Origin of the sequence: Microbacterium tenebrionis (genome assembly GCF_903645325.1) — a bacterium.
GTDB lineage: Bacteria > Actinomycetota > Actinomycetes > Actinomycetales > Microbacteriaceae > Microbacterium > Microbacterium tenebrionis.
Genome location: NZ_CAHJXQ010000003.1, coordinates 57,137 through 172,479 on the forward strand (window position 1 = coordinate 57,137; position 115,343 = coordinate 172,479).

The window sequence follows — 115,343 nt, forward strand, 5'->3', positions numbered from 1 at the left end:
GCGGTGATCTCTAACCACTTCTCGACCCAGCGCGGTCAGGTATTCGCGGCAATCGATCAAGATGACTTCAGCGTCGGAGCATTCGCAGCGGCAGTGCGATCAGGCCTAGATGCCATCTCCGCATTCGGCATCACCGGAGCTCAAGCAAAAGCCATCGTCGACTGCGGAGAACCTTTGTTCCGAGAGTTCGAAGAGCAGACCGTTGGATTAGCTGTGGAGGTACAGCTGAACGTCGCTGTCAAAGGTCAATCAGCGGCCTGGCGTCGGCTTGAAGACCTGTCGAAAGGGCAGCGAGCAACTGCCCTCCTCCTGCTCCTGCTCGGAGCCTCTATGAGCCCTCTGGTCATCGACCAACCCGAGGACGACCTAGACAACCGATTTGTCTACGACGGAGTTGTCCAGAAGCTGCGATCATTGAAGGGAACCCGGCAGTTGATCGTTAGCACGCACAACGCCAACGTTCCCGTTCTTGGAGACGCCGAGTTGGTCGTGACACTCGAAGCTGATGGCCAGCACGGGCGAACAGTAGCCGACGGCGTCGGATCGCTCGACGACCCGAAGGTCCGAAAGTACGCGGAAGACCTGCTTGAAGGCGGACGTGCTGCGTTCGACGCACGTAAACGTCTTTACGATTTCTGATTGCGCATGCCAACCTCATCAGTGCTCGCTGCCAAGACAGCATCATGACGGATCAACCCGAGCCTTCGAGACACCAGGAAGTCAGTGCGGTCGCGCAGCAGATGCTCGCGCTGGGCGAATCGGGCCGCTACGAGTTCAAGCGCGACGTTGACGCCGTGACAGTCGGGCTCCTTGCCGCGCTCGCCAACTGGGTCGCCGCCGATCCAACCCGCGAGGTTGCCCACCTTCTCGTCGGTGTCGATGAGGTTGAGGACAAGACCACCGGGCTCGTGCACGGACAGCCCTTCGGACTACCCAAGGGGCTCGACAAGGCCGTGTCCCGCATCCAAGACGTGGCGAGCAAGACACGACCGATCCCGGTCGAAGTCTTCATCGTGGAGGAGGGCGTAGCCGAGCCAATCCCGTTCATCCGAGTAGAAGTGCGTCCGACGATGCCGCCACACTTCGATGACCAGGGCCGTCGCCAGACCCGGCAAGGCCGGTCCACGCGCGCGCTGACAGACGAAGAGTTGCTGCGCATCTACCTGGACCGCGAAGCGGGTAGTTTTGCTCTGCACTTCCGGCAAGTCAGCGAAGAACTGCGTTCCGCGGTCGGTGCCGTGGGCAGCCAAGTCGACCAGATCGCGGAGGGGATCGAGAAGAACGTCGCGACACCAATCATGGCGCTCACCAGCACCACCCACGACGCTGCAGAAGCCGCAGAGTCCGCCTCGTCTTCCGCCGACTCCGCTGCCTCCTCAGCCGACACCGTCTCCTACGAAGTCGAGCATGTGCAGCGGCTCGTTCGCGAGCTTCAGGAAATCGTCGAGGACATCCAGAACGACTCCACTCAGAACCTGGCGTACAGAGTGATACGGCTACGGCGGAAAGTCTGGTGGAACTTCACCGTCGATACCTGGGAGCACAAGTCCAAGAGGGCGGATCAGTTGCAGGCCCGGCTCCGTGATCTTCTCTCCGGCGATGTATCTCTCGATGCCGACCGCAACACCTGGGAGCTGCGGGTCTGGCAAGACCTACTCAAGGACCGTCGCGCGCAACGCGGTGAGCGGGGCACGCAGAAGTGGTGGGATGCAGCGATCCGAGAAGTCGTCTCGTTCATGGAGAACCCCGCGTACGCCGCGCCTGATCTGCCAGACCTTCGTGCGGCACTGAAGGCCGATCTCGACCATGAGATCGACAACCCCGAGAGTGCGACGAACCTATTCCGCGGGCTCTTGGAAAACTCATAGGCGCTCACCTGAAGCGGAGCGCTCACTCACCGGGGCTTCGCCTGTGACCATCACAGCAAGTCCTTGGTGTGCGTCCACACCGTCATCCGATGCACACCGAACTGCCGTGAGATAGACACCACGCTCTCGCCGTTCGCGCGGGCAGTTCGAATAGCGTCCACTTGGCTCTCCGTCAGGGGTGTTCTAGCCCGTCTCCTAGGGTTCGCCACGACGCCCGGCTCGCCCTCGGTGTCACCGTGCGGCGCGTCCTCGAAACCGAGTTTCGCCCGATTCCACGCGGAACTGAGCCGCTCGAATTTCTGCCAGGTGTTCGGTTTGAGTCCACCGGCGTCCACCTCTTCGGATCCTCAGGACTCCTCGTGCGTGCGCGGATCCGCGTCGAACAGACGGCCGTCCGGGCGCCCCAGCGCGCTGATCGCCTCGACCTCCGCGTCGTCCAGCACGACGGATGCCGCGGCGAGGTTCGCCTTCTGGTGCTCGAGTGACGACGCCTTCGGGATCGCGACGCTACCCCGTGCCACATGCCAGGCGAGGACTGCCTGAGCGGGGGCGATGTCGTGTGCGCGTGCGACCTCGACGATCACCGCCTCGTCGAGCAGCGCCTTCGCCCGACCGATCGGACTCCACGCCTCGGTGATGATGCCGTGCTCGCGGTGATACTCCAGCTGCTCGGCCTGCGGGAAGTACGGGTGCAGCTCGATCTGGTTGACGACCGGCAGCACGCCCGTCTCGCGCTCGAGGCGCTCCAAGTGCTCGGGGAGGAAGTTCGACACGCCGATCTGGCGCACGGTGCCGCGCTCCCGGGCCTCGACGAGAGCGGCCCACGCCTGGACGTACTCGTCCTGGATCGGGTTCGGCCAGTGGATCAGGTGCAGGTCCGTCGCGTCGAGGCCGAGACGGAAGCGGCTCTCCTCGATGCTCCAGCGCGCCTTCTCGGACGGGTGGTGGCGCCCTGGCAGCTTGGTCGTGACGATCACCTCGGCACGATCGGTGGCGGCATCCGCGACGCCGCGTCCCACCGTGCCCTCGTTCTCATAGTTGAAGGCGGAGTCGACCAGTCGGTACCCGGCGTCGATGCCCGCCGCGATCGCCGCCGCCCCGGCGTCGCCGTTGAGCCTGTAGGTGCCGAGTCCGATCGCCGGAAGGGTGAAGCCGTTGTGCGCGGTGCGAAGGGGGAGAGCGGTCATCCTCACAGCGTACGGCCCCCGTCCGCACTGGGCATGTCCGCACTGGGCATGTCCGCACTGGGCTTGTCCGCACGGGGCATGATGGACGCATGCGCTGCCCCTGCACGTCCGGTGACACCTACGACGGATGCTGCGGACCGATCCTGTCCGGCGCGATCGCCGCACCCACAGCCGTCCGCCTGATGCGCTCGCGCTTCACGGCGTTCGCGACCGGCGACGCCGAGCATCTGCTGCGCTCCTGGCATCCCTCGACGAGGCCGGCCGGAATCGATCTCGACCCCGACATCCGCTGGACGCGGCTAGACATCCTCGACACCGTCGCCGGAGGTCCGTTCGACGCGGAGGGGTTCGTGGAGTTCAAAGCGTTCTTCCGCGAGGACGGTGCACCGGGCTCGATGCGCGAGCGGAGCCGCTTCGTCCGGGAGAACAGGACGTGGCTGTACCTGGACGGTAGATTGGACGTGTGAACGCCAGCCCCGAGCACCAGCGCATCCTCCTCGACGTCGCCGAACTCGACCGACGCCTCGAACAGGCCGAGAAGCAGCGGACGACCCCGGCGCAGGGCGCCAGGATCAACGAACTCGCCAAGGAGCGTCAGGAGCAGCTACGCGAGCTCACCGCCCTCACCGGCAGCCGCGACGACATACGCACGGAGCTGACCAGGCTCGAATCCGACGTCAAGGTCACCGAGCAGCGGCGCACGCGCGACACCGAGCGCCTGGCGGCATCCACCAATCCGAAGGACGCGCAGGCGCTCGAGCACGAGCTCGCCAGCCTCGCCCGCCGCATCAGCGACCTCGAGGACTCCGAGCTCGACGTCATGGGACGCCTCGAGGAGGCCGATGCGGCTGTCGCCGCCCAGCAGGCGCTCATCGACACGACCACAGCCGAGGGACAGCAGCTCACCGCGGCGGCGAAGGCGCAGATCGCCGCCGCCACCACCGAGATCGAGCAGCTCACGCGGGATCGCGAGGCCGTGACCGCGGATGTGCCCGCCGACCTCCTGGCCGAGTACACCCGCCGTGCCTCGCGCGGCATCGGCGTCGGACTGCTCCGGCGAGGCACGTGCGAGGGCTGCCGCATGATGCTCTCCGGGACGCACCTGGGCGAGATCCGCCAAGCCGCCGCGGATGCCGTGATCTTGTGCCCGGAGTGCGGCGCGATCCTCGTGCGCACCGACGAATCCGGTCTGTGAGCGGAGAGCCGGCAGCCGATCAGCGGATCCTGCTGGCACGGACAGAGACGGGCCTCGCCGCTGTGCCCCTGGTGGCAGGCGAGCCGGCGACCGAGATCATCGAGCTCGGCGGCGACGGCATCGCCGAGTGGGTCGCGCGGGAGGAGGAGCTCCGGAGTCCGCGGTGGGTCATCCGCAGCGCACGCGACCTCTATCCGCGACTGCTCGCGGCCGGCGTCCGTCTGACGCGCACGCACGATCTGGTTCTGTGTCACGCGATCCTCCGCGACACGGACGTCGTCGCGCGCCCGCTCGCGCCGTCCGAGGACTGGATCCCGCGGCAGCCGGACACGGCGGAGCCGGCCCTGTTCGATGCCGATGAGCGAGGCGGACCGATGCCGATCGCCGAGCTCGTGGCGCAGTACCGGGAGCAGGTGCGGGTGATCGGATCCGATCGGACGGGCCGTCTGGCGCTGCTGTGCGCCGCGGAATCCGCCGGTGGCCTCATCGCCGAGGAGATGCGTGCGGCGGGTCTGCCCTGGGACGCCGACGAGCACGACCGCATCCTCACCGAGGTGCTCGGTGCCCGCCCCGCGGGAGGCGGGATGCCGGCGCACATGCTCGCGCACGCCGAGGCGGTGCGGTTCCATCTGGGCGCCCCCGGCCTGCACCTCGACAGCCATCCGAAGCTCCTGAGAGCCCTGCACCGCGTCGGTGTCAACGTCGAGTCGACGAGCCAGTGGGAGCTCGGCGAGATCTCGCATCCGGTGATCGCCCCGCTGCTGGCCTACAAGAAGCTCTCGCGGCTCATGAGCGCGAACGGCTGGGCGTGGCTGGCCGAATGGGTTCGCGACGGACGCTTCCGCCCCGTCTACATCCCCGGCGGTGTCGTCACCGGACGCTGGGCGTCATCGGGCGGGGGAGCGCTGCAGGTCCCGCGCATCCTGCGTCCGGCCGTCCGCGCCGACACGGGCTGGATGCTCGTCGTCGCCGACGTCGCGCAGCTCGAACCCCGGATGCTCGCGGCGATGTCGTCCGACCGCGCGATGGCGGAGGCCGCGCGGGGGCAGGACCTCTACGCCGGCGTCGTGGCGTCCGGAGCGGTCGCCACCCGTGAAGAGGCCAAGTACGCCGTGCTCGGCGCGATGTACGGCGCGACCACGGGGGACAGCGGCAGGCTCGTGCCGCGCCTGCGCAAGGTCTACCCGCGAGCCATGAACCGCGTCGATGAGGCCGCGCGCATCGGCGAGGACGGCGGCGTCGTCTCGACCTGGCTCGGTCGGTCGTCGCCGCGGCCGGATGCCGGCTGGCAGGCTCAGCAGGCCGCGGCCACAGGTGCCGACACGGAGCCCGCCGACGTGAAGCGCGCCCGGGCCAGAGCTCGTGATCGGGGCCGTTTCACCCGCAACTTCGTCGTCCAGGGAACGGCTGCGGAGTGGGCGCTGATCTGGCTCGCCGAGATCCGGCACCGGCTGCGACAGTTCCCCGATGCGGCCGCGCCGGCGCCGGGATCCGGGCCGTTCGCACGGCAGGCGCACCTGGCGTTCTTCCTGCACGACGAGGTGATCCTGCATGTGCCGCAGGAGCAGGCGGATGCCGCGGCATCCGCTGTGCGCGAGGCCGCGGCCATCGCGACCCGCCGCCTGTTCGGCGACTTCCCGATCGATGTACCCCTCGACCTGAAGATCGTGCGGACCGCCGAGAAGTAGACTGGCAGTGCGAATGGGGCGGCTGGACGGTCGCGTTGCGGGCAACCGCACCGAGGAACGTCCGGGCTCCGCAGGGCAGGACGGTGGGTAACGCCCACCCGGAGTGATCCGCGAGAAAGTGCCACAGAGAGCAGACCGCCTCCGCGCTTCGGCGCGCGAGGTAAGGGTGAAAGGGTGGAGTAAGAGACCACCGGGGGCCGTGGTGACACGGCCTGCCAGGTAAACCTCGTCCGGAGCAAGGTCAGACAGAGGATGATGACGCGGCTCGCCGAGTCCTCGGGTAGACCGCTGGAGCGGCACGGCAACGTGTCGCCGAGAGAGATGGCCGTCGAAGGGACACCCCGAGAGGGGCCCCGGAACAGAACCCGGCGTACAGGCCGCCCCATTCGCACCCACACCGCAAGGCCGCGCCGAGACAGCGTCGAGTCGGCGCAGTCTCGGCGCGGCCTTGCAGGTTCGAGTGTCAGTCGCCTGCCAGGGACGCGGCGCCGATGATGCCCGAGTTGTTGCGGTGGATGGCCGGCACGATCGGAGTCTTCAGATCCAGCAGCGGCAGGAAGTCATCGGCGTTCTTCGAGACGCCGCCGCCGACGACGAACAGGTCGGGGCTGAACAGGAACTCGATGTGCGAATAGAACGCCTGGAGCCGCTCCGCCCACTCGGCCCAACTGAGGCCTTCGCGCTCGCGCGCCGATGTCGCCGCCCACTGCTCGACGGACTCGAACCCGCGGAAGTTGAGGTGCCCGAGCTCGGTGTTGGGAACGAGTATGCCGTCGTAGATGAACGCCGAGCCGATGCCCGTGCCGAGCGTCGTCATCAGCGTCAGGCCGCGGACATCCCGCGCAGCGCCGTGCCGCGCCTCCGCGACGCCGGCCGCGTCGGCGTCGTTGACGAAGACGATGTTGCGCTCAAGGCCGTCGCGGAAGAAGCGCTCGGCGTCGAAGTCCAGCCACTGCTTCGAGACGTTCGCGGCGGACAGCGTCTTACCGCGCTTGACGATCGCCGGGAAGGCGACACCGAGCGGCATCGCGGTCTTGACGTCGAGCTTCTCGAGGACGGTCTTCACGGCCGTGAGCACGTCCTCCGGGGACGCGCCCTCAGGAGTGGGGACGCGCACGCGGTCCGACGCCATCGTGCCGTGCTCGAGGTCGACGATTCCTGCCTTGATGCCTGTGCCGCCGATGTCGACGCCGATCGCTTTTGCCATGGTGAATAGCCTAGCCAGAGCCGGCCGCGCCACTAGGATCGTGACGAAGCCTTTACGAAAGGATTTGCCATGACTCGGGGAGAAGATTCGTACATGTCGAGCGGTGAGCGCAAGTACTGGTACAACACGACCTCGGGCGAGGTCGAATACGGGTACATCTCGCCGTCCGTCGACCGTGTCGGTCCGTTCGACACCGCCGAGGCTGCGGCGAACGCGATGCAGACGCTGCGCGAGCGCTCGGAGGCGTGGGCCGTCGAGGAGCGCCTCGACGACGACTGGCGCAAGGCCACCGATGTGGACGGGAAGTAGCGGCGCTTCATGAGCATGGACAAGCAGCGGGACTTCGTTCTCCGCACCATCGAGGAGCGCGGCGTCAAGTTCGTCCGACTCTGGTTCACCGACGTGATCGGCACGCTCAAGTCGGTGGCGATCGCCCCGGCCGAGGTCGAGGGCGCTTTCGCGGAGGGCATCGGCTTCGACGGCTCGGCGATCGAGGGTCTGACGCGCACGTACGAGTCCGATCTTCTCGCCCAGCCCGACCCGACCACGTTCCAGATCCTGCCGTGGCGGGGCGAGATCGACCCGACCGCGCGCATGTTCTGCGACCTGACCACCCCCGACGGTCAGCCGGCGGTGGCCGACCCCCGCAACGTGCTCAAGCGCACGCTCGCGAAGGCCGCGGATGCCGGGTTCACGTTCTACACGCACCCTGAGATCGAGTTCTACCTGCTGAAGTCGTCCGTCATCGGCCCCGAGGGCCCCGTCCCCGTGGACTCCGCCGGCTACTTCGACAACGTGCCGGGCGGCACGGCGCACGACTTCCGCCGCCGCTCGGTGCGGATGCTCGAGGACCTCGGCATCTCCGTCGAGTACAGCCATCACGAGGGCGGACCCGGCCAGAACGAGATCGACCTCCGCTACGCCGACGCCCTGACGACGGCGGACAACGTCATGACCTTCCGCACCGTGGTCAAGGAGGTCGCCATCGAGCAGGGCGTCTACGCGACGTTCATGCCCAAGCCGATGAGCGACCAGCCGGGCAGCGGCATGCACACGCACATGTCGCTGTTCGAAGGCGACCAGAACGCCTTCTGGGAGGAGGGCGCCCAGTACCAGCTCTCCAAGGTCGGCAGGCACTTCATCGCCGGTCTCCTCCGGCACGCGCACGAGATCTCGGCGGTCACCAACCAGTTCGTGAACTCGTACAAGCGGCTGTGGGGCGGCGACGAGGCGCCGAGCTTCGTCACGTGGGGGCATGCGAACCGCTCCGCGCTCGTCCGAGTGCCGATGTACAAGCCCAACAAGAGCCAGTCGTCGCGCGTCGAATACCGGGCGCTGGATTCAGCGGCGAACCCGTACCTCGCCTACGCTCTGCTGCTCGCGGCAGGACTGAAGGGCATCGAGAACGAGTACGAGCTGCCCGCAGAGGCCGAGAACAACGTGTGGTCGCTCAGCGACGCCGAGCGCCGCGCACTGGGCTACACATCGTTGCCTGCCAGCCTCGACCACGCACTGGAGTTCATGGAGGGCTCCGAGCTCGTCGCCGAGACCCTCGGCGCGCAGGTCTTCAACTACGTGCTGCTGAACAAGCGCAAGGAGTGGGAGGCCTACCGCGGGCAGGTCACGCCTTTCGAACTCAAGAGCAACCTCGAGCTGCTCTGAGAGGATGGCTCGCTCGGAATCGGCACTGTCGCGATCTGCGCTGGCGAGGCTCGGCTTCACCGTGTTGAGCACCGGCGCCGAGGCGATCGGCGAGCTGTCGACGACTCTGGGCGTCGAGCCCGCCGATCTCGTCGACGGTGCAGTCGCCGCTGACCCCGATGCGGCGGTCACCCGGATGCTGCGGGTTGCGCGTCGCGCGACGAGTCCGCTCGCGGGGCTGCTCGCGGACGGGCGCACGCGTCCGATCGCGTGGCGCGTCTTCGGGGCCTCGAACGGTCTGGCCGACTTCTTTCTCCGGCATCCGCATGAGCTCTCGGTGCTCGCGGAGGTCGGTTCGCTCGTGCCCAGTGCGTCCGCGCTCAGCGAACGGATGCTGGCTGCCGTGGGCGCAGCGGACGGGGTCGCATCCTCCGGTGACGAGTCCGCCTGGGTCGCCCTGCGGATCGCCTATCGCCGCGCGATCGCCGAGATCGCGGCCATCGACCTGTGCACCCCGGAGCCGGCGTCCCGGATCGCCGCCATCTCGGCCGCCCTCGCCGATGCCGCGGGCGCAGCGCTCGAGGCGTCGCTGGCCGTGGCCCGCGTCCGGGTGGCCTCGGCCTACCCGGCCGAAGATGTCGCGCTCACGCAGCTGGCGATCATCGGGATGGGCAAAGCCGGCGCGCGCGAGCTCAACTACGTCAGCGACGTGGACGTCATCTTCGTCGGGGGCACCGCCGACGACGACGCCCTCGAGGAGGGCCGCGCGATCGACATCGCGACGCGTCTCGCCCGCGAGACGATCAAGGGCATCTCCGGCATCGAAGTGGAGCCGCCTCTGTGGGAGGTCGACGCGAACCTGCGCCCGGAGGGCAAGCAGGGCGCACTCGTCCGCTCGCTCGGCTCGCACCTGGCCTATTACGACCGATGGGCGAAGAGCTGGGAGTTCCAGGCGCTGCTGAAGGCCCGACCGATCGCGGGCGACGAGGCGCTGGGAGCGGCATATCTCGAGGCGGTGCAGCCCAAGATCTGGTCGAGCGCGGCGCGGGAGGACTTCGTCGACAGCGTGCAGCGGATGCGCGAGCGCGTGACCGAGCACGTCGACCCCGAGGATGCCCCGTTCCAGTTGAAACTCGGCATCGGGGGGCTGCGGGACATCGAGTTCACCGTGCAGCTGCTGCAGCTCGTCCACGGTCTGACCGACGAGACGATCCGCACCCGCGGCACGCTCGAGAGCCTGGACGCGCTCGTCGCCGGCGGGTACATCGGCCGGGCGGACGCCGCGACGTTCGCGGCCGACTACCGCACGCTGCGTCTCATGGAGCACCGGGCTCAATTGAAGGACCTCACGCGCACGCACCTGATGCCGCGCACGCCGGAGGGGCAGCGGGAGCTCGCGCGTGCCACGGGCCTGGCCGACACGGCAGAGGGCATCTGGAGCGTGTGGGAGCAGGTGCGCCGTGAAGTCCGCGACATCCACACCCGGCTGTTCTACCGACCGCTGCTCAGCGCCGTGGCCGCCCTGCCGGAGGGGGAGAGGACCCTGTCGACCGAGCAGGCGCACGACCGCCTCGCCGCGATCGGCTTCCGTGATCCCGCCGGCGCACTGCGGCACATCGGGGCGCTCACGTCAGGGATCAGCCGCAAGGTCACGATCCAGCGGCATCTCATGCCGGTCATGGTCCGCTGGTTCGCCGACGGCAGCGACCCCGACTACGGGCTGCTCGCGTTCCGGCGCATCAGCGAGCGTCTGGGCGACACGTCGTGGTTCCTGCGGATGCTGCGCGACTCTGCCGGAGCAGCCGAGAGCCTCACCATGCTGCTGTCCTCTTCGCGGTACATCGGAGAGCTCCTCGAGGGCATCCCCGAGTCGGTCGCCTGGCTGGACAGCACCGATCGGCTGCGGCCCAGGAGCCCGGAGAAGCTCGATGAGGAGGCACGGGCGATCCAGACCAGGCACGCCTCGGTGACCTCGGCCCTGAAGGCGGTGCGGGCACTGCGCCGGCGCGAGCTGCTGCGGACCGCGATGGGTGGCGTCCTCGACGTGATCACGATCGAAGAAGTCGCCGCGGCGCTCACATCCATCACCGAGGTGACGATCCAGGCGGCGCTTCGAGCCGTGCGCCGCGAGGTCGTCCCGCCCGAGGACGACGCGTTCGAGTTCGCGATCATCGGCATGGGCCGGTTCGGCGGCGCCGAGCTCGGATTCGGGTCGGATGCCGACATCCTGTTCGTGTACGACGCCGCGGGGGTCGCGCCCGAGCGGGCGCAGCAGTTCGCGACGCAGATCGTCGCAGGGCTCCGCGAGCACCTCACCGACAACCGTGTGCCGCTCGACCTGGACGCGGATCTGCGGCCGGAGGGCCGGAGCGGACCCGTCGTGCGCTCTCTGGGCGCGTACACGGAGTACTACCGCCGGTGGTGTCGTGGGAGGCCCAGGCGCTCCTGCGTGCGCGAGGGGTCGCCGGCAGCGAAGGACTCATCGCGCGGTTCATGGCCATGGCGGACAGCATCCGATATCCCGCCGAGGTCGACGAACAGGGCGTGCGCGAGATCAAGCGCATCAAGGCACGCGTCGAGGGCGAGCGCCTGCCGCAGGGGGCCGATCCGCATCGGCACCTCAAGCTCGGTCCCGGTGGCCTGAGCGATGTGGAGTGGCTCGTGCAGCTCATCCAGCTGCAGCACGCGCACAGTGTTCCCCCGCTGCGCACGACATCCACCTTCGGCGCTCTGGCGGCCTCCGTCGCTGCGGGGCTCATCGACGAGACGGACGCGGAACTGCTGCGCGAGGCCTGGCGGCTCGCGTCCCGACTGCGCTCGGCCATCACGCTGCAGACGGGACGGACGAGCGACGTACTGCCCTGGGACCGGCGGGAGCTCGATGCGCTCGGACGGCTGCTCGGCTACCCGGAGCGCTCGGCGAGTGCCGTGGAGGAGGACTATCTCGGGACGACGCGCCGTGCGCGCCGTGTCTTCGAGCAGTTGTTCTACGGTTGAGCACATGACTGCGCACTCCTACGGCATCGTGTGGAACCCTTCGAAGATCGACGAGGACACTCTCAGGGCGGCGGTCGCCGATCATCTCGGTGATGACGTGCGCTGGTGGGCGACCAGCGAGGAGGACCCGGGGGGCGGAATGGCCGAGGACGCTGTCGCCGACGGATGCGCCACGGTGATCGCCGTCGGCGGCGACGGCACGGTGCGAGCGGTCGCCGAGGCTCTCGCCGGGACGGACGCGGCGCTGGGCATCGTCCCGCAGGGGACGGGCAACCTGCTCGCGCGCAACCTCGAGGTGCCGCTGGATGACATCCCGGCGGCCCTGCGGCGGATCGCGCAGGGCGACGAGCGCCGCATCGACCTCGGGTGGGTGCGTCACGGCGACGAGGACGAGCGCGCGTTCGCCGTCATGGTCGGCTTCGGCGTCGACGCGCAGATGCTCGTCGAGACCGACGACGACCTCAAGAGCAGGGCCGGCTGGCTCGCGTACGTCGAGGCCATGGGGCGGGCCATGGCCGGTACGGAGATGACCGAGGTGTCGGTCACGATCGACGACGACGAGCCGCAGGAGGTGCGCGGACACACGATGCTGATCGGGAACTGCGGCATGGTCCAGGGCGGTCTGCGCCTGTTGCCGGACGCGAAGCTCGACGACGGTCGCCTGGATCTGCTGCTGGTGAGCTCGGAGGGCGCGCTCCAGTGGATCGACACGGTCCGCTCCGTCGTGTGGGAGAACGGCATCCGCCGCCTTCTCACCGGAGGCGAGTCCGCCGTGAGTACGGACTCGACGCACTTCCACACGGCCGAGCGCGTGCGGGTCGAGCTGGCGCGGCCTCAGCAGTTCGAGATCGACGGCGAGGAGGTCGGAGAGGTCTCGGTGTTCGAGGTCCGGGTGCAGGCAGGCGCGCTGCGCGTGCTCTGAGACGCGCAGAGGCCGCCCCGATCGAACCGGGGCGGCCTCTGCGCTGATCGGGCGTCAGAGGCCGAAGTACAGCTCGTGCGGGAGTCGGGAAAGTGTAGCCGCGGATTCACGCAGATTCCCGCGCCCGCGAACTGGATGGAGTTGCCACTCGCGGGTCACCAGCAGCATGAAATCAGCACACGCCCCGCTCAAATGCGGAGAGCCATTTATCTCTGCAGTGAACCCCCGGCCCGTCTTCGGCGCCTCGTGCCACACATGCCTTCCCGCTCGGGTTGCGGCGGGCCATAATTCGCCTTTCACGTGCCCGGCTTGCCGTCTTCGGAGCTGGGCCTTGACACCCTTGCACCGGGTACCCCCGCATCAGTACCGCACCTGCCGCTGGCAGTCGATGCATCACCTGTCCGAACGGAATCGACCGGCCCCACGCTGATCACTGCTCCCACACCGCCGAAGCACTTCAACCGATCCGTCACTGCAGCATCATCGAGAAGCCGTCCTCGATACCGGCAGGTCCCGGGCCCGCTGGCTGTGATGTCTTCGCGCTGGCGGCGTCGGCGGGGAGAGGGTTTCGCAGTGAGCAGCACCGCTCTTTCCGGGATCGAGGCGACCACCGAATCCGGCCCGCGGTGCTGCACGAAACCTTGGGGGCTCCATCGAGCCAGTAGCAATCCGGCCGTGGTTGCCTCATCATGGAGCGGTGACTGCTGAGCGTTGCGGATCCACCGCCGATCCTGCCGAACCCCTTTCCGATGCCGAGCTGCTCATCGGCCTGGTGGTCTCACCATCCCTGAGTGCGGTGCTCGGCCCCGAGGTCACCACCTCGGTGCGCCAGATTTTGGTGCAGCGGTATCCGGGAGTGCGCTGGCAACTGAAGATGGCCGAAGACCGGCTGGTCGATCCACCCACCGAGACCTTGGACCTGCTGGAGGCGGCCCGAAACCGAGTGCTGGAGGAGAACTGGGATTTGGCCGTGGTGCTCACCGAGATCCCCCTGAAGACCGGCCGACGTCCGGTGCTCACCCAGCTCAGCCCCGTGCACGGGGTAGGACTGGTCTCCGTCCCAACCCTGGGACCCGTGCACGTGCGGCAGAAGGTGCAAGAGACCACCGCGCACGTGGTCGGGCAGCTCCTGGGCTACGACGCCGAAGACCGCAACGCCCAGCGGGATCTTGCTCGAAGAGCCCACCAGCTGTCCACCGATCTCGACGAACGCCCGGACGACAACGTCGTGCAGTTCACGGCCCGAGTGCTGAGCGGCAACGTGCGGCTGCTGCTGGGCATGATCCGCGCCAACCAGCCTTGGGCCTTCGTGGCCCGGCTCTCCCGGGCGATGGTCGTGGCAGCGGCCACCGGCATGCTGACATTGGTGGCCTCGGACCTATGGGTATTGGCCATGGCCTACGGGCCGGTGCGCCTGGTCCTGCTGGCGGTGATGGCGATCGGGGCGGTGAGTGTCACCCTGATCCTGGGAGCCGACCTGTGGGAGCGCCCACGGCGGCGAGCCCAACGTGAGCAGGTGATCCTGTTCAATTTGGCCACCACCGCGACCGTGGCCATCGGGGTTGTGGTGTTCTACCTCGGCTTATTCATCCTGTCCTGGGTCGGCGCGCTGCTGCTCATCGACGAGCAGGTACTGGCCGGTATCGCCGCTCACCCAGTGAACGCTTTGGACTACGCGAAGATCAGCTGGCTCACCGCCAGCCTGGCCACCGTGGGCGGAGCACTAGGAGCTGGACTGGAGGACGACGATGTGGTGCGCGCCGCTGCCTACACCCGGTCCAGCACCTGACACAGCCCCAGACAGAAGAAACTGAAACATCTACGCGTTGATGCCACGTCTATGCAGGTGTCATTGCCGGTCGTGATGACTTGGTGGGCTCAGCGCAGTGCGCTGCCTCGTACTCGGCGGGTGGGGCGTTGCCGAGGCGGGTGTGCGGGCGGGCGCTGTTGTACCTGTCGATCCGGGATCCGCACCGCCCTGCCGGACGCGCGGATCGCAGTCGACAAGTGGCATCTCGTCGCCCTCGCCAACCTCATGGTCACCCAGGTCCGTCAACGGATCACCCGGCAACTGCACGGCCGCCGCGGCACCGCCACCGACAAAGTCTGGGCCAGCCGGCAACTGCTGCTCACCGGCTACGAGCAGGATCAGCAAGCAAGAACGACCTCGTGTACATCCGCAACGCACTGAAACCGGGGGCTTGACCCCTGATCTTGGACACGCTGATTCCAGCACGATGCTGGGGAAGCGAGAATCTGAGGGATGGCAAGGAAGAACTACACGGACGAGTTCCGGCAGCGTGCGGTGGATTTGTACGAGTCCACGCCGGGCGCGACGCTGAAAGCGATCGCGGCCGATTTGGGGATCTCCCGGGGTGCGTTGAAGGAATGGGTCGACAAGCTCGGATCCGGGACCGCTGCGGCCGGTTCGGTGTCGCCGCCGGTGTCGGTGCGGTCGGAGTCGCAGGCGGCGAGGATCATCCGGTTGGAAGCCGAGTTAGCGGTCTCGAGAGCGGAGCAGGTCAAGCTCGAGACGGAGCGGGACATCCTCCGTCAGGCGGCGAAGTATTTCGCTGCGGAGACGAACTGGTGAACCGCTTCCAGTTCGTCGAGGACCACAAGGACGCCTACGGCGTGAAGCGGTTGTGTGAGGTCATCGAGATCGCCCGGTCCTCGTTCTACGCGTGGCTGGCCGCAGCCCCGGGACGGGCCGCGCGAGCCGCGGACGACGCCCGGTTGGCGGCACGGATCCGGGTGCTGCAGGACCCCGCGCAGGGTGGTGACCGCGCCTACGGGGCACCGAGGATCACTGCCGACCTCAACGACGGCGTCCCCGCCGCCGGGCGGGTGAATCATAAGCGGGTCGCTCGGGTGATGCGGGAACACGCGCTCGCGGGGATCCGACTGCGCCGCCGGGTGAAGACCACGATCCCGGACCAGTCCGGACGGAAGTTCCCCGACCTGATCGGGCGGGACTTCAGCACCGGGGAGCCGAACCGCAGGTATGTCGGCGATATCACCTACTCCCCATCGCGGACGGCAGCAACCTGTATCTGGCGACCTGCATCGACCTCGGGTCGCGCAAGCTCGCCGGCTGGCAGGTCGCCGACCACATGCGCACCGAACTCGTCGAAGGCGCTCTCCGCGGCGCGCACCGCGACCGCGGATCGCTGGCCGGCGCAGTGTTCCACAGCGACCACGGCTCGGTCTACGCGTCGAAAGCCTACGCAGCACTCTGCGAGCAGCTCAAGGTGACCCAGTCCATGGGCGCGGTGGGCACGAGCGCCGACAACTCGCTGGCCGAGAGCTTCAACGCCGCGCTCAAACGCGAGCTCCTCCAAGGCGCGTCGGCGTTCCCCGATCAAGCCACCGCCTACCGGGCCGTGTTCCGGTGGACGAACCGATACAACACGCGCCGACGCCACTCCGCGATCGGCCAGTGATGGCGCTCATCGAAATTCCCCAGAGTTGCTCATCGGAATTCCTCAGGTCGCGTGGTCAGGTTAGCGCAGGTTCGTGCCGGTCGTGACGCGGCGGAGTTCGTCTGCGGCGGTGGCGTGGTGGCGGAGCCGGTAAGAGGCTCCATCGAGGGTGATCACGACGGATCGGTGCAAGAGCCGGTCGAGCATGGCTGCGGCGACGGTGGTGTCGCCGAGGATCTCGCCCCAGGCTCCGACCGGCCGGTTCGTGGTGATCACGATGGAGGTCTTCAGGTAGCGCTGGTTGATGACCTGGAACAAGGCTGAGGCGGCCTCGCCGGGTAGTGGCAGGTAGCCAAGCTCGTCGATGATGAGCAGGGTCGGACCGGCGAAGAAACGCATCATCGTCGACCACTTGCCTTCGATCGCGGCGCGGTGGCAGCGGGCGGCGAGGTCGGCGGCGGAGGTGAAGTAGACGCGGTAGCCGGCGGTGACGGCGGCGTGGCCGAGGCCGGTGGCGATGTGGGTCTTCCCGACGCCGGGCGGGCCGATCAGGAGCACGTTGGTGGCGGTGTCGATGAACCGGCAGGTGCCGAGCTCGGCCAGCAGCGACCGGTCGATGCCGGATGCGGCGTCGTGATCGAAGTCGTCCAGGGTCTGCCCGGTGGGGAGGTTCGCGAAACGGAACCGGCCAGCCAAGCGGCGGGCGTCGGTGGCGGTGACCTCGACTCGCAGTAGGTGCTCGAGGGCTTGCGTCAGGGTCCATCCTTCGGCTTGCGCCTGGTCGAGGACGGCGGGGAGGGCGTCCGCGGCGTCGGCGAGTTTCAGGTCGGTGAGGTGGCCGCGCAGCTGTTGATAGACGCTCGCTGCCGTCGTGGTGGCTGTGGTTGTGGTCATCGGAGGGTGTTCCTGTTCTTCGCGGCCTGCTCGTAAGCGGCCAGGCTGATCACGGTCGAAGGCTGCGCTGCAGCGCTGGTGAGGGCTGCGGCAGCGCGCAGCGCGGCGCTGCCGGGTGGGATGCGTTCTTTGCGGCGGTGCGGGCGTCCTGGTGTCGCTGACGCCATCGCGATGGCCTCCAGTGCGGTGACATGGCCGCTGTCGCGGATCGTGACGCCGAGGCCGGGTTCGGCGACCTGGTGGCGGGCGACGACCGTCCCCGATGCGGTGGCGATGTCGATGATGTCCGCGCCGAGCCGCTGCCGGACCTCGACTTTCGCGGCGGCGAGTTCGGGCGGGACGGAGTAGCGATTCCCACGCCAGTCGATCAGCGCTTGCCGGGTCGCGGTGCGCTCCTCTGTGATGATCACAGGGAACACAACCGCAGGTAGCGGTCTGAGCCGCTCGTTCACGAACAGGGCGGACGCTGTCGTCGTCCCGAGCTCGCCCTCACGCCGCCGGTCGTCCTGCCCTGCGGCGAACGTGTTCAGGCTGGCCTGCGCTTGCTCGAGGGTGAGGTCGTCGGGCAAGGTCCGCCACCAGCGTTGCGCGGCGGTGTGATTGTTCTTCTCGACCACGCCCTTCCTGTTCCCCGACCTCGGCCGGCAGACCACCGCGGTGACGCCGTGGTGCTTCGCGAACGCGGCGAACTGCGGGACCAGGTCGCCGGTGCGGTGGTCCAGGACCGTCCGCATCCGGTCGAACCGCCAGGTCTTCGTGAGCCCGCCCAGCAGGGCGAGCAGGGTCGTCATCGCGGCGAGCAGGTGCGGGGTGTCCATCGACGGGGAGATCACGCCCCGCCAGACACCCGAGTGCGCGAGCGACCCGACCAGGACATACGCGGTCTTGCGGCCGAACCCCCAATGCGCGGGCGGGTCGGGCATCTCGACCCAGTCGAACTGGGTCTCCTCCCCGGGCGGGTGCTCGATGACCGCGTTTGCGCGTTTGGTGACGTGCGCGCACGCGGTGCACGCCGGACGCAGCCCGCGGGCACGAATCTGCCGCGTCAGCGTCGGATACGACCCCTCGTAACCGAGCGGTCGCAGCTCGTCGAGCAGCGTCACCGCCCACAGGTGCGGGTCCTCGGTCAGTCTCGCGGTGGCGTAGTCGACGAACGCGTCGAACGAGTCCGGGATGGTGCGCTCACGCATCCCGGGCTGACGTTCACCGTTCAGATACGCGCGGATGGTCTTGCGGTCATGGTTAGTGCGGCGGGCGATCTCGCTGATCGTCATCCCCTGCCGTTTCAGAGCGTGGATGTCCACGCTGCTCCTCTCTGAGAGCATGAGAACAGGGCCTTCCTCCGGCTGGTGTGTGGTCAGAGACCACCAGCATCGAGGAAGGCCCGCCTCATGCGGCGGAGCGACCCAGAGTGGGGAATTTCGATGAGCAGAACCGAGGAATTTCAGTGAGCGCCGTCACCAGATCACCCCGAACAGCTACGAGAACACCTACGCGGCCGCGAGATCAGCTACCCTCACGGAAGCGGCATAACCGAAATGACACCGTGTCCACGATCCGGGGTCAAGGCCCCCGCGCTTGTGGGAACTCCCGCCGCACGACATATGGCGCAGAACCTGATCCGGCAAGCGGAGTTTGGCGGAGCTATCCCCGACACCCATGCTGCAAAGCAGGCTGTTGTCGCCAGTGAGCCGTTGCTCATCGCCGACCTCATCGCGCCCCACTCAGGAGAGTTGGGCGTCTCGGCTGAAGTGCACGGTGTGCTCGACGGGATCCTTGAAGAGCTTCGCGCTAACGCGCTCACGGATGCCTCGGCGCGAAACGTTCAATCGCGCAGTGCGCTCGCGTCGATTTCGCTGCCGCTCACCTTGCAGGGGCTTCTCAATGCTGAAGTCGGGCTCGCGCTGGAGCTGATGTTCGGCGCGTTGCCACCGGAACGATGGGCTGCGGTGCCAGCGGTCAGCTACGCCGTCGCGCCTGATCTCACACGGGCTCCCGTCGGTGGGCTGCTGTAGCAGCGAACCGTCGAGCCAGCGCGTTGTTCGCCTGGGCAGAAGCGGGCATCCACGCTGTCCGAAGACCTGTCCGTTTACTCCCCGTAGCCGTCCGTAAACGTCCACAGATAGTCTGAGCCCCAGACGGCGATTGCCGCCTGGGGCTCAGTAAACTGCTGGGCTCAGAGACCGGAAGTGTGGCTCTGAGGGCCTGCGGGAATCAGACGCCGAAGTACAGCTCGTACTCGAACGGGTGCGGACGCTGGGCGATCGGGAGGATCTCGTTCTCGATCTTGTACGAGATCCAGGTCTCGATGAGCTCCTCGGTGAACACGCCGCCCTCGGTGAGGAAGGCGTGGTCCTCGCGCAGGGCCTCCAGCGAGTCCAGCAGCGAGTTCGGCACCTGCGGGATGTTCTTGGCCTCCTCGGGCGGCAGCTCGTAGAGGTCCTTGTCGACCGGCTCATGCGGCTCGATGCGGTTCTTGATCCCGTCCAGGCCCGCCATGAGCTGCGCGGCGAACGCGAGGTACGGGTTTCCGGAGGCATCAGGCGCGCGGAACTCGATGCGCTTGGCCTTCGGGTTCGAGCCGGTGATCGGGATGCGGATCGCGGCGGATCGGTTTCCGGCCGAATAGACGAGGTTGACCGGGGCCTCGAAGCCCTTCACCAGGCGGTGGTAGCTGTTGAGGGTCGGGTTGGTGAAGGCGAGCAGCGCCGGGGCGTGCTTGAGGATGCCGCCGATGTACCAGCGGGCGATGTCGCTGAGCTGGCCGTAGCCGGCCTCGTCGTAGAAGAGCGGCTTGCCGTCGTTCCACAGCGACTGGTGGGTGTGCATGCCGGAGCCGTTGTCGCCGTACAGCGGCTTGGGCATGAAGGTGGCGACCTTGCCCCACTGCTCGCACGTGTTCTTGACGATGTACTTGAACTTCAGGATGTCGTCCGCCGAGTGCACCATCGTGTCGAAGCGGTAGTTGATCTCCTGCTGACCGGCCGTTCCCACCTCGTGGTGCGAGCGCTCCAGCACGAAACCGGCGTCGATGAGCTTCAGCGTGATGTCATCGCGAAGATCGGCCGTCTTGTCGACGGGGGAGACGGGGAAGTAACCGCCCTTGTACGGGGTCTTGTTGGCGAGGTTGCCGCCCTCCTCCTCGCGGCCGGTGTTCCACGCGGCCTCCTCGGAGTCGACCTTGTAGAAGCTCTCGCCGGCGGTCACCGAATAGCGCACGTCGTCGAAGATGTAGAACTCCGCCTCGGGGGCGAAGAACGCGGTGTCGGCGATTCCGGTGGATGCCAGGTACTTCTCGGCCTTCTTGGCGACCTGACGCGGGTCCTTCGAGTAGATCTCGCCCGTGCGGGGGTTGTAGATGTCGAAGATCATGACCAGCGTCTTCGCCTCGCGGAACGGGTCGAGGTAGGCGGTCGAGACGTCGGGAATCAGCTGCATGTCCGACTCGTGGATGCTGGCGAACCCGCGGATCGAAGAACCGTCGAACAGCTGCCCATCGGTGAAGAACGCCTCGTCGACGGCCGATGCGGGGATGTTGAAGTGCTGCTGCACCCCCGGAAGATCGGTGAAACGGATGTCAAGGAACTTGACGTCGTTCTCCTTGATGTAGCTCAGCACCTCGGACGAATCGGTGAACATGTATCACTCCTGGATGACGCGGATCGGGGCCTTCAGGCCTGCCTGAACAGTAGGGCGAGGGGATTTCCCTCCCGTGTCCGCTTTGTTTCGGCCATGTTACAGAGCATCGATAGGATCGATCTGTGGCTGACCCGGTGAACACGTACCCAGGAGAGCGTCTCGGCTACCCCGCGGAGGGCCCGGGAAGCATCGCTCGGATCGGTCGCCGAATCGGCGCCCTGGCCATCGACTGGGCCGCTGCGGTGGTCATCTCGATCGCTTTCTTCCAGTACGACTCGCTGGCGACGCTCCTCATATTCGTCGTGGTGCAGATCCTCTTCATCCCGACACTCGGCGGCAGCCCGGGGCACCGCATCCTCGGCATGCGACTGGTGCTTGTCAACGGCGCCTGGGTAGGGCTGTGGCGGCCCATCGTGCGCACGGTCCTGCTGGCACTTGTCATCCCGGCCGTGATCTGGGACGCCGATCAGCGGGGCCTGCACGACAAGGCCGTCGGAACGGCCCTGATCAGGGCGTGATCCCTGAGCCTGTCGAAGGGCTCAGATGCGCCCGCGGTTGCGGCGGCGCATCTCCTTCGGAGCGCGTCCGCCCAGGAACGAACGGGCAGGGTCCACGATGAACCCCCGGCGGAGCGCCTCGCGGCCGATCAGCATCCGGAATCCCATCTCGTCGCGCTTGCTGAGCGTCACCTCCGAGACGACCAGCTGATCGACGATGCGGATCGCCAGGAGCACGACCAGGCGCTCCTGAATGTGCCCCGAGGAGCTGCGCACCTCACGGCGGTCGTGGATCGGGCACTCGACGATCGTGGCGTCCGCGTTCGTGTCCTGCCAGGGGTTCACGCGGAACCGCACCCAGGCCTCGCCCTCGCGCTCGAACTCGACCACGTCGAACGCGTGGAGCGATGAGGTGCGCGCACCGGTGTCGATCTTCGCTTTGATCCAATCGACGCCGGCATCGGGCAGGCTCACCCATTCACGCCACCCCGTAAGAGTGTTTGAATGAGATGTCTTAACCACGCGATACATCTTGGCAGGAAAACCACGTGAAGCTCGCCGTACTCTCCCGTGCCCCCCAGGCATACTCCACGCAGCGGCTGCGCGCAGCCGCACTGCAACGCGGACACCACGTGAAGGTGCTCAACACGCTCAAGTTCGCGATCGACCTCACCGCGGATGAGCCCGACCTGCATTTCCGTGGCAAGCCGCTCAGCGACTACGACGCGATCCTGCCCCGCATCGGCAGCTCGATCACGTACTTCGGCACGGCGGTGGTGCGGCAGTTCGAGCAGATGGACGTCTACACGCCGAACACGGCCAACGGCATCTCCAGCGCGCGCGACAAGCTGCGGGCGAGTCAGATCCTCTCCCGGCACAACATCGCGATGCCGGCGACGGCGTTCGTCCGCAACCGCGCCGATGTGCGTCCGGCGATCGAACGCGTGGGCGGCGCTCCCGTCGTCATCAAGCTGCTCGAGGGCACCCAGGGCATCGGCGTGATCCTCGCCCCGCAGGTCAAGGTCGCCGAGGCGATCATCGAGACGCTGCACTCGACCAAGCAGAACGTGCTGATCCAGAAGTTCATCTCCGAGAGCCGCGGCCGCGACATCCGCGCGCTCGTCGTCGGTGACCGCGTCGTGGCAGCCATGCGCCGGGTGGCGGCCGGAGACGAGTTCCGCTCTAACGTCCACCGGGGCGGCAGCGTCGAGGCCGTGCAGCTCGACCCCGTCTACGAGCAGGCCGCCGTCCGCTCTGCGCAGATCATGGGTCTGCGCGTCGCCGGCGTCGACATGCTCGAAGGGGACGACGGGCCTCTCGTGATGGAAGTCAACTCCTCACCCGGCCTGCAGGGGATCGAGCAGGCGACCAAGCTCGACGTCGCCGGCGCCATCATCGACTACATCGCGAACCAGGTCGCCTTCCCCGAGATCGACGTCCGGCAGCGGCTGACGGTGTCGACCGGGTACGGCGTCGCAGAGCTGCTCGTGCACAACGCCGCCGAACTCGTCGGCAAGACGCTGGGGGAGTCAGGGCTGTGGGAACGGGACATCACGGTGCTGACGCTGCACCGCGGCGTGAGCGTGATCCCGAACCCTCGCAAGCACGTGGTGCTGGAGGCGGATGACCGCCTGCTGTGCTTCGGCAAGCTCGACGAGATGCGCTCGATGATCCCCGAGCGCCGGCGTCGCCGGGCGAAGGTGCGCAGGCTTCCCAAGGAAGCGCTGAGCTGAGCTCCGCCGCGCTGGGCCCGCCGTGGCTCAGCGCGGACGCTGAGCGCGGACCTTGGTCGGGTCGATGCCCTTCGGGATGGGGAGGGAGCTCACCGACTGCGACACCGAGTCGATCCGGCGGATGACGGCCGCCATGGTCGTCTTGTCGATGGCGTTCGGCAGCTTCTTGATCGTCTTCGACAGGTCGGAGATCGACACGTCGTCGTCTCCGTGACCCACGTAGTAGACGTTCACGGGCACGCCGTTCGCCACGCGCTGCGCCTTGGAGCGCTCCTCGTTGATGAGGCGGGTCAGGCGGCCGCGGGCGCCCTCGCCGACGACGACGATGCCGCCGCGACCGATCGCGCGGTACACGGCCTCCTGCGTCTTCGGGTTGATGCCGACCGGAGTGTCGGAGGCCTGCCACTTGCGTCCGAGGCTCGTGCTGAGGATGTGACCGGTCGCGCCGGGCATGCCGTCGATCTTCTGGTACATCGCCGTCGTCGACAGGCGTGTCATGAGGAAGAGCGCACCGAGCACGCCGACCATCAGACCCGTGATCGCCCAGAGGATGAGAGACCAGATCTGGAACGGCGGGATCAGGTAGCCGACGACGAGGCCGAGGAGGATGCCGGCGACGAGGATCGCGATCTGCACCCACGGCAGCCACGGGTAGACCTCACGTGTGAACCGGAAGAGGGACTTGATCTGGGAGAAGAACCCAGGACGCTTTTCGGGTTCGGGAGCACGCTTAGCCATACCGACCAGGATACCGACTCCGTGGCCGCCCCACGCGCGCGTTCGCGGGCGGCGCACTCGTCCTGCACCGGGCGCCGCGCCGTGCACGCTGTCCACATTCGTGGGAGTGGGCATCGTCGCCGCCGTCGCGTTGCGCTTCGATGATGGGATGACCGAGATGGATGCCGACGCCGACCGGACCGGCCTCGTACCGGGGGCGCATCGACTGATCCGCGCGCTCCGCGGAAGCGAAGGGCCGTTCGAGGGCGCACTCGTGGGGCATGAGGACGGCGTCGCGGTCAGCGTCGACGCCGAAGCACTGGCGGGCTGGGGCGGCTGGGCGCACTCCGGAGCCGATCACATATGCGGAGTGCTGGATGTGCGCCGCACTCGTGACGGGCACGAAGCGCTTCTGCCATGGTGCACGCAGCGGGTGGAGGCGTTCCTCGGCAAGCGACAGGCGGCAGGCGAGAACCTGTCGCCCGGCGAGATCGCCACCCTGGCGGCGAGTCTGATGCGAGGAATCCGTGAGCTCGGCAGCGATGCGGAGGGCAGCGGTGGCGAGTGGTGGTTGACCGGCGACGGCCGTCCGCTCTTCGTGCAGGGCGAGGGCGGCGCGGCTCGGGCGCAGACGGCTGGGCTTCTCGACCGCATCGTCGAGCACACCGCAGATCGGCCGACGGTCAGGGTGATCGAGGAGATGGCCGGGGCGCTGCGGGAACGTCGTCATCACGCTGACGACGAACTCCGCTGGGAGCAGGAGCTGTTCGCGCAGGCAGCGCCCCGCGCGCTGCGTCTGGATGTGTTCGCTCCGGAACGCGCCCGCGACGTGGGCACGCGCAGGCAAGCCGGCCCGGCGACGGGTGGGAGGAGTGCCGTGCGGGTCCGGCGCCGGGTGACGCGCGCCCACGACTCGCCAGAACGCCGGCTCATCGACACGGTGCGAGGCGCGGCACGGGGCGTCGTCGAACGCCTGTCTGCGCTGTTCGCCCGCGTCCACCGCTGCGTCCGGCGGCCGCGCGGTACGGCGCCAGCCCCTGCGCGCCGATCTCATCGGCGCCCGCTGATGCTCGCCGCACCTCTCGCGGCCGTCGTGCTGATCGCCGGCCTGATGTGGCCGCAGGGAGAGGACACGGGGGCGGCCGAAGCCGCTCAGCGCTCGGTCGACACGGGTGAGGCGGCGGCCGAGTTGAGCGAGGATCCCGCCCCGGACGCCACGGAGCCCGCAGGTGAACCCGAGACGGACGAATCCGAGTCGGACGACTCCGAAGCACCGAAACCGGTCGACGACCCCGAGGACGCGCTGTCGGCCGTCCCCACGATCCTCGACACCCTCGAGACCTGCGCTGGGGCTGAGGCTGAGACATGCCCGTCGGTGCTGGTCGACGGAGTCACCGGGCCGACAGACGGGCTGGCGGCACAGGGGTCGCACGCCAGCACGGCGACACTGGTCGACGACTACGGGGATGTGGCCGTGGTGCGGCTCACCGCGACCGCGGAGGGGTCCTCAGCGGCGGAGCAGATGCTCGTGCTCGAGCGCCGGGACGAGAAATGGCTGGTGCGCGACGTCTATGACGTCGCGCACCAGCCGGAATAGATGCTGAGCTGTGATCAGGCCCCGAGGTTGCCCGCGAAGTCCGCGGACTCGAGACGCTGCTTGATCGCACCGAGGAAGCGAGCGGCGTCCGCACCGTCGATGATCCGGTGGTCGTACGAGATCGCGAGGTATACGTACGAGCGGATCGCGATCGCGTCGACACCGTCGACCGTCACGACACCGGGACGCTTGAAGACCGTTCCGGTTCCGAGGATCGCGGACTGCGGCAGGAACACCAGCGGCGTGTCGAACAGCGCGCCGCGCGAACCTGTGTTCGTCACGGTGAAGGTGCCGCCGGCGAGCTCGTCGGGCTTGAGCTTGTTGTCGCGGGTGCGGGCGGCGAGATCGGCGATCTCGTGCGCGAGCTGGGCCAGGTTCTTCGTCGCCGCGTCGCGGACGACGGGAGTGAGCAGGCCGCGCTCGGTGTCGACGGCGATCGAGATGTTCTCGGTCGCCGGGTAGACGATGTTCTCGCCGTCGACGGTCGCGTTGATGATCGGGAACGCCTGCAGCGCCTCGGCGGCCGCGAGCGTGAAGAACGGCAGGAAGGACAGCTTGTCGCCGGTCTTCTTTTGGAACTCGTCCTTGACGCTGGTGCGGTAGTTCGCGAGGGCCGTGACATCGACCTCGACGAAGGTCGTCAGCTGCGCCGTCTGCTGCATAGAGGCGACGGCGCGCTCGGCGACGACCTTGCGCAGACGCGACATCTTCTGCGTCGTGCCGCGCAGCGGCGAGACCTCGAGCGGGGCCGGAGCGGGCGCTGCGGCTGCAGCAGCGGGGGCTGCGCCCTTCGCCTCGGCGGCCTTGAGGACGTCCTCCTTGCGGATGCGTCCGCCGACGCCCGAACCGGTGACGGTTGCGAGATCGACGCCCTGCTGGGAGGCGAGGCGGCGCACCAGCGGCGTCACGTAGAGCGAGCCCTTGTCGTCGCCCGACGAAGCAGATTCCGCGGCGGGAGCCGCCGGGGCCGGCGCCGCGGGCGCGGCGGGTGCAGGAGCGGGCGCGGCCGGTGCGGATGCAGGAGCCGGCTCGGCTGCGGGAGCAGGAGCAGCTTCGGCGGCCGGGGCGGCCTCAGCAGCGGGAGCCGGAGCCTCAGCAGCGGGAGCCGGAGCCTCAGCGGCGGGAGCCTCGGGTGCCGCGCCGGAGCCGACGCGAGCCAGAACGCCGCCGACCTCGACGGTCTCGTCCTCGCCTGCGACGATCTCCTGCAGGACGCCTGCGACCGGCGAGGGGATCTCGGTGTCGACTTTGTCGGTCGAGATCTCCAGCAGGCCCTCATCCGCCTGGACGGTGTCTCCGACCTGCTTCAACCAGCGGGTGACCGTACCCTCTGTGACGCTCTCTCCGAGAGCGGGGAGGACCACGGATGTGCTCATGACGGAGTCTCCTTCAAGAATGTGAATGACGTGTTCAAGCTTAGTGACCCTGGCACCGGTTGGTGTCAGAGGGCGTGGAGTGGTTTTCCGGCGAGGGCCAGGAACGCCTCGCCGAGCGCCTCGCTCTGGGTCGGATGCGCGTGGATGAGCGGAGCGATGTCCTCGGGGTGGGCTTCCCACGCGACGGCCAGCTGCCCCTCGGTGATCAGCTCGCCGACACGATCGCCGAGCAGGTGGACGCCGAGGACGGGGCCATCCTTGAGGCGAACGACCTTGGCGAGGCCCGCCGTTCCGATGATCTCGCTCTTGCCGTTGCCGGCGAGGTTGTACTCGTACGAGACGACGGCATCCGCGCCGTGCTCGTCGACGGCGGCCTGCTCCGTGACGCCCACCGAGGCGACCTCCGGGTTGCAGTACGTGATCTTCGGGATCTGCGACTCGGGGATCGGGGCAGGGGAGAGGCCGGCGATGCGTTCGGCGACCGCGATTCCCTGCAGGAATCCGCGGTGCGCGAGCTGCAGGCCCGGCACGATGTCGCCGACGGCCCACAGGTTCGGGACGCCGGTGCGCAACTCCTCATCGACGATCACGAAGCCGCGGTCGAGCGTGACGCCCGCCTCCTCGAAGCCCAGGTCCGCGGTCGCGGGAGCACGCCCGACAGCGACGAGCAGGTAGTCGCCGGTGAACGTCTTGCCGTCCTCCAGCGTGACCGTGACGCTCTGGTCGTCCTGTGTCGCGGTCTGGAAGCGGGTGCCGAGCGAGTACTGGATGCCGCGGCGGCGGAACGCCCGCTCGAGCCCCTTGCTCAGCGCGATGTCCTCGTTGGGGACGAGGTGCGGCAGGGCCTCGATGATCGTCACCTCGGCGCCGAACGAGCGCCAGACGCTGGCGAACTCGACGCCGATGACGCCTCCGCCGAGCACGAGGACGCGCTCGGGGACGACGTCGAGGGCGAGGGCCTGCTCGCTGGTGAGGATGCGCCCGCCGATGTCGAGCCCGGGCAGCGAGCGGCTGTACGACCCCGTCGCCAGCACGACATCGGTGCCGGAGTACACGTCGTCGCCGACCGACACCGTTCGGTCGGCGTTCAACCGACCGGTGCCGGACACGGTCGTGATCCCGCGCGCCTTGATGAGGCCCTCGAGTCCCTTGTACTTCTTGGCGACGATGTTCTCGCGGTAGGTGCGGACGCCGGCGGCATCCACCCCGTCGAACGTCGCGCCGACGCCGACTGAAGCGGCATCGCGCACATGATCGGCAACCTCTGCCGCGTGGAGCAGTGCTTTGGTCGGGATGCAGCCGCGGTGCAGGCACGTGCCGCCGACCTTGTCCTTCTCGATCAGCGCGACGCTCTTGCCGAGCTCGGCGGCGCGGAGGGCGGCGGCGTACCCGCCGCTGCCCCCTCCGAGGATGACGAGATCGAAGGTGTGCGTGGTCATCAGGCCTCCTTGGCGCGTGCTTCGGCGAACGCGACGAGCGAGCGGACGGTCGCGCCGGTCGCGCCCTTGTCCGTGAATCCGTAGGGGGAGCCGGCGTGCTCCGACGAGCCGGCGATGTCCAGATGCACCCACGGGATGCGCGGGGCGTCCTCGGCTTCGCCGGTGCGGCCGACGAAACGCCGCAGGAAGAGGCCCGCGAACATCGACCCGCCGGAGCGGTCGCCCATGTTGGCGTTGATCATGTCGGCGATGGGGCTCTCGAGCGAGTCCTCCATGTACTCCGGCAGCGGCAGCGCCCACGCGAGCTCGTCGGCCGACTCGGCGGCTGCCAGATACTCGGCGACCGCATCGTCGTCGCCCATGACACCGGTGTGGCGGTGTCCGAGGGCCACGAGGATCGCGCCGGTGAGGGTTGCGACGTCGAAGATCACGTCGGGATTCTCGCGGCTGGCCGACACGAGTCCGTCGGCGAGGACCAGCCGGCCCTCGGCATCCGTGTTGAGCACCTCGACGGTCTGGCCGTCCAGCATGCGGAGCACGTCGCCGGGCCTGGTCGCACTGCCCGAGGGCATGTTGTCCGTGATGCACATCCACGCCGTCACGCGGACGGGGAGCTTCAGCTCGGCGATCGCGCGCAGCGCGGCCAGGACGGTCGCCGATCCCGCCATGTCGAACTTCATGCCGACCATGGAGGCTGCGGGCTTGAGGGAGAGTCCGCCGGTGTCGAACGTGATGCCCTTGCCGACGAGGGCGATGTGGGTCGTGGCGCCGGCGGGGGAGTAGTCGAGGTGGACGACGCGCGGCGGGCGATCGGAGCCCTGCGCGACGCCGAGCACACCGCCGAATCCCTGCTCAGCGAGCATCTGCTCGTCGAGGACGTCGACGGAGACGTCGAGGTCGGCGACGGCATCCACCGCGCTCTGGGCGAGATCGGCCGGGCTCTGCCATTCGGCGGGGACCGAGACGAGGTCCTTCACGAGCGCGAGCGCGTCCCCGAGCACGCGGGCGCGCTCGATGTCGGCCGCCGTGATCGAGGCGCTGTGCACGGTGACGGACTCGGCGCGGCTCTTGCCGGGCTTCGCGCGGTAGCCGTCGAAGCGGTAGCCGCCGTAGACGGCCCCCTCGGCTGCTGCAGGAGCGAACTCGTCGATCGGCGCGGCGACCGCCAGAGCGACATCGGCGAATCCGGTGAGCGAGCGCAGCGCCGTGCCGGCGGCATCCCGCACCGATGCCGCGTCCGCATTCTTGCCCGCGCCGACGACGGCGAACGGGAGCGAGGTCACCTCGGGGGCGTGGACGCGGGCGAACGAGGACGCGGCGCCCGTGAAGCCGATGGCCTGCAGCACGTCTTTCAGGCCCGGCAACGCGTCCAGTGCGTCGGGGAACGCCTCGAGATCCGGGACGACGAGCACTGCGGCGTCGGCAGCGCGCTCCCGGAAATGGACTGTCGGTGTGCGAGAGCGCAGGAAGCGTCATGCCTCCATCCTAGGCACCGCCGCGGGGCCGCCCCCAGGCCTGTTCGCTGTGAGCAAGACCGCGGCGCGCCCCGCGTCCGCTCCTGCTCGTAGCATGGAGGCATGCCCGTCTCCGGAGAGCTGTACGAACGCGTCGCGAACGCGCCCGCCGTCCCGCAGGGACTGCCCCTGGTCATCCTGCTCACCGGATTCACGGATGCCGGCAGCGCCGTATCCGGTCTGATCGACCACCTGCGCGACGTGGCGGACCCGCAGCCGGTCGCCGTGTACGACAACGACCTGCTCCTGGATTACCGGGCGCGCCGCCCCATCTTCGTGTTCGAGCAGGACCACCTCACCGAGCTCCGCCCCGCCCGGCTCGAACTCTCCATCGCGCACGACACACTCGGGCAGAGATTCCTGCTCCTGTCCGGATACGAGCCGGACTTCGCGTGGAACGCCTTCGCGCAGAGCGTGCTCGACTTCGCCGACGAATTCCAGGTGTCAGGCGTCAGCTGGGTGCACTCGATCGCGATGCCGGTGCCGCACACCCGCCCGATCAGCACGACCGTCAGCGGCAATCGCAAGGAGATCACGGCGAGCCTGTCGGTATGGCGCCCGCGGACGCAGGTCCCGGGGACGGCGGGCCACCTTCTCGAGTACCGGTTCGCCGAGCGGGGCGACCGCGTGGTCGGATTCGTCCTCCTCGTGCCGCACTATCTCGCAGACACCGAGAACCCGGAAGCGGTCATCGCGGCCGCCGATCGCGTCATGGGAGCGACGGGCCTGGTCCTCTCGCTCGACGACCTGCGCGAGAGCCGGGAGGAGTTCCTCGCCAAGGTCGACGAGCAGGTCGCCGGCAACGACGAGCTGCGTCAGATGGTGCACACCCTCGAGAACCGCTACGACGCCTACATGGCGGGGCGCGACCCGGAGGACGCCGACCGCTTCGACGAGGGCGGTTTCGACGAGCGCGACCTTCCCAGCGCAGACGAACTGGCGGCCGAGTTGGAACGTTATCTCGCGACCCGCCCGCCCGGCGACGACGACAAGCGCCCTCGCTCCTGAGCCGAGTTCCGGTCGGATGCGTCCTGCGCCCGATTCGTGTGCGATACTGGTTATCCGACCCATTGTCAATGGCCCGCGCTTGCGCTGCGGACTTGACAAGGGTCTTACTAGTGTCCGAAATGTCCCGGGGCTGCGCGCCCGCCCCGTGAAAGGCGAAACGTGACTCCTGCCGCGACCAAGAACACCCGGACGAAGAAGACGACGGCCGAGCCTGACGTCGACGCCGCAGCCGCGGAAGAGACGGCCCCCGCCGAAGAGACGGCCGCCGCCGACAAGACAGCCACGAAGAAGCCTGCCGCGGCGAAGAAGCCGGCGGCCAATAAGGCTCCCGCACGCCGCAAGAAGGCGGACGACATCGTCGATCAGGCTCAGGCCGAGGCCGACGTCGTTCCCGAGGACTCCGAGGAGGAGGACAAGAAGCCGGTCTTCACCGAGCCGCTGCCCACCGGCGCGATCGTCCTGACCTCGAAGGACGAGGACGACGTCCCCGTCTACTCGACCCAGATCACCGGCGCGACAGCCGACCCGGTCAAGGACTACCTGAAGCAGATCGGAAAGGTCGCGCTGCTGAACGCGGCCGAAGAGGTCGAGCTCGCGATGCGCATCGAGGCGGGTCTGTTCGCCGAGGAGAAGCTGTCGGCGATGTCGGCGGCCGAGAAGACCAGCCAGCTCGGGCTCGACCTGCAGTGGGTCGCCCGCGACGGTCAGCGCGCCAAGAGCCACCTGCTCGGCGCGAACCTCCGCCTCGTCGTCTCGCTCGCCAAGCGCTACACGGGCCGCGGCATGCAGTTCCTGGATCTGATCCAGGAGGGCAACCTCGGTCTCATCCGCGCCGTCGAGAAGTTCGACTACACCAAGGGCTTCAAGTTCTCGACCTATGCGACCTGGTGGATCCGTCAGGCGATCACGCGCGCCATGGCCGACCAGGCCCGTACGATCCGCATCCCGGTGCACATGGTCGAGGTCATCAACAAGCTCGCCCGCGTTCAGCGGCAGATGCTGCAGGACCTGGGCCGCGAGCCCACCCCCGAGGAGCTCAGCCGCGAGCTCGACATGACGCCCGAGAAGGTCGTCGAGGTGCAGAAGTACGGCCGTGAGCCCATCTCGCTGCACACTCCGCTCGGCGAGGACGGTGACAGCGAGTTCGGTGACCTCATCGAGGACACCGAGGCCGTGGTCCCGGCGGATGCCGTCGGATTCACGATGCTGCAGCGTCAGCTCGAGCAGCTGCTCGACTCGCTCTCCGAGCGCGAGGCCGGCGTGATCCGCATGCGCTTCGGCCTCGGCGACGGCCAGCCCAAGACCCTCGACCAGATCGGCGACACGTTCGGCGTCACGCGCGAGCGGATCCGCCAGATCGAGTCGAAGACGATGGCGAAGCTGCGCCACCCGAGCCGCTCGCAGTCGCTGCGGGACTACCTCGAGTGATGCAGCCGAACGACGGCAAGGCGCTCGAAGCGAGCGTCGACGGCACGAGCTACGCGCGCATCCCGCTGAAGACTAGGGTCGTCATGCCCGATGACGACCTGGATGCCGTGATCACCGAGTACGCCGCGGACGCGGTCGAGCCGGGGGACATCCTCTTCGTCACCGAGAAGATCGTCGCGATCACGCAGGGGCGCTCCTACCGCCTCGACGAGATCCAGCCCCGGAGGCTCGCGCTGTTCCTCTCGAAGTACGTCACGCGCACTCCGCACGGGATCGGCCTCGGCATGCCGGAGACGATGGAGATGGCGTTGCGGGAGTGCGGCACGCCGCGCATCCTGTTCGCCGCAGCCGTGGCCGCCTTCACGAAGGCGTTCGGCCGCAAGGGGGACTTCTACCGCATCGCCGGCGACAAGGCCCGTGCGATCGACGGCCCGACCTCGGGGACGATCCCGCCCTACAACCAGGCCGTCGTCCTGGGTCCGACCGACCCGAAGGGCGTCGCCGCTCACGTCAAGACGCTGATCGGCGGGAAGGCGGACGTCGCCGTCGTCGACATCAACGACCTCGGCGGCAACATCCTGGGTTCGACGCTCGATCGTGCCGGCGAGGATCGTCTGGTGCGCATCCTGAAGGACAATCCGCTCGGACAGGGGCACCAGTCGACCCCGATGGGCATCATCCGCGCCGCCTGATGGGGATCGGACGCGCCAGCGCTGTGATTGCAGCCGGGACCCTGGTGTCCCGGCTCACCGGTCTGCTGCGCGCCGTCGTGCTCGTGGCGGCGATCGGCTCCGTCGGCAAGGCGTCGGACGCATTCGCGGTCGCGAATCAGCTGCCGAATAGCATCTACCAGGTCATTTCCGCCGGAGTCCTCACCGGAGTGATCGTGCCTCAGGTGGTCAGGGCCAGTGCGCAGAAGGACGGCGGCCATGCCTTCCTCGCGAAACTGCTGACCCTCGGCACGATCATCGTCGGCTCGATCACGCTCGTGGCGACGATCGGAGCGCCGCTGCTGATCGACCTGTACGCCCCGGGCTTCGGCCCTGAGCAGTCGGCCCTGGCGGTCCGCTTCGCGTACTGGTGCGTGCCCCAGCTGTTCTTCTACGGGATGTTCGCGCTGCTGGGGGAGATCCTCAACGCCCGCCGCGTGTTCGGCCCGTACGCGTGGGCGCCGATCATCAACAACATCGTCTCGATCGCCGGATTCGCACTGTTCATGGTCCTGTTCGGCCAGAGCCGTGCAGGTCTCAACGGCTGGAGCACGGAGATGATCACGCTGCTGGCGGGGGCGGCGACCCTCGGCGTGGTCGCGCAGACCGTGGTGCTGCTCCTGTTCTGGCGCCGGATCGGCATCCCGCTGCGACTCGACTTCCAATGGCGCGGCATGGGCCTCGGCCACATGGGCAAGCTCGCGTTCTGGACGTTCCTGACCACGCTCGCCGGTCAGGTGGTCGGGCTCGTGCAGTCCAGGGTGATCACTCCCGCGTCGGGGGAGAACGCCTCTGTCGCGGCATCCCAATACACCTGGCTCGTCTTCATGGTCGCCTATTCCACGATCGTCCTCGCAATCGGCACTCCGTACTTCACCCGGATCAGCGAGCACGCGGCTGCCGAGAAGCACGAGGAGCTGCGCGAGACGGCCCGACAGGCGATCCGGATCCTCGGGCTGCTGGTGATCGTCGCGACGGCCGCGATCGCGGTCGCCTCGGTCCCGGCGGCGCGGATCTTCAGCAGCTCGGCCGACGAGGCGGTGCTCATAGCGCCCGTCCTCCTCGCCTACCTGGTCAGCCTGCTGCCCCTCGCCGTCCTCTTCATCGTCCAGCGCACGTTCTACGCCTACGGCGACGCGCGCACTCCGTTCGTCTACACACTCATCCAGGCGGCGCTGCTCGTCGTGCTGACTCTCGTGGTCGCCGTGACGACGCCGCTCGAACAGCGTGCGGCGATGGTCGCGCTCGCTCAATCGGTGGCGAGCACGGTTCAGACCGTCATCGCGGCGGTCATGCTCAGGCGGAAGTTCGGCTCGTTCGGTCTCGGCGGCACGATGCTGGCCCTCGGACGCTTCGTCCTGCTCGCGATTCCGGCCGCAGGCGCGGGGTGGGGGCTCTTCCTGCTGATGGGGAGTGTCGACGGCTGGATGCTCGACGGCATGCTGCAGGGGGCGCTGGGAGCGGCGCTCATCGCCGGTGTCACGGGCATCGTGTTCGTCGCGCTGCTGGCGCTGTTCCGCGTGCCGGAGCTGACGACCGCGATCCGGATGCTGCGCCGCCGCTGACGCGAGCAGCCGTCCGGAGCGGTCAGAACCCGATCGCTGCGCGGTAGCGGGGTTTGTTGCCGGTGCGGATTCCCGAAACCGACGGCTTGTTCTCGTACACGCCCGCACCCCAGTTGCCCTCGACGAGCACAGGGCCGTCCGGGCCCACGACGATGTCCCAGCCCACGTACTGGATCTGGGGAACGACGCGCGCGACGGTGTCGACGAACGCGACCACCTCGTCGAACAGCGGCAACTGGAAATCGGCGATGCGGAATCCGGAGTCTGGGTGGTCGACGTGCACGTGGCCGTGCGAGTCGTAGCCGGCCGAGCGGGCGTGACCGGTCTCGGGGTCGAGCATCGTGTAGAAGCCGCCGAAGGACATCTGATCGCTGACCTCGCCGCGGCCGAACTTCTGCGCGACGGCGAGGATGTGGGTCTTCTGCCCGTCGAAGAACGCGGTCACCCGAGTGGTGTTCACGGTCTCCGGGCAGACGGCCGCGAGGTCGTCGTGCTGCGAGATGACCTGCTCGATGACGACCTCGCCGCGCTCGAACAGTCCGCTGTGGAACCCGGCCCAGTCGGAGACGTCGGCCGCGTGATAGCGCTTGACGCCGCTGCCGGCCTGCCCCATGCGGGTCTTGGCGATGATCGTGCCGTGCTTGCGGGTGAACTCCTCGAGCTCCGCGGCGTTGCCGGCGGTCACTTCGAGCCATTCGCGGCGCAGGTACTTGTCGAAGCGGCGGTTGAACTCGAGCTTGTCGTGGAAGATGTGACGGTACGGTTCGGCGTCGTAGCGCTGCGAGAGTTGGTTCGACACCGGGTGTGTCATGTACGTCGCGCGCTCGGCGGCGGTCAGCATCGCGAAGTCGTAGTCGACGTAGTCCTGGAACCCGACGTTCTTGGACGCAGCGCTCCAGAGCATGTCGACGACCACGAGCGGAACAGCCTTGCCGTGCTGATCGCGCACCTCGCGGGCGCGCTCGAACACCGATCCGACATCGATGCGGCGAGCGCGGTCAATGAGGTATCGCAGGCGGGGCATGACGCCGAGGCCCTGGGCAGGCATTGATTCTCCAGATTCGTCGCGGACTCTCCATTCTAGGCGGACCGCTCCTGCGGAACCTCTTCACAGGCCGCGCAGCCGAGGGCCCGTAGACTCGACGGGTGGTCATTCCTCGCAGCACGGCGACGCGCGCCGTGATCTCCCGCTCGGTCCTGGCCGCACACGCGAAGAGCCTCGTGGAAGACGGCGGCCGCGTCGCCGATCTGCGCAGGGACGCGTACGGGCACGGCCTGCTCACCGTGGCGCGAGAGGTGCTGCTCGCGGGTGCGGACAGCGTGCGCGTCGATGACGAGGACGCGGTGCGGATGCTGAGCGCCGAGGGCCTCAGCGCGAGCGTGACCGCCGAGCCGGACATGGACCCGGCCGTGCTGTACGGCTTCCCGGCCGAGACCGGCACGCACCAGCGCCCGGCGATGCGCCTGACCGGGCGGGTGATGTCCACCAAGCCGCTGCGCCTGGGCGAGGCCGTCTCCTACGGCTACACGCACCGCGCGGAGCGGGACACGACGGTCGCGCTCGTGACGGGCGGATACGCGCAGGCCGTCGTGCGGGCGCTCGGCAACCGCGCTCACGTCGAACTGAACGGGCGTGCGCACCCGATCGTCGGGCGCGTGGCCATGGACGTGTGCGTGATCGACCTGGAGTCGCCGGATGCCTCAGCTGACGAAGGCGACGAGGTGACCTATTTCGGGGGCGCGGGCCCTGCGCGAGGCTTCCTCGCGGAGTGGATGTCGGCGACCGGGCTCACTGCAGCGGAACTCGCCTGCGCTGCAGGGCTCCACGCCACGAGGACCGAGGAGGACTGAATGCCCGCGCGCCTCGAGATCAGCACGAGCATCTTCCGCGACAACGTCAGGGCCGTCATGGCGCGCGTCGCGCCGGGCGAGATGATGCTCGTCACCAAGGACGACGCCTACGGGCACGGCCTGGAGTGGGCGGTGCGGGAGGCGCACACCGTCGGCGCGCGCTGGATCGGGTCCTACGACGTGCCGTCGGCGCTACGGGTCCGGGCCCTTCTGCCCGACGTCCGCATCTTCGCGTGGGAGACGTCGTCGGCCGATGAGGTCGCCGAGGCGATCCGAGCCGGCGTCGATCTCGGTGTCGGCACAGCCGGGTATCTGCGACGCGTCATCGACGAGGCGGAGCGGAGCGGGCGCCGTGCCCTGGTCCACCTGAAGATCGACACGGGGCTGCATCGCAATGGCATCCGGCCCGAGAACTGGGCAGATGTCGTCATCGAGGCGCGGCGCGCCGAGGATGCCGGTCTGCTCCACGTCGCGGGGGTGTGGAGTCATCTCGCGGAGGCGAGTGATGACGAGGACGACGCCGCGCGGGGCGAGTTCGCCCACGCCGTCGCCGTCCTCCGGGACGCCGGCGGGACGCCGGAGCACCTGCACCTGACCGCATCCGCCGCATCCTGGGCGCGTCCCGAGCTGCGCGGCACGCTGAGCCGGATCGGCGCCTTCTGCTACGGCGTCCGCTCCGCGGACGGCCCCGAACTCGATGGCATCAGGCCCGCCGCATCGCTTCGTGCCGACATCGTGGACGTGCAGGACGATCGCGTGAGGATCGACGTGGGAGCGCTGGACGGGCTGCCCTCGAATCTGGCCGGTGCGGTCCTGGGCGGACCGGACGCGCCGCGGATCCTGCGCGTGGACGGGACCTGGACAGAACTCAGCGGCTGGGCAGGGGCTTCAGCAGGCGACGGCGTCACCGTCTTCGGCGGGGACGCCGCGAGCGCGACCGACCTGGCCGAGCGCATCGACACGGTCGGTGAGGAGATCCTCACCCGCGTGTCGCCGCTGGTTCCCCGCAGATACAGCTGACGCCCGGAGCCTGCGGCCCGGGCGTCGGATCTGCGATCGACGGCGTCTGTCAGACGGCATCCACCAGGCGAGCCGTCTCGTCGTGCCACGACGTGGCGATGCTGCGGAGCTTCTCCTCGTACTTGCGCCCGTGGTGGGCGCAGAACAGGAGCTCCGAGCCGTTGACCTCTGCGGCGATGTACGCCTGCGCACCGCACGAGTCGCAACGGTCCATGGCCGTCAGTCGGTACTCGACGGTGGAGGTCTCACGTTCGGTTGTCGCGTTCATCTGGGTGCCTCCTCGGGTATCGGCTTGTCGTTCGGGAATGTGCTCAATACAACCACGCCGGGCTGGGAGTCATGCCCGGAAGACGGCGTGTTTCGCTCACCGCGTACGCGGCGGCCCGGGTCCAGGCGCACAGGGGAGTGTCTGCGGGCCGGCAGGTGCATGCGCGAATAGAATCGATCCTTGTGACCGCCGAGTATTCCGCCCACCATCTTCAGGTGCTTGAAGGGCTCGAAGCGGTCCGCAAGCGCCCAGGCATGTACATCGGGTCAAACGGTTCGCCGGGCCTCATGCACTGCCTGTGGGAGATCATCGATAACGCCGTGGACGAGGCCGTCGCCGGCAACGGCTCGCGGATCGACACCATCCTGCACCCCGACGGCAGCGTCGAGGTGCACGACCGCGGTCGCGGCATCCCCGTCGACATCGAGCCGCGCACGGGTCTGACCGGCGTCGAGGTCGTCTACACCAAGCTGCACGCGGGCGGGAAGTTCGGCGGCGGCTCGTACGCCGCCTCAGGCGGTCTGCACGGCGTCGGCGCCTCGGTCGTGAACGCTCTCTCCGAACGGCTCGACGTCGAGGTCGACCGCGGCGGCAAGACGTACGCGATGTCGTTCCACCGCGGTGAGCCGGGTCTCTTCCAGGATTCGGGCGAGAAGCGCCCGGATGCGCCCTTCACGCCCTTCGAGAAGAGCAGCGAGCTGCGCGTGGTCGGCAAGGCGCCCCGCGGGGTCACCGGCACCCGTGTGCGGTACTGGGCCGACCGTCAGATCTTCACCAAGGACGCGGCGTTCCAGCGCGGCGAGCTCGAGACGCGAGCCCGCCAGACCGCATTCCTCGTGCCGGGACTCGAGCTCGTCATCCGCGACGAGCGCGAGACCGCCGAGGGCGGCGAGGTGAAGGAGACGTCGTTCCACTACGACGGCGGGATCTCCGAGTTCGTGGACTACCTCGCGATCGACCCGCCGATCACCGACACCTGGCGCATCCAGGGCTCCGGAACCTTCAAGGAGACGGTTCCGGTCCTGCAGCCGGATGGGCACATGGTCTCCACCGAGGTCGAGCGCGAGTGCCGCGTGGACCTCGCGATGCGCTGGGGAACCGGGTACGAGACGGTGACCCGGTCGTTCGTGAACATCATCGCCACGCCGAAGGGCGGCACGCACCAGCAGGGCTTCGAGCAGGAGCTGCTGAAAGTCCTGCGCGCCCAGGTCGAGCAGAACGCGCGGCGTCTGAAGGTCGGCAATGACAAGCTCGAGAAGGATGATGTGCTCGCGGGGCTGACCGCGGTGCTCACGGTCGAGGTTCCCGAGCCGCAGTTCGAGGGCCAGACCAAGGAGGTGCTCGGCACTCCCGCCGTCCGTCAGATCGTCGCCCAGGTCCTGCGCAAGGAGCTCGGCGCCCGGTTCAGCTCCACCAAGCGCGACGATAAGAACCAGGCCAGCCAGCTGCTGGACAAGGTCGTCTCGGAGATGAAGGCGCGTGTGTCCGCGCGTGCGCACAAGGAGACCCAGCGGCGCAAGAACGCGCTGGAATCCTCGTCGCTGCCCGCCAAGCTCGTCGACTGCCGTTCGAGCGACGTCACCCGCAGCGAGCTGTTCATCGTCGAGGGCGACTCGGCGCTGGGGACGGCCCGTCGCGCCCGCAACAGCGAGTTCCAGGCGCTCCTGCCCATCCGAGGCAAGATCCTCAACGTACAGCGGGCGTCGATCGGGGACATGCTCTCCAACGCGGAGTGCGCCGCGATCATCCAGGTGATCGGAGCGGGCTCCGGACGCACCTTCGACATCGAGCAGGCCCGCTACGGCAAGGTGATCCTGATGAGCGACGCCGACGTCGACGGCGCGCACATCCGCACGCTGCTGCTCACGCTGTTCTTCCGCTACATGCGTCCGCTGATCGAGGAGGGCCGCGTGTTCGCGGCCGTGCCGCCGCTGCACCGGGTGATCGTGATCAACCCCGGTTCCAAGCCCAACGAGACCATCTACACGTACACCGAGCAGGAGCTGCATACCCTGCTGGCGAAGCTGCGCAAGCAGAACAAGCGCTGGCACGAGCCGATCCAGCGGTACAAGGGCCTCGGCGAGATGGATGCCGACCAGCTCGCGAACACCACGATGGACAAGTCGGGCCGCCTGCTCCGCCGTGTGCGGATGGAGGATGCCGAGGCCGCCGGCCGGGTCTTCGAGCTGCTGATGGGCAACGAGGTCGCCCCGCGGCGCGAGTTCATCATCGAATCGTCCGACCAGCTCTCGCGCGAGTCGATCGACGCCTGAGCTGCGGGCGCAGGCCGTGAGGCTCAGGCGCCGAGCTGCGTCCCCACGGAACCGATGACGGCGTCCAGCGGCTGACCGGATCCGTCGCGCTTCGCACCGGACTCCGGAAGGGTGCGGGAGGCCCCGTCCGTTCCGACGGCGAGGGCATCGGCGGGGCCGGCCCACGCGAGGCGCAGCCGATCCTCGCCCTTGAGGAACGCGTGCGCACGGACACCGCCGGTCGCGCGTCCCTTGGCGGGGAACTCCGTGAAGGACGAGACCTTCGCGCGTCCGGCATCCGTCCCGGCGATCGTGCCGTCCGCGCCCGAGATCGTCACGACGATCGCGTCCTCGGCGTTCGCGACGACGGAGAAGGCGATGACGTCCGCGCCCGAGCCCAGCTTGACGCCGGCCATGCCACCGGCCGGCCCGCCCTGCGGGCGAACGGCGGATGCCGAGTAGTGCAGCAGCTGAGCATCCGAGGTGACGAAGACGATCTCGGCCGCGTCCGGGGCGGATGCCGCGCCGACGAGGGCGTCTCCGGCCTTGAGCCCGATGACCTCGGCCTCCGGGCGCACAGGAAGGGCGCTCGGCACGATCCGCTTCACGACACCGGTGCGCGTGCCCATCGCGTACGGCGTGTCGTCGTCGAAGCGCAGCAGGCCGATCACGCGCTCGCTCTTGTCGAGCAAGCCGATGTAGTCGCGCAGGGCGACGCCGGCCGACAGGTGCACCGACGACGACGGCACGGACGGGAGGTCGACGGGGGAGAAGCGCAGCACGCGGCCTGCGCTGGTCACCGCACCGATCTCGCCGCGAGTCGTCGTCGCGATCGATGCCAGGACGGCGTCGTGCTTGCTGCGGCGGGCCGCCGGTGCCAGCACCTGACCGTCGGCGAGATCGACGCGCACGGCCTTCCCCGTGGTGGACAGGACCACGACGGTCGGGCTGTCGGCGATCTGCAGGTCGACCGGCCCCTTGGTGCTGCGCGCCTTCGGGGGAGCGGCGTTGAGGAGCAGCGTGCGCCGGGGCGTGCCATGCGCCTCGGCGGCGGCATCCAGCTCCCTGGCGACCTGGGCGCGCAGCAGCTGCTCGCTCGCCAGCAGCTCGCGCAGCTCGGCGATCTCGGCCTGCAGCTTGTCACGCTCGGCCTCGAGCTCGATGCGGGAGAACTTCGTCAGTCGGCGCAGCCGCAGCTCGAGGATGTACTCGGCCTGCAGCTCCGACAGGTCGAACACCTGGCGCAGTCGACTGCGCGCCTGATCCGAGTCGTCGGAGGAGCGGATGACCTGGATGACCTCGTCGATGTCGAGGATCGCGATCAGGAGCCCCTCGACGAGATGCAGACGCTCTTCACGGCGCGCCAGGCGGAAGCGGCTGCGACGCGTGATCACCTCGAGGCGGTGGCCGACGTAGACGCTCAGCATCTCCTTGAGCCCGAGCGTGCGGGGCTGCCCGTCGACGAGGGCGACGTTGTTGATGCTGAAGGAGTCCTCCAGCGGAGTCAGCCGGTACAGCTGCTCGAGGACGGCGTTCGGGTCGAACCCCGTCTTGATGCCGATCTGCACGCGCAGACCGTGCTGCCGGTCGGTCAGATCGTTGACGTCGCTGATGCCCTGCAGCTTCTTCGCCTGGACGGCATCCCGGATCTTCTCGATCAGCCGCTCCGGCCCGACCATGTAGGGCAGCTCGGTCACGATGATGCCGGTGCGCCGCGGGCCGATCTGCTCGACGGACACCTTGCCGCGCACGCGCAGCGCGCCTCGGCCGTTCGCGTAGGCGTCCTTGACACCGTCGAGGCCCATGAGGATGCCGCCGGACGGGAAGTCCGGGCCCGGCACGTATTCCATGAGCTCTTCCGTTGTGGCATCCGGGTTCTCGAGCAGGTGGATGGCCGCGGCGACGACCTCGATGAGGTTGTGCGGGGCCATGTTCGTGGCCATGCCGACGGCGATGCCGCTCGCGCCGTTGACGAGCAGGTTCGGGAATGCGGCCGGCAGAACCGATGGCTGCTGGAACTGGCCGTCGTAGTTGGGCACGAAGTCGACGACATCCTCGTCGAGGCTCTCGGTGAGAGAGAGCGCCGACGCCGCGAGACGCGCTTCGGTGTAGCGGGACGCCGCCGGTCCGTCATCCAGCGAGCCGAAGTTGCCGTGACCGTCGACGAGCGGGACGCGCAGCGCGAAGTCCTGCGACAGGCGCACGAGCGCGTCGTAGATCGCCGAGTCGCCGTGCGGGTGCAGCTTTCCCATCACCTCGCCGACGACGCGGGCGCTCTTGACGTGCCCGCGGTCTGGACGCAGACCCATCTCAGCCATCTGGTACAGGATGCGGCGCTGCACGGGCTTGAGGCCGTCGCGTGCATCGGGGAGTGCTCGGGAGTAGATCACCGAGTAGGCGTACTCGAGGAACGAGCCCTGCATCTCGCCTTCCAGGTCGATGTCCTGGATGCGCTCCTCGACGGGCTCGGCTGATTCGGTGCGGGGCATGGACTTCCTGGAACGTCGCGCAGCCTGTGAAAGACTGACTCGGGTGTCATCGATTCTACCGATCACCTCTGCCACGGCCCGGCATATCAGCGGGGTGGCGGCCGACCTCGTCGGTGCTCTGCGCGGCGGGACGGGATCCCTCGCACCGGCGCGTTCTGCCGTGATCGTCGTCGTGGACGGGCTGGGCGCCATCCAGCTGCGCGCGCATGCGGGGCATGCCCGTCGGCTGACGGCGGGAGTGGGCCGGAAGGACGTCGCGCACTCCGTCTTCCCGAGCACGACGGCCTCGGCCCTCACCTCGCTGTTGACGGGTGCCGACCCCGGCAGCCATGGTCTCGTCGGCTACCGCGTGCTCGACAGAACCCGCGACCGCCTGGTGAACCTGCTCTCCGGATGGGAGAGCGATCACATCGACCCGCTCGCCTGGCAGCCCCGCCCAACGATCTTCGAGACGGCTGCGGCAGGCGGGAACCCCGCGTACGCGATCGGACTGGCCGCCTATGCTCGCAGCGGATTCTCCCAGGCGACCCTCCGCGGCGCCGAGTTCGTGGGGGTCGCCTCGGCCGCCGAGCGCCTGAGCGTCGCCTACCAGTTGGCGGCGGACGTCCCGGGATCGCTCATCTACTGCTACGTGCCGGAGATCGACAAGGCCGGGCACCGGTACGGCGTCGATTCGCCGGAGTGGATCGCGGCGCTCGAGGATGTCGACCAGGCGCTCGCGCCGCGTCCTCCTGCGGGTGCGGGCGTCCTCATCACCGCTGATCACGGCATGGTCGACGTGCCCGCGCACCGCCAGGTGGTTCTCGACGAGGGCGACGGCCGCCTCGACGGCGTCCGTCACATCGGCGGCGAGCCGCGGATGCTCCACGTCTATCTTGAGCCCGACGCCGATCCCGCCGCCGCACTGGAGCGCTGGCGCGTCCTCAGCGAGGGCGACGCCGATGTCCTCTCGCGCGCAGAGGCGATCGCGGCCGGACTTTTCGGCGCCGAGGTGACTGATGCCGCGCAGGCGCGGATCGGCGACCTGCTCGTCGCCGCACGCGGCAACAAGGCCTTCTACGACGGGACGGCTGAGGACCAGCGTTCACGCGGCATGATCGGTCAGCACGGATCGGTCACGCCGGAGGAGCGGCAGGTGCCGTTCATCCGCAGGGGTGCTTTCGCAACCTGAAGGGCGGAGTCCTCCGCGGCTCAGGCTGCAGGGTTAGTCGTCGGTCCGCGCGCCGAAGACGATCTCGTCCCAGGACGGCATGGCGTTGCGGCGCCGGCGGCGTCCGCCGGAGTCCTGTGCGGGCTCATTCGCCGCCGGGCGCTCCTCGGGGACCTCAGGCTCGTCGTCGGGTTCGTCGAGAGCGTCGAACAGCGCGATCGGGCTGGACGTGCGCGCGGGCGCGGCATCCTCGTCGAAATCGTCGACGAGCGGCGCGCTCTCGCGCTGACCACGCCGACGCCGCAGGGCCTCGAGCAGGTCGGCCGTCTCGGCGCTCGTGGTGGTCTGATCGGGCGCACGGTTGATCGCGGCGGCCTGGGCGGCAGGGCCCGAGCGCTCGGGAAGCGACGGCTCCTCGACCTCGGCCTCGGGTGCCGGCAGCAGCCGCGGCCCGAAGGCGCCGGAGTCGAACCGGCTGTCGTCCTTGTACGGGGACTCCGCCTTCGCCGTATCCACCGCGCGCAGCCGCGGGATGAGCCCGTCGGGGAGCGAACCCTGACGGGAGAGCTGCGTCGCATCGGCGTTCAGCGGCGAGAGCACGCTGCGTCGCGGGTCGAAGCTCCAGCGGGCGTCATGGGCGACCTCGCTCGCGGTGAACTCCAGCTTGATGATCCAGCCGGATTCCTCCTTCCAGCTCGCCCAGCGCTCGGCTTCGGCCGCGACGTCCGAGAGCTTCGCACGGATCGCGGCACCGAATGTCGGCTGCGCATCGGGCTCGACCTCGCTGCCGATGAGGACCGGGACGGCGAGCGCCTGACCGACGACGTGCTCGCGTTCGGCGAGCACGGGGCCCTCGAAGCGCTCGACCAGTTCGACTCCGACCCCGAGCAGCTCGGCCGTCTCGGCGGCCGAGAGACCGGAACGGATGTGCGCCTGGATCTCGCGCGGGCTGACGGTGACGCGCGGCTTCTCATCGTCGTCGCGACGGCGGGCCCGGCGGATCTCGCGGTGCAGCACATCGTCGATGGCGAGCGCGAACCGCTCGCCGGAACCGGTGGCGAGGATCAGCAGGTCGTCTTCCGTGCCGACGATCGTGACGTTTTCCATGCGAATGCCCCTCTGATGGCTGTCCGTTCATGGTGCCACGCAAGGTCGGGCGGGAACGGGAATAGACCGGGCGCGCCGTCAGTTTGATCAGTGACGCGAAGCGGCATTTGCCAAACGTGCCGTCATCGTGCAAACTATGGCCGCCGCTTACCCGACGGCGCACCGCCCACTAGCACCATGAAAGTGGAGATCTACCGCATGGCAACCGATTACGACGCCCCCCGAAAGAGCGAAGACGACTCCGAGTCGATCGAAGCCCTGAAGGAGCGTGTGCCGGACAAGCTGTCCGGCGCGACCGGGGATGAGGACTCGGACAACCCGTCCAGCTTCGACCTCCCTGGTGCAGACCTCTCGGACCTCGAGCTCGACGTCGTCGTGCTGCCCGCACAGCAGGACGAGTTCACCTGCATGAGCTGCTTCCTCGTGAAGCACCGCTCGCAGCTGGACCACGAAGGTGCAGACGGTCCCATCTGCAAGGAGTGCGCTGCCTGACCGCAGACGCGCTGACGTTCATGCGCCCCGGCCCCTCGGGCCAGGGCGCATCGTCGTCTCAGCGGGCGTCGGCCTCGGCCTCGGCCTCGCGGATCGCAGCTGCCAGCCGGTCGGGCGTCCGCGTGGAGATCGTCCAACTGGGCACAGGATCGTCAGGGTCGGTGTTCTCCACAACCACCACGCCGTCGATGCCGCCGCGGAGCAGGTGCCAGCCGCGGGCCGGAAGACCGGTGCCGCGCGCCGTGCGTGCTTCCTCACCGGTGTGCTCCGTCACATCGCCGAGCCAACGCGCATCGATCTTCGCGCGGCCCGCGTGCAGGGTGGTCCCCTCGATGCGGATGGCCGGAGAGCCCGCGATGAGTGCCACGATCAGCGCGAGCGCCGCAGCGACGCCGATGAGCAGCGCGAGCAGAGAGCCGAGCGGCGTGAACGTCAGCATCACCATGGGCGCTGCGACGGCGGCCGTGACGAGCATCCACAGGCTCGGCGATAGCCGCTCTCGATAGCGGCTACGGGATTCGGCGGTGGGGTTCTGCATTAGCCTCGTGGGGTGAGCGATTCCATTGATCTCCCCATTATCGCGTCTGTCCTGCCCGCATACGCGCACCCCGGCGACGCCGGTGCGGATCTTGTCGCGGCCGAGGCCGTGCGCCTCGAGCCGGGGGAGCGGGCGCTCGTGCCCACCGGCGTGCGTATCGCGCTCCCGGACGGCTATGCCGCGTTCGTCGTCCCGCGCAGCGGCCTCGCAGCCAAGCACGGCATCACGATCGTGAACGCGCCAGGCACGGTGGATGCCGGCTATCGCGGCGAGATCAAGGTGAGTCTGCTCAACACCGACAGCTCGAGCGCGTACGATGTGGCGGTCGGGGACCGGATCGCGCAGCTGATCATCATGCCGGTGACCCGGGCGAGATTCATCCCGGTCGACGAACTCGACGAGAGCGCGCGCGGCGCTTCGGGCTTCGGCTCGACGGGGTACCAGGCGCAGAGCGCCGACCAGGTAGGAACCACGAGATGACTGAAGAAGAGACCACCCAGCCGAGCTCCAAGTCCGCTCCGGCGAACCGTGCGAGCGAAGGCCCGTTCGACGAGTCCGAGGCCAACCCGGTCCGGCCGTACATCGACCTCGGCGGGATCAAGATCCTGCCCCGCGAGGGGCTGAACCTGCGCCTCGAGGTCGAGGAGCAGTCCAAGCGCATCGTCGCGGTCGGTCTCGACTACGCTGATTCGTCGCTGCAGGTGCAGCCGTTCGCGGCACCCCGCACGCTCGGCCTCTGGCACGAGACCCGGATGCAGCTCGTCGACCAGGTCCGTCAGCAGGGCGGGCGCGTCGAGGAGCGCGAGGGTCCGCTCGGCAAGGAACTCCTCGCCGAGGTCCCCGGCCCCGCCTCCGAGGGATCGAACCTGCACCTGGCGCGCTTCGTCGGTGTGGACGGCCCCCGCTGGTTCCTGCGCGGCGTCATCGGCGGCGCTGCCGCGTCGGCCCCCGAGGCGGCGGCCAAGGTCGAGGACCTCTTCCGCTCGATCGTCGTGGTCCGTGGCGGCTCTCCGATGCCGCCGCGTGATCTGATCCCGCTGAAGATGCCCGCGACTCCGGGCTCGGCGTGACCTCCGACGATCGGACGCCCCCGCCGGCATCCGCATCCGACATCATCGGAGCGGCCCTGGGCGGTGCGGCGCGCAAGGCGGGGCTCGACCCTGCCGAGGACGCCAGCACTCAGAAGGTCGTCTGGTCCGCCATGGGCGGGTGGCGCGGCATCCTGGAATCCGTTCTGCCGAGCCTCGCCTTCGTCACGCTCTTCACGATCAGTCCCGAACCGCTCATCCTCTCCCTCGGCGTCTCGGTCGGACTCGCCGCGGTGTTCACGATCGTGCGTCTGATCCAGAAGTCTCCGTCGTCGGCGGCTCTCGGCGGGCTCATCGCCGCTGCTGCGGCGGCCGCACTCGCAGTGTTCACGGGCCGCGGCGCGGACAACTTCGTCCCCGGCCTCATCACCAACGCCGTGTACGGCACGGCGTTCCTCGTCTCCGCGCTGATCGGCTGGTCGCTGATCGGGATCGCCGCCGGGTTCCTCATGGGGGATACCACGGGCTGGCGCTCCGACCGCCGCAAGCGCCGCGCGTTCCGCTGGCTCGCGATCGCCTGGGCGGCGCTCTTCTTCGCGCGCCTCGCCGTGCAGCTGCCGCTGTACCTGACCGATCAGGTCACGGCGCTCGGAACGCTCAAACTCGTGATGGGGCTGCCGCTGTTCGCACCCCTCATCGCCGTCACGTGGCTGGTGGTCCGGGCGCTGTACGCGCGCGCGTCGACGGAGGAATCGGCATCCCTGCCGTGATAGATTTATCTTGACATCAAGATAAATTTCGGTCTTCCGCCGCGGCCTGCTCAGGCGCACACTGTTAGGTGCACCTTGCTAGCCGCAGGCGGCCCGGGCGAGCAAGATGGAAGCGCCTGTCGCTCCCACAGATGAGAAGGAGACGGATTCGTGTCCACGGTGAACAGCTTCGGTGCCAAGAGCACCCTGACGGTCGGCAGCACCGACTACGAGATCTTCAGGATCGACACGGTTCCCGGCTTCGACAAGCTGCCGTTCAGCCTGAAGGTGCTCCTGGAGAACCTGCTCCGCACCGAGGACGGTGCGAACGTCACCAAGGAGCAGATCGAGGCGCTGGGATCCTGGGATGCTTCCGCCGAGCCCAACACCGAGATCCAGTTCTCCCCGGCCCGCGTGGTCATGCAGGACTTCACCGGTGTGCCCTGCATCGTCGACCTCGCCACCATGCGCGAGGCGGTCACCGCCCTCGGTGGCGACCCGAACAGGATCAACCCGCTCTCGCCCGCCGAGATGGTCATCGACCACTCCGTGATCGCCGACCTGTTCGGCACCGAGAACGCCCTCGAGCGCAACGTCGAGATCGAGTACGAGCGCAACGGCGAGCGCTACCAGTTCCTGCGCTGGGGCCAGACCGCGTTCAACGACTTCAAGGTCGTCCCCCCTGGCACCGGCATCGTCCACCAGGTCAACATCGAGCACCTGGCGAAGGTCATCTACGACCGCACCAACGGCGGCGTCCTGCAGGCCTACCCCGACACCTGTGTCGGCACCGACTCGCACACGACCATGGTCAACGGCCTGGGCGTGCTCGGCTGGGGCGTCGGCGGCATCGAGGCCGAGGCCGCGATGCTCGGCCAGCCCGTCTCCATGCTCATCCCGCGCGTGGTCGGCTTCAAGCTCACCGGCGAGATCCCCGCCGGGGTCACCGCCACCGACGTGGTCCTCACGATCACCGAAATGCTGCGCAAGCACGGCGTCGTCGGCAAGTTCGTCGAGTTCTACGGCGCGGGCGTGGCATCCGTGCCGCTCGCGAACCGCGCCACGATCGGCAACATGTCGCCGGAGTTCGGTTCGACCGCCGCGATCTTCCCGATCGACGACGTCACGACCGACTACCTGCGTCTGACCGGCCGCGACGAGCAGGCTATCGCCCTCGTCGAGGAGTATGCGAAGCTGCAAGGTCTGTGGCACGACGCGGACAACGAGCCCGTCTTCAGCGAGTACATGGAGCTGGACCTCGGCACCGTGGTGCCCTCGATCGCCGGCCCCAAGCGCCCGCAGGACCGCATCCTCCTCTCCGAGGCGAAGACGCAGTTCGAGCGGGACATCGTCAACTACGCCGAGCCGTCGACCTCGGACGACATCGTCGACCTCGAGTTGATGCTCTCGTTCCCGGCATCCGACCCAGGTGCAGCGCCCGGCGACGAGGAACACGACCCCCACCCCGTTCACATCTCCAGTGGCGTGGAGGGCACCTCCAAGCCGGTTCCGGTGACCACCCCTGACGGCGAGAGCTACATCCTCGACCACGGCGCGGTGACCCTGGCGGCCATCACCTCGTGCACGAACACGTCCAACCCGTCCGTCATGATCGCCGCCGGTCTTCTCGCCCGCAAGGCGCGCGAGAAGGGTCTGAAGCAGAAGCCGTGGGTCAAGACGACGCTCGGCCCCGGCTCGAAGGTCGTCACGGACTACTACGAGAAGTCCGGCCTCGACAAGGATCTCGAGGGCCTCGGCTTCTACACGGTCGGCTACGGCTGCACGATCTGCATCGGCAACTCCGGTCCGCTGATCGAAGAGGTCTCGACGGCGGTCAACGAGCACGACCTCGCCGTCACGGCAGTCCTCTCCGGAAACCGCAACTTCGAGGGACGCATCAGCCCCGACGTGAAGATGAACTACCTCGCATCGCCGCCGCTCGTGGTCGCGTACGCGTTGGCCGGTTCCATGCACTTCGACTTCGAGGCGGATGCCCTGGGCACCGACACCGACGGCAACGACGTGTTCCTCAAGGACATCTGGCCCGCTCCGGCCGAGATCCAGGACATCATCGACTCGGCGATCTCGCGCGAGCAGTTCATCAACCAGTACGCCACCGTGTTCGACGGCGACGAGCGCTGGAAGAACCTGCCCACGCCGACCGGCCCGGTCTTCGAATGGGACCAGGACTCGACGTACGTCCGCAAGGCGCCGTACTTCGACGGCATGTCGATGGACCTCACCCCGGTCACCGACATCACCGGCGCGCGCGTCATGGCGACGCTCGGCGACTCGGTCACGACCGACCACATCAGCCCGGCCGGAAACATCAAGATCGGCACGCCCGCGGCGAAGTACCTCGAGGAGCACGGCGTGCGCCAGAAGGACTTCAACTCGTTCGGCTCGCGCCGAGGCAACCACGAGGTGATGATCCGCGGCACGTTCGCGAACATCCGTCTGAAGAACCAGCTCGTCCGTGCCGTCAACGACGGCGTCGAGGTCGAGGGCGGGTTCACCCGCGACTTCACGAAGCCGGACGCTCCGCAGTCGTACATCTTCGACGCCTGCCAGAACTACCAGGCGGAGGGCATTCCGCTGGTCGTCTTCGGCGGCAAGGAGTACGGCTCCGGCTCGTCGCGCGACTGGGCGGCCAAGGGCACGAGCCTGCTGGGCGTCAAGGCGGTCATCACCGAGAGCTTCGAGCGCATCCACCGCTCGAACCTGATCGGCATGGGCGTCGTCCCGCTGCAGTTCCCCGCCGGCGAGAGCTGGGAGTCGCTGGGACTCGACGGCACCGAGATCGTCTCGATCACCGGTCTCGAGGAGCTCAACAACGGCACCACGCCCAAGACCGTCCGCGTGACGGCCGAGCCGAGCCAGCACTCGCCCGAGGGCAAGCAGACGGTCGAGTTCGACGCCGTCGTCCGCATCGACACACCCGGTGAGGCCGACTACTACCGCAACGGCGGCATCCTGCAGTACGTGCTGCGTTCGCTGGTCTGACACCGCAGGAGGGGTTCGGATGCTCGGGCATCCGGGCCCCTTCCGCGTTTCCCGATCGGGGTATTCCCGGCTGCCGGCGGTAGCATCGAGAGGTCGTCCTCCATCCGTGAAGGCGATCGGTGAAGACGTTCAGGAGGTGCTGATGCCCATTCTTCCCGGCATCACCGGACCGCGCGATCTCGACCGGCTGAGCACGTCTCAGCTCACGACGCTCGCCGGCGAGATACGGACGTTCCTCGTCGAGAACGTCTCGCGCACGGGTGGGCATCTGGGCCCCAACCTCGGCGTCGTCGAACTGACGATCGCGTTGCATCGGGTCTTCGAATCGCCCGACGACCCGATCATCTTCGACACCGGGCATCAGTCGTATGTGCACAAGCTCCTGACCGGCCGCCAGGACTTCTCCGCCCTGCGCGTGCGCGGTGGACTCGCCGGCTACCCCCAGCGCAGCGAGAGCCCGCACGACGTCGTCGAGTCCTCGCACGCGTCCAGTTCGCTCAGCTGGGCCGACGGCGTCTCCCGTGCGCTCTCGGCCACCGGCCGCGACGACCGCCACGTGGTCGCCGTCGTCGGCGACGGCGCGCTGACGGGCGGTATGACGTGGGAGGCGCTCAACAACATCACCGACGACAACGACCGCAACCTCGTCATCGTCGTCAACGACAACGGCCGCTCCTACGCGCCGACGATCGGCGGCATGTCCCGGTACCTGAACCGCGTGCGCACGGCCGCGGCCTACAAGGACCTGCACCACCGCTCGGACCGGCTGTTCCGCGCGTTCGGCCCGGTGGGACGTGCCGTCTTCCGCGGCGTCCGCGGCGGAACGCACGGGTTCCTCTCGCGCTTCACGAACAACGAGGCGCTCTACTCCAACCTCGACATCAAGTACCTCGGCCCCGTCGACGGGCACGACATCCAGGCGCTCATCGAGACGCTCGAACTGGCGAAGTCCTACGGGGCACCCGTGATCGTGCACGCCATCACCGAGAAGGGCCGCGGCTACCAACCGGCGCTCGACGACGAGGCCGATCAGTTCCATGCCGTCAACCGGATCGATCCGGCCACGGGCGAGTCCCTCGGCTCGAGCAGCACGGGATGGACCGACGTGTTCTCCGACGCGCTCGTCCGCGTCGGAGAGCGAGACCCCCGCGTGATCGCCATGACCGCCGCCATGCTGCGTCCGACCGGACTCGCACCATTCGCCGAGCGGTTCCCCGATCGCGTGTACGACGTCGGCATCGCCGAGCAGCACGCGGTCGCCTCGGCCGCCGGTCTCGCGTTCGGCGGCCTGCATCCCGTCGTCGCGCTGTACGCCACGTTCATGGGGCGCGCGTTCGACCAGGTGCTCATGGACGTCGCCCTGCACAAGGCAGGGGTCACCTTCGTCCTCGACCGCGCCGGGGTCACAGGTCCAGACGGTCCGAGCCATCACGGCATGTGGGACCTCGCGATGCTGCAGATCGTTCCGAGCATCCGGATCGCCGCGCCGCGCGACGGGGTGCGCCTCGCCGAGGCTCTGGACGAGGCCGTCGCCGTGGATGACGCACCCACCGTGATCCGATTCCCCAAGGGTACGGTCGCCGACGACATCGATGCGATCGAGCGGCTGGACGACGGCGTGGACGTGCTCTCGCGCGGTGAGAGCGAGGACGTCCTCATCGTGGGCATCGGTCCGTTCGCGGCCCTCGCGATGGACGTCGCGGCGCGGTTGCGTGCACAGGGCATCGGTGCGACGGTGGTGGACCCGCGCTGGGCGATCCCCGTGCAGCCCTCGATCGTCGAGCTCGCAGCGCGGCACCGCCTCGTGATCACCCTCGAGGACGGCATCCGCGTCGGAGGCATCGGCACCCGCGTACGCCAGGTGCTGCGCGAGGCGGGCATCGACACCGCCGTCGACGAGCTGGGTCTTCCCGACGAGTTCATCGATCACGCCTCGCGCGATCAGATCCTGGCGGATGCCGGGCTCACCGCGCCGAAGATCGCGCAGGACGTCGTCGCCCAGGTGCTCGGCACCCGCATCCCGGTCGCTCGCAACGCGGGGGAGACCGGGGCGATCGATCTGCCTCTGCACGAGCGCCGCTGAGCCTGGACGGCGCCCCTCAGTTCAGAGCGTGCAGGGCTGCCACGGCCTCGTGGTGACGGTCGCCGGCGCGCATCGCCTGCGAGAGCAGATGCCCGTCGGTCAGCGCGTCTCCGGTGATCATGACGGAGAGCACCTCGACGCCGCACGCGTGCAGGGTTTTCTCGGCGCACTCCTGGAGCACGCGGATGCCCAGCTCGGAGTTGTGCGGCAGCTCGTCGCCCTCGAGCGTGCGGATGACGTCGCGCAGCGCCGCACCGACGATGTTCGCCGCGCGCTCCTTGACGTTGACGACGTCGAGCTCGAACACGCGAAGGTCGCGACCCGTGGCGATCGGCCGCCACTCGAAGGAGGCGTGCACGAGGTGCTGGTGGCCGGTCGCGCCGGTGAGCTGCCTGGCCGGCAGGTCGGTCGATCGCACCCGCACGTCGATCAGCTTGTACCAGTAGAACATCGGGAACGCGCCGTGCGTGCCCGGCTGCAGGGCCACGACCTCACCGGCCGTGCCGCGCCCGGTGCGCACCGCACGGGAGTTCGCCCGCCGGATGATCGGCTTGCCGTTGCGCGTTCGGATCGCAGCCCACCCCTCGTCAACCGTGACGAGGAAGAGCTTGAGCAGCATCGGGACCACCAGCAATGTGGTGAGAACCGCGGTTCCGCTCTTCACGAGCGTGGACATCCCGGCGTTGCTGAAGATCGACAAGAACGCGTCCATGGCTCCACCTTCGCCCATTCCGCGGTGCGCTGATGTCGACGAGCGCCTTCACGACGAGGTGTTCACCATGATTTTCCTCGGTGTTACGCAAAAAGGGCGGCGCCGGGCGAAACGCCCGACCCCGCCCTCTCGGTGTGAGCGTCAGCCTCCGATGCCGCGGATCTGCGGGGTGTGGAAGCTCGCGCCGAACACCCGCTCCGATGCGCCCTCGCGGTCGAGGTACGGCGAAGCGCCGCCGTCGATGAACGGCCAGCCGGCGCCGAGGATCAGGCACAGGTCGATGTCCTCGACCTCGGGGACGACCTTCTCGTCGAGCATGAGCTTGATCTCCTGTGCGAGACCGTCCTGCACACGCTGCAGGATCGTCTGCGCCGATGCCGGCGACGAGCCGACGTGCCCCTTGAGAGCCTTCTCCGCGGCCTTCGTCCAGCCGGTCACGCGGCCGCCCTTGTCCTTCTCCACGACCTGGTCGAGCTCGGCGAGAGCGTGGAAGTTCTCGTTCGCGTAGAACCGGTCGGGGAAGTGGCGGACCATGGTGTCCTGCACGTGGGCTGCGACCTTCCAGCCGACCAGGTCGATGAGCTGGAACGGGCCCATCGGCAGGCCGAGCGGCCCGAACGCCTTCTCGACGTCGGCGACCGGCGTTCCCTCGTACACGGCGCGCGCAGCCTCGCCCATCACCTTCGCGAGCAGGCGGTTCACGACGAAACCGGGAGCGTCGGCGGTGAGGACGGCGTTCTTGCCGAGTCCCTTCGCGACGACGAACGCGGTCGACAGCGTCTGCTCATCGGTGGTCGGAGTCTTCACGATCTCGATCAGCGGCATGACCGCGACCGGGTTGAAGAAATGGAAGCCGACGAGGCGCTCGGGGTGCGCGAGCTTCGCGCCGATCTCCTCGACGGACAGCGACGACGTGTTCGTGGCGAGGATCGCGTCCTCGGCGACGATCTTCTCGATCTCGCCGAAGACCTGCTGCTTGACGCCGACCTCCTCGAACACGGCCTCGATCACGAAGTCGCAATCCGCGTACTGCGTCTTGTCCGTCGTGCCGGTCACGAGAGCCCGCAGCTTGTTGGCCGAATCGGAGTCGAGGCGGCCCTTCTGCTCGAGCTTGCCGATCTCGTCGTGGATGTAGGCGACACCCTTGTCGACGCGCGCCTGGTCGAGGTCGGTGATGAGCACCGGCACCTGCAGCTTGCGCACGAACAGGAGCGCGAACTGGCTGGCCATGAGACCTGCACCGATGATGCCGACCTTCGTGACCTTCTTCGCCAGCGCCTTGTCGGGGGCCCCGACCGGACGCTTCGCCCGCTTCTGCACGAGATCGAACGCGTACATGGATGCCGCGAACTGATCGCCCGTGACGAGTTCGGCGAGGGCTTCGTCCTCGCGGGCGAAGCCCTCGGCCTTCGTGCCGCTCTTGGCCTTGTCGAGCAGGTCGAGAGCCGCGTACGGAGCCTTGGGCATGGTGCCGATCTTCGACTCGAGCATGCCGCGCGCGACCTTGATCGCGATCGGCCACTTCGTCAGGCGCTCGATCTTGCCCGGCTCGTTCTTGCGCTCGACCTTGGTCTTGCCGCTGAGCACGCTGTCGGCCCATGCGAGCGAGTTCTCGAGGTAGTTCGCGGCGGGGAAGATCGCGTCCATGATGCCCAGGTCGAACGCCTGCTGAGGCTTCAGCATGCGGTTCTGCTTGAGCGGGTTCGAGATCACGACCTCGAGCGCGTTCTCGATGCCGATGAGGTTCGGCAGCAGGTAGGCGCCGCCCCAGCCGGGGATGATGCCGAGGAACACCTCGGGCAGCGCGATGGCCGCGGCCGAGGCATCCACCGTGCGATAGGTCGAGTTCAGTGCGATCTCGAGGCCACCGCCTAGCGCCAGCCCGTTGACGAAGGCGAAGGAGGGCACGCCGAGGTCGCCCAGCGATCCGATGACCTTGTGGCCCAGCTGCGCGATGAGCTGCGCCTGCTCCTTGGACTTCAGCATCGAGATGTCGGACAGGTCGGCTCCGGCGGCGAGGATGTACTGCTTGCCGGTGATGCCGACGGCCTGGATCTCGCCGGCCGCCGCGCGCGTCTTCACGGTCTCGAGCGTCTTGCCGAGTTCCGTGAGCGTCGCAGGACCCAGCGTGTTCGGCCGGGTGTGGTCGCGCCCGTTATCGAGCGTGATCAGAGCGAGGACCTTGCCCGAAGGCAGGCGGACGTCGCGCACGGTGGAGTGCGTGACGACCTCGACGCCCTCGGCCGGGTCGACGATGGACGAGAAGTCGATCTTGTCGTAGTCGGTCATTCCTGCATCCCTCACTTGCGCTTCTTGCCGTCGTAGAACGGGTTCTCCCAGATGACCGAACCGCCCTGCCCGAGACCGACGCACATCGCGGTCAGTCCGTAGCGGACGTCGGGACGCTCGGCGAACTGAGCCGCCAGCTGGATCATCAGGCGGACGCCGGATGCCGCGAGCGGGTGGCCCAGCGCGATCGCACCGCCCCACTGGTTGACCCGAGGGTCGTCGTCAGCGATGCCGAAGTGGTCGAGCAGCGAGATCACCTGGATGGCGAACGCCTCGTTGAGCTCGAACAGTCCGATGTCGTCGATGGTGAGCCCGGCCTTCTTCAGGGCCTTCTCCGTCGACGGGATCGGACCGATGCCCATGATCTCCGGCTGCACGCCCGCGAAGGCGAACGAGACGAGCTTCATCTTCGGCTGCAGGCCGAATTCCTTCACGGCGCCTCCGCCGGCGAGCAGCGACATGGTCGCGCCGTCGGTGAGCGGCGAGGAGGTTCCGGCCGTGACACGCCCGTGCGGACGGAACGGCGTCTTGAGAGCCGCGAGGTCCTCCATGGTGGTCTGCGGGCGACGACCCTCATCCTCGGTGGCGAGGCCCCAGGCGCCGTCAGCGTCCTTCACGGCGACGGGGACGAGGTCGGGCTGGATCTTGCCGGCGTCGTATGCGGCCTGCACCTTGTGCTGGCTGAGCATGCCGAAGCGGTCCGAGCGCTCCTTGGTCAGGTGCGGGAAGCGGTCGAAGATGCGCTCGGCGGTTACGCCCATGTTGAGCGCTCCGGGGTCGACCATCTTCTCCGCGACGAAGCGGGGGTTCGGGTCCGCGTTGCCGCCGATCGGGTGGTGGCCCATGTGCTCGACGCCGCCGGCGAGGGCGAAGTCGTACATGCCGACGCCGATCGACGCGGCCATGGTCGTCACGCTCGTCATGGCGCCGGCGCACATGCGCTCGACGGCGAGGCCGGGCACGGTGTTCGGGAGACCGGCGAGGATCGCGACGGAGCGTCCGAGCGTGAGGCCCTGGTCGCCGGTCTGCGAGGTCGCGGCGATCGCGACGTCATCGATGCGGTCGGCGGGGACCGCGGTGTTCCGCTCCATCAGGCCGATCGTCGCCTTTACGGCGAGGTCGTCCGCGCGGGTGTTCCAGTACATGCCTTTTTCGCCGGCGCGGCCGAAGGGCGTGCGCATTCCATCGACGAAGTAGACGTCCGAGATCTCGGCCACTCTGCCTCCAAGGGTTGGGATTGATCTCAGCCTAGGAGCGGGTGCGGGGCGGCAGGAATCGGTTGGATCGAACCTACGAGCCGGGAGCGATGGCCGGGTCGGGCGATTGCGCGGCTTCTACAAAGGCATCCACGATCTTCTGTGCAGTCTGCTCAATCTGCCAGGGGCGAGCGCCCAGCGCCGCGAGCTCCGCGCCGACCGCATCCGTCGTCAGCGCCGGGGGAGCCCAGGCGAGTCTGCGCAGCGATTCCGGCTTCAGAAGGTTCTCCGTCGGCATGTGCAGGCCCTCTGCGACCTCCTCGATCGCCGGACGAGCAAGCTTGAGGCGCGCGTCTGCCTCCGGGTTGCGGTCCGCCCAGGCGCGCGGCGGGGGGAGTGCGTCGCTCGGCACTCGGGTCTTGGGGAGATCCTCGGTCTCGCGCCCGCGGACGATCGCCTTCCACCAGCGGTCGAGCTCGGTGCGGCTGGCGCGTCCGGTGAACGCGGATACGCCCGCCAGCGCCTGCTTGGACTGGGGTCCGGCGAGAACGGCGGCGACGAGCGCGCGGTCAGGTACCAGCCGACCGGGCGAGGTGTCCTGCTGCTGCGCGTATGCCTCGCGCGCTTCCCACAGCGACCGTGCCACGGCCAGATTGCGCGCACCCTTCACCTGGTGCAGGCCGCTCAGCCGGCGCCATGGATCCTCACGAGGCGGACGCGGGGGCTGGGCGAGGGTGGCGGAGAACTCCTGGGCGGCGAATTCGACCTTCTGCTGCTCCTCGAGCTCCTCGGCGATCCGGTCGCGCACGTCGACGAGGTGCAGGACGTCGAGGGCCGCGTACTCCAGCCAGGAGGCGGGGAGCGGGCGGGTCGACCAGTCCGCCGCGGAGTGCTCCTTCTTCAGCGTGATGCCGATGGTGTCCTCGACGACCGCCGCGAGGCCGACCCGCTCGTGGCCGAGCAGACGCGCCGCGAGCTCCGTGTCGAAGATGACGGACGGCTCGAGTCCGAGCTCGCGCAGCGAGGGAAGGTCCTGGCTGGCGGCGTGGAACACCCATTCGGCATCGCCGATCGCCGCCTGCAGCGGGGAGAAGTCGCCCAGGGCCGGGGCATCGAAAAGGAACACCCCGGCGTCGCGGCGGTACACCTGAACCAGGTACGCACGCTGCGAGTAGCGGAAGCCGGACGCGCGTTCGACGTCCACGGCGACCGGGCCCGTGCCCGCGGCCAGGATCCGGCATGCCTCTTCGAAACGGGAGAATTCGTCGATGACGGAGTACTCAGTCACGACCTGCCTTTCGCGCGCCGAACACGGCGATGTTCTCTGAGCCGGGCGGGAGACCGGCGAGCATGCCGACCAGTTCGGCCCATGCTTCGACGTGCGGCCGGAACGGCTCTTCCGGCGTCCAAGAAGAGCGTAGTTCGATCTGGGCGCCGTCGCCTTCCGACGCGAGAGATCCGAATCCCTTCGAGAGGGTCTTCGTCGAGGTTCCGGATGCCGAGTGATACCCGGCATCCCGCGAGTCGAGGGCATCGACGAGCCACGACCAGGTGACGTCGGCGAGGAGCGGGTCCGTGCCGATCTCGGGCTCGAGCGGGGCCTGGGCGAAAACGACGATGCGCCACGGGCCGCCCCATGCTCCTGGCTGGTCCGGATCGTGCAGCAGCACGAAGCGTCCGCTGCCGTAGATCGAGGTGCCGTGCTCGTCGGGCCTGACCTCGGCGGCGAGGGCGATCGAGAACGGCGCCAGGCCCTGGGGTGCGGCGATCTCGTGCACGACGATGTCGCTGCGGAAGGTCGTCGCGCGCAGATCGTCGGCGACGCGGTCGAACCACGCTCCGGCGTCAGGGTGTGCGCTCACGGTGTCAGGCTAGAGTCAGGAGGCGATGAAGAGTCTCAGGCACGCCGTTGCATTCCTGGTGCCCGCGCTGCTCGCGTTCGCGACCGGCGCGGCGTTGCTCGTGTTCTCGATCGGCCGCCGGGTCGTCACCCCGCGCTCGCGTGTCGCCGACACCGAGATCCTGTCGGTCGACACCGGCGCGCAGACGATCGAGCTGACCCGGAATCCCGACACCGAGCTTCCCGGCCGCTACGGTCTGTTCACGACGGGGACGTACGGATACGTCAAGCTCGGCGCGGTGCTCAGCGCGGACGCCAAGAGCGTCCGGCGCAAGCTGCTCACGCAGATCGAGCCGGGCGCGAAGATCGATCGCGCCGCCGGATTCAGCGGGTGGTACTACGCCTCGCCGACGGAGCTGCATCTGCCCTGGGAGCCGGTGCTGATCGGATCGCCGGCAGGACCGTGCCCCGCCTGGTTCTTCCCGGCGGAATCGTCGACCTGGGTGATCCAGGTGCACGGCCGCGGCGTCACCAGGGCCGAGTGCCTCCGGGCGGTCCCGGTCTTCCACGCCCTGGGTCTGCCGAACCTCGTGGTCTCGTACCGCAACGACGGCGAGGCTCCGCGCAGCCGCGGAGGATCCTACGCTCTGGGCGCCTCGGAATGGCGGGATGTGGACGCCGCGATCGCGTACGCGTTGCGGCATGGGGCCGTGCGCGTGCTGCTGATGGGCTGGTCGATGGGCGGCGCGATCGCGTTGCAGACCGCCCTGTCCTCCGGCAACCGTCAAGCGATCGCCGGTCTCATCCTCGATTCGCCCGTCGTCGACTGGCGCACCGTGCTGAAGTTCCAGGCGCACGAGTCCGGCATCGTCGATCCGCTGCCTGCCCTGGCCATGAACGCGCTGTCCGCGCCGCTCACGGCACGGCTGAGCGGCGCGGAGGATGCGATCCCCTTCGACCGGCTGGACATGGTGGCCCGGGCGGGCGAGCTGACGGTTCCGACCCTGATCCTGCACAGCGACGACGACGGCTTCGTCCCGGCCGACGCATCGCACGCTCTCGCCGCGGCGCGCCCCGACCTCGTCACGATGCCGGCTTTCTCGGTCGCCCGTCACACCAAGCTCTGGAACTACGACCAGGTCGGCTGGACGGCCGCCATCACCGAGTGGATGAACGCGAACGGGTTCGCCGACGCCGGCTGATCAGCGCTTCTGCGCGACCTGCCGCTTGACCCGCAGGAGCATGCCCGTCATCCCGGCGATGCGCAGGGGAGAGACAGCACGCGTCAGGCCGATCGACTGCGGATAGTCGTCCGGGATCGCGATGACCTCGTCCGCGCTGAGGCCGGTGATGCCCTGAACGAGGATGCTGGCGAACCCGCGGGTCGTCGGCGCCTCGGGAGGTGCGGTCGCGTGCATCGTGACGACGTCGTCCTGGACATCGACGTGGATGTACACCGGCGACTGGCACTCGGCGACGCGCTCGTACATCTCGGGGTGGCTCGCCACCTCGTCGGAGACCGCGGGCAGCTCATTCGAGAACTCCAGCAGCAGCTGGAGCCGCTCGGCCTCCGGCAGCTCAAGGAAGTCGTCGCGGATCTCTGCGAGAGTCTCGGGAACGTGCGTGGTGCTCATCCCCTCAATCCTCCCACGGCCGATCGATCGCGGCTCACAGCGTGCCGGGCTCCGCTCCCGTGACGATCGGGACGCGGACGGCGCTGCCCCACTCCGTCCACGAGCCGTCGTAGTTGCGCACGTTCTCGATACCGAGCAGGTGCTTGAGCACGAACCAGGTGTGGCTGGAGCGCTCGCCGATCCGGCAGTAGGCGATCACATCGTCGCCGTCCGCGATGCCGACGCCCTCGCGATAGATCGCCTCGAGCTCGGCACGGCTCTTGAACCCGCCGTCCTCGGCGACCGCCTTCGCCCACGGAACACTCTGCGCGGTGGGGATGTGCCCGGCGCGCAGCGCGCCCTCCTCCGGGTAAGCCGGCGCTGTCGTCCGCTCGCCGCTGTACTCCTCGGGGGAGCGGACGTCGATGAGGGGGCCGGTGCCGATGAAGGCGACCACGTCGTCCTTGTACGCGCGCAGGACGGAATCGTCGCGGTCGACGACCGGGTACTCGGTCACGGGGCGGTCTGCGGGCGCGGTCGTGAGCTCACGGCCCTCTGCGATCCAGCGATCGCGTCCGCCGTCGAGCAGGCGCACGTCCTCGTGCCCGAACAGCGAGAACACCCACAGGGCATACGCTGCCCACCAGTTGTTCTTGTCGCCGTAGATGACGACGGTGTCGGAGCGTTCGATTCCCTTGCGTCCGAGCAGGTCGGCGAAGCCCTCGCCGTCGACGTAGTCGCGGACGACGGGGTCGTTGAGCTCGGTGTGCCAGTCGACTTTGACGGCTCCGGGGATGTGGCCCGTCTCGTAGAGCAGAACGTCCTCATCGGATTCGACGACGACGAGGCCGGGATCTCCGAGGTGCGCGGCCAGCCATTCCGTGCTCACCAGGCGACCCGGTTCGGCGTACTCGGCGAACTTCGCGACACTCGTGTCGGACTCGATGGTCATGGGTGCTCCTCGGGTGGGTGGCGGGGGTGCAGGACGGCGTAGTGTTGACCCGTCCCCTCGACCCTAAAGCCGTTCGGTGCGCTCGGCGCCGGATCCGTAAGACTTCGACACAGGAATCGCATGACCGCACCGATCCACCTCACCTCGCGCGAACCCGTCGTCACGGGACCCGAGATGCTGGCGAGCCTCGTGCCGCCGCCGCAGTTCGACGGCGCCACCTTCGACAGCTATCGATCCGATGACGCCTATCCGTCGCAGGCCGAGGCGAAGGAGCTGCTGCAGCGGTTCGCCGGCCGGGGCGCCCCCGCGAAGAAGACCGGATTCTTCAGCCGCGCGAAGAAGGAGCCGGACATGAAGCCCGGCGTCTACCTCGACGGCGGATTCGGCGTGGGCAAGACGCACCTGCTCGCGTCGATCTATCACGCGATGCCTGCACGGCGGAAGTACTTCGGCTCGTTCATCGAGTACACGGCGCTCGTCGGCGCGCTGGGCTACAAGAACACGGTCGATCTGCTGCGCGGCTCGGATCTGCTCTGCATCGACGAGTTCGAGCTCGACGATCCGGGCGACACCATGGTCATGACCCGGTTGCTCGGCGAGCTCGTCACGTCGGGCACGCGCCTGGCGGCGACCTCGAACACGCCGCCGAACGCGCTCGGCGAGGGGCGGTTCGCCGCGCAGGACTTCCTCCGCGAGATCCACGCGATGTCGGACAGCTTCCAGACGATCCGCATCGACGGCGTCGACTTCCGCCAGCGCGCGCTCGACGGCAAGGCCGTGGTCCTCGACGACGCCGCGTATCAGCGCGAGCTCGCGGCGATCGAGGGCACGGCGTCGGACGACGCGTTCGCCGACGTCATCCGACACCTCGCCAAGGTGCACCCTTCGCGGTACATCCGCCTCATCGACGGCGTCTCGATGGTGGGACTGCGCGACGTCCAGGTTCTGACCGACCAGTCCGAGGCGCTGCGGTTCGTGGCGTTCGTCGACCGCGTGTACGACGCACAGGTGCCGATCATCGCCACCGGCACATCCCTTGACCAGGTCTTCGCGGAGGAGATGCTCGGCGGCGGATACCGCAAGAAGTATCTTCGCGCCATATCGCGGCTGAACGCGCTGACTCATTCTGCGCAGCTGCAAAGCGCGCCGTAACGCGATGTTCACACGAGCGCCTGCGCTGTAACACCCTCGAAACAGGGAGCGCGCATTCCGGAAACGGAGCCTCGTCACACTGAAGCTCTCAACTACTTCGGATGTGAGGTTTTCCTATGGATGCTCCCGGCAACATCTCCTGGGGTATTACCGCCACGGCGCTCGTGCTGCTCATGACGCCCGGCGTCGCGTTCTTCTACGGCGGTCTCGTCAAGGCGAAGAGCGTCGTCAGCATGATGATGATGAGCTTCGGGTCGATCGGCCTCGTCGCCGTGCTGTGGATCCTGTACGGCTTCTCGATGAGTGCCGTCGACAGCCCGACCGCGTTCGCCGGCAACCCATTCGCCGACTTCGGCCTGAGCGGACTCGCCTCGGGTGAAGGCTCGAACGTCGCACTCATCGGCGTCGCGTACGGCGCCACGTTCGCGATCATCACCGTGGCCCTGATCTCCGGTGCTATCGCGGATCGTGCGAAGTTCGGCAGCTGGCTGATCTTCGCGGGCGTCTTCGCAACGGTCGGCTACTTCCCGATCGCGGCATGGGTCTGGGGCGGCGGCTGGATCATGGAGCTCGGCACGACGATGTTCGGCGCCGACAGCGGCATCGGCGTCATCGACTACGCCGGTGGTACCGCGGTGCACATCAACGCCGGTGCAGCGGCTCTCGCACTCGCCCTCGTCCTGGGCAAGCGCATCGGCTTCCAGAAGGGCATCCTCAAGCCGCACAACGTGCCGCTGACGCTCCTGGGTGCAGCCCTGCTGTGGTTCGGCTGGTTCGGCTTCAACGCCGGTGCGGAGTGGCTCGCGGAGGACATGGGCGGTGTCGGCCTGATCGGTCTGAACACCCTGGGTGCCACCGCGGCGGCCATCCTCGGCTGGATCCTCATCGAGAAGATCAAGGACGGCAACCCCCCCTCGGTCGGCGCCGCATCCGGTGCCGTCGCCGGTCTCGTCGCGATCCCCCCCGCCTGCGCCAACCTGACCCCCGGCTGGGCGCTGCTGCTCGGAGCGATCTCCGGCATCGTGTGCGCCCTGGCCGTCGAGCTGAAGTTCCGCCTCGGCTTCGATGACTCGCTCGACGTGGTCGGCATCCACCTGGTCGGCGGCCTCATCGGAACCGTGTACCTGGGCTTCTTCGCCACCGGCACCGGCCTGTTCGTGGGCGGCGACGCCCGCCAGCTGGTCGTCCAGGTGATCGCGGCCCTCGGTGTGCTGATCTACTCCTTCGTCGTCGCCTTCATCATCGGCTTCGTGATCCAGAAGACGATCGGATTCCGCATCGCCAACGAGGACGAGATCGCCGGTGTCGATTCGGTCGTCCACGGCGAGGAGGGCTACGCGCTGGTCGACGCCTGAGCGCGACCGGATGCTGATCGATACAGTGACGGGGTGAGTTCCTCCCAGAGCATCCTCGGTCGGCTCCTCGACCTCCTTCTGAAGTCGTTCAGCACCAGGACGCCCCGGACTCCGCAGTCGGAGCCGGGGCGTCCTGGTGCGTCCGGACCCCGTGCCCGCCTGCGCGACGAGGAATCCGGCGCTGGAGCACAGCGGGGGAGCGAGACGGTGCGTATCGACCCCGGTGGCATACGCGATCTGCGCGTGGAGTACGCGCCGTCCAGGGACGGTGCACCGGACGCCGGTGAAGTGATCTGGACATGGGTGCCGTACGAGGAGAACGACGGGCGCGGCAAGGACCGCCCCGTCCTGGTGATCGGGCGGCAGTCGGCGCAGCGCGTGTACGCGGTGCGGATGACCAGCAAGCCTCACGAGCGCGATCGTGATTACCTCGGGGTCGGCGCCGGCGACTGGGACTCGCAGGGCCGCGAATCGTGGGTCGACATCGAGCAGCTGTACAGCGTGCACGACTCCGGGATGCGCCGCGAGGCCGCGATCCTCGACCGATACCGTTACGAGCGGGTCGCCGAGGCTCTCGTGCATCGCTACGGCTGGGCGCGCCGCTGAACGCGTTCCGATCCGATTCCCGGAGTGCTCCGAATCTTCTGCGTCAGCGGGTCCTGGTGCTCCAGAGGGCCCAGAGGATGAGCACCGGCTGCAGGAAGAGTCGGACGAGGCGCTTCGTGTCCGTGTCGAGTCCGGGGGCGGACCAGCCGGCGCGCCACTGCTGAACGTTGCCGGGGAACACGGCGACGAAGAATGCCGCGGTCGCCCATCCGATGCGTCGGCGCTCCTTCGGCAGCGCGACGAGCCCTGCGGCGAGCGCGAGCTCAGCGGCACCGGATGCGACGACGACGCCGTCCTTGTCGAGCCCGGTGACGCGGGTGGCCCAGTCCGGGATGAGTCCCCGGAACCCGCGCGTCTGCACGAAGTGCATCACGCCCATGAAGGCGAGACCGAGTGCGAGAGCCCACCGTATGATGTGTCGGATCATCCGTTAACGCTATCTGCTTGCAGTGCGCCGCTGAGCCAGCGGGCGTAGAGGATCCAGGGTTCACCGCCTCGTCGCAGCCCGTTGATATGAGCCTCGAGATCTGGCGTGAAGGTGAACCACTCGCCGCCCTCGCGGATGGATGCGAATTCGCGGTGTCGCTGCTGTTCGATCATGCGGTCGCCGCGTTCGAAGGCGAGGAGTTCGTCGTGCCGGATGCTGGCGAGACGCTGTCGCGGGCGCCTGCTCGTGCCGATCTTCACGCGCTGGTCGTAGCGCAGGTAGTAGACGACGTCGATGCGGGGGAGTGGCAGGTCGGCATCCGGAGCGTCGCCGTACCGCCACGCGCAGTCGACGCAGAACCATCCCCCGCGCCGACGGTCACCGCGGACGCCCCCGCAGAGCCGGCACGGACCGGGAAGCGCTGTGTCAGTCGGCATCGGCCGAGAGTACGCCGAGGTGCGGACATCGGATTCATCGATGGAGGAGAGGATATGGTGGGCGATGCCGGACTCGAACCGACGACCTCTTCCGTGTGAAGGAAGCGCGCTACCAACTGCGCCAATCGCCCGATGACCTGGGGTCGAGAATCGATACTACCGGAACGTTCGAGCCGCTCCGGACCATTCCGCCGGACACGCGCGAGATCCGTGTCCGGTTTTGCAGGTCGGGAATCATCGGCTAATGTTTTACAAGTGCCCGGGACGCCGGAACACGAAATGCGGATGTAGCGCAGTGGTAGCGCATCACCTTGCCAAGGTGAGGGTCGCGAGTTCGAATCTCGTCATCCGCTCGAGTGCAGGAGCCCCCGCAAGGGGGTTTCGGCATGTGGGTTCGAATCCACCTCGCGGTGGCGTGGCCGAGAGGCTAGGCACCGGCCTGCAAAGCCGTTTACACGGGTTCGAATCCCGTCGCCACCTCTCATACAATTGAACAAGCCCCAACGGGCGCGATTGGCGCAGCGGTAGCGCGCTTCCCTGACACGGAAGAGGTCACTGGTTCGATCCCAGTATCGCGCACACTCTGAAACCCTCGGTTCGCCGAGGGTTTCTTCGTCTGACGGGGCGGTGAATCCGCCCGCGCGTTCATCAGGCTCGTCCTCAGTCGGGAGCGTCAGCCCTGCCGACCCGTTTGACGATGTCATACGCAGCGAGCGCGGCTTTGCGGGTCTCACCGAGATCGACGATCGGCGTCCGGGGAGAGTCCGCCGCCCACTGCGTCGTGTACAGCCCCTGCGGGTCGAACTTCTTGGCCTGCAGCTCCGGATTGAAGATGCGGAAGTACGGGGCGGCGTCGACACCTGAACCGGCGACCCATTGCCAATTGAACGGGTTGTTCGCCCCGTCGGCGTCAACCAGAGTGTCCCAGAACCACTGCTCGCCGTGCCGCCAGTCGATGAGCAGGTTCTTCGTGAGGAACGAGGCGGCGACCATGCGCACGCGATTGTGCATGAACCCGGTTCGCCAGAGCTCGCGCATACCGGCGTCGACGAAGGGGATGCCGGTCTCGCCGCGCTGCCACGCGGACAAGTGCGTCGGTTTCATCCTCGGCCACGGGAACGCGTCGAACTCCCGGCGCAGGTTGCGGGTTGCGAGGTCCGGACGGTGGTACGCCGTGTGCCAGGCGAACTCGCGCCATCCGAGTTCGGACAGGAACCCGCCGGCGCCCTCAGCTGCGATCGCCTCCTGCCACACGGTGTGCGGGCTGATCTCGCCCCAGCGCAGGCGGGGTGACAGCATCGAGGTGGAGCCGGCAGACGGTACGTCTCGAGCGTCGTCGTATGCGGCCAGATCCTCGGTGAGGAAAGACCGTAGCCGTGCGCGTGCCGCGGGTTCGCCGGGCTCCCACGTCTCGCGGAGACCCTCGGCCCAGTCGGGGCGGGTCGGGAGCAGTTTCCAGTCGTCCAGATCGTCGGATGCCGGTGAGCGACGAACCCCGTCGATGGCCCGTGGCTCCGGCAATGGCGCGCGTGGCGCGGGCAGCGCAAGACAGGCCCGCCAGAACGGAGTGAACACCGAGAAGTGCGTGCCGTTGCCGGTCCTCACCGTCCACGGCTCGTGCAGCAACGAGGCCGCGAACGATGTGACTTCCCGCCCTTCCGCCCGCAGAGCATCCTTGAGCGCGGCATCCACGGCGCGCTCTGCACCGCCATACCGCCGATTCCAGAACACCGCACCGGCGTCGGTGTCCGTCACCGTCTCATGCAGCACACGGGCGGCGGGTCCTCGACGCAGCACCACAGACGCGCCGACACTCTTCAGCCGCTCGGTCAGGGAGGCGAGCGAATGGTGGAGCCACCACCGGGCGGCGCCCCCCAGGGGGCGAAAACCGGGAGACTCCTCGTCGAGGATGAACAACACGACGACCGGCTCGTTCCTGTCGATCGCTGCCCTGAGCGCGGGGTTGTCGGCCAGACGAAGATCGTCGCGGAGCCAGACAAGCGATGCGGAAGACATCTCCCCATTGTTGCGAACGCCGCGGCTGAGTCCGGGAACCCACGCGAAATCCCGACTCTTCGCGGTGATCCGCCAGGGGCGCGGGCGCGCGGTCCGCCCTCGCAGGGCGAGTAGCCTAGAGGGCGACCCAGATGGAGTGACCTGTGCCTGAAATCGACGTACCCGCCGGCGCCGCCCGCGACGGCTTCGCCCTGTTCTCTGACCGATCCGTCGTCGCGATGCGCGTGAACGGCGAACTCAAGGATCTCGCGACGACCCTGACCGAAACCGACGACGTCGAGCCGGTCACGATCGACAGCGAGGACGGGCTCGCGATCCTGCGGCACTCGACCGCTCACGTCCTCGCTCAGGCGGTGCAGCGCATCAACCCGCAGGCGAACCTCGGCATCGGACCGCCGGTCACCGACGGCTTCTACTACGACTTCGGCGTCGACACCCCGTTCACGCCCGAGGACATCAAGGCGATCTCGAAGGAGATGCAGCGCATCATCCGTGAGGGCCAGCGGTTCGTCCGCCGCGTGGTCACCGAGGACGAGGCACGAGCGTCCATGGCCGATGAGCCGTTCAAGCTCGAGCTCATAGACCTCGCCGGCGGCCCCGGCTCGGGCGCGAACGCGGCCGAGGGCGCCTCGGCGGAGATCGGCGCCGGCGACCTGACGATCTACGAGAACACCACCCGTGACGGCGAGGTCGCCTGGAAGGACCTCTGCCGCGGCCCGCACCTGCCGAACACCCGCATGATCGGCAACGGGTGGGACCTCACCCGCATCGCCGCCGCCTACTGGCGGGGTAGCGAGAAGAACCCGCAGCTGCAGCGCATCTACGGCACCGCGTGGCCGTCGAAGGACGAGCTGCGTGCGTACCAGCACCGCCTCGAGGAGGCCGCCAAGCGCGACCACCGCCGGCTCGGCAAGGAGCTCGACCTGTTCTCGTTCCCCGAGGAGATCGGCTCGGGCCTGAGCGTCTGGCACCCCCGCGGCGGCGTCGTGCGCGGTGAGATGGAGCAGCACGCCCGCAAGCGCCACATCGAGGGCGGCTACACCTACGTGTACACGCCGCACATCTCGAAGCAGGACCTCTTCCTCACCTCGAACCACCTCGTCACCTACAAGGACGGGATGTTCCCGCCGATCGTGATGGACGAGGAGCGCGACGACGAGGGCAACATCACCAAGCAGGGCCAGGACTACTACCTGAAGCCCATGAACTGCCCGATGCACATCCTCATCTACAAGGAGCGCGCGCGCAGCTACCGCGATCTGCCGCTGCGTCTGGCCGAGAACGGCACGGTGTACCGCAACGAGCTCTCCGGCGCTCTGCACGGCCTCACCCGCGTCCGCGGTTTCACCCAGGACGACTCGCACCTGTTCGTCACCCCGGACCAGCTCGAGGAGGAGGTCGGCAAGGTTCTGGAGTTCATCCTGTCGATGCTCCGCGACTTCGGCCTGACCGACTTCGAGCTCGAGCTCTCGATGAAGGACGACGAGAAGTCCAAGTGGATCGGCACGGACGAGTTCTGGGAGAGCTCGACCGATGCGCTGCGCCGGGTGGCCGTGGCATCCGGCCTGAAGCTCACCGAGGTCCCCGGCGAAGCGGCCTTCTACGGCCCCAAGATCGACCTGAAGACGCGTGACGCGATCGGCCGCACCTGGCAGCTCTCGACCGTCCAGGTCGACCCGAACCTGCCCGACCGGTTCGACCTCGAGTTCATGGACAAGGATGGCCAGAAGAAGCGTCCGATCATGATCCACCGGGCGCTGTTCGGCTCGATCGAGCGCTTCTTCGCCATCCTGCTCGAGCACTATGCCGGAGACTTCCCCGTCTGGCTCTCGCCGGTGCAGGTCGTCGGCATCCCCGTCGCCGAGGACTTCGCCGACTACCTCGGCGACGTGATCCGCACGCTGCGCGAGAGCGGCGTGCGCGCCGAGCTCGACACGTCCGACGACCGGATGCAGAAGAAGATCCGCAACCACACCACCGGCAAGGTGCCGCTCATGCTCATCGCGGGGGAGAAGGACCGGGATGCCGGGACGGTCTCGTTCCGCTTCCGCGACGGCACGCAGCAGAACGGCGTGCCGATCTCGGATGCCGTGGCCCGCATCCGCGCGGCGATCGACTCGCACGCGCTCGTGCACACGGTCGAGGACCTCGCGTGACCGACGGGGACCTCATGGAGGATGCCGGGCATCTCGCCGGCGTCCCCGACGAGTTCCAACGGCTGTGGACTCCGCACCGGATGGCGTACATCCAGGCGGGCCCCGAACCGCTGCGCGAGGAGTGCCCGTTCTGCGAGGCGCCGAAGCATCCTGATGCGGAGCGCCTGATCGTCGCGCGCGGCGAGACGGCGTACGTGCTGCTGAACCTGTTCCCGTACAACTCGGGACACCTGCTCGTGTGCCCGTATCGGCACATCGCGACCTACGACGAGGCGAGCCCCGAGGAGGTCGCCGAGATCGGCGCGCTGACTCAGACCGGCATGCGGGTGCTGCGCGAGGTGTCGAAGTGCGACGGGTTCAACCTGGGCATGAATCAGGGCGCGGTGGCCGGCGCCGGCGTCGACGCGCATCTGCACCAGCACATCGTGCCGCGCTGGCGCTCGGATGCGAACTTCTTCCCGATCATCGCGAAGACCAAGGCGCTGCCGCAGCTGCTCGGTGACGTCCGCGAGGCCGTCGCGAACGCGTGGCCGGCTACCTGACCTGACGCGCTGCGAACTGCATCTTCGGGTGCGCGTAGGACTCCTGCGCCTCGATGAGCTGCAGTTCGCGCTCGCCCGACTCCAGCGTCAGCTTCAGCAGGTCGAACACGCTCGACGCCGTGCGCTCGAGCGCGGTCTGAGCGCTGCCCGTCGACACGTAGTGCGCCGTGAACAGCGCTGCGGTCACATCGCCCGAGCCGTTCGCCTTCATGGGCAGGAAGGGCGTCTGCACGATCCAGGCGCCGTCGTCGTCGACCGCGAGCATCTCGATCGTGCCCTCTTCGCGGTCTGGGCGCTCGACGCTCGTGACCAGCACGGTCCGGGGGCCCATGGCGCGGGCGAGATCCACGGACTCGAGGGTGGACTCGAGCGTGTCCGGCTCCGTGCGGGTGAGGAAGCCCAGCTCGAACTGGTTCGGGGTGATGATGTCGGCGACGGGGACGACCTTCTCGCGCAGGAGTTCGGGGATCGCCGGCGCCACGAAGCATCCGCTTTTCGCATTGCCCATCACCGGGTCGCACGCGTACACGGCGTCCGGATTCGCGGCCTTCACGCGCGCGACGGCGTCGATGATGACATCGCCGATGCCCTCGCCGCCCTGGTATCCGGAGAGGATGGCGTCGACCTGCCCGAAGACGCCGCGCTCCTCGATGCCGGTGATGACGTCGCGGACATCCGCCGGGTCGATGAGCGGTCCGCGCCAGGCGCCGTAACCGGTGTGGTTGGAGAAGTTCACGGTGTAGACCGGCAGAACGTCGACGCCGATGCGCTGCAGCGGGAAGACGGCGGCGGAGTTGCCGACGTGGCCGTAGGCGACAGCGGACTGGATCGAGAGGATCTTCATCCCTCGATCCTCTCACCCGCGCCGCATGATCACCGCACAGCGGCGCTGATGTCAGCGGCCAGCTGATCGGCGTCCTGATCGCTCAGTGCATGAACCGTGAGGCGCATGTGATGGGAGGGGCCTGCATCCTCGTCGAGAAGGAACTCGTCGCCGGTGCGCGCCAGCCATCCGCGACGCATCAGCTGCTCCGAGACAGCGCGGGCCGGACGCGGAAGCCGCACCCACAGATTCATGCCGTCGACGTACTCGGCGTCGATGTCGTGGTCTCGGAGGCGAGCCGCGAACGCGCGGTTGCGCTCCGCGTAGTGGGCGCCGGCGGCGCGGATGGTCGCGGTGGACGTCTCGTCGGTGAGCATCCCGATCGTCAACCGCTGCAGCAGATGACTCACCCAGGTGGTGCCGGGGCTGAGGCGCATCGCGAGGCGCTCGGCCGTCTCGGGATCGGTCGCCGCGATCGCCAGGCACATGTCGGGCCCGAGGAACTTCGACACCGATCGCAGCAGCGCGAACCGTCGGTGTCCGGGGCCGATCAGGCTCTCGTACGGCCGCTCGGACAGCATCGAGAAATGGTCGTCCTCGATGATCAGGACGTACGGATGCTCCGTGAGCAGTGCGCGCAGAGCGGCAGCCCGCTCGGGGGAGAGGCTGACACCGGTCGGGTTCTGAGCGCGCGGTGTGGAGATGACGGCCCGCACGCCGGCATCCAATGCCGCTCGCAGCCCGTCGACGGTCATGCCCTCGTCGTCGACGGGCACGGGCACGGCGCGGTAACCGCCCAGGCGCACCGTGTGGATGCTGGCGAGGAAGCACGGGTCCTCCAGCGCGACCGCGTCATCGCGCATGAGAGCCTGCGCGAGCAGTCGCTCGACGGCATCCACCGCCCCGCTCGTGATCGTCACGCGGAATTCCGGCGTCGGGAGATCGGGTGCGACCCACTCGCGCGCCCACGCGTCGAGCGCCGGATCGATGACGGGCTCGCCGTAAAGGACGGGACGGCCGAGCACACGACTGAGCACGTTCGACGGATCGGGGATGAGAGCGGGGTCCGGGTTGCCGGTTCCGACGTCGCGCAGCACGGTGTCCTGCGCGTATCCCTCCTGCGCGACGGCGTCGTGCTCGACGAGCATCGTCCCTGCGCGGCCGCGGGTGACGACGAGTCCGGCCTGGGAGAGCTGTCGGTAGGCGGCGACAGCGGTGTTGCGGTTGACGCCGAGGCGTGCCGCGAGCTCGCGGACGGGGGGCAGCACTGTGCCGGGGGAGAGCACACCGCGTTCCCGCAGCTCGCGCACGCTGGTGGCGATCTCGCTGGCCGTCCGCCCGGTGATCTGCTCGTTCACGACACCTCCCGTCATCCGAGTCTAGGGTGCGGCCGCGCGGTGGTATCTTTTGGCATAGATCAAAAGCACGTTTGGATGCACGGAAGGATCCACCATGGCCGCAGAGAAGAACACCACCACCGGGTCGGCCCGCGTCAAGCGCGGACTCGCCGAGATGCTCAAGGGCGGCGTGATCATGGACGTCGTCACCGCCGAGCAGGCGAAGATCGCCGAGGACGCGGGAGCCGTCGCGGTGATGGCCCTCGAGCGCGTGCCCGCCGACATCCGCGCACAGGGCGGGGTCTCGCGCATGAGCGACCCCGACATGATCGACAGCATCATCGATGCCGTCTCGATCCCCGTGATGGCGAAGGCGCGCATCGGGCACTTCGTCGAAGCGCAGGTGCTGCAGGAGCTCGGCGTCGACTACATCGACGAGTCCGAGGTGCTCTCGCCCGCCGACTACGTCAACCACATCGACAAGTACGACTTCACCGTTCCGTTCGTGTGCGGCGCCACGAACCTCGGCGAGGCGCTGCGGCGCATCAACGAGGGGGCGGCGATGATCCGCTCCAAGGGCGAGGCGGGCACCGGCGACGTCTCGGAGGCGATGAAGCACATCCGCAAGATCCGCGGCGAGATCGCGGCCCTCGGCGCACTGTCCAAGGACGAGCTCTACGTCGCCGCCAAGGAGCTGCAGGCGCCCTACGAGCTCGTCGCCGAGATCGCCGAGACCGGCGAGCTCCCCGTCGTGCTGTTCGTCGCCGGCGGCGTGGCGACCCCCGCGGATGCCGCGATGATGATGCAGCTCGGCGCGGATGGCGTGTTCGTCGGCTCGGGCATCTTCAAGTCCGGCAACCCCGCGGCTCGTGCCGCCGCCATCGTGAAGGCGACGACCTTCTACGACGACGCCAAGGTGATCGCCGACGTCTCGCGCGGCCTCGGCGAAGCCATGGTCGGCATCAACGTGACGGACCTGCCGGCCCCGCACCGCCTCGCCGAGCGTGGCTGGTAGTCCGCGCGTCGGCATCCTGGCCCTGCAGGGCGACGTGCGAGAGCACGAGCACGTCCTGCAGGCGCTCGGAGCCGACACTCTGCGCGTCCGGCGCCCGGAAGAGCTCGCACAGGTCGACGCTCTGGTGATCCCCGGCGGCGAATCGACCGTGATCGACAAGCTGTCGCGCACGTTCGGGCTCCGTGATCCGATCCGCGCGGCCATCGCGGACGGCATGCCGATGCTCGGCACGTGCGCCGGACTCATCATGCTCGCGGACACCGTGATCGATGCGATCGACGGGCAGGAGTCGTTCGGCGGGCTCGACGCCGTCGTCCGACGCAATGCCTTCGGGCGGCAGGTCGACTCCTTCGAGGCGGAGCTGGTCGCGCCGGGCATCGACGGCGATGCCGTGCGCGCCGCTTTCATCCGCGGTCCCGTGATCGAAACGGTGGGCGGTTCGGCCTCTGTCCTCGCCTCGCTCCCGGACGGACGCATCGTCGGCGTGGAGCAGGGCGGTCTCATCGGGCTGAGCTTCCATCCCGAGATCAGCGGCGAGGATCGCTTCCACAGGAGACTGCTCGCCGCCCTGTAGCGTGTGACCCATGCGCCTGCCGATCGGATCCACGGATGTCAGTGCGAGCGGCGGCAGCGTCGAGCTGATAGGCCGACGAGGCGACGGATGGCAGCGGATCGCGGCGCACGGCATGCCGCTGGCTGAGGCCGTGGCGATCCTCGGGGAGGCGGAGCAGGGGCCGGCGCACGACGATCCTGCGTTCGAGGCAGCCGTCCCGTCCGCGGGCGATCACGCACCGCGGTTCGCGCCGGGCCAAGAGATCCTGTGGCGCTACGGGCGTCACATCGAAGCAGTGCGCGTCGTCCGCGACGACGAGGAGGGGTGACGCGGGAGGACGGCGCACGCCCGGGCGACGCCGTTCGTTAGAATGGACGATGCCCTTGGCGACGCCTCGGGCGGATTCGACGAGCGGAGACATATGTCCGGGCACTCCAAATGGGCGACGACCAAGCACAAGAAGGCCGTCATCGACGCGCGCCGTGCGAAGTCGTGGGCCAAGCTCATCAAGAACATCGAAGTCGCCGCGAAGCTCGGCGGCGCTGACTTGGCGGGCAACCCGACGCTCTACGACGCGGTGCTCAAGGCCAAGAAGACCTCTGTCCCCAAAGACAACATCGACCGCGCGATCAAGCGCGGCGCAGGCATCGGCGGCGAGGCCGTCGAGTACACCTCGATCATGTACGAAGGCTACGGCCCGAACGGCGTGGCGCTCATGATCGAGTGCCTGACCGACAACAAGAACCGTGCTGCCGCCGAGGTGCGCACGGCTCTCAGCCGCAACGGCGGCAACCTCGCGGACCCCGGCAGCGTGGCCTACAACTTCGAGCGCAAGGGCGTCATCGTCGTGAGCGGCGAGGGAACCGCCGAGGACGACGTCATGATGGCGGCGCTCGAGGCGGGCGCCGAGGAGATCGAGCCCCACGCCGACGGGTTCGAGGTCATCACCGACGCCTCCTCCGTGGTCGCGGTGCGCTCCGCTCTCGTGGATGCCGGCATCGACTACAACTCGGCCGATGTGGAGTTCGTGCCCAACCTCAAGGTCGAGATCGACGCCGACACCGCGCGCAAGGTCTTCCGTCTCATCGACGCCCTCGAGGACAGCGAGGACGTGCAGAACGTCTTCAGCAACTTCGACCTGTCGGCCGAGGTCCAGGCCGAGCTCGAGGACGACGAGTAAGTCGCACCCGACACCTGCGAGTCTGCGAAGCCGCCGCTCCCCCCGCGCATAGCCTGGGGGAGTGGCGGCTTCTTCTCTTCGCGTGCTCGGGATCGACCCCGGTCTGACCCGGTGCGGCGTCGGCATCGTCGACGTGGACCGCTCCCGGCGTGCCGACCTCGTGCACGTCGGCGTGATCCGCACGCCCCTCGACGCGCCGATCGGAGAGCGGCTGGCCGCCGTGGCCGACGGCATCCGCTCCGTCGTCGCCGAGCACGGGCCGGACGCCGTCGCCGTCGAGCGCGTCTTCGCGCAGCACAACAGCCACACGGTCATGGGAACGGCCCAGGCGAGCGGCGTGGCCCTGCTGCTGGCGGCAGAGGCGGGTCTGCCCGCGGCGACCCACACGCCCAGCGAAGTCAAGGCGGCCGTGACCGGTTACGGTTCGGCCGACAAGAAGCAGGTGCAGACGATGATCGCCCGCATCCTGCGACTGGATGCCCCGCCGCAGCCCGCCGACGCCGCCGACGCCCTCGCGATCGCGCTGTGCCATGCCTGGCGCCGCGGCGCGGGCCCGCGGCAGGACGGTGGCGCCCAGACCCCCGCGCAGCGCGCGTGGGCCGAGGCGGAGCGTGTCGCTCGAACATACATACGATCCACGACGTAGGGTGGGGGAATGATCTCCTCCCTGCGCGGCGCCGTGCTGTCCACCGGTGCCGACCACGTGATCGTCGAGGTCGGCGGCGTGGGCTTTTTCGTGTTCGTCCCCGGCGACGTCGCGCATACGGCGCGCGAGGGTTCCGAGCTGCGACTGCACACGAGCCTGATCGTGCGAGAGGACGCGCTCACGCTTTTCGGATTCACTGAGCGCACGGAGCTCGACGTGTTCACCCAGCTGCTCAGCGTCACCGGTGTCGGTCCGAAGTCCGCTCTCGGCGTCCTCGGCCACCTCACGGTCGATCAGATCGCCGCTGCGGTCGCCGACGACGACGACGCTCCATTCCGGCGAGTGTCGGGCATCGGCCCCAAGACGGCGAAGCTCATCGTCGTGCAGCTCGCCGGCAAGCTGCAGCCGCCGACGGCGACGCCCACGGGCCGCTCCGGCCCTGCGGCGGACGCCGTGATCGCTCAGGTCACCGCGGCTCTGGTCGGGCTCGGCTGGTCGGAGAAGGTGGCCACGGATGCTGCCGCCGAGACCGCGGATGCCGCGAGCAACGCCGACCGCGCGTCGGTGCCCGCGCTGCTGCGGCAGACGCTCGCCGCCCTGGGGCCCGCGAAGACGGGCGGGGCGCGTGGCTGACGAGTACGAGGGCGGGCGCAATCCCGCCGAGGCCATCGACGAGACCGAGCTCGCGATCGAGGGCGCGCTGCGCCCTGCGAGCCTCGGCGAGTTCGTCGGCCAACCCAAGGTGCGCGGGCAGCTGCAGCTGCTCCTGGACGCTGCCCGCATCCAGAACCGTCCGCCCGACCACATCCTCCTCGCAGGGCCCCCCGGCCTCGGCAAGACGACACTCGCGATGATCGTGGCGCATGAGAGCGAGCGGCCGCTGCGGCTGTCGAGTGGGCCGGCGATCCAGCACGCTGGCGACCTCGCCGCCCTGCTGTCGAGTCTCGTGCCCGGCGAGGTGCTGTTCATCGACGAGATCCACCGCATGGCGCGCTCCGCGGAGGAGATGCTCTATCTCGCCATGGAGGACTTCCGCATCGACATCATGGTCGGCAAGGGCGCCGGTGCCACCAGCATCCCGCTGGATCTCGCGCCCTTCACTCTCGTCGGCGCGACGACGCGCTCCGGGCTCCTCCCGAATCCGCTCCGCGACAGGTTCGGGTTCACCGGCCACCTGGAGTTCTACGAGGACACGGATCTCGAGAAGGTGATCCACCGCTCCTCGCGCGTGCTCGGCGTCGAACTGCCCGATGACGCGCGTCATGAGATCGCGCGGCGCTCGCGCGGGACGCCCCGGATTGCGAACCGGCTGCTCCGACGCGTGCGCGATTACGCGCTGGTGCACGGCGCGCAGGGGAGTGCCGCGGTCGCCGATGTCAACGCCGCCCTCGAGCTCTACGATGTGGACCCCATCGGCCTCGACCGCCTCGACCGCGCCGTCCTCGACATCCTGGTGCGCCGGTTCCGCGGCGGCCCGGTGGGTCTGAGCACACTCGCCGTCGCCGTCGGCGAAGAGGCGGAGACCGTCGAGAGCGTCGTCGAGCCGTACCTGGTGCGCATCGGGTTCCTCGGCCGCACGCCGCGCGGACGCGTCGCGATGCCCGATGCCTACCGGCACCTCGGGCTCCCGCACCCCGACGGGGCCGCATTGTTCGATGACCTATAATCGCTGAAGACTTCACCCCCCGAACCCTCAGCGCGTCCATCGTCGGCGTGCGCTCTGTGAAAGGCTCCGCCTGATGGAAATCGTCCTCTTCGGCCTCCTCGCCGTTCTTCTCGTCTTCATGTTCTTCAACACGCGCAAGCGTCAGAAGCAGATGAAGGCCGAGCAGGAGGAGAAGGCGACCAAGACCGTCCCCGGCGCCAAGGTGCTGCTGCAGGGCGGCCTGTACGGCACGATCGTCGCCTACGACCACGACGACCTCGACTCCCCGGCGCTCGTCCAGATCGCGCCCGGAACCGTGATCGAGGTGCACAGCCAGGCGATCCTCCGCGTCGTCGAGCCGACCGACACCGTCGCGGACGCCGACCTCGCAGCCGCTCCGCACGACTCCGTCGTCGAGGAGACCGCACCCGAGATCGCGCTCGAGACCCCGGAAGAGACGCGCGCGCGCCTCGACCGCGACTCCGACGGCAAGTAGTCCTGCGCTGCACCGACCCGGTTCGATCGGACTCTCAGAAAGCTGAACGTACGTGGCCTCATCCTCTCCTGTCCGCCATGCGTGGAAGGTGCTCCTCGGTCTGCTCCTCGTGACGGCCGCCCTGTTCGGCATCAACGCGCTAGGGGTGTACGGCTTCCAGAAAAGCTCCTGGACGCCTGAGCTCGCCCTCGACCTGCAGGGCGGAACACAGATCGTCCTGAGCGCCGTGACCGAGGACGGCGCAGACCCGACGCCGGAACAGCTCGCTCAGGCGGTGTCGATCATCCGCCAGCGCGTGGACGCGTCTGGTGTCGCCGAGGCCGACATCACCACCGAGGGCGGGCGCAACATCGTCGTGCAGATCCCCGGTGTCGCCGACGACGAGACGCGGGCGCGCATCCAGGCCAGCGCGCAGCTGGAGTTTCGGTCCGTGCTCTACGCGGGAGAACCCGCCACGCAGTTCATCGGCGAGGACGGCAACGAGACGCCGTACCCGACGCCCGACACCACGCTCGAGGCCACGCCGACGGCCGAGCCGACCGACGGCAGCGACATGTCGTGGATCACGCCGAAGCTGCAGGCCGAGTTCCTCGCCTACAACTGCGACGATCCGGATAACGACCCGTCCGGCGCGCCGGCGGATCAGCCCTTGATCACGTGCGACGCCGAGCAGCCGATTAAGTACATCCTCGGGCCGACTGAACTCACCGGCGACGCCATCGATGACGCCACGAGCGGCCGCGACCAGCAGTCCGGCGCGTGGACGGTCAACCTGACCCTCGACGGCCACGGCACCGAGGTCTTCGGCAAGATCAGTCAGCGCCTGTACCAGAACAAGCTCGACGGGCTGAGCCCCCGCGACCAGTTCGCCTTCGTCCTCGACGGCAAGGTCATCTCGGCCCCGCAGATGAACGCGCAGATCCTCGACGGTCGCCCGAGCATCTCCGGATCGTTCACGCAGGAGACCGCGCAGACGCTCGCCGACCAGCTCAAGTACGGCGCGCTTCCGCTGAGCTTCACCACCGAGAGCTCGGATACGGTCTCGGCCACCCTCGGCAGCCAGCAGCTGCAGGTGGGTCTCATCGCCGGCCTCATCGGTCTCGCGCTCGTCGCGGTCTACTCGCTGCTCAGCTATCGGGCCCTCGGCACTGTGATCATCGCCTCGATCGCCGTGATGGGCGTGCTGACCTACATCATCATCTGCATCCTCGCGTGGCGCATGGGCTTCCGTCTGTCGCTCGCGGGTGTCGCCGGCCTGATCGTCTCGATCGGATTCACGGCGGACTCGTTCATCGTGTACTTCGAGCGCATACGCGACGAACTGCGCGACGGGAAGTCCATCACCGGAGCCGTCGAGGACGGCTGGGGCAGAGCGAAGCGGACGATCTACATCTCGAAGTCGATCAACATCCTCGCCGCCGTGGTGCTCTACATCCTCGCCGACTCCACGGTCAAGGGCTTCGCGTTCACGCTCGGACTGACCACGCTGATCGACGTCTTCATCTTCGTGATCTTCACGCACCCGGTGATGCAGATCCTCGCCAGGACGAAGTTCTTCGGCGGCGGCCACAAGCTCTCCGGCCTCGACCCCGACGCGCTCGGCGCCGTCTACCACACCCGCTCGCAGTTCCGGCAGCTCACGCCGGCGAAGGGCGGACGGGCAGCGAAGAACGCGCGTTCGCGAGGCGAGGCCGAGCGCCGCCAGACCATTGCCGAGCGCAAGCGGGCCGAGGCGCTCGCGGGCGACAGATCCACCGACGCCGGAAGCGAGGGAGAGCGCTGATGGCCTCCATGAATGAGTTCGGCAACAACCTCTACACGGGCAAGACCTCCTTCCCGTTCGTCGCGAAGCGCCGCCTGTGGTTCATCATCGCGATCGCGCTGGTGCTCGCATCGGCCCTCGTACCGCTGCTGCGTCCTGTCCAGTTCTCCATCGAGTTCACCGGCGGTTCGCAGTTCACCGTGGTCGGGCCGAAGTCCACGGACCAGTCCATCGCGGCCGGAGCGGTCGAGTCCGTCGTCCCCAACGCCGCGGCGAAGGTCGCGATCGTCAACGGCACGGATGTGCGCGTGCAGACCTCGCAGATGACGCCGGAGCAGACGCAGGCGGTCGCCGCCGCCCTCGCCGAGGCTTACGACGTGCCCGCCGACGAGGTCACCTCGTCGTTCATCGGCCCGGTGTGGGGAGAGAACGTCACCCGGCAGTCGCTGTGGGGCCTGGCGATCTTCCTCGCACTGACCTTCCTGATCCTCGCCATCTACTTCCGCACCTGGAAGATGTCCGTCGCGGCCATCCTCGGTCTGCTCGATGTGCTCATCATCACCATCGGCGTGTACGCCCTCGCCGGTTTCGAGATCTCGCCGGCCGCCGTGATCGGTTTCCTGACGATCCTCGCGTATTCCCTGTACGACACCACCGTCGTCTTCGACAAGGTGAGGGAGAACACGACGGAGGACGGGGAGAACTCCGCCCGCACGTTCGGTGAATCCGTCAACCTCGCTGTGAACCAGACGCTGGTGCGCTCGATCAACACGTCGATCGTCGCGGCCCTTCCGGTCGGCGCGATCCTGTTCATCGGGTCGTTCTGGCTGGGCGCCGAGACCCTCACCGACATCTCGCTGTCGATCTTCGTCGGCATCCTGGTGGCGACCTACTCGACGCTGTTCGTCGCGGCGCCGCTGTACTCGCTGTTCCGCGAACGCGAGCCGCAGATCGTCGAGCGCGACCGTCGCGTTCTCGAGCTGCGGGAGCGCGCAACGGTTGACTCCTGAGGCATTCCGGGCGGTCCGAGCCCGCCGCCGGACGCGTAGGATGATCTGACCCGGAGGAGATGGAATGGCGGAGCCGACCACACAGGCGCAGGGCTCGAGTCTGAGAAGGCTCGTGCCCCGCATCTTCTCGCGCGCCCCTCGCATCAACGACCTCGACAACCTCATCCGGTCGGTCCGGGTGAACCACCCCAAGGGCGACCTCGCGATCATCGAGCGCGCCTACCAGGTCGCCAAGGACAAGCACGAGGGGCAGAAGCGCCGCAGCGGCGAGCCCTACATCACGCATCCGCTCGCAGTCGCGCAGATCCTCGCCGAGATGGGGCTCGGCCCCCGCGCGATCGCAGCGGCGCTCTTGCACGACACGGTCGAGGACACCGGCTACGCCCTCTCGGAGCTGAGCTCCGAGTTCGGCAACGAGGTCGCCATGCTCGTCGACGGGGTGACCAAGCTCGACAAGGTCAAGTACGGCGAGAGCGCGCAGGCCGAGACGGTCCGCAAGATGATCGTCGCGATGTCCAAGGACATCCGCGTCCTGCTCATCAAACTCGCCGATCGGCTGCACAACGCCCGCACGTGGGGCTTCGTGCCGCCCGAGAAGGCCGAGCCGAAGGCCCGAGAGACGCTCGAGATCTACGCGCCGCTGGCCAATCGGCTCGGCATCCAGGCGATCAAGTCGGAGCTGGAGGACCTGTCCTTCGCGGTCCTGCACCCGAAGATCTACGCCGAGATCAACAGCCTGATCGCGCAGCGCACGCCGCAGCGCGAGAAGTACCTGAAGCAGGTCATCGAGTCGATCAATGAGGATCTGCACGACCTGCGCATCCGCGGCAAGGTCGGCGGCCGCCCCAAGCAGCTGTACTCCGTCTACCAGAAGATGGTGATCCGGGGCCGCGAGTTCGACGACATCTACGACCTCATCGGCATCCGCGTGATCGTGAACTCGGTCCGGGACTGCTACGCGGTCCTCGGTGCCATCCACGCGCGATGGACGCCGCTGCCCGGCCGGTTCAAGGACTACATCGCCACGCCGAAGTTCAACCTGTACCAGTCGCTGCACACGACCGTGATCGGGCCGAGCGGGCGGACGGTCGAGATCCAGATCCGCACGCACGAGATGCACCAGCAGGCCGAGTTCGGCGTCGCGGCGCACTGGATGTACAAGGAGCGGATGGCCGGCGGCAAGGCCGTCGACGGTCCGACCGACACCGACATGACCTGGCTCGCGCACATCTCGGACTGGCAGGCCGAGACCGCCGATCCCAGCGAGTTCCTCGACTCGCTGCGGTTCGAGATCGGCGCCAAGGAGGTCTACGTCTTCACCCCGAAGGGCCGCGTGATCGGTCTGCCGGCGGGGGCCACCACCGTCGACTTCGCCTACGCCGTGCACACCGAGATCGGCCACCGCACCATGGGCGCGAAGGTCAACGGTCGCCTGGTCCCGCTCGAGACCGAGGTACGCACCGGCGACGTCGTCGAGGTGTTCACGTCGAAGAACCCCGACGCCGGCCCCAGCCAGGACTGGCTCACCTTCGTCAAGAGCACCAGAGCCCGCAACAAGATCAAGGGCTGGTTCACCAAGGAGCGCCGCGAAGAGGCGATCGAGCAGGGCAAGGAGTCGATCGCGCGCGCGATGCGCCGTCAGAACCTTCCGCTGCAGCGCCTGATGAGCCAGGACTCGTTCGCCGATGTCGCGCACCAGTTGCGCTACGAAGACGTCTCGGCGCTGTACGCCGCGGTCGGGGAAGGACACGTGTCGACCCAGTCCGTGATCGAGAAGGTCACCGCTCTGGTCGCGGCGAACGACACGAGCACCGGCGCGATCGACCTGCCCACGCAGCCGCGCACGCATGCGCCGCGCGCAGGGGACTCCGGCATCCTCGTCCGCGGGGCCGCCGACATCCTCGTCAAGCTCGCCAAGTGCTGCACGCCCGTTCCTGGCGACCCCATCGTGGGTTTCGTGACCCGCGGCAGCGGCGTCTCGGTCCACCGCGCGGACTGCGTGAACGTCAAGGCCCTCGGCGACCAGGAGCAGCGCTTCATCGAGGTGGAGTGGGCGCCGACGACAAAGAGCGTGTTCCGCGTGCAGATCCAGGTCGAGGCGCTGGATCGCTCGGGACTCCTCTCGGACGTGACGCGGGTGCTCAGCGAGCACCACGTGAACATCCTCTCCGCCACCGTGAACACGAACGACGACCGTCTCGCGATCAGCCGGTTCGTGTTCGAGATGGGCGACTCCGTGCACCTCGACCGGGTGCTCAACGCGGTCCGCCGCATCGACGCGGTCTACGACGTCTACCGCGTGACCTCCTCGTAGCCCGGCGTCTGCTCTGCGAGCGCAGCCAACCGGTGCAGCGCGGCGCGCTTGCCCGGCATCCGATGCCGCGCGCCGATGAGCTCTCGCACCTGTCCGACGAGGCCGGGTGACAGAGCTGCCAGCCCGCAGGTCCATTCGGAGTGCAGCGGGTCGGAGCCGAGCACGAGGTCGGTGAGGGTGCGCGCCGGCGTCGTCACCGGCACGCCGCCGAGGCGCTGGATGTCGGATGCCTCGATCCTGCGCTCGTGCAGAATCACCGTGCGCTCCCTGGCGACGCGCTGCCGGCGCTCGACGATGCGCTGCAGGTGGTGGCACGCCGGGGGAGCATCCCCGACCCCGTGCACCCAGGCGGCTGTCGGGCCGCACAGCGCGTACCCCTCTGCGAGGACCGGGCGCAGGGACGCGGCACGCGCAGCGGCGTCCTCGGGGACGTCTGGGGGCATGTAGCCCTCGCCGACCTCGATCAGCACGCCGTCGATGCGCGCGGCGCTGAGTTCCGAGGCGGACAGCAGCGCCCCGGGGCGGTAGAACAACGTCGGATGCACACTCTCAGTGTGCCCGGCCGGTCCGCGCCCCGGGGCGTGTGTGGATAAGCTCAGCCGCCGAGGGCGTTCAGCCAGGCCCGACGCGCCTCGAGGGCGTCTGCGGCCTCCTTGGCAGCCTTCTTGTTCCCTGACTTCTCGGCCGCGGCGAGCTCGGACTCGAGCTTCTCGATCGCGTCCTGGAGCTGCTGGCTCATGTCGTTCGCGCGTGCCTTGGTCTCGGGGTTGTTGCGCTTCCAGTCGACCTCTTCGCGCGACTTGAGCGCCTGCTCGATGACGCGGAGCTTGTCGTCGAGCGCCCGCTCCTGCTCGCGCGGGAAGATGCGGCCGACCTCGTCCCACTGACGCTGGATCCTTGTCAGCAGTGCTCGCGCCTGCTTGATGTTCGGCTCGTCGGCGACAGCCTTCGCCTCTTCGAGCAGCGCCTTGCGAGCCTCGATCTTCGGCGCCGACTCGGCCTCTTCCGCGGCGGACTGCTCGGCACGTGCGGCGTAGAGCACGTCACCGGCGGCCTTGAACCGTGCCCACAGCGCGTCGTCGGCCTTGCGACCTGCGCGACCGGCGGCCTTCCAGTCATCCAGAAGCCCGCGGTACGCGGGGATGCCGTCGACGCCCTTGGGGGCGAGCGCCTCGGCCCGCTCGATCAGGGCGTTCTTGCGATCGCGGGCGGCCTTGTGGGTCTCGTCGAGTTCGGCGTAGAACGCGCGACGGCCCTTGTCGACCACGGCACGCGCATCGCGGAACCGCTTCCAGAGCTGCTGCGAAATGCCCTTGGGCAGCCGCGGACCGTTCTGCTGCTGGGACTGCCAGGTGTCGAAGAGCGTGCTCACCTCTTCGGTGACCTGCTTCCACTGCACCTTGCCGAGGTCGCGCGCGGCGACGGCCTCGATGGCTTCGACGACGACGGTGCGGTCGGCGATCGCTTTCTCGACGAGTTCCTTGGCCTCGCGGGCCTCGGCCTCGCGGGCCTCGGAGAGCGTCTCGGTGAGCGCGGTCAGTCGTGCGTGCAGCGAGGCGAGGTCGCCGACCGCGGCGGCACCGGTGATCTCGGTGACGAGCTTCTGCGCCTGTGAGGTCAGGTCGCTCGCCGACGCACCGCCGGACTGGTGCCGCTGCTCGAGCGTGTGCACCTTGAACGCGAGGTCGTCGAACTTGCGCACGTAGTAGGCGAGCGCCTCCTCGTGCGTTCCATCCGGGTACTGGCCGACGACGCGCCAGTCATCGCCCTCGCGGACCTCGACGGTTCCGTCCTCGGTGACACGACCCCAGTCGGCGGAGTCGGCGGCCGCGACAGGAGATGCCGGTGCGGCAGGCGCGCCCGCCGGTGCCGGAGTGCGCGAAGGCATCGGCACGCGCGGGGGCGCGGGGACGGGCGGGGTCGGCTTCGGGGTCTCGTCTGCAGACACGATGTGCTCCTTGCGCGGTCGGGCCGCGTGAGGGTGGGAAAGGACTTCGTTCAGCCTACTGGGCGGACGGCGCCGGGGAGAACAGGTCGCTGAACGGGTTCTCCAGGGGTGTCGATGAGCCGGAGGGCTCGGGCGCGGGGGCGGTCACGACCGCGTGCACGGACTGGCTGACGATCGCTCCGATGACGATCAGCGCTCCGATGATCACGGCCGCGGTGTTGTCGCGGACTCGGCGGCTGATCTGCCTCTCGTGCCAGGACGTCCGCGCCGCGTACAGCCGCGCGCGCTCGCTCGATGCCCTCGTGCGCTGTGCGCTCTTCGATCCGCGACCGGCCATCGTGTTCCTTCCCTCGGCGCTGGCTGCCCGCGCCACAGGCGAGCCTACCGGCGTGCCCTGTCCGCGGTGCGCATTAGCCTGGATGGATGACATCCGCGCCGCTGCTCTCGGGACAGACTCCGCTGGCCGTCCGCATGCGTCCCGTCTCGCTCGACGAGGTCGCCGGGCAGCAGCACCTGCTCCGCGCCGGTTCGCCGATCGTGGCCCTCGCCGACCCGGACGCCGCCTCTCCCGGGGCGGTCTCGATCATCCTGTGGGGGCCGCCCGGTACGGGAAAGACCACTCTCGCGCAGGCGATCGCGCGGTCGTCGGGGCGGCGCTTCGTCGAGCTGTCGGCCATCACCGCCGGCGTCAAGGACGTCCGCGAGGTGATGCAGGAGGCGATCACGCAGCGCGATCTGTACGGCCAGACGACGATCCTCTTCCTCGATGAGATCCACCGGTTCACGAAGGCTCAGCAGGATGCCCTTCTTCCCGGTGTCGAGAACGGCTGGGTGATCCTCATCGCCGCGACCACGGAGAACCCCTCGTTCTCGGTGATCTCGCCGCTGCTGTCGCGCTCGCTTCTGCTCACCCTGCAGCCGCTCACCGACGACGACATCGCCCTGCTCATCGACCGTGCGGTCGCGGATGCGCGGGGTCTGGGCGGCGCGGTCGAGATCGACGAGGCGGCACGCGGCGCGCTCGTGCGTCTGGCATCCGGCGACGCGCGCCGCGCGCTGACCGGGCTGGAGGCCGCAGCCGCCGTCGCGGCGTCGCGGGCCGCCGGCGACGATGCGCTGCCGTCCGTCACGGCCGACGACGTCGCCCAGGCCGTCGATCGGGCCCTCCTGCGATACGACAGGCAGGGCGACGAGCACTACGACGTGATCAGTGCGTTCATCAAGTCGATCCGCGGCTCCAACCCGGATGCCGCGCTGCACTACCTGGCGCGCATGATCGAGGCGGGGGGGACCCGCGGTTCATCGCCCGCCGGCTGGTGATCTCGGCCGCCGGGGACGTCGGGCTCGCCGATCCGCAGGGCCTGGTGATCGCGACGGCGGCCGCCGCCGCCGTCGCCTTCATCGGGATGCCGGAGGGCCGGATCCCGCTCGCCGAGGCGACCGTGTACCTCGCGACGACGGCGAAATCCAACGCGGCCTACGCCGGCATCGACGCGGCGATCGCCGATGTTCGCGCCGGCAGCTTCGGGCGGGTGCCCCCGCACCTGCGCGACGCGCACTACCCGGGCGCCAAGCGCCTGGGCCACGGCAAGGGTTACGCGTACCCGCACGACAACGAGCACGGCATCGTGCCGCAGCAGTATCTGCCGGACGAGCTCGACGGCCGTCGCTACTACCGGCCCAAGAACCTCGGCGCAGAGCGCGACATCTCGTCCCGCCTCGAGCGCATCCGCCGCATCCTCGACGGTCGCTGAGGGCGCGCGGCGCGTCTGTTAGACTTGATCGGCTCGAAACCGAGTTTTCGGGCATCCCTACGTTCACACCCCACCTTCTTCGCGCCCCGGCGTGCGCGATCCAGGCAGAGCGCGGGAGATACGTCCGTGCGACGTGAAAGACACGTCCACGTCATCGGAAGGAATGCTTCGTGGTCACGAAGTCCCAGGACCGCCGCAAGGTCCGTCTGTCCCGCGCCCTCGGCGTGGCACTCACCCCGAAGGCCGCCCGCTACCTCGAGAAGCGTCCCTACGCTCCGGGCGAGCACGGCCGCACCAAGCGCAAGGCCGACAGCGACTACGCCGTCCGCCTCCGCGAGAAGCAGCGTCTGCGCGAGCAGTACGGCATCCGCGAGAAGCAGCTGCGCATCGCGTTCAACGAGGCGCGCCGCGTCGACGGCCTGACCGGTGAGAACCTGGTCGAGCTGCTCGAGATGCGCCTCGACGCCCTCGTGCTGCGTTCGGGCTTCGCCCGCACGACTGCACAGGCCCGCCAGATGGTCGTGCACCGTCACATCATGGTCGACGGTCAGCTCGTCGACCGCCCGTCCTTCCGCGTGAAGCCGGGTCAGCTCATCCACGTCAAGCCGCGCAGCGAGGGTACCGAGCCCTTCCAGGTCGCAGCCGCCGGCGGTCACGCCGAGGTCCTGCCTCCCGTTCCCGGCTACCTCGAGGTCGAGCTCGACAAGCTGCAGGCACGCCTGGTCCGTCGTCCGAAGCGCGCCGAGGTTCCCGTGACCTGTGAAGTGCAGCTCGTCGTCGAGTACTACGCGGCTCGCTAGCGAGGTGCGCAGTACTCGAGTCGCGCAGCGACCAGACAAGCACTGGTTCGCGGTGCCCGCGTCAGCGGGTGTCGTGTACGCGGCTCGCTGATACAGCGTTACAGCAGAAGGAGGCGTCGGGGGAGATCCCGGCGCCTCCTTCCGTTTCCGCCTACGATGGAAAGACCGCGCTCTGCGGACCCAATCGCGAGGATGACGACATGAAGAACGTGCTGTGGTTCCTGATCGGCGTGATCGGCGGCTTCGTCGCCGCGCACTTCATGAACAAGGACCCCCGCGGCCACGACCTGCTGGCCGACGTCGACGCCCGCATCACCGAGTTCACCGCGATTCTCGGCGACGCGTATCGCGACCAGGAGGCGCGGCTCGTCGAGCCCCGTGAGAACTGACAAGGACAGCAACACCCTGATGAAAACCGCGGACATCGCGCAGCGCTACCTCACCTACTTCGAGAAGAACGACCACCTGATCGTTCCCTCGGCATCCCTGGTCAGCGACGATCCGTCGCTGCTGTTCACCGTCGCCGGCATGGTGCCGATGATCCCGTACCTGACCGGAGTCGTTCCCGCGCCGCATCCGCGGATCGCCGATGTGCAGAAATGCATTCGCACCAACGACATCGAGGAAGTGGGCCGGACCGCCCGTCATGGCACCTTCTTCCAGATGCTGGGCAATTGGTCCTTCGGCGACTACTTCAAAGAGGGCGCGATCCGCTACGCGTGGGAGCTGCTGACCTCCTCCGAGTCCGACGGCGGTCTCGGCTTCGACGAGAAGGATCTCTGGGTCACCGTCTACGAGACCGACGACGAAGCCGAAGCGATCTGGCGCGACATCATCGGGTTGAAGCCCGAGCGGATCCAGCGGCTCGGCCGGGCCGACAACTACTGGAACACCGGGCAGCCCGGCCCCGGCGGCCCGGATTCGGAGATCTTCTTCGACCGCGGTCCCGCTTACGGCAAGGACGGCGGACCCGCGGTCGACGACTCGAGGTTCCTGGAGATCTGGAATCTCGTGTTCATGCAGGACTTCATCGAGAACATCCGCGGGAAGACCGATTTCGACATCGTCGGCGAACTGCCGATGAAGAACATCGACACCGGCATGGGGCTCGAGCGCGTCGCCTTCCTCAAGCAGGGCGTCGAGAACATGTACGAGACGGACCAGGTGCGTCCGGTTCTCGACCGCGCGATCGAGCTGTCCGGTCGTCGCTACGGCGCAGTCCACGAGGACGATGTCCGTTTCCGCGTCATCGCCGACCACGTGCGCTCCTCTCTCATGCTGCTCTCCGATGGCGTCCGGCCGTCGAACGAGGGGCGCGGGTACATCCTTCGCCGACTCATGCGTCGCACGGTCCGGGCGATGCGTCTGCTCGGCGTCGATGAGCCGTCCTTCCCCGAGCTGTTCTCCGCGTCGCGCGATGCGATGAAGGCGACCTACCCGGAACTGGAGACGGACTGGTCGGTGCTGTCGTCCGCCGCCTTCGCCGAGGAGGAGACCTTCCGCCGCACGCTCGCGCAGGGGTCGACGATCCTCGACCTCGCGCTGGATCAGACCAAGAGCGCCGGGGGGAGCACTCTCAGCGGCCCCGAGGCCTTCCTGCTCCACGACACGTACGGGTTCCCGATCGATCTGACACTCGAAGTGGCGGAGGAAGCGGGTCTGTCCGTGGATCGCTCGGCCTTCGACGCGCTCATGCAGGAGCAGCGCCAGCGCGCCAAGGAGGACGCCCGCAACCGCAAGCGCCAGCTCGCAGATGTCTCGGTCTACCGCGACCTGCGTGCGCTCGGCGAGACGACGTTCGCCGGCTACGACGATCTCGAGACGGAGTCGCGGGTGCTGGGCATCCTCGTCGACGGCCAGCCGGCGGTGTCGGCGAGCGAAGGCCAGGTCGCCGAGATCGTCCTCGCCGAGACGACGCTGTACGCCGAGTCCGGCGGCCAGGTCGCCGACAAGGGCATGATCGTGGGACCGGGCTATGAGCTCGAGGTCCTCGACGTCCAGAAGCCGGTCCCCGGCCTCATCAGCCACACCGTGCAGGTGAGCACGGGCACGGTCGTGGTCGACGACCGCGCGACGACCGTCGTGGACGCGGCGAACCGTCGTGCCGCCCAGCAGGCCCACTCCGCGACGCACCTTGTGCACGCCGCGCTGCGCGACACGCTCGGCCAGGGTGCCACCCAGGCCGGATCCCTGAACCGCGCCGGCTACATGCGCTTCGACTTCTCGTGGTCGCAGCCGCTGTCGACCGATACGCGCACCGAGATCGAGGAGATCACCAACCGCGCCGTGCATGATGCCCTCGAGGTGACCACGCGCATCGTCTCGCTCGACGAGGCGAAGGAGGCCGGCGCCATGGCCCTGTTCGGCGAGAAGTACGGCGACGTCGTGCGGATGGTCGACATCGGCGGACCGTGGTCGCGCGAACTGTGCGCCGGCACGCACGTGCGCTCGAGCGCCGAGATCGGTCTGGTCAGCGTGGTCGGGGAGTCCTCCGTCGGCGCATCCAACCGACGCATCGAGGCCCTGGTCGGCCAGGATGCTTTCCGCGAACTCGCCGCCGAGCGTGCGATCGTCTCGCAGCTCACGTCGGCGCTGAAGACACCGCGCGAGCAGCTGCCCGATCGGATCGCCGAGATCGCCGCGAACCTCAAGGCGGCCGAGAAGCGCATCGCGCAGTTCGAGGCGAAGGAGCGCGAAGGCCGGGTTCCGGCGATCGCCGACGCCGCCGAGCGCATCGGCGCCTTCCGCGTGGCCGCAGTGTCGATCGGCGAGGTCGCCTCGGGGGATGACCTGCGCGGCCTCGCGCTGAGCGTGCGCGAACGCCTCGGGTCCGACCCCGCGGTCGTCGCCCTCGGCGGCGTGGCCGGCGGGCGGCCCGTGGTGGTGGTCGCGACGAACGAGGCGGCCCGTGCGGCCGGCGCCAAGGCCGGTGCGCTCGCGAAGCGCGCCGCGGGCGTGCTCGGCGGCGGTGGCGGCGGACGCGATGACGTCGCCCAGGGCGGCGGAACGGATGCCGCAGCCCTCCCGGCGGCCTTCGACGCCATCACGACCGAGCTGCGGAGCGCGTGACCGGTTTCCGTCGCGGCGTGCGACTCGGCGTGGACGTGGGCAGGGCCCGCGTCGGCGTCTCGCGCTGCGACCCCGACGGGATGCTGGCGGTCCCGGTGGAGACCGTGCCGCGCTCGGATGCCTCGCTCCAGCGTCTCGCCGAGATCGCGGAGGAGTACGAGCCTCTCGAGTTCGTCGTCGGCCTCCCCGTGAACATGCATGGCGAGGACACTCCGTCGACGACCGATGCCAGAGATTTCGCGTCTGCGCTGACCGCTCTGACGTCCATCCCGGTACGGCTCGTCGACGAGCGTCTGAGCACGGTCTCGGCGCATGCCGCGCTCCGCTCCTCTGGAAGAACCCAGCGGAACTCTCGTAGCATTGTCGATCAGGTCGCCGCTGTGGTCCTGCTGCAGCACGCGATCGACACGGAGAAGAGCACCGGCAGCCCGGCCGGTTCCGTGGCCCCGACCCCCGAGGAGCCCGCCTGACCATGCCCGATCGTGAGAACGCAGAGTCGAGTTCGCACAGTCTGTCCGACGAGCTCTTCTCGAAGCTGCCGGAACCGTCGCACCGTGCGCCGTCGTCCGAATCGTCTCCGCCGGCTCCCGGTTCGCGCCGGGCCCGTCGCGAGGCCGCGCGGTCCGGAGACTCCGCGCAATCCGGTGACGACGCGCAACCCGGTGACGACGCGCAGTCTGTCAACGACGACGCGACACGCACTCGTACGATCGTGAGCGAGCCACCCGCCGTGCCTGCACGTTCGGAGGAATCCGCACCGGCGGCAGCACACGAGCAGAACGCGGACGTGAACGAAGAGCCTGCCGCTCCGGCGCAGGCCGCTCAGTCCCGTGCGGCGACGCTCGACGACCTCTTCGAAGCCGACCACAGCGAGGACGTCCACTCCAAGAAGGAGAAGAAGAAGCGCCGCACCGGGTGCCTCGTCGCCCTCGTGATCCTCCTCGCCATCCTCGGCGGTCTGACCGCGGGCGGATTCTGGGTCTGGAACACCTACGGCGACAAGATCAGCGACGTCATGGGCTGGGGCCCGCCCGAGGACTGGGAGCCCGGCATCGCGACCGGCGAGGTCTTCGTCACGATCCGTGACGGCGACACCGGCGCGCCGGTGTCCACCGCGCTGTACGAGGCGGGCGTCACGCGCACGGAGAACGTCTTCTACGACTACCTGGTCGACGAGAACATCGCCGTGACGTTCTACCCCGGCGTGTACAAGCTGCAGGAGAAGATGACGGCGCAGGCCGCACTCGAGGCGATCCAGGACCCTGCGAGCAAGGCCGAGAACACGGCATCCGTTCCGGAGGGGTCCACGCTCGAGCAGATGCTCCCGCTGATCGCCGACGGGCTGGCGATGCCCGTGGAGGACTTCCAGGCGGCCGTCGAGAACCCGAGCACCTACGGCGTGGCGGCGGACAGCCTGGAGGGCTGGCTGTTCCCTGCCGTCTACACCTTCGATCCGGAAGTCACCGCCGAGCAGGTGATCCAGCGGATGGTCGACCGGACGTGGGAGTCGCTCGCGGCGGCACAGGTTCCTGACGCCGACGCGCAGCGCATCCTGACGATCGCTTCGATCATTCAGCGCGAAGGCAGAGCAGACGACTTCGACAAGGTGTCGCGCGTCATCCAGAACCGTCTCGACGACGGGATGAAGCTGCAGATGGACTCCACCGCGCAGTTCGGATACGGCGAACTGCACGCAGGGGTCGTCAGCACGTCGGAGGAGGCGCAGTTCGACGACAACCCGTGGAACACCTATGTGATCGACGGGCTTCCGAAGGGCCCGATCGCGACAGCCAGCGACGCTGCGATCGACGCGGCCATGCATCCGGCAGACGGACCGTGGCTCTACTTCGTCACGATCAACCCGCAGACCGGTGAGACGGTCTTCTCGACGACGTACGAGGAGCACCAGGCGGCGATCGGAACATGGCAGCAGTGGTGCCGTGACAACCCCGACCAGGGCTGCTGAGACGATGACGACGAGCCCCCGCCTCGCGGTATGGGGCGACCCGATCGCGCATTCGAGGTCGCCGCAGCTCCACACCGCGGCCTACCGCGTGCTCGGCCTCGACTGGGTGTACGACCGTCGCCAGGTGACGGCCGAGGCGTTCGATGACGCTCTGGCCGGACTCGACGGCGCTTGGCGCGGGCTGTCACTCACGATGCCGCTCAAGGAACGCGCCTTCGCGGCGGCCGCGAGCGTCGATCGGCATGCCGAGCTCACGGGGGTCGTGAACACGCTGCTGCTGGGGGAGCGGCCGGCGGGTTTCAACACTGACGTCGGCGGCATCGTCGACGCGCTCGGCGATGACGGCATCACCGGGGTGCGGTCCGTCCGCATCCTCGGCGCCGGGGCGACCGCGGCATCCGCCCTGGTCGCGTCCGCCGAACTCGGTTCCGAGCACGTCGAGGTCCGCGCCCGGAGGCCCGAGCGCGCCGCGGCGCTCATCGCCCTGGGCCGGCGCCTGGGTGTTCAGGTCGACGTCGACCTCCTCGACGCCGCGCCGACTGCCGTCGATCTGACCGTCTCCACGCTTCCGGGCGGCGCCGATCTGGACGAGAGCGTCGCACGGGCGCTCTCCGCGGACGGCGGAGCACTGTTCGACGTCGCCTACGCGCCGTGGCCGTCGGCGCTCGGCGCCGTCTGGCAGCAGCGGCCGGTGATCTCCGGACTCGGGATGCTCCTGCACCAGGCCGTCCGCCAGGTGCGGATCTTCGTGAACGGCGACCCGGCGGCACCGCTCCCGGATGAGCACGCCGTGCTGACCGCGATGCGCGACGCGCTCTGACGAGGCGGTCTGCGACATACGGACCGAGCAGGGTCTGAAGCCATGGGAGACTGGAGCAATGCTCCGCGTGCTCACCGCCGGCGAATCGCACGGCCCCGAACTCATCGCCGTCATGGAGGGGCTGCCCTCCGGCGTCCCGATCTCCTGCGAGGCGATCCAGGCAGACCTCGCGCGCCGCAAGCTCGGCTACGGCCGCGGCTCGCGCATGAAGTTCGAGCAGGACGAACTGACGATCTCCGGCGGCGTCCGCCACGGCAGGACGCTCGGCAGCCCGGTCGCCCTGCGCATCGGCAACACCGAGTGGCCCAAGTGGGTCGAGGTGATGAACCCCGAGCCGGTCGAGATCACCGAGAAGTCGCGCGGCCGCTCGGCACCGCTGACCCGCCCGCGGCCGGGGCACGCCGACCTCGTCGGCATGCAGAAGTACGACTTCGACGAGGCCCGTCCGATCCTCGAGCGCGCGAGCGCCCGCGAGACCGCGGCCCGTGTCGCGCTCGGCGCCGTGGCCCGTTCATTCCTCGGCGAACTCGGCATCCGCCTGGTCAGCCACACGCTCTCCATCGGACCCGTCCAGGTTCCCGAGGGGCGCGCCCTGCCGACGCCCGACGACGTCGACGTGCTGGATGCCGATCCGCTCCGCTGCTTCGATGCCGAGACGTCCGCGCGCATGGTCGACGAGATCGACGACGCCCGCAAAGCGGGCGACACCCTCGGCGGCATCGTCGAGGTGCTCGCGTACGGACTGCCCCCAGGGCTCGGCTCGCACGTGCATTGGGACCGGCGCCTGGACGGTCGTCTCGCGCAGGCCGTCATGAGCATCCAGGCCATCAAGGGCGTCGAGATCGGTGACGGCTTCGAGACCACGCGTCGCCGGGGCTCCGCAGCCCATGACGAGCTCTTCGCCGCCGATGACGGGATCACGCGATCGTCCGACCGCGCCGGAGGCACGGAGGGCGGCATGTCCACCGGTACCGTGCTGCGCGTCCGCGCCGGCATGAAGCCGATCGCGACGGTGCCGCACTCGCTGCGGACGATCGACGTCGCAACCGGCGACGCCGCGACCGCCCACCACCAGCGCTCCGACATCAGCGCGGTTCCCGCAGCCGGCGTCGTCGCCGAGGCCATGGTCGCCATCGAGCTGGCGAACGCCGTGCTCGAGAAGTTCGGCGGCGACAGCATCGGCGAGACCCGCCGCAACCTCGAGAGCTACCTCGCCGCCATCCCGGCGGAGCTGCGCACAGCCCCCGCTTCCGAGGCGGCCCTGATCGCCCACGATGAGCAGTCCTGAGCCTCTGACGCTCGCGCTCGTGGGGCCCATGGGCGCGGGGAAGACGAGTGTGGGGCGCCGGGTCGCCAAGAAGCTCCAGGTGCCGTTCATCGACACCGACAGGCGGATCGTCGCAGAGCACGGACCGATCCCCGAACTGTTCACGGCATACGGCGAGGAGCACTTCCGCGCGCTCGAGCGCACAGCGGTCGCGCAGGCCCTCGCCGAGGGCGGTGTGGTCTCCGTCGGCGGAGGAGCCGTGACCTCGGCCGAGACGCGGGAGCTGCTGAGACGGCATACGGTCGTCCTCCTCACCGTCTCGCCCGAGACGGTCGCCCGCCGCATCAGCGGCGGAGGGCGGCCGATGCTCGCCGGGGGCGAGGACCCGATGGTGCGGTGGAACGAGATATACGAGCAGCGCCGCGGCTGGTACGAGGAGGTCGCCGATGCGACCTTCGACACGTCTCGACGGCCGATGCACCGCATCGCCGAAGAGATCGCGGCATGGAGGAGAGAGCAGGCATGAGCACGACGACCATCAGCGTGACCGGACAGGCGTCCTACGACATCAGCATCGGCCGGGGCATCCTGGACCAGGTGTCCGGTGCGCTCGATCCAGCCGTCCGCAAGATCCTCGTCGTCCACCCCCCGACGCTCGCGGCGCGCGCCGCGGAGCTGCGCGACCGCCTGCTCGCCGATACGACGAACGGACAGCGCGAGGTGCTGCTGGCCGAGATCCCGGATGCCGAGCAGGGCAAGCGCATCGAGGTGGCGGCCTTCTGCTGGCAGATCATGGGGCAGTCCGACTTCACCCGCACGGACGCGGTCATCGGCTACGGCGGGGGAGCGGTCACCGACGTCGCGGGCTTCGTCGCGGCCACCTGGCTGCGCGGCGTGCAGGTCGTGCAGGTGCCGACGACCGTCCTCGGACTCGTCGACGCCTCGGTCGGAGGCAAAACCGGCGTCAACACGAACGAGGGCAAGAACCTCGTCGGCGCCTTCTGGGCGCCGCGCGCGGTGATCGGAGACCTGGACGAGCTCGGCAGCCTCAGCGCCCACGAGGCCACGGCGGGGTTCGCCGAGGTCGTGAAGGCCGGCTTCATCTGGGCACCCGAGATCCTCGACATCATCGAGGCGGACCCGGCAGCGGCCGTCGACACCACGACCGACGGATTCCGCCGCGCGGTCGAGCTCGCCGTCGACATGAAGGCGCGCGTCGTGTCCGAGGACTTCCGCGAGGCGGGGCAGCGCGAGATCCTCAACTACGGCCACACGCTCGGCCACGCCATCGAGCACGCCGAGCGCTACCGCTGGCGGCACGGCGCCGCGATCTCGATCGGCATGATGTACGCGGCCGAGCTGTCGCGGCTGGCCGGCCGGCTCTCCGACGCGGCCGTCGACCGGCACCGGTCCATCCTCGAGTCGTTGGGTCTTCCGACCACTTACCGCGCGGGTGCATGGGCGACCCTGCTCGCGACCATGCAGCGCGACAAGAAGGCCCGCGGCGGGATGCTCCGCTTCATCCTGCTCGACGACATCGCCAAGCCCACCGTGCTGCAGGCACCGGACGAGTCGCTCCTGTTCGCCGCCTACCAGGAGGTGGGGGCATGACCCGCCGACTGCTGCTCGTGAACGGCCCGAACCTCAATCTGCTCGGTGTCCGCGACCCCGCGGTCTACGGCACGACCACCCTGGCCGACGTCGAGCGGATCACAGCCGAGGCCGCCGCTGCGGCCGGGTTCGAGGTGCGCAGCATCCAGTCGAACCATGAGGGCGTGCTGATCGACGCCATCCACGACGCCCGCGAGGACTGCGCAGGCGTCGTGATCAATCCCGGCGGCCTCACCCACACCTCCGTGGCTCTGCGCGACGCCCTCACCGGCGTGAGCCTGCCGTTCGCCGAGGTGCACATCTCCGACGTCAACGCGCGGGAGGAGTTCCGCCGCTTCTCGTACCTGCACGACGTCGCCGCCGTCCGGGTGATCGGCGAGGGGGTCGACGGCTATGCGAGCGCCGTCGCACAGCTGACGGCGCTCATCCCGTAGAATCTACTGTCGGCCGCGCGCTTCGACCTGCTCGGCGACCGGCCCCCTTACTTCTAACGAACGGAACTTCCCCGCATGGCATCCACCGCAGACATCAAGAACGGCGTCGTCCTGAACATCGACGGACAGCTCTGGAGCGTCATCGAGTTCCAGCACGTCAAGCCGGGCAAGGGCGGCGCGTTCGTGCGGACCAAGCTCAAGAACGTGGTCACGGGCAAGGTCGTCGACCGCACGTACAACGCCGGCGCCAAGGTCGACATCGAGAACGTCGACCGCCGCGACTTCACGTACCTGTACGCCGACGGAGACGGTTTCGTGTTCATGGACACCACGGACTACGACCAGATCACGCTCAGCGACGTCGTCGTCGGGGAGGCGAAGAACTTCCTGCTCGAGAACCAGCAGGTCACCATCGCCCTCAACAACGGCAACCCGCTCTACATCGACCTGCCCGCGTCCGTCATCCTCGAGGTGACCTACACCGAGCCGGGCCTGCAGGGCGACCGCTCCTCGGCCGGCACCAAGCCCGCCACCGTCGAGACCGGCTACGAGATGCAGGTTCCGCTGTTCGTCGAGACCGGCACGAAGATCAAGGTCGACACCCGTTCGGGCGACTACCTCGGCCGCGAGAAGTAAGGCGTGAGCGCCCGCACGAAGGCGCGCAAGCGCGCACTCGACATCCTCTTCTCCTCGGACGTCCGCGGAGACGAGATCGCCGTCACGCTCGCCGCCGAGGCGAAGCGCGCGGCCAGCGAACCCGCTCGCGAGGCCTCGTGGCTCTACGCCCGCGAGATCGTGGACGGGATCATCGACCACCGCGGCGACATCGACGAGAGCATCGTCACGCACAGCCGTGACTGGAAGCTCGAGCGCATGCCTGCGGTCGACCGCGCACTGCTGCGCATCGGCGTCTGGGAGATCCTCTACAACGACGAGATCCCGACGGCCGTTGCGATCGATGAGGCCGTCGAGCTCGCCAAGGAGCTCTCGACCGAGGACTCCGGCGCGTTCGTGCACGGCGTCCTGGCCCGGGTGGCGCGCTCCAGCTGATGGCCGACTGGCGCCTGCTCCTGGCGGACGCCGCCGCGCCGAAGGGCGGCACACCGCTCGCTCTCGGCATCGAGGTGCGGCAGCGTGCGTCGGTCGGCGCCCACCAGTGGGCCCCGCGCCCGGTGCGCACCGCGACGGTCCGCGACGTGGTGCGAGGCGAGGGCGATCTGCTCCTGGGCATCCGCCCGCTCATGCGCAGCGAATCGACCGGGGCGTGGGTGCAGGGGACGGCATCGTGGGATGCCGTGCGCCGCCCGGGCTCGGCGTTCACGCCGGAGCACGCCCGCTGGTTCGGCGAGCTTCTCAGCATCGCCCGCGACTCGCTGCTGTCGGGGACGGCGGGCGACTGGCTCATCCTGGACACCGTCGAGTCGGGGCTACTCTGGTCGCACCTGCGCGCAGCCGCGGCGTGCGGCATCCCGATCCTGACGATCCAGAAGAGCTTCGAGGTGGTCTTCGCCGACAGCGGAGTGGTCACCGCCGCTGTTGAGCGCACCGATTCCGGCCTCTCGGTCGCAGCCGACGTGACCCTCGACGGGCGCGCGGTCGACGTCCGCGAGGTGCGCACGATCGGTCGAACCGGTGTCTACGCCGTGACGCCGCTCGGTGCCCGCGCGCGCGTGACGCTCGCCGAGATCCCGCTCAGCCCGGCCGTGCACGCGCTGCTGGGCGCGCGGGCGGCGCTCTCCGTGCCCGTGGCGGAGGAGAACGCGTTCCTGCGCGATGCCTATCCCGCGATCGCCCGCCGCGTCGAGGTCCGGGCAGTCGGCGCCGTCGAACTGCCGGCGGTCCCGCCACCGGTCGCCACGCTGGTCGTCACGCACCGTCCGCGCGACACGGTCGACTACGCGTTCGAGTGGACCTACCGCGGCTACGGGCGGTTCGGCACCGCACCGACGCCCGACGCGATACGGGATGCCGATGCCGAGGCGATGGCCGGTGAGGCGCTCGCGCGGCTGTGGGAGGAGGTGACGGGGGAGCGGTTCACCGGTGGAGGAAGCCTGCACGACGTCGACGCGGCCGAGTTCGTCACGCACGTCGTCCCGGCGTTGAAGGAGCGCGGCGTCGATGTCGTCGTCGCCGGGCGCCCGCGCACGTACCGCGAACTCAGCGGCGCACCCGAGATCACGGTCTCGACCGTGGAGACCACCGACCCGGACTGGTTCGATCTCGGCGTGCTCGTCAGGATCGACGGGCGCAGCATCCCATTCGCCCCGCTGTTCACCGCCCTTTCGATGCGCCGCACCAAACTCCTCCTCGTCGACGGCAGCTGGTTCTCGCTCGCGCACCCTGCGCTCGACGCGCTGCGCGAGCTCATCGACGAGGCCACGGAACTCACCGAATGGGAGACCGGCCCCCGGATCAGCCGCTACCAGACCGCGCTCTGGGAGGACTTCGAAGACCTCGCCGACGAGGCTCGACCCGCGGTGGCCTGGCGGGAGACGGCGGACGGCCTCCGCGAGGCGACGACCGTTCCCCCGGTGCCCGTCCCTGCCGGTCTGCGCGCCGAACTGCGCCCGTATCAGCGCCAGGGATTCGACTGGCTCGCCTTCTTGTGGAGCCACCGCCTCGGCGGCGTGCTCGCCGACGACATGGGTCTCGGCAAGACGATCCAGCTGCTGACGCTCATGCTGCACGCCCGCGAGAACGGTGAGCGGCGCCCGTTCCTCGTCGTCGCACCCACCTCGGTGCTGCAGACCTGGCGCGAGGAGGCATCGAGATTCGCGCCGGGGCTGCGGGTGAGCGTGGTCGACGGCACGCGCGCGCGTCGCGACGCGTCGGTCGACGAGATCGCAGAGGATGCGGACGTCGTGGTGACCTCGTACACGCTCATCCGCCTGGATGCCGACGAGTACAGCGCGCGCGAATGGGCCATGCTCGTCCTCGACGAGGCTCAGTTCGTCAAGAACCCGGAAGCCAAACAGCACATCGCCGTCGCCGCCGTGCCCGCGGACGTCACCATCGCCGTCACCGGCACGCCGCTCGAGAACAGCCTCGCCGACCTCTGGGCGCTTCTGAAGCTCACAGCCCCGGGGCTGTTCGCCTCCGCCCGCCGGTTCAGGCAGGACTACATCCAGCCGATCGAACAGGGCAAGGTGCCCGAGAACGAGGAGGGCGGCGAATACCGCCGGCGGCGTCTGGAGCGACTGCGCCGGCGGATCCGGCCCCTCGTCCTCCGCCGCACCAAGGACCTCGTGGCCCCGGAGCTGCCGGCCAAGCAGGAACAGCTGCTGCACGTCGAACTGGGGCCTGCGCACCGCGGACTGTACGACACGGTGCTGCAGCGCGAGCGCCAGAAGGTGCTGGGCCTGCTGCAGGACCTCGACCGCAATCGGTTCATCGTCTTCCGGTCGCTCACGATGCTCCGGATGCTGGCTCTCGCCCCCGGACTCATCGACGAGGGGGATGCGCGCATCGCCTCGCGCAAGCTCGAGGTCCTCGCCGAGCGCGTGATCGAACTGCACGCCGAGGGGCACCGTGCGCTCGTCTTCAGTCAGTTCACCTCGTTCCTGAAGCTCGCCGCAGCGAGGCTCGATCGGGCCGGCATCCCCTACGCTCATCTCGACGGCTCCACCCGCGACCGCCAGCGGGTCATCGACGGGTTCCGGGACGGCTCGCAGCCCGCGTTCCTCATCAGCCTGAAGTCCGGCGGATTCGGGCTGACGCTGACCGAGGCCGACTACGTCTTCCTGCTCGATCCGTGGTGGAACCCTGCCGCCGAGGCCCAGGCCGTCGACCGGGCGCACCGGATCGGCCAGCAGAACCCCGTCATGGTCTACCGCATGATCTCCGAGGGGACGATCGAGGAGAAGGTGCTCGCCCTGCAGCAGCGCAAGGCGCGCCTGTTCACCGCGGTCATGGACGACGACGAGCTCTTCGCCCGCTCGCTGACCGCCGACGACATCCGCGGCCTGCTCGAACCCTGAGCCCTGTGGCTTTTCCCCGGCCGGGCACCCGGCGCGCACAGCATCCCGCCGGTAGAATCGTGCAGTCCACCACAGGAGGAGCGCAATGCGGATCACGGGACTCGGCCACGCCGGGATGTTCATCGAGACGGCCGGCGGGAACATCATCTGCGACCCGGTGCTCGGCCCCTCGTTCTTCGGCTCCTGGTTCCCGTTCCCCGACAACCGGGGCCTCGACTGGGAGCGGTTCGGCCGCGAGGCGGACTTCCTGTACATCTCGCACCGTCACCGCGACCACTTCGACCCGAAGCTGCTCCAGCGCTACATCCGCAAGGACATCGAGGTGCTCCTCCCGGAGTACCCGATCGATGACCTCGAGCAGGACATCCGCGCCCTCGGCTACACGAACATCACCTACGCCCCCGCCGGGCGGGTGATCGAGCGCGGCGACCTGAAGATCATGATCACCCCGCTCCGGGCGCCCAGCGACGGCCCGATCGGCGACTCCTCGCTCAGCGTCGACGACGGCACGGGTTCGGTCCTCAACCAGAACGACTCGCACCCTCTCGACCTCGACAAGCTCCTCGACTTCGGCAAGCCGGACGCGTACTTCACGCAGGTCTCCGGCGCCATCTGGTGGCCGATGGTCTACGATCTGCCGCTGGACGCCAAGCAGAACTTCGCGCGGCTCAAGCGCGATGCGCAGAACAAGCGGGCGATGTTCTACATCGAGAAAGTCGATGCCCCCCACGTGTTCCCGATGGCGGGCCCCCCGATGTTCCTGCGCGACGACCTGTTCGACTTCAACGGCACCGGCCGCAACGGCGAGTCGATCTTCACCGACCAGAAGCAGTTCCTCGCCCACATGAAAGAGCAGGCTCCGCAGTACGACGGGCAGCTGTTCGTGCCGGGCACGGTGGTGACCCTCGAGAACCGCGAACTGGTCGGCGTCGAGCAGACGCTGTACACGCAGGACGAGATCGACCACATCTTCGACGAGAAGTGGGACTACCTCGAGGAGCAGCGAGCCCTGCGTCAGCAGGAGATCCGCGACGAGGAGACGTCCCGCGCTCCCGAGCTGCCGGCGGAGGAGATCCTCGCCGAGCTCAAGGCCTGGTGGGAGCCGCTGCTGAAGAAGTCGCGCACGATCCGCCTCGGCGTCGGCGGCAATGTGCGCTTCCGCATCGGCGACCTCGACATGGTCGTCGACTTCCCCCGCGCCAAGGTGCGCGAGTACGCGGGGGAGGAGTGCATCTACTGGTACACGATCCCCGCCGACCTCGTCTCCACCAACATCCGCGACCGCGAGATCGACTGGTCGAACTCGATCTTCCTGTCGATGCAGTTCTCGGTCGGCCGCAGCGGAAAGTTCAACGAGTTCCTCACCACGTTCCTCAAGTGCCTGTCGGTCGACCGCATCGAGTACGTCGAGAACTGGTACTCCGAGCAGACCGACCAGACCGAGGACGCCGAGATCGGCGACTGGGTCGTGCAGCGGCGGTGCCCGCACCTGCGTGCGGACCTCACCAAGACCGGCAAGGTCGACGAGGACGGCATCCTCACCTGCAGCATGCACGACTGGAAGTGGGACCTGAAGACGGGCAAGTGCCTGACGACGACGGGACACGCGATCCGCGCCCAGCGCTGCCCCGTCACCGAGGACGCCCTGAAGCTCGGCTGAGGGTAGAGTGGTGCCTGCAAGCAACCTTTAACACCGTCCGGAGAGGCGGAGAAGGGAGCGGCTGATGAGCGCACGCACTGTGCTGCAGCAAGCCGATATCTCGCGGGCTCTGACCCGCATCGCCCATGAGATCCTCGAATCCAACAAGGGTGCGGCTGACCTGGTGCTGCTGGGGATCCCCACGCGCGGCGTCGCCCTCGCGCAGCGCCTCGGCGCGCTGATCGAACAGATCACCGGCACCGCCGTGCCCGTCGGATCGCTCGATGTCACGATGTACCGCGACGACCTCGCCAAGCACCCGACGCGGTCCCCGCAGCCCACCGAGATCCCCGCGGGCGGCATCGACGGCAAGACCGTCGTGCTCGTGGACGACGTGCTCTTCTCGGGACGCAGCATCCGCGCCGCCCTCGACGCGCTCGGGTCGATCGGACGCCCCGCGATCGTGCGCCTCGCGATCCTCGTCGACCGCGGCCACCGCGAACTGCCGATCCGCCCGGACTTCGTCGGCAAGAACATCCCCTCCGCCAGGACGGAGCGCGTCAACGTGCGCCTGACGGAGAACGACGGCGCGGACGAGGTGACGATCGGAGCATGAGGCACCTCCTCGACACTCACAGCCTCGAGCGGGCAGCGGCCCTGCGCATCCTCGACGTCGCCGAGGACATGGCGGACACGCAGTCGCGCGAGATCAAGAAGCTGCCGACGCTGCGCGGCAAGACCGTGGTCAACCTGTTCTTCGAGGACTCCACGCGCACGCGCATCTCGTTCGAGGCCGCGGCCAAGCGGCTCTCGGCCGACGTCATCAACTTCGCCGCGAAGGGATCGAGCGTCTCGAAGGGCGAGAGCCTGAAGGACACCGCCCAGACGCTCCAGGCGATGGGGGCGGATGCCGTCGTCATCCGCCATGCGGCATCCGGCGCGCCGCGCACTCTCGCCACGAGTGGCTGGATCTCGGCCGGTGTGGTCAACGCCGGAGACGGGACGCACGAGCACCCGACCCAGGCGCTTCTCGACGCCTTCACGATCCGCAAGCGCCGCTACGGTGCAGCCAGCCGGGGCCGCGACCTCGCCGGCGTCCGCGTCGTGATCGTCGGCGATGTGCTGCACTCGCGGGTCGCCCGCTCGAACGTCTGGCTGCTCACGACGCTCGGCGCCGATGTCACGCTCGTGTCGCCCCCGACGCTGGTCCCGCAGAACGTGTCGGCGTGGCCGGTGCGCGTGCTCTACTCGCTCGACGAGGCGCTCGCAGAGGGCCCGGACGCCGTGATGATGCTGCGCATCCAGCTCGAACGCATGAACGCGGCGTATTTCCCGAGTGAGCGGGAGTATTCCCGCACCTGGGGGCTCGACGCCGTGCGCGCGGCGGCGCTTCCGGGCGATAGCATTGTGATGCACCCCGGACCCATGAACCGCGGCCTCGAGATTTCATCGGAGGCGGCGGATTCGCCGCGTTCGACGGTGCTCGAGCAGGTCGCGAACGGCGTGTCCGTGCGGATGGCCGTGCTGTACCTGCTGCTGGCAGGAGAACGAGACGACGAACGAGGGAGAGACCTGTGACAGAGACCCTCTTGATCGCAGGAGCCAGTGTCCTGGGCGCCGGCGGCGCCGACATCCTCGTCGAAGACGGAGTCATCACCGGGATCGGCACGGGACTCAGCCGTGACGGCGCCCGCGTGATCGACGCCGACGGACTCGTCGCGCTTCCCGGCCTCGTGGACCTGCACACCCACCTGCGCGAACCCGGATACGAGGCATCCGAGACGATCCTCACCGGTACCCGTGCTGCGGCGGCCGGCGGCTTCACCGCCGTCTTCGCCATGCCGAACACCTCTCCGGTCGCCGACTCGGCCGGCGTCGTCGAGCAGGAGCTCGCCCTCGCCGAGGCCGCCGGCTACGCCACCGTCCAGCCGATCGGTGCGGTCACGGTGGGGCAGAAGGGCGAGCGCCTGGCCGAGCTCGGCGCCATGGCCGGGTCCCGAGCGAAGGTCCGGGTGTTCAGCGACGACGGGTTCTGCGTGTTCGATCCGCTGATCATGCGCCGTGCGCTCGAGTACGTGAAGTCCTTCGGCGGCGTCATCGCGCAGCACGCGCAGGACCCGCGCCTGACCGAGGGCGCGCAGATGAACGAGGGCGTCGTCTCGGCCGAACTCGGCCTCGCCGGCTGGCCCGCCGTCGCAGAGGAGTCGATCATCGCCAGAGACGTGCTCCTCGCCGAGCACGTCGGCTCCCGTCTGCACGTGTGCCACCTCTCCACGGCGGGTTCGGTCGACATCATCCGATGGGCCAAGAAGCGCGGCATCCAGGTGACTGCCGAGGTCACCCCGCATCACCTGCTCCTGACCGACGAGCTCGTCCGGGGCTACGACGCCCGTTACAAGGTCAACCCTCCGCTGCGCCGCGAGGAAGACGTCCTGGCCGTGCGCGAGGGCCTCGCGGACGGCACGATCGACGTCGTCGCCACCGACCACGCCCCGCACCCGGGCGAGAGCAAGGCGTGCGAGTGGCAGGCCGCCGCGAACGGCATGGTGGGGCTCGAGAGCGCCCTGCGCGTCGTGCACCAGTCGATGGTGCAGACGGGGCTGCTCGAGTGGGACGACGTCGCACGCGTGATGAGTTCGGCCCCGGCGCGCATCGGGATGCTCGACGGGCACGGTGAGCCCCTCGAGGTCGGCCGTCCGGCGAACATCACGCTGTACGACTCCGCCGTCGCCGGCACGTTCACGCAGGCCGATCTGCACGGCCGCAGCGAGAACTCGCCGTACCTGGGCCGTGAGCTGCCCGGCCGCGTGGAGTGGACGATCCACAACGGCGTCGTCACCCTCGCCGAAGGCGCCGTCGCAGAGGAGCTGGTCCGATGAGCATGCGCGACCTCGCCGTCGCGATCACGATCGGCGTCGCCGTTCTGATCCTGCTGTCGATGGTCCTGGCCTGGCGACGACGAATGCGACGCGACGCGGTCTACACCGCGCCGCTGGGCGTGCCCGAGCACGCCGAGGTCCTCAGCCGGCACGAGGTGCTGTACGTGTCGACGACGCGCCATGACGAGCCGCTCGAGCGCCTGGCGATCGCGCCGCTCGCGTACCGCGCACGCGGCGAGCTCGCCGTCACCGACCGCGGAGCGGCGCTGTGCCTCGACGGGGCGCCCACGGTGTTCCTGTCGAAGGACAAGCTCGCCGGCGTCGACCGCGCCACCGTCACGATCGACCGGGTCGTCGAACCCGGCGGTCTCGTCCGCCTGTCCTGGAACGTGGATGCCGACACCATCGTCGACTCCTATCTGCGGTCCACCTCCGGGGCGCCGGACACCCTCATCTCAGAGATTCAGCGGGTCATCCCCGCCAACCACACAGGAGCCACGTCTTGACCAGCTCGAACAGCACAGCGCGCCGGATGCCGGCCCCGGCCGTCCTCGTCCTCGAAGACGGCACCCGTCACACCGGCCGCGCGTACGGCGCCGAGGGGACCACGCTCGGCGAAGTCGTCTTCGCCACCGGCATGTCCGGCTACCAGGAGACGATCACCGACCCGTCCTACGCCGGCCAGATCCTGCTGCAGACCGCGCCGCACATCGGCAACACCGGCATGAACGACGAGGACCCTGAGTCCCGACGCATCTGGGTGGCCGGCTACATCGTCCGCGACCCTTCGCGGGTCGTGTCGAACTGGCGGGCCAACGCATCGCTCGACGAGGCCCTCGTCCGCGACGGCATCGTCGGCATCAGCGGCATCGACACCCGCGCGGTCACCAGGCATATCCGCTCCGCGGGCTCCATGCGCGGTGGCATCTTCTCGGGCACCGATGCAGACCTCGACCCCGAGGAGCAGCTGCGGCAGGTCGTCGAGGCGCCGCAGATGGCAGGGCAGAACCTCTCCTCGCAGGTGTCGGTCGACGTCGCGACCATCACCACGGCGATCGGGGAGCGCATCGGCAACCTCGCCGTCCTCGACCTCGGCGTCAAGCAGGCCACGATCGACAACCTCGCCGCTCGCGGGTTCGATGTGCACGTCCTGCCGCAGACGTCGACGATCGACGACATCCGGGCGGTCGACCCTGTCGCGGTGTTCTACTCGAACGGCCCCGGCGACCCGGCGGCGTCCGGCGACCACGTCGCGCTCCTGCGCGCCGTCCTCGACGAGGGGCTGCCGTTCTTCGGCATCTGCTTCGGCAACCAGCTGCTCGGGCGCGCCCTGGGCCTTGGCACCTACAAGCTGCCGTTCGGTCACCGCGGCATCAACCAGCCCGTGCTCGACAAGAGCACGGGCAAGGTCGAGATCACGGCTCACAACCACGGCTTCGCCGTCGACGCGCCGCTGGAAGGCGCGTTCGACAGCCCCAACGGATACGGCAAGGTCGAGGTCAGCCACGTGGGCCTCAACGACAACGTCGTCGAGGGACTTCGCGCCCTCGACATCCCGGCCTTCTCGGTGCAGTACCACCCCGAAGCCGCCGCCGGACCCCACGACGCAAACTACCTCTTCGACCGGTTCAAGGACATGGTCGTCGCACAGCAGGGAGACACCAAGTAATGCCGAAGCGCGACGACATCAACTCCGTCCTCGTCATCGGGTCGGGCCCGATCGTCATCGGTCAGGCCTGCGAGTTCGACTACTCCGGCACCCAGGCGTGCCGTGTGCTCCGCGAGGAGGGCGTTCGCGTCATCCTCGTCAACTCCAACCCGGCCACGATCATGACCGACCCGGGCTTCGCCGACGCGACCTACATCGAGCCGATCACCCCCGAGGTCATCGAGACGATCATCGCCAAGGAGAAGCCCGACGCGATCCTGCCGACCCTGGGCGGTCAGACCGCGCTGAACGCGGCGATGGCCCTCGACAAGCAGGGCATCCTCGCCAAGTACGACGTCGAGCTCATCGGCGCGAAGGTCGAGGCGATCGAGAAGGGCGAGGACCGCCAGATCTTCAAGGAGCTCGTCCTCGAAGCGGGAGCGGATGTCGCGGCATCCGTCATCTGCCACAGCATGGACGAGCTGCTCGCGGGCGCCGAGAAGCTCGGCTACCCGCTCGTCGTCCGCCCGAGCTTCACCATGGGCGGGCTCGGATCCGGCTTCGCCTACGACGAGGAGGACCTCCGTCGCATCGGCGGCGCTGGCCTCCACGACTCGCCGACGAACGAGGTGCTGCTCGAGGAGTCGATCCTCGGGTGGAAGGAGTACGAGCTCGAGCTCATGCGCGACACGGCCGACAACACGGTCGTCGTCTGCTCCATCGAGAACGTGGACCCCGTCGGCGTGCACACCGGCGACTCGATCACGGTCGCACCGGCGCTCACGCTGACCGACCGCGAGTACCAGAAGATGCGCGACATCGGCATCGACATCATCCGCGCCGTCGGCGTGGACACCGGCGGATGCAACATCCAGTTCGCAGTCAACCCCGAGAACGGTCGCATCATCGTCATCGAGATGAACCCGCGCGTCTCTCGGTCCTCGGCGCTGGCGTCGAAGGCCACCGGCTTCCCGATCGCCAAGCTCGCCGCCAAGCTCGCACTCGGCTACCGTCTCGACGAGATCCCGAACGACATCACGGGCGTGACGCCGGCGAGCTTCGAGCCGACCCTCGACTACGTCGTGGTCAAGGTGCCCCGCTTCGCCTTCGAGAAGTTCCCCGCGGCGGATGCCACGCTCACGACCACCATGAAGTCCGTCGGCGAAGCCATGGCGATCGGCCGCAACTACGCCACCGCGCTGCAGAAGGCGCTCCGCTCGCTCGAGAAGCGCGGTTCGAGCTTCCACTGGGGCGAGGAGACCCGGAGCGTCGACGAGCTGCTCGAGATCTCGAAGACCCCGACAGACGGCCGCATCGTCACGCTGCAGCAGGCGCTGCGCAAGGGCGCGACGATCGAGCAGGCCTTCGAGGCCACGGCGATCGACCCGTGGTTCCTCGACCAGATCGTGCTGATCAACGAGGTCGCAGAGACGGTCCGCGCCGCCGAGGAACTCAGCGCCGACGTGCTGCGCTACGCCAAGGAGCACGGCTTCTCCGACGCGCAGATCGCGCAGCTCCGGGGCGAGGACGAGGCGGAGATCCGCGGCGTCCGGCACGCGCTGGGCATCCGCCCGGTCTACAAGACGGTGGACACGTGCGCGGGCGAGTTTCCGGCGCTGACCCCGTACCACTACTCGAGCTACGACTTCGAGACCGAGGTGTCGCCGTCAGAGCGCACCAAGGTCGTCATCATCGGCTCGGGCCCCAACCGCATCGGGCAGGGCGTCGAGTTCGACTACTCGTGCGTGCACGCGTCGTTCGCACTGTCGGATGCCGGGTACGAGACCGTCATGGTCAACTGCAACCCCGAGACGGTGTCCACCGACTACGACACCTCTGACCGCCTGTACTTCGAGCCGCTGACGCTCGAGGACGTGCTCGAGGTGCTCGACGCGGAGGCCGCCAGCGGAACCATCCTCGGCGTCGTCTGCCAGCTGGGCGGTCAGACCCCGCTCGGACTCGCCAAGGGCATCGAGGCGGCCGGCTACACGGTGCTCGGCACGAGCCCGGCAGCCATCGACATCGCCGAGGAGCGCGAGCTGTTCTCGCAGCTGCTCGCCTCGGCCGGCCTCGTGGCACCCCGACACGGCACGGCGATCGATGTCGAGGGCGCCGTCGCGATCGCGGAGGACATCGGGTACCCGGTGCTCGTCCGCCCGAGCTTCGTCCTCGGCGGGCGCGGCATGGAGATCGTCTACGACACCCCGAGCCTGCGCGACTACTTCGTGCGCACCGCCGGCGAGGTCATCGTCGGTCCTGGCACGCCGCTGCTCGTCGACCGCTTCCTCGATGACGCGATCGAGCTGGACGTCGATGCGCTGTACGACGGCACCGAGCTGTACATCGGCGGCGTCATGGAGCATCTCGAGGAGGCCGGCATCCACTCCGGCGACTCCAGCTGCACCCTGCCGCCGGTCTCGCTCGGCCGCAGCGACGTCGACCGGGTCCGCGAGGCGACCCTGGCGATCGCCGAGGGCGTGGGCGTGCGGGGCCTGCTGAACGTGCAGTTCGCGATCAGCGCCGGCGTGCTCTACGTGATCGAGGCCAACCCGCGCGCCAGTCGCACGGTGCCGTTCGTCTCGAAGGCCCTGGGCATCCCGATGGCGAAGGCCGCCAGCCGCATCATGGCCGGCGCCACGATCGCCGAGCTCAAGTCCGAGGGGCTGCTCCCCGCCGCCGACGGATCGCGGGTGCCGATGGACGCGCCCGTTTCCGTCAAGGAGGCCGTGCTGCCGTTCAAGCGGTTCCGCACCAAGGACGGCAAGATCGTCGACTCGGTCCTCGGTCCTGAGATGCGCTCGACCGGCGAGGTCATGGGCATCGACAAGGACTTCCCGACAGCGTTCGCGAAGAGCCAGGCCGCGGCCTACGGCGGCATGCCGACCTCGGGCACCGTGTTCATCTCGGTCGCCGATGCCGACAAGCGCGCCGTGATCCTGCCGGCGCACCGCCTGCAGCAGCTCGGCTTCACGCTGGTGGCGACCGAGGGCACGGCCGAGATCCTCTCCCGCAACGGCATCCCTGTGACGGTCGTCTCGAAGTTCAGCGAGACGCAGTCGTCGGGCGGCGAGAACATCGTCGACCTCATCAACGACGGCCGGATCGACATCGTGGTGAACACGCCCTCCGGCGGTGCTGCACGCGCCGACGGCTACGAGATCCGCGCCGCGGCCGTCGCGGCCGACAAGGCCCTGTTCACGACCATGGCGGTGCTCGGCGCCGCCGTGAGCGGAATGGATGCCGCCGATGAGGGCTTCGAGGTCAGGAGCCTGCAGGAGTACGCGCTCGACCGTCAGGCGGCGCTGTGACAGCGAGCTTCGGAGAGCGGACCCGTGCGGCGCTGGCCGCGCGCGGTCCGCTGTGCGTCGGCATCGACCCGCATGCGGCACTCCTGTCGGCGTGGGGCGTCGGCGACACCGCCGCCGGCGCGCGCGAGTTCGGACTGCGCGCGGTGGATGCCGCGGCCGACCGCGTCGGCGTCGTCAAGCCGCAGGTGTCGTTCTTCGAGCGCTTCGGATCGGCCGGCTTCGCCGCCCTCGAGGACGTTCTGCGGGAGGCACGGGATGCCGGACTCCTCGTGATCGCGGACGCCAAGCGCGGCGACATCGGCACCACGATGGACGCGTACGCCGAGGCCTGGCTGACGCGCGGTTCGCCGCTCGAAGCGGACGCCGTGACGGTCAACCCGTATCTTGGCGTCGGCGCACTGGAGAGCACGTTCGCGCTGGCGGAGGAGCACGGAAAGGGCGCATTCGTCCTCGCCGCGACGAGCAACCCGGATGCCGGCACGGTACAGCGCGCCCGTTCCGAGTCCGGCAACACGATCTCCGCCGCCGTCGTGGCCGAGGTCAGCGCACGCAACGCGGGCACTACGGCCGAGGGGGAGTGGGCGAGCCTCGGCCTCGTCATCGGCGCCACCGTCGACTGGGCGCACGCGGGTCTGTCGCCGTTCACGCCTCCGGCCCCGATCCTGGCACCGGGATTCGGCGCGCAGGGCGCGGGACCCGACGACCTCGTCTCACGCTTCGGCACGAGCGCACCGCTGGTCATCGCATCCGAGAGCCGCAGCATCCTCCAGGCGGGGCCCACGGGCATCGCCGCAGCGATCGACGCCCGCGTCGACGAGTACCGCAGGAGGGCCGATGCCTGAGCGCAGCGTCCCCGAGGTCGACCGCGCGGCTGCCGCGCGCAGGGCGGTCGAACGCCGTCAGGCCCGAGCATCCCTCAAGCGCGACCTCGGCATGCGGGTCACGACGCCGCAGACGGTCGCCGAGCTGGCCTTCGCCGATGCGGACTCCGTCGCCGGCTCCATGCGGGTGACCGACTTCCTCCTCGCCCTCCCGGCGATCGGCGTCGGCAAGCGCGACCGGATCCTCGCGGAGCTCGACATCTCGCCGGTGAAGCGACTGGGCGGGCTCGGCGTGCGCCAGCGAGCCAGCCTCATGCACTGGCTGGACGAGCGTTTCCCCCCACCGGAGCCGCGCACGGGGCGCAGCCGGCTGCTCGTTCTGGCCGGACCCACGGCCGTGGGCAAGGCCACAGTCGCCGCGCACATCCGCGAGAATCACCCCGAGATCCACCTGTCGGTGTCGGCGACGACCCGCGCACCGCGCCCCGGCGAGATCGACGGCGTGCACTACTACTTCGTCGACGACGCCGAGTTCGACCGGCTCATCGCGGAAGGCGAGCTCCTGGAGTACGCCGTCGTGCACAACAAGTCGCGCTACGGCACGCCGCGTGCACCGATCGACGCCGCCCTCGCCGAGGGCCGGACGGTGCTCCTCGAGATCGATCTGCAGGGGGCGCGCCAGGTGCGCGCCGCGGAACCCTCGGCGACGCTGATCTTCCTCCTGCCGCCGACCTGGGACGAACTGGTGCACCGACTCGTCGGCCGGGGCACGGAGAACGAGGAGGAGCGCGCCCGTCGCCTGCGCACGGCGAAGGTCGAACTGGCCGCTCAGAGCGAGTTCGATTACCGCATCGTGAACGAGGATGTCGCCGCCGCCGCGCGCGAGGTCGTAGAATTGTCTGAGGCACCAGCGCGCTGATCCCTCTCGCGCGCCCGCCGATTCGACTTTCGCGACGAACCCGTCGCCTGATCTGGAGGTCCCACCATGGCCGGACACCACACCAAGGGCATCATCGACCCGCCCATCGACAACCTGCTCGACCGCGTCGAGTCGAAGTACGAGCTGGTCATCTACGCGTCCAAGCGCGCGCGCCAGATCAACGACTACTACGCAGACCTCCACGAGGGCAACCTGTTCGACAACGTGGGCCCGCTCGTCGACTCGTCCGTCGAGGACAAGCCGCTGACCATCGCGCTGCACGAGATCAACGAGGACAAGCTGCGCCTTCGCCACGCTGAGTGAAGGCGCCCTCCTCGATGAGCGCGCTGCGCCTTTTCACGTCTGAATCCGTCACCGAGGGGCACCCCGACAAGATCTGCGACCAGATCTCGGACAGCATCCTCGACGGACTGATCGCCAAGGACCCGGCGTCGCGCGTCGCGGTGGAGACGCTCGTCACCACCGGGCTCGTGCACGTCGCGGGCGAGATCCGCACCGAGGCGTACGTCGACATCCCGACCATCGTCCGCGAGGTCGTGAGCGGCATCGGCTACACCTCCAGCGAGACCGGCTTCGACGGCGACTCGTGCGGCGTGAGCGTCTCGGTGGGGGAGCAGTCCAGCGACATCGCGCACGGCGTCGACCTCGCACAGGAGCACCGAGACGGATCGTCCAGCGACGCCCTGGATGGCCTCGGTGCCGGCGACCAGGGCATCATGTTCGGCTTCGCGACGGTCGAGACGCCCGAGCTCATGCCGATGGCCGGTCACACGGCGCACCGCATCGCCGAGCGTCTCACCGAGGTGCGTCGCTCCGGTGAGCTCGGGTTCCTGCGCCCCGACGGCAAAACCCAGGTCACACTCGGCTACGAGGGCTTCACGCCGAAGACGATCGACGCAGTCGTGCTCTCGACGCAGCACCACCCCGACATCTCGCAGGACGAGCTCAAGGAGCAGGTCCGGCGACTCGTGATCGATCCTGTGCTCGAGAACACCGGACTCGAGATGCCGTCGTCCGACCGCTACTTCATCAACCCCGCCGGGCCCTTCGTCACGGGCGGCCCGAAGGGGGACGCCGGTCTCACGGGCCGCAAGATCATCATCGACACCTACGGGGGAGCCGCCCGTCACGGCGGCGGCGCGTTCAGCGGCAAGGACCCGTCGAAGGTCGACCGCTCCGGCGCCTACGCCATGCGCTGGGTGGCCAAGAACGCGGTGGCCGCAGGTCTCGCCGACCGGCTCGAGGTGCAGGTCGCCTACGCCATCGGCGTCGCGCGGCCCGTCGGACTCTACGTCGAGACGTTCGGCACCGGCAAGGTGTCGGACGAGGTGATCACGAATGCGATCCGCGAAGTCTTCGACCTGCGGCCGCAGGCGATCATCGAAGAGCTCGATCTGCTGCGTCCGATCTACCGTCAGACGGCCGCGTACGGTCACTTCGGCCGCGAACTGCCCGAGTTCACCTGGGAGCGCACGGACAGAGCCTCCGACCTGCGCCGCGCCGCGGGGCTGTAATGCTCGCGCGCGGGGAGCGCACGCACCGGCACCAGGGGCTGCGGTGAGCCGGCGAATCGCGCGGGTGCTGCTCGACTCGCCGCTGCCGCAGCTCGATCGCCTGTTCGACTACGTCCTCCTGGACGAGCTCGGCGAGGTGCCCATCGGTGCCCGCGTCCGCGTGCCGCTGCGCACAGCCGGCCGCATGGTCGACGCGTTCGTCGTCGAACTGGACACCGAGAGCGACACCGAACGCGCGCTGTCCACCGTCGAGAGCGTGGTCTCACCGGTTCCCGTGCTCCCCGAGCGCCTGTACCGGCTGGCGCGCCGCGTCGCGGATCGCGCGGCCGGTTCGGCATCCGACGTTCTGCGCCTGGTCATCCCCAAGCGTCAGGTCCGCGTCGAGAAGGCGTGGAAGGCGGATGCCGTCGCCGGGACGCCGTCCGATGAGGCACGCGAGCGGGCGGATGCGGTCCTCGCCGAGTACGCCGGACTCGCGGCGCTGCTCGACGAACGCGGCCGCGGTGCGGTCGAGGCTGTACCCGGGGTCACAGGCGACGCGCTGCCGTGGGCCCGCCTGCTCTCGGCCGCGGCATCCGCGGTGCTGGCATCCGGCGCATCCGTCATCCTCGCGGTACCCGATCACCGCGACCTCGACCGGCTGCTGACGTCGCTTTCGGACTTCGTCCCCGAAGACGCGATCGTCCGCCATGACTCCCGGCAGACCAATCCCGAGCGCTACCGGGGGTTCCTGCGCACGCTCGAGGACGCACCGTGCATCGTCGTCGGCAACCGGTCCGCCGTGTACGCGCCGGTGCATGCCGGACTCGTCGCCGTCTGGGACGACGGCGACCCGCTCTACAGCGAACCGCTCGCCCCGTACGTGCACGCGCGGGACGCCGTGCTCGTCCGCCAGGAGCAGGAGGGATCGGCGCTGCTGTTCGCCGGCCACACGCGCACGAGCGATGTCGAGCGCCTCGTGCAGCGCGGCTGGCTCGCCGATGTCCGCGCCGAGCGGCGGGTGACGCCGCGCATCGTGCTGAGCAGCCCGCAGGAGATGGAGCAGCCGGCTCAGCGCGTGCACTCCGGCGCTTTCACCGCGGCTCGAGCCGCGATCGCGGAGGGACCTGTCCTCGTTCAGGTCGCGCGTCCCGGCTTCGCACCGACGCTGGTGTGCGCGGACTGCCGGGCACCGGCCCGGCGCCCATTGCGGCGGCCCGCTGGGGGCGGCGCATCGCGGCGCGGTGCCGGTGTGCGGGTGGTGCGGCCGCGCGGGGCTCGCCTGGCATTGCCCGTCCTGCTCCTCCACGCAGCTGCGCCTCGCGGCATCCGGCAGCGAGCGCACCGCCGATGAGCTCGGCCGGGCGTTCCCCGGCGTACGCGTGATCGTCGCCGATGGCGCGCACCCCGTGGAGCACGTCTCCGACAAGCCCGCCCTCGTCATCGCCACCCGCGGGGCGGAGCCGATCGCCGCGGGCGGATACCGGGCTGTGCTGCTGCTGGACGGCTCGCGCATGCTGCAGGCGCCCGACCTGCGGATCGGCGAATCCTGCCTGCGGTGGTGGTCGAATGCGGCCGCCCTCGCAGCTCCCGGGGCCCCGATCCACCTCGTCGGCGTCGACGGACCCGTCGGACGGGCTCTGGCGACGTGGACGCAACCGGCGTACGCGCGTTCCGAGCTCGAGAGCAGAGCACCCCTGCACCTGCCGCCCGCGACCCGCGTCGCCCTCGTCGAAGGCGTACCGGCATCCGTGGCGCGCGCACTCGAGGATCTGCGCAGATTGCACCTGCCGACCGATGCCGTGCTCGGTCCCGTGCCCGTCGAGGGCGAGGACGGCCGCGTACGCGCCCTCGTGAGGTTCGAGTACGCCGCGGGCCCGTCCGTGGCGACGACGCTGCGCGCCGCCGTCGTCGCGGAGGCGGTCAAGCGACGACGCGGACGCGGTCAGAGCAACCGCGTGCCGCTCTCGGTGCGCCTCGATATGCTCGATCCCGAGCTGTGATCGCCGTGGCGATCCACCCCACGTGAGAACCCATCCTTCCGGAGCACCTTCATGCGACTCGTCTTCGCCGGCACACCGGCGGCCGCCATTCCCACCCTGCGCGCCCTCGCCGGCTCCCACGACATCGCGGCCGTTATCACGCGCCCCGATGCGCCGCTCGGCCGCAAGCGCGTGCTCACGCCGTCGCCGGTCGCCCAGGTCGCAGACGACCTGGGCCTGCCCGTCATCAAGGCCGCGCGTCTCGACGATGACGTCACCTCACGGATCGCCGCTCTGCGCCCCGAGCTCGGCGTGATCGTCGCCTACGGCGGGCTGGTGCGCGAACCGCTGCTCCAGACTCCGGCGCACGGCTGGATCAACCTGCACTTCTCACTCCTGCCGCAGTGGCGGGGCGCGGCTCCGGTGCAGCGCGCGCTCATCGCCGGCGACGCCGAGCTCGGCGCCAGCGTGTTCCAGCTCGTCCCCGCGCTGGACGCCGGTGACGTGTTCGCGATGCGGACGGTCGATATCCCGGCAGACGCCACGGCCGACGTCGCCCTGCACGTGCTCGCCGAAGACGGTGCGGCCCTCACCGCCGAGGTCGTGGCCGGCATCGCCGACGGCACGGCGCGCGCCGTG

At 68.8% G+C, this 115,343-nt stretch carries 101 protein-coding genes, 4 tRNA genes, 1 other RNA gene and 4 pseudogenes (2 of these 110 running past the window's edge); 78 read left to right on the forward strand and 32 right to left on the reverse strand.

The annotated features are described in order from the left end of the window. Positions 1-639, forward strand: partial view of a TrlF family AAA-like ATPase gene (locus HWX58_RS06435; protein WP_175986206.1) — the final stretch only. 2,010 nt of this gene lie to the left of the window's left edge; 639 of the gene's 2,649 nt are visible here — the last part of the coding sequence; its start codon lies beyond the left edge, outside the window; the stop codon is at positions 637-639. A 44-nt stretch (positions 640-683) separates the two neighbouring features. Further along, entirely contained in the window at positions 684-1,868 is a 1,185-nt protein-coding gene (locus HWX58_RS06440) for an AlbA family DNA-binding domain-containing protein (protein WP_217702957.1), read from the forward strand. A gap of 50 nt (positions 1,869-1,918) precedes the next feature. On the opposite strand, the gene HWX58_RS06445 is transcribed toward HWX58_RS06440, so the two are convergent. Both HWX58_RS06445 and HWX58_RS06450 read right to left on the reverse strand, forming a co-directional pair. Continuing rightward, the gene (locus tag HWX58_RS06445) at positions 1,919-2,203 is read right to left on the reverse strand and encodes a helix-turn-helix domain-containing protein (protein WP_175986208.1); all 285 of its coding nucleotides are present in this window, start codon (positions 2,201-2,203) and stop codon (positions 1,919-1,921) included. Between the two features lie 12 nt (positions 2,204-2,215). Further along, a complete protein-coding gene (locus HWX58_RS06450) occupies positions 2,216-3,055 on the reverse strand; it encodes an aldo/keto reductase (RefSeq protein WP_175986209.1) in 840 nt (279 codons plus the stop codon). An 89-nt stretch (positions 3,056-3,144) separates the two neighbouring features. Here HWX58_RS06450 and HWX58_RS06455 point away from each other — a divergent pair, with 89 nt between their 5' ends. The 4 genes from HWX58_RS06455 (at position 3,145) to rnpB (ending at position 6,327) form a co-directional block, all read left to right on the forward strand. Continuing rightward, positions 3,145-3,522 (forward strand): YchJ family protein, encoded by a 378-nt coding sequence (locus HWX58_RS06455; RefSeq protein WP_175986210.1) that lies wholly within the window; start codon positions 3,145-3,147, stop codon positions 3,520-3,522. Beyond that, positions 3,519-4,250, forward strand: a complete 732-nt coding sequence (locus HWX58_RS06460) for a zinc ribbon domain-containing protein (protein ID WP_175986211.1) — start codon at positions 3,519-3,521, stop codon at positions 4,248-4,250. Before HWX58_RS06455 ends, HWX58_RS06460 begins: the two co-directional genes overlap by 4 nt. After that, on the forward strand, positions 4,247-5,938 hold the full coding sequence (locus HWX58_RS06465) for a bifunctional 3'-5' exonuclease/DNA polymerase (RefSeq protein WP_250646132.1): 1,692 nt from the start codon (positions 4,247-4,249) through the stop codon (positions 5,936-5,938). Before HWX58_RS06460 ends, HWX58_RS06465 begins: the two co-directional genes overlap by 4 nt. A gap of 14 nt (positions 5,939-5,952) precedes the next feature. Then, an RNA gene (rnpB, locus tag HWX58_RS06470) (RNase P RNA component class A) lies at positions 5,953-6,327 on the forward strand. 74 nt (positions 6,328-6,401) lie between these two features. Here rnpB and ppgK read toward each other — a convergent pair. Next, on the reverse strand, positions 6,402-7,145 hold the full coding sequence (gene ppgK / locus HWX58_RS06475; RefSeq protein WP_175986213.1) for a polyphosphate--glucose phosphotransferase: 744 nt from the start codon (positions 7,143-7,145) through the stop codon (positions 6,402-6,404). Positions 7,146-7,214: 69 nt separating this feature from the next. Between ppgK and HWX58_RS06480 the strand changes: the two genes are divergently transcribed. The 7 genes and pseudogenes from HWX58_RS06480 to HWX58_RS06510 all read left to right on the forward strand — a co-directional run bounded on the left by HWX58_RS06480 (position 7,215) and on the right by HWX58_RS06510 (position 16,148). Next, positions 7,215-7,454, forward strand: a complete 240-nt coding sequence (locus tag HWX58_RS06480; RefSeq protein WP_250646133.1) for an SPOR domain-containing protein — start codon at positions 7,215-7,217, stop codon at positions 7,452-7,454. Positions 7,455-7,469: 15 nt separating this feature from the next. Next, positions 7,470-8,807: a glutamine synthetase family protein gene (locus HWX58_RS06485; protein ID WP_175986584.1), complete on the forward strand. Its 1,338-nt coding sequence runs from the start codon at positions 7,470-7,472 to the stop codon at positions 8,805-8,807. A 4-nt stretch (positions 8,808-8,811) separates the two neighbouring features. Further along, positions 8,812-11,783 (forward strand): annotated as a pseudogene (locus tag HWX58_RS06490) (bifunctional [glutamine synthetase] adenylyltransferase/[glutamine synthetase]-adenylyl-L-tyrosine phosphorylase). 4 nt (positions 11,784-11,787) lie between these two features. Further along, complete coding sequence (locus HWX58_RS06495; protein WP_175986214.1) at positions 11,788-12,705, forward strand: diacylglycerol/lipid kinase family protein; 918 nt, start codon at positions 11,788-11,790, stop codon at positions 12,703-12,705. Positions 12,706-13,402: 697 nt separating this feature from the next. Continuing rightward, positions 13,403-14,494, forward strand: coding sequence for a hypothetical protein (locus HWX58_RS06500; protein WP_175986215.1), 1,092 nt, complete (start codon positions 13,403-13,405; stop codon positions 14,492-14,494). 75 nt (positions 14,495-14,569) lie between these two features. After that, positions 14,570-14,896 (forward strand): transposase, encoded by a 327-nt coding sequence (locus tag HWX58_RS06505; RefSeq protein WP_227530962.1) that lies wholly within the window; start codon positions 14,570-14,572, stop codon positions 14,894-14,896. Between the two features lie 72 nt (positions 14,897-14,968). Beyond that, positions 14,969-16,148 (forward strand): annotated as a pseudogene (locus HWX58_RS06510) (IS3 family transposase). A gap of 60 nt (positions 16,149-16,208) precedes the next feature. Here HWX58_RS06510 and istB read toward each other — a convergent pair. Both istB and istA read right to left on the reverse strand, forming a co-directional pair. After that, on the reverse strand, positions 16,209-17,021 hold the full coding sequence (istB, locus tag HWX58_RS06515) for an IS21-like element helper ATPase IstB (protein ID WP_068476904.1): 813 nt from the start codon (positions 17,019-17,021) through the stop codon (positions 16,209-16,211). After that, positions 17,018-18,325: an IS21 family transposase gene (gene istA, locus HWX58_RS06520; RefSeq protein ID WP_438268237.1), complete on the reverse strand. Its 1,308-nt coding sequence runs from the start codon at positions 18,323-18,325 to the stop codon at positions 17,018-17,020. The genes istB and istA overlap by 4 nt, the downstream gene beginning before the upstream one ends. 300 nt (positions 18,326-18,625) lie before the next feature. Between istA and HWX58_RS06525 the strand changes: the two genes are divergently transcribed. Next, positions 18,626-19,036: a hypothetical protein gene (locus tag HWX58_RS06525; protein WP_175986217.1), complete on the forward strand. Its 411-nt coding sequence runs from the start codon at positions 18,626-18,628 to the stop codon at positions 19,034-19,036. Positions 19,037-19,235: 199 nt separating this feature from the next. Here the strand turns inward: HWX58_RS06525 and glnA are convergent, their stop codons facing one another. Continuing rightward, a complete protein-coding gene (glnA, locus tag HWX58_RS06530; protein ID WP_175986218.1) occupies positions 19,236-20,660 on the reverse strand; it encodes a type I glutamate--ammonia ligase in 1,425 nt (474 codons plus the stop codon). A gap of 122 nt (positions 20,661-20,782) precedes the next feature. Here glnA and HWX58_RS06535 point away from each other — a divergent pair, with 122 nt between their 5' ends. Next, complete coding sequence (locus HWX58_RS06535; RefSeq protein ID WP_227530929.1) at positions 20,783-21,178, forward strand: RDD family protein; 396 nt, start codon at positions 20,783-20,785, stop codon at positions 21,176-21,178. A 21-nt stretch (positions 21,179-21,199) separates the two neighbouring features. Here HWX58_RS06535 and HWX58_RS06540 read toward each other — a convergent pair whose 3' ends face one another. Beyond that, a complete protein-coding gene (locus tag HWX58_RS06540; RefSeq protein WP_175986219.1) occupies positions 21,200-21,688 on the reverse strand; it encodes an ATP-dependent zinc protease family protein in 489 nt (162 codons plus the stop codon). A gap of 17 nt (positions 21,689-21,705) precedes the next feature. Here HWX58_RS06540 and HWX58_RS06545 point away from each other — a divergent pair, with 17 nt between their 5' ends. Further along, positions 21,706-22,890, forward strand: coding sequence for a RimK family alpha-L-glutamate ligase (locus HWX58_RS06545; protein WP_175986220.1), 1,185 nt, complete (start codon positions 21,706-21,708; stop codon positions 22,888-22,890). Between the two features lie 27 nt (positions 22,891-22,917). On the opposite strand, the gene HWX58_RS06550 is transcribed toward HWX58_RS06545, so the two are convergent. Continuing rightward, on the reverse strand, positions 22,918-23,628 hold the full coding sequence (locus tag HWX58_RS06550; protein WP_175986221.1) for a DUF4191 domain-containing protein: 711 nt from the start codon (positions 23,626-23,628) through the stop codon (positions 22,918-22,920). A 106-nt stretch (positions 23,629-23,734) separates the two neighbouring features. Between HWX58_RS06550 and HWX58_RS06555 the strand changes: the two genes are divergently transcribed. Continuing rightward, positions 23,735-25,204, forward strand: coding sequence for a hypothetical protein (locus tag HWX58_RS06555; RefSeq protein WP_175986222.1), 1,470 nt, complete (start codon positions 23,735-23,737; stop codon positions 25,202-25,204). 14 nt (positions 25,205-25,218) lie between these two features. On the opposite strand, the gene sucB is transcribed toward HWX58_RS06555, so the two are convergent. Genes sucB through HWX58_RS06570 form a run of 3 tightly spaced genes read right to left on the reverse strand, consistent with a single transcriptional unit; the run spans position 25,219 to position 29,431 of the window. After that, positions 25,219-26,607 carry a 2-oxoglutarate dehydrogenase, E2 component, dihydrolipoamide succinyltransferase gene (gene sucB / locus HWX58_RS06560; protein WP_438268245.1) on the reverse strand — a complete coding sequence of 463 codons (1,389 nt, stop codon included), beginning with the start codon at positions 26,605-26,607 and terminating at the stop codon, positions 25,219-25,221. Between the two features lie 38 nt (positions 26,608-26,645). Continuing rightward, a complete protein-coding gene (lpdA, locus tag HWX58_RS06565; RefSeq protein ID WP_175986224.1) occupies positions 26,646-28,019 on the reverse strand; it encodes a dihydrolipoyl dehydrogenase in 1,374 nt (457 codons plus the stop codon). Continuing rightward, positions 28,019-29,431 (reverse strand): leucyl aminopeptidase, encoded by a 1,413-nt coding sequence (locus HWX58_RS06570; protein WP_368356411.1) that lies wholly within the window; start codon positions 29,429-29,431, stop codon positions 28,019-28,021. The genes lpdA and HWX58_RS06570 overlap by 1 nt, the downstream gene beginning before the upstream one ends. 165 nt (positions 29,432-29,596) lie before the next feature. Between HWX58_RS06570 and HWX58_RS06575 the strand changes: the two genes are divergently transcribed. The 4 genes from HWX58_RS06575 to murJ all read left to right on the forward strand — a co-directional run bounded on the left by HWX58_RS06575 (position 29,597) and on the right by murJ (position 34,244). Then, a complete protein-coding gene (locus HWX58_RS06575) occupies positions 29,597-30,541 on the forward strand; it encodes a proteasome assembly chaperone family protein (protein ID WP_175986225.1) in 945 nt (314 codons plus the stop codon). Between the two features lie 159 nt (positions 30,542-30,700). Then, the gene (locus tag HWX58_RS06580; protein ID WP_175986226.1) at positions 30,701-31,969 is read left to right on the forward strand and encodes an RNA polymerase sigma factor; all 1,269 of its coding nucleotides are present in this window, start codon (positions 30,701-30,703) and stop codon (positions 31,967-31,969) included. Then, on the forward strand, positions 31,969-32,661 hold the full coding sequence (locus HWX58_RS06585; protein ID WP_175986589.1) for a coenzyme F420-0:L-glutamate ligase: 693 nt from the start codon (positions 31,969-31,971) through the stop codon (positions 32,659-32,661). The genes HWX58_RS06580 and HWX58_RS06585 overlap by 1 nt, the downstream gene beginning before the upstream one ends. Then, positions 32,661-34,244, forward strand: a complete 1,584-nt coding sequence (murJ, locus tag HWX58_RS06590; RefSeq protein WP_250646134.1) for a murein biosynthesis integral membrane protein MurJ — start codon at positions 32,661-32,663, stop codon at positions 34,242-34,244. Before HWX58_RS06585 ends, murJ begins: the two co-directional genes overlap by 1 nt. Before the next feature lie 22 nt (positions 34,245-34,266). On the opposite strand, the gene HWX58_RS06595 is transcribed toward murJ, so the two are convergent. Further along, complete coding sequence (locus tag HWX58_RS06595) at positions 34,267-35,292, reverse strand: sugar-transfer associated ATP-grasp domain-containing protein (protein WP_175986227.1); 1,026 nt, start codon at positions 35,290-35,292, stop codon at positions 34,267-34,269. A gap of 98 nt (positions 35,293-35,390) precedes the next feature. Between HWX58_RS06595 and HWX58_RS06600 the strand changes: the two genes are divergently transcribed. Then, complete coding sequence (locus HWX58_RS06600; RefSeq protein ID WP_250646135.1) at positions 35,391-36,095, forward strand: alanine racemase C-terminal domain-containing protein; 705 nt, start codon at positions 35,391-35,393, stop codon at positions 36,093-36,095. Continuing rightward, positions 36,096-37,115 (forward strand): alanine racemase, encoded by a 1,020-nt coding sequence (locus tag HWX58_RS06605; RefSeq protein ID WP_175986228.1) that lies wholly within the window; start codon positions 36,096-36,098, stop codon positions 37,113-37,115. It begins immediately after the preceding gene. Positions 37,116-37,164: 49 nt separating this feature from the next. On the opposite strand, the gene HWX58_RS06610 is transcribed toward HWX58_RS06605, so the two are convergent. Beyond that, a complete protein-coding gene (locus HWX58_RS06610) occupies positions 37,165-37,383 on the reverse strand; it encodes a DUF7455 domain-containing protein (RefSeq protein WP_175986229.1) in 219 nt (72 codons plus the stop codon). 182 nt (positions 37,384-37,565) lie between these two features. On the opposite strand from HWX58_RS06610, the gene HWX58_RS06615 reads away from it, so the two are divergent. Next, positions 37,566-39,656: a DNA gyrase/topoisomerase IV subunit B gene (locus tag HWX58_RS06615; RefSeq protein WP_175986230.1), complete on the forward strand. Its 2,091-nt coding sequence runs from the start codon at positions 37,566-37,568 to the stop codon at positions 39,654-39,656. Positions 39,657-39,679: 23 nt separating this feature from the next. Here HWX58_RS06615 and HWX58_RS06620 read toward each other — a convergent pair whose 3' ends face one another. Further along, entirely contained in the window at positions 39,680-42,124 is a 2,445-nt protein-coding gene (locus tag HWX58_RS06620) for a DNA gyrase/topoisomerase IV subunit A (RefSeq protein WP_175986231.1), read from the reverse strand. 43 nt (positions 42,125-42,167) lie between these two features. On the opposite strand from HWX58_RS06620, the gene HWX58_RS06625 reads away from it, so the two are divergent. Then, entirely contained in the window at positions 42,168-43,295 is a 1,128-nt protein-coding gene (locus HWX58_RS06625; RefSeq protein WP_250646136.1) for an alkaline phosphatase family protein, read from the forward strand. Positions 43,296-43,328: 33 nt separating this feature from the next. On the opposite strand, the gene sepH is transcribed toward HWX58_RS06625, so the two are convergent. Continuing rightward, the gene (sepH, locus tag HWX58_RS06630) at positions 43,329-44,381 is read right to left on the reverse strand and encodes a septation protein SepH (RefSeq protein WP_175986232.1); all 1,053 of its coding nucleotides are present in this window, start codon (positions 44,379-44,381) and stop codon (positions 43,329-43,331) included. Between the two features lie 198 nt (positions 44,382-44,579). Here sepH and HWX58_RS06635 point away from each other — a divergent pair, with 198 nt between their 5' ends. Continuing rightward, positions 44,580-44,873, forward strand: coding sequence for a DUF4193 domain-containing protein (locus tag HWX58_RS06635; RefSeq protein ID WP_147038819.1), 294 nt, complete (start codon positions 44,580-44,582; stop codon positions 44,871-44,873). Between the two features lie 58 nt (positions 44,874-44,931). On the opposite strand, the gene HWX58_RS06640 is transcribed toward HWX58_RS06635, so the two are convergent. Next, the gene (locus tag HWX58_RS06640; protein ID WP_175986233.1) at positions 44,932-45,411 is read right to left on the reverse strand and encodes a DUF3093 domain-containing protein; all 480 of its coding nucleotides are present in this window, start codon (positions 45,409-45,411) and stop codon (positions 44,932-44,934) included. A gap of 24 nt (positions 45,412-45,435) precedes the next feature. Here HWX58_RS06640 and dut point away from each other — a divergent pair, with 24 nt between their 5' ends. The 5 genes from dut to dxs all read left to right on the forward strand — a co-directional run bounded on the left by dut (position 45,436) and on the right by dxs (position 52,274). Continuing rightward, the gene (dut, locus tag HWX58_RS06645; RefSeq protein ID WP_438268246.1) at positions 45,436-45,891 is read left to right on the forward strand and encodes a dUTP diphosphatase; all 456 of its coding nucleotides are present in this window, start codon (positions 45,436-45,438) and stop codon (positions 45,889-45,891) included. Next, complete coding sequence (locus HWX58_RS06650) at positions 45,888-46,481, forward strand: DUF3710 domain-containing protein (protein ID WP_175986235.1); 594 nt, start codon at positions 45,888-45,890, stop codon at positions 46,479-46,481. The genes dut and HWX58_RS06650 overlap by 4 nt, the downstream gene beginning before the upstream one ends. Further along, a complete protein-coding gene (locus HWX58_RS06655; protein WP_175986236.1) occupies positions 46,478-47,209 on the forward strand; it encodes a DUF3159 domain-containing protein in 732 nt (243 codons plus the stop codon). Before HWX58_RS06650 ends, HWX58_RS06655 begins: the two co-directional genes overlap by 4 nt. 150 nt (positions 47,210-47,359) lie before the next feature. Next, positions 47,360-50,191 (forward strand): aconitate hydratase, encoded by a 2,832-nt coding sequence (locus tag HWX58_RS06660; RefSeq protein ID WP_175986237.1) that lies wholly within the window; start codon positions 47,360-47,362, stop codon positions 50,189-50,191. A 142-nt stretch (positions 50,192-50,333) separates the two neighbouring features. Next, on the forward strand, positions 50,334-52,274 hold the full coding sequence (dxs, locus tag HWX58_RS06665) for a 1-deoxy-D-xylulose-5-phosphate synthase (RefSeq protein ID WP_175986238.1): 1,941 nt from the start codon (positions 50,334-50,336) through the stop codon (positions 52,272-52,274). A 16-nt stretch (positions 52,275-52,290) separates the two neighbouring features. Here dxs and HWX58_RS06670 read toward each other — a convergent pair whose 3' ends face one another. The 5 genes from HWX58_RS06670 to HWX58_RS06690 form a co-directional block, all read right to left on the reverse strand. Next, positions 52,291-52,986, reverse strand: coding sequence for an SPFH domain-containing protein (locus HWX58_RS06670; protein ID WP_175986239.1), 696 nt, complete (start codon positions 52,984-52,986; stop codon positions 52,291-52,293). Between the two features lie 141 nt (positions 52,987-53,127). After that, positions 53,128-55,275, reverse strand: a complete 2,148-nt coding sequence (locus HWX58_RS06675; RefSeq protein ID WP_175986240.1) for a 3-hydroxyacyl-CoA dehydrogenase NAD-binding domain-containing protein — start codon at positions 55,273-55,275, stop codon at positions 53,128-53,130. 11 nt (positions 55,276-55,286) lie between these two features. After that, a complete protein-coding gene (locus HWX58_RS06680) occupies positions 55,287-56,492 on the reverse strand; it encodes a thiolase family protein (protein WP_175986241.1) in 1,206 nt (401 codons plus the stop codon). Between the two features lie 73 nt (positions 56,493-56,565). Then, positions 56,566-57,759 (reverse strand): HRDC domain-containing protein, encoded by a 1,194-nt coding sequence (locus HWX58_RS06685; RefSeq protein ID WP_175986242.1) that lies wholly within the window; start codon positions 57,757-57,759, stop codon positions 56,566-56,568. After that, a complete protein-coding gene (locus HWX58_RS06690) occupies positions 57,752-58,333 on the reverse strand; it encodes a DUF3000 domain-containing protein (protein ID WP_175986243.1) in 582 nt (193 codons plus the stop codon). The genes HWX58_RS06685 and HWX58_RS06690 overlap by 8 nt, the downstream gene beginning before the upstream one ends. 25 nt (positions 58,334-58,358) lie before the next feature. Here HWX58_RS06690 and HWX58_RS06695 point away from each other — a divergent pair, with 25 nt between their 5' ends. Then, entirely contained in the window at positions 58,359-59,513 is a 1,155-nt protein-coding gene (locus HWX58_RS06695; protein WP_175986244.1) for an alpha/beta hydrolase family protein, read from the forward strand. Here HWX58_RS06695 and HWX58_RS06700 read toward each other — a convergent pair whose 3' ends face one another. Next, positions 59,514-59,945, reverse strand: coding sequence for a SufE family protein (locus tag HWX58_RS06700; protein WP_175986245.1), 432 nt, complete (start codon positions 59,943-59,945; stop codon positions 59,514-59,516). Between the two features lie 34 nt (positions 59,946-59,979). Next, positions 59,980-60,876 (reverse strand): sulfurtransferase, encoded by an 897-nt coding sequence (locus HWX58_RS06705; RefSeq protein WP_175986246.1) that lies wholly within the window; start codon positions 60,874-60,876, stop codon positions 59,980-59,982. Positions 60,877-60,996: 120 nt separating this feature from the next. On the opposite strand from HWX58_RS06705, the gene zapE reads away from it, so the two are divergent. The 3 genes from zapE to HWX58_RS06720 all read left to right on the forward strand — a co-directional run bounded on the left by zapE (position 60,997) and on the right by HWX58_RS06720 (position 63,989). Then, positions 60,997-62,028 (forward strand): cell division protein ZapE, encoded by a 1,032-nt coding sequence (zapE, locus tag HWX58_RS06710; RefSeq protein ID WP_227530151.1) that lies wholly within the window; start codon positions 60,997-60,999, stop codon positions 62,026-62,028. A 116-nt stretch (positions 62,029-62,144) separates the two neighbouring features. Beyond that, positions 62,145-63,383, forward strand: coding sequence for an ammonium transporter (locus HWX58_RS06715; protein ID WP_175986247.1), 1,239 nt, complete (start codon positions 62,145-62,147; stop codon positions 63,381-63,383). 33 nt (positions 63,384-63,416) lie between these two features. Further along, positions 63,417-63,989 carry a type II toxin-antitoxin system PemK/MazF family toxin gene (locus tag HWX58_RS06720; protein ID WP_175986248.1) on the forward strand — a complete coding sequence of 191 codons (573 nt, stop codon included), beginning with the start codon at positions 63,417-63,419 and terminating at the stop codon, positions 63,987-63,989. A 43-nt stretch (positions 63,990-64,032) separates the two neighbouring features. Here the strand turns inward: HWX58_RS06720 and HWX58_RS06725 are convergent, their stop codons facing one another. The 3 genes from HWX58_RS06725 to HWX58_RS06735 form a co-directional block, all read right to left on the reverse strand. Next, positions 64,033-64,416, reverse strand: coding sequence for a DoxX family protein (locus HWX58_RS06725; protein WP_175986249.1), 384 nt, complete (start codon positions 64,414-64,416; stop codon positions 64,033-64,035). Further along, complete coding sequence (locus HWX58_RS06730; RefSeq protein ID WP_175986250.1) at positions 64,413-64,853, reverse strand: GIY-YIG nuclease family protein; 441 nt, start codon at positions 64,851-64,853, stop codon at positions 64,413-64,415. Before HWX58_RS06730 ends, HWX58_RS06725 begins: the two co-directional genes overlap by 4 nt. Positions 64,854-64,908: 55 nt before the next feature. After that, a tRNA-Val gene (locus HWX58_RS06735) sits at positions 64,909-64,984 on the reverse strand. A 150-nt stretch (positions 64,985-65,134) separates the two neighbouring features. On the opposite strand from HWX58_RS06735, the gene HWX58_RS06740 reads away from it, so the two are divergent. The 3 genes from HWX58_RS06740 (at position 65,135) to HWX58_RS06750 (ending at position 65,432) form a co-directional block, all read left to right on the forward strand. Beyond that, positions 65,135-65,206 (forward strand) — tRNA-Gly (locus HWX58_RS06740). A 56-nt stretch (positions 65,207-65,262) separates the two neighbouring features. Next, positions 65,263-65,333, forward strand: a tRNA-Cys gene (locus tag HWX58_RS06745). A gap of 27 nt (positions 65,334-65,360) precedes the next feature. Next, positions 65,361-65,432, forward strand: a tRNA-Val gene (locus HWX58_RS06750). 81 nt (positions 65,433-65,513) lie between these two features. Here the strand turns inward: HWX58_RS06750 and HWX58_RS06755 are convergent. Continuing rightward, entirely contained in the window at positions 65,514-66,869 is a 1,356-nt protein-coding gene (locus HWX58_RS06755; protein WP_175986251.1) for a cryptochrome/photolyase family protein, read from the reverse strand. Positions 66,870-67,087: 218 nt separating this feature from the next. On the opposite strand from HWX58_RS06755, the gene thrS reads away from it, so the two are divergent. Both thrS and HWX58_RS06765 read left to right on the forward strand, forming a co-directional pair. After that, on the forward strand, positions 67,088-69,025 hold the full coding sequence (gene thrS / locus HWX58_RS06760) for a threonine--tRNA ligase (RefSeq protein ID WP_217702959.1): 1,938 nt from the start codon (positions 67,088-67,090) through the stop codon (positions 69,023-69,025). 14 nt (positions 69,026-69,039) lie between these two features. Then, a complete protein-coding gene (locus tag HWX58_RS06765) occupies positions 69,040-69,567 on the forward strand; it encodes an HIT family protein (RefSeq protein ID WP_175986604.1) in 528 nt (175 codons plus the stop codon). Here HWX58_RS06765 and pdxY read toward each other — a convergent pair. Then, on the reverse strand, positions 69,560-70,411 hold the full coding sequence (pdxY, locus tag HWX58_RS06770; protein WP_175986253.1) for a pyridoxal kinase PdxY: 852 nt from the start codon (positions 70,409-70,411) through the stop codon (positions 69,560-69,562). The two genes, HWX58_RS06765 and pdxY, sit on opposite strands and share 8 nt — an antisense overlap. Positions 70,412-70,440: 29 nt before the next feature. After that, positions 70,441-71,763 carry an aminotransferase class I/II-fold pyridoxal phosphate-dependent enzyme gene (locus tag HWX58_RS06775; RefSeq protein ID WP_175986254.1) on the reverse strand — a complete coding sequence of 441 codons (1,323 nt, stop codon included), beginning with the start codon at positions 71,761-71,763 and terminating at the stop codon, positions 70,441-70,443. Between the two features lie 79 nt (positions 71,764-71,842). Here HWX58_RS06775 and pdxS point away from each other — a divergent pair, with 79 nt between their 5' ends. From pdxS to HWX58_RS06830, 11 genes are all read left to right on the forward strand, one after another. Beyond that, entirely contained in the window at positions 71,843-72,742 is a 900-nt protein-coding gene (pdxS, locus tag HWX58_RS06780) for a pyridoxal 5'-phosphate synthase lyase subunit PdxS (RefSeq protein WP_175986255.1), read from the forward strand. Next, entirely contained in the window at positions 72,732-73,316 is a 585-nt protein-coding gene (gene pdxT, locus HWX58_RS06785; RefSeq protein ID WP_175986256.1) for a pyridoxal 5'-phosphate synthase glutaminase subunit PdxT, read from the forward strand. Before pdxS ends, pdxT begins: the two co-directional genes overlap by 11 nt. Positions 73,317-73,326: 10 nt before the next feature. Then, positions 73,327-73,623 (forward strand): hypothetical protein, encoded by a 297-nt coding sequence (locus HWX58_RS06790; protein ID WP_175986257.1) that lies wholly within the window; start codon positions 73,327-73,329, stop codon positions 73,621-73,623. A 93-nt stretch (positions 73,624-73,716) separates the two neighbouring features. Continuing rightward, on the forward strand, positions 73,717-74,475 hold the full coding sequence (locus HWX58_RS06795; protein ID WP_175986606.1) for a YebC/PmpR family DNA-binding transcriptional regulator: 759 nt from the start codon (positions 73,717-73,719) through the stop codon (positions 74,473-74,475). A gap of 61 nt (positions 74,476-74,536) precedes the next feature. Beyond that, complete coding sequence (ruvC, locus tag HWX58_RS06800; protein ID WP_250646137.1) at positions 74,537-75,121, forward strand: crossover junction endodeoxyribonuclease RuvC; 585 nt, start codon at positions 74,537-74,539, stop codon at positions 75,119-75,121. A 9-nt stretch (positions 75,122-75,130) separates the two neighbouring features. Continuing rightward, a complete protein-coding gene (gene ruvA / locus HWX58_RS06805; protein WP_175986258.1) occupies positions 75,131-75,754 on the forward strand; it encodes a Holliday junction branch migration protein RuvA in 624 nt (207 codons plus the stop codon). Next, complete coding sequence (ruvB, locus tag HWX58_RS06810; RefSeq protein ID WP_175986259.1) at positions 75,657-76,787, forward strand: Holliday junction branch migration DNA helicase RuvB; 1,131 nt, start codon at positions 75,657-75,659, stop codon at positions 76,785-76,787. Before ruvA ends, ruvB begins: the two co-directional genes overlap by 98 nt. A 73-nt stretch (positions 76,788-76,860) precedes the next feature. Next, positions 76,861-77,262 carry a preprotein translocase subunit YajC gene (locus tag HWX58_RS06815; RefSeq protein ID WP_175986260.1) on the forward strand — a complete coding sequence of 134 codons (402 nt, stop codon included), beginning with the start codon at positions 76,861-76,863 and terminating at the stop codon, positions 77,260-77,262. Positions 77,263-77,314: 52 nt separating this feature from the next. Then, the gene (gene secD / locus HWX58_RS06820) at positions 77,315-79,045 is read left to right on the forward strand and encodes a protein translocase subunit SecD (RefSeq protein WP_175986261.1); all 1,731 of its coding nucleotides are present in this window, start codon (positions 77,315-77,317) and stop codon (positions 79,043-79,045) included. After that, positions 79,045-80,034, forward strand: coding sequence for a protein translocase subunit SecF (gene secF, locus HWX58_RS06825; protein WP_175986262.1), 990 nt, complete (start codon positions 79,045-79,047; stop codon positions 80,032-80,034). The genes secD and secF overlap by 1 nt, the downstream gene beginning before the upstream one ends. 64 nt (positions 80,035-80,098) lie before the next feature. Then, on the forward strand, positions 80,099-82,348 hold the full coding sequence (locus HWX58_RS06830; protein WP_175986263.1) for a RelA/SpoT family protein: 2,250 nt from the start codon (positions 80,099-80,101) through the stop codon (positions 82,346-82,348). On the opposite strand, the gene HWX58_RS06835 is transcribed toward HWX58_RS06830, so the two are convergent. From HWX58_RS06835 to HWX58_RS06845, 3 genes are read right to left on the reverse strand one after another with little or no spacing between them, the layout of a single operon-like run. Further along, positions 82,327-82,893 (reverse strand): type IV toxin-antitoxin system AbiEi family antitoxin, encoded by a 567-nt coding sequence (locus tag HWX58_RS06835; protein ID WP_175986264.1) that lies wholly within the window; start codon positions 82,891-82,893, stop codon positions 82,327-82,329. The two genes, HWX58_RS06830 and HWX58_RS06835, sit on opposite strands and share 22 nt — an antisense overlap. Positions 82,894-82,943: 50 nt before the next feature. Continuing rightward, the gene (locus HWX58_RS06840) at positions 82,944-84,296 is read right to left on the reverse strand and encodes a DUF349 domain-containing protein (protein ID WP_250646138.1); all 1,353 of its coding nucleotides are present in this window, start codon (positions 84,294-84,296) and stop codon (positions 82,944-82,946) included. 55 nt (positions 84,297-84,351) lie between these two features. Next, complete coding sequence (locus HWX58_RS06845; protein ID WP_175986265.1) at positions 84,352-84,669, reverse strand: hypothetical protein; 318 nt, start codon at positions 84,667-84,669, stop codon at positions 84,352-84,354. A gap of 50 nt (positions 84,670-84,719) precedes the next feature. On the opposite strand from HWX58_RS06845, the pseudogene HWX58_RS06850 reads away from it, so the two are divergent. The 27 genes and pseudogenes from HWX58_RS06850 to fmt all read left to right on the forward strand — a co-directional run. Continuing rightward, positions 84,720-86,050 (forward strand): annotated as a pseudogene (locus tag HWX58_RS06850) (replication-associated recombination protein A). Positions 86,051-86,220: 170 nt separating this feature from the next. Beyond that, positions 86,221-86,850 (forward strand): 30S ribosomal protein S4, encoded by a 630-nt coding sequence (gene rpsD, locus HWX58_RS06855; protein ID WP_175986266.1) that lies wholly within the window; start codon positions 86,221-86,223, stop codon positions 86,848-86,850. Between the two features lie 200 nt (positions 86,851-87,050). Then, positions 87,051-87,239, forward strand: a complete 189-nt coding sequence (locus HWX58_RS06860) for a hypothetical protein (protein ID WP_175986267.1) — start codon at positions 87,051-87,053, stop codon at positions 87,237-87,239. Between the two features lie 19 nt (positions 87,240-87,258). Beyond that, the gene (gene alaS, locus HWX58_RS06865; protein WP_175986268.1) at positions 87,259-89,919 is read left to right on the forward strand and encodes an alanine--tRNA ligase; all 2,661 of its coding nucleotides are present in this window, start codon (positions 87,259-87,261) and stop codon (positions 89,917-89,919) included. Next, positions 89,916-90,389, forward strand: coding sequence for a Holliday junction resolvase RuvX (gene ruvX, locus HWX58_RS06870; RefSeq protein WP_175986269.1), 474 nt, complete (start codon positions 89,916-89,918; stop codon positions 90,387-90,389). Before alaS ends, ruvX begins: the two co-directional genes overlap by 4 nt. A 317-nt stretch (positions 90,390-90,706) precedes the next feature. Beyond that, positions 90,707-91,885 (forward strand): endolytic transglycosylase MltG, encoded by a 1,179-nt coding sequence (mltG, locus tag HWX58_RS06875; protein ID WP_250646139.1) that lies wholly within the window; start codon positions 90,707-90,709, stop codon positions 91,883-91,885. Continuing rightward, complete coding sequence (locus HWX58_RS06880) at positions 91,860-92,705, forward strand: shikimate dehydrogenase family protein (protein ID WP_250646140.1); 846 nt, start codon at positions 91,860-91,862, stop codon at positions 92,703-92,705. The genes mltG and HWX58_RS06880 overlap by 26 nt, the downstream gene beginning before the upstream one ends. Positions 92,706-92,763: 58 nt before the next feature. Next, positions 92,764-93,993 (forward strand): chorismate synthase, encoded by a 1,230-nt coding sequence (aroC, locus tag HWX58_RS06885; protein WP_175986272.1) that lies wholly within the window; start codon positions 92,764-92,766, stop codon positions 93,991-93,993. Further along, complete coding sequence (locus tag HWX58_RS06890; protein WP_175986273.1) at positions 93,980-94,498, forward strand: shikimate kinase; 519 nt, start codon at positions 93,980-93,982, stop codon at positions 94,496-94,498. The genes aroC and HWX58_RS06890 overlap by 14 nt, the downstream gene beginning before the upstream one ends. Continuing rightward, complete coding sequence (aroB, locus tag HWX58_RS06895) at positions 94,495-95,583, forward strand: 3-dehydroquinate synthase (RefSeq protein WP_175986274.1); 1,089 nt, start codon at positions 94,495-94,497, stop codon at positions 95,581-95,583. The genes HWX58_RS06890 and aroB overlap by 4 nt, the downstream gene beginning before the upstream one ends. Then, positions 95,580-96,017, forward strand: a complete 438-nt coding sequence (locus HWX58_RS06900; protein WP_175986275.1) for a type II 3-dehydroquinate dehydratase — start codon at positions 95,580-95,582, stop codon at positions 96,015-96,017. The genes aroB and HWX58_RS06900 overlap by 4 nt, the downstream gene beginning before the upstream one ends. A gap of 75 nt (positions 96,018-96,092) precedes the next feature. Then, positions 96,093-96,653 carry an elongation factor P gene (gene efp / locus HWX58_RS06905; RefSeq protein WP_175986276.1) on the forward strand — a complete coding sequence of 187 codons (561 nt, stop codon included), beginning with the start codon at positions 96,093-96,095 and terminating at the stop codon, positions 96,651-96,653. Between the two features lie 3 nt (positions 96,654-96,656). After that, positions 96,657-97,067, forward strand: coding sequence for a transcription antitermination factor NusB (gene nusB, locus HWX58_RS06910; protein ID WP_175986277.1), 411 nt, complete (start codon positions 96,657-96,659; stop codon positions 97,065-97,067). Next, positions 97,067-99,994: a DEAD/DEAH box helicase gene (locus tag HWX58_RS06915; RefSeq protein ID WP_175986278.1), complete on the forward strand. Its 2,928-nt coding sequence runs from the start codon at positions 97,067-97,069 to the stop codon at positions 99,992-99,994. The genes nusB and HWX58_RS06915 overlap by 1 nt, the downstream gene beginning before the upstream one ends. Positions 99,995-100,079: 85 nt before the next feature. Next, complete coding sequence (locus HWX58_RS06920) at positions 100,080-101,654, forward strand: Rieske 2Fe-2S domain-containing protein (RefSeq protein WP_175986279.1); 1,575 nt, start codon at positions 100,080-100,082, stop codon at positions 101,652-101,654. A gap of 64 nt (positions 101,655-101,718) precedes the next feature. After that, positions 101,719-102,249: a bifunctional pyr operon transcriptional regulator/uracil phosphoribosyltransferase PyrR gene (gene pyrR / locus HWX58_RS06925; protein WP_175986280.1), complete on the forward strand. Its 531-nt coding sequence runs from the start codon at positions 101,719-101,721 to the stop codon at positions 102,247-102,249. Then, positions 102,246-103,211 (forward strand): aspartate carbamoyltransferase catalytic subunit, encoded by a 966-nt coding sequence (locus HWX58_RS06930; protein ID WP_175986281.1) that lies wholly within the window; start codon positions 102,246-102,248, stop codon positions 103,209-103,211. The genes pyrR and HWX58_RS06930 overlap by 4 nt, the downstream gene beginning before the upstream one ends. Continuing rightward, the gene (locus HWX58_RS06935) at positions 103,208-104,512 is read left to right on the forward strand and encodes a dihydroorotase (RefSeq protein ID WP_175986282.1); all 1,305 of its coding nucleotides are present in this window, start codon (positions 103,208-103,210) and stop codon (positions 104,510-104,512) included. The genes HWX58_RS06930 and HWX58_RS06935 overlap by 4 nt, the downstream gene beginning before the upstream one ends. Then, positions 104,509-105,018, forward strand: a complete 510-nt coding sequence (locus tag HWX58_RS06940; protein ID WP_175986283.1) for a PH-like domain-containing protein — start codon at positions 104,509-104,511, stop codon at positions 105,016-105,018. The genes HWX58_RS06935 and HWX58_RS06940 overlap by 4 nt, the downstream gene beginning before the upstream one ends. A 26-nt stretch (positions 105,019-105,044) precedes the next feature. Further along, on the forward strand, positions 105,045-106,181 hold the full coding sequence (gene carA, locus HWX58_RS06945) for a glutamine-hydrolyzing carbamoyl-phosphate synthase small subunit (RefSeq protein ID WP_175986613.1): 1,137 nt from the start codon (positions 105,045-105,047) through the stop codon (positions 106,179-106,181). Beyond that, entirely contained in the window at positions 106,181-109,468 is a 3,288-nt protein-coding gene (gene carB / locus HWX58_RS06950; protein ID WP_175986284.1) for a carbamoyl-phosphate synthase large subunit, read from the forward strand. The genes carA and carB overlap by 1 nt, the downstream gene beginning before the upstream one ends. Beyond that, positions 109,465-110,310, forward strand: a complete 846-nt coding sequence (gene pyrF, locus HWX58_RS06955) for an orotidine-5'-phosphate decarboxylase (protein ID WP_175986285.1) — start codon at positions 109,465-109,467, stop codon at positions 110,308-110,310. Before carB ends, pyrF begins: the two co-directional genes overlap by 4 nt. Further along, positions 110,303-111,208, forward strand: a complete 906-nt coding sequence (gene gmk / locus HWX58_RS06960) for a guanylate kinase (RefSeq protein ID WP_175986286.1) — start codon at positions 110,303-110,305, stop codon at positions 111,206-111,208. The genes pyrF and gmk overlap by 8 nt, the downstream gene beginning before the upstream one ends. A gap of 66 nt (positions 111,209-111,274) precedes the next feature. Beyond that, positions 111,275-111,532 carry a DNA-directed RNA polymerase subunit omega gene (gene rpoZ / locus HWX58_RS06965; protein ID WP_033107065.1) on the forward strand — a complete coding sequence of 86 codons (258 nt, stop codon included), beginning with the start codon at positions 111,275-111,277 and terminating at the stop codon, positions 111,530-111,532. 14 nt (positions 111,533-111,546) lie between these two features. Then, a complete protein-coding gene (gene metK, locus HWX58_RS06970) occupies positions 111,547-112,743 on the forward strand; it encodes a methionine adenosyltransferase (protein ID WP_175986287.1) in 1,197 nt (398 codons plus the stop codon). Positions 112,744-112,786: 43 nt separating this feature from the next. Continuing rightward, positions 112,787-114,725, forward strand: a pseudogene (locus tag HWX58_RS06975) (primosomal protein N' family DNA-binding protein). 51 nt (positions 114,726-114,776) lie between these two features. Next, a protein-coding gene (gene fmt / locus HWX58_RS06980) for a methionyl-tRNA formyltransferase (RefSeq protein ID WP_175986288.1) crosses the window boundary here: on the forward strand, positions 114,777-115,343 show its 5' portion. The gene runs 354 nt beyond the window's last position; the window shows 567 of its 921 coding nt (coding positions 1-567); the start codon lies at positions 114,777-114,779; its stop codon lies beyond the right edge, outside the window.

Bases quoted from the DNA above. Each gene is read 5' to 3' on its own strand.
- dxs (WP_175986238.1), top strand. From the start codon at position 50,334: ATGCCCATTCTTCCCGGCATCACCGGACCGCGCGATCTCGACCGGCTG.
- HWX58_RS06650 (WP_175986235.1), top strand. From the start codon at position 45,888: ATGACTGAAGAAGAGACCACCCAGCCGAGCTCCAAGTCCGCTCCGGCG.
- HWX58_RS06595 (WP_175986227.1), bottom strand. From the start codon at position 35,292: ATGCCTGCCCAGGGCCTCGGCGTCATGCCCCGCCTGCGATACCTCATT.
- sepH (WP_175986232.1), bottom strand. From the start codon at position 44,381: ATGGAAAACGTCACGATCGTCGGCACGGAAGACGACCTGCTGATCCTC.
- HWX58_RS06670 (WP_175986239.1), bottom strand. From the start codon at position 52,986: ATGGACGCGTTCTTGTCGATCTTCAGCAACGCCGGGATGTCCACGCTC.
- HWX58_RS06700 (WP_175986245.1), bottom strand. From the start codon at position 59,945: ATGAGCACCACGCACGTTCCCGAGACTCTCGCAGAGATCCGCGACGAC.
- HWX58_RS06610 (WP_175986229.1), bottom strand. From the start codon at position 37,383: ATGAACGCGACAACCGAACGTGAGACCTCCACCGTCGAGTACCGACTG.
- HWX58_RS06455 (WP_175986210.1), top strand. From the start codon at position 3,145: ATGCGCTGCCCCTGCACGTCCGGTGACACCTACGACGGATGCTGCGGA.
- HWX58_RS06755 (WP_175986251.1), bottom strand. From the start codon at position 66,869: ATGTCTTCCGCATCGCTTGTCTGGCTCCGCGACGATCTTCGTCTGGCC.
- murJ (WP_250646134.1), top strand. From the start codon at position 32,661: ATGGGGATCGGACGCGCCAGCGCTGTGATTGCAGCCGGGACCCTGGTG.
- HWX58_RS06635 (WP_147038819.1), top strand. From the start codon at position 44,580: ATGGCAACCGATTACGACGCCCCCCGAAAGAGCGAAGACGACTCCGAG.
- HWX58_RS06765 (WP_175986604.1), top strand. From the start codon at position 69,040: ATGGAGGATGCCGGGCATCTCGCCGGCGTCCCCGACGAGTTCCAACGG.
- pdxY (WP_175986253.1), bottom strand. From the start codon at position 70,411: ATGAAGATCCTCTCGATCCAGTCCGCTGTCGCCTACGGCCACGTCGGC.
- HWX58_RS06605 (WP_175986228.1), top strand. From the start codon at position 36,096: ATGCCCGCGCGCCTCGAGATCAGCACGAGCATCTTCCGCGACAACGTC.
- glnA (WP_175986218.1), bottom strand. From the start codon at position 20,660: ATGTTCACCGATTCGTCCGAGGTGCTGAGCTACATCAAGGAGAACGAC.
- HWX58_RS06860 (WP_175986267.1), top strand. From the start codon at position 87,051: ATGAAGAACGTGCTGTGGTTCCTGATCGGCGTGATCGGCGGCTTCGTC.
- HWX58_RS06725 (WP_175986249.1), bottom strand. From the start codon at position 64,416: ATGATCCGACACATCATACGGTGGGCTCTCGCACTCGGTCTCGCCTTC.
- HWX58_RS06440 (WP_217702957.1), top strand. From the start codon at position 684: ATGACGGATCAACCCGAGCCTTCGAGACACCAGGAAGTCAGTGCGGTC.
- HWX58_RS06915 (WP_175986278.1), top strand. From the start codon at position 97,067: ATGGCCGACTGGCGCCTGCTCCTGGCGGACGCCGCCGCGCCGAAGGGC.
- HWX58_RS06640 (WP_175986233.1), bottom strand. From the start codon at position 45,411: ATGCAGAACCCCACCGCCGAATCCCGTAGCCGCTATCGAGAGCGGCTA.
- pdxS (WP_175986255.1), top strand. From the start codon at position 71,843: ATGGCCGCAGAGAAGAACACCACCACCGGGTCGGCCCGCGTCAAGCGC.
- HWX58_RS06495 (WP_175986214.1), top strand. From the start codon at position 11,788: ATGACTGCGCACTCCTACGGCATCGTGTGGAACCCTTCGAAGATCGAC.
- HWX58_RS06940 (WP_175986283.1), top strand. From the start codon at position 104,509: ATGAGCATGCGCGACCTCGCCGTCGCGATCACGATCGGCGTCGCCGTT.
- HWX58_RS06525 (WP_175986217.1), top strand. From the start codon at position 18,626: ATGGCGCAGAACCTGATCCGGCAAGCGGAGTTTGGCGGAGCTATCCCC.
- secF (WP_175986262.1), top strand. From the start codon at position 79,045: ATGGCCTCCATGAATGAGTTCGGCAACAACCTCTACACGGGCAAGACC.
- thrS (WP_217702959.1), top strand. From the start codon at position 67,088: ATGCGCGTGAACGGCGAACTCAAGGATCTCGCGACGACCCTGACCGAA.
- HWX58_RS06585 (WP_175986589.1), top strand. From the start codon at position 31,969: ATGCAGCCGAACGACGGCAAGGCGCTCGAAGCGAGCGTCGACGGCACG.
- ppgK (WP_175986213.1), bottom strand. From the start codon at position 7,145: ATGGCAAAAGCGATCGGCGTCGACATCGGCGGCACAGGCATCAAGGCA.
- HWX58_RS06930 (WP_175986281.1), top strand. From the start codon at position 102,246: ATGAGGCACCTCCTCGACACTCACAGCCTCGAGCGGGCAGCGGCCCTG.
- HWX58_RS06890 (WP_175986273.1), top strand. From the start codon at position 93,980: ATGAGCAGTCCTGAGCCTCTGACGCTCGCGCTCGTGGGGCCCATGGGC.
- HWX58_RS06540 (WP_175986219.1), bottom strand. From the start codon at position 21,688: ATGTATCGCGTGGTTAAGACATCTCATTCAAACACTCTTACGGGGTGG.
- HWX58_RS06920 (WP_175986279.1), top strand. From the start codon at position 100,080: ATGCGGATCACGGGACTCGGCCACGCCGGGATGTTCATCGAGACGGCC.
- gmk (WP_175986286.1), top strand. From the start codon at position 110,303: ATGCCTGAGCGCAGCGTCCCCGAGGTCGACCGCGCGGCTGCCGCGCGC.
- HWX58_RS06485 (WP_175986584.1), top strand. From the start codon at position 7,470: ATGGACAAGCAGCGGGACTTCGTTCTCCGCACCATCGAGGAGCGCGGC.
- HWX58_RS06830 (WP_175986263.1), top strand. From the start codon at position 80,099: ATGGCGGAGCCGACCACACAGGCGCAGGGCTCGAGTCTGAGAAGGCTC.
- pyrR (WP_175986280.1), top strand. From the start codon at position 101,719: ATGAGCGCACGCACTGTGCTGCAGCAAGCCGATATCTCGCGGGCTCTG.
- HWX58_RS06675 (WP_175986240.1), bottom strand. From the start codon at position 55,275: ATGACCGACTACGACAAGATCGACTTCTCGTCCATCGTCGACCCGGCC.
- HWX58_RS06815 (WP_175986260.1), top strand. From the start codon at position 76,861: ATGGAAATCGTCCTCTTCGGCCTCCTCGCCGTTCTTCTCGTCTTCATG.
- HWX58_RS06790 (WP_175986257.1), top strand. From the start codon at position 73,327: ATGCGCCTGCCGATCGGATCCACGGATGTCAGTGCGAGCGGCGGCAGC.
- lpdA (WP_175986224.1), bottom strand. From the start codon at position 28,019: ATGACCACGCACACCTTCGATCTCGTCATCCTCGGAGGGGGCAGCGGC.
- HWX58_RS06730 (WP_175986250.1), bottom strand. From the start codon at position 64,853: ATGCCGACTGACACAGCGCTTCCCGGTCCGTGCCGGCTCTGCGGGGGC.
- HWX58_RS06775 (WP_175986254.1), bottom strand. From the start codon at position 71,763: ATGACGGGAGGTGTCGTGAACGAGCAGATCACCGGGCGGACGGCCAGC.
- rpoZ (WP_033107065.1), top strand. From the start codon at position 111,275: ATGGCCGGACACCACACCAAGGGCATCATCGACCCGCCCATCGACAAC.
- istB (WP_068476904.1), bottom strand. From the start codon at position 17,021: ATGACCACAACCACAGCCACCACGACGGCAGCGAGCGTCTATCAACAG.
- efp (WP_175986276.1), top strand. From the start codon at position 96,093: ATGGCATCCACCGCAGACATCAAGAACGGCGTCGTCCTGAACATCGAC.
- carB (WP_175986284.1), top strand. From the start codon at position 106,181: ATGCCGAAGCGCGACGACATCAACTCCGTCCTCGTCATCGGGTCGGGC.
- aroC (WP_175986272.1), top strand. From the start codon at position 92,764: ATGCTCCGCGTGCTCACCGCCGGCGAATCGCACGGCCCCGAACTCATC.
- HWX58_RS06795 (WP_175986606.1), top strand. From the start codon at position 73,717: ATGTCCGGGCACTCCAAATGGGCGACGACCAAGCACAAGAAGGCCGTC.
- HWX58_RS06450 (WP_175986209.1), bottom strand. From the start codon at position 3,055: ATGACCGCTCTCCCCCTTCGCACCGCGCACAACGGCTTCACCCTTCCG.
- ruvA (WP_175986258.1), top strand. From the start codon at position 75,131: ATGATCTCCTCCCTGCGCGGCGCCGTGCTGTCCACCGGTGCCGACCAC.
- HWX58_RS06505 (WP_227530962.1), top strand. From the start codon at position 14,570: ATGACTTGGTGGGCTCAGCGCAGTGCGCTGCCTCGTACTCGGCGGGTG.
- ruvB (WP_175986259.1), top strand. From the start codon at position 75,657: ATGCCGCGAGCAACGCCGACCGCGCGTCGGTGCCCGCGCTGCTGCGGC.
- HWX58_RS06705 (WP_175986246.1), bottom strand. From the start codon at position 60,876: ATGACCATCGAGTCCGACACGAGTGTCGCGAAGTTCGCCGAGTACGCC.
- zapE (WP_227530151.1), top strand. From the start codon at position 60,997: ATGACCGCACCGATCCACCTCACCTCGCGCGAACCCGTCGTCACGGGA.
- HWX58_RS06550 (WP_175986221.1), bottom strand. From the start codon at position 23,628: ATGGCTAAGCGTGCTCCCGAACCCGAAAAGCGTCCTGGGTTCTTCTCC.
- aroB (WP_175986274.1), top strand. From the start codon at position 94,495: ATGAGCACGACGACCATCAGCGTGACCGGACAGGCGTCCTACGACATC.
- HWX58_RS06695 (WP_175986244.1), top strand. From the start codon at position 58,359: ATGAAGAGTCTCAGGCACGCCGTTGCATTCCTGGTGCCCGCGCTGCTC.
- HWX58_RS06575 (WP_175986225.1), top strand. From the start codon at position 29,597: ATGCCCGTCTCCGGAGAGCTGTACGAACGCGTCGCGAACGCGCCCGCC.
- HWX58_RS06480 (WP_250646133.1), top strand. From the start codon at position 7,215: ATGACTCGGGGAGAAGATTCGTACATGTCGAGCGGTGAGCGCAAGTAC.
- HWX58_RS06620 (WP_175986231.1), bottom strand. From the start codon at position 42,124: ATGCCCCGCACCGAATCAGCCGAGCCCGTCGAGGAGCGCATCCAGGAC.
- alaS (WP_175986268.1), top strand. From the start codon at position 87,259: ATGAAAACCGCGGACATCGCGCAGCGCTACCTCACCTACTTCGAGAAG.
- metK (WP_175986287.1), top strand. From the start codon at position 111,547: ATGAGCGCGCTGCGCCTTTTCACGTCTGAATCCGTCACCGAGGGGCAC.
- carA (WP_175986613.1), top strand. From the start codon at position 105,045: ATGCCGGCCCCGGCCGTCCTCGTCCTCGAAGACGGCACCCGTCACACC.
- HWX58_RS06715 (WP_175986247.1), top strand. From the start codon at position 62,145: ATGGATGCTCCCGGCAACATCTCCTGGGGTATTACCGCCACGGCGCTC.
- HWX58_RS06900 (WP_175986275.1), top strand. From the start codon at position 95,580: ATGACCCGCCGACTGCTGCTCGTGAACGGCCCGAACCTCAATCTGCTC.